The organism is Micromonospora sp. NPDC005194 (assembly GCF_040608335.1).
Lineage (GTDB): Bacteria > Actinomycetota > Actinomycetes > Mycobacteriales > Micromonosporaceae > Micromonospora.
In genome coordinates, this window is record NZ_JBEXIA010000028.1 from 1 (window position 1) to 90905 (window position 90905).

Below are 90905 nucleotides of genomic sequence, written 5' to 3' on the forward strand. Positions count from 1 at the left end.
ACGTCGTGGCCGGCGGCGGCGAGGGCGACGGAGAGGGCGTGCACGTGTCGGCCGAGGCCGCCGACGAGCACCGGCGGGTACTCCCACGACAGCATGAGGATGCGACGGGTCTGCGGCGGCACCCCGGGACCGGCATGCGCGGGCACGATCGCGCCGGGCTGCGCGGACGGGCCGGGCTGCGCGGGAAGCTGCGGCCGAAAGGTCAGGGTGGGCCGGTGGGCCCGGTCCTTGGTGGCAGCGAGCTGCTCATCGACCCGCAGGGTCGTCACATCAATCTCCGTCCATGCATGGTGGTGCGCGCCGGCGTCAGTGGCGGCGGAGTGAGAGGTGGAAAGGGTGGCCGAGGGCCGAGTGAGGTCGCGCGCGGACGCGTGCCCCCCGACAAGCAAAGGGCATCGGGCCCCGGAACGCACCTTGAAAGCGTCCATGGTGACGGAGGACACCTGAGGGTGTAGCGCGCATCAGACAGGTGGATTCCGGTCATCGCCTGAAAGGATGGATTGGCGCACCGGGGGGCAGGGCAATACCGGCGTGCGCGCGGGCGGGCTGTCGTCGGCGCGCTCGTGGCGCGGTGCGCACATGACCATGGTCTGAAGGAGCGACATGCAGGTCTGGCCGGGCGAGCGGTATCCCCTGGGCGCCACCTACGACGGGATGGGCACCAACTTCGCCATCTTCTCCGAGGTGGCCGAGCGGATCGAACTCTGCCTCTTCGACGAGTGGGACACCGGCGCCGAGCGCCGCGTCGAGCTGCGCGAGGTGGACGCCTACGTCTGGCACGCGTACCTGCCGGGCATCGAGCCGGGGCAGCGCTACGGCTACCGGGTGTACGGGCCGTACGACCCGGCGAACGGGCTGCGTTGCAACCCGCACAAGCTGCTGCTCGACCCGTACGCCAAGGCCATCGACGGTGACGTGACGTGGGACCCGGCGGTGTACGACTACGACATGGCCGACCCGGAGCGGATGAACGAGAGCGACTCGGCGCCGTTCATGCCGAAGTCGGTGGTGGTCAACCCGTACTTCGACTGGGGCAACGACAAGCCGCCGCGTACGCCGTACCACCACTCGGTGATCTACGAGGCGCACGTGCGCGGGCTGACCATGCGCCACCCGGACATCCCGGAGGAGCTGCGCGGCACGTACGCGGGCATCGCCTCCCCACCGATGATCGAGCACCTGACCCGGCTCGGGGTGACGGCGATCGAGCTGATGCCGGTGCACGAGTTCGTGCACGACCACCGCCTCGTCGACCTGGGCCTGCGCAACTACTGGGGTTACAACACGATCGGCTTCTTCGCCCCGCACCACGGCTACTCGGCGCTGGGCCACCTCGGGCAGCAGGTGCAGGAGTTCCGGGGCATGGTCAAGGCGCTGCACGCGGCGGGCATCGAGGTCATCCTCGACGTGGTCTACAACCACACCGCCGAGGGCAACCACCTCGGGCCGACGCTGAGCTTCAAGGGCGTGGACGCGCCCAGCTACTACCGGCTCAGCGAGGAGGACCGGCGCTACTTCGTCGACTACACGGGCACCGGCAACAGCCTCAACGTCCGCAGCCCGCACTCGCTGCAACTGATCATGGATTCGCTGCGGTACTGGGTGACCGAGATGCACGTCGACGGCTTCCGGTTCGACCTGGCGGCCACCCTGGCCCGCGAGTTCTACGAGGTGGACCGGCTCTCGACCTTCTTCGAGGTGGTCCAGCAGGACCCGGTGGTCAGCCAGGTCAAGCTGATCGCCGAGCCGTGGGACGTCGGCCCCGGCGGCTACCAGGTGGGCAACTTCCCGCCGCTGTGGACCGAGTGGAACGGCAAGTACCGCGACACGGTGCGGGACTTCTGGCGCGGCGAGCCGGCCACCCTCGCCGAGTTCGCGTCGCGGATCTCCGGCTCGGCCGACCTCTACCAGGACGACGGCCGCCGCCCGTTCCACAGCATCAACTTCGTCACCGTCCACGACGGGTTCACGCTCACCGACCTGGTGTCGTACAACGACAAGCACAACGAGGCCAACGGCGAGGAGAACCGGGACGGCGAGAGCCACAACCGGTCCTGGAACTGCGGCGTGGAGGGCGACACCGACGACGACGGGGTGCTCGCCCTGCGGGCCAAGCAGCGGCGCAACTTCCTGGCCACCCTGATGCTCTCGCAGGGCGTGCCGATGATCGGCCACGGCGACGAGCTGGGCCGCACCCAGCACGGCAACAACAACGCCTACTGCCAGGACAGCGAGCTGGCCTGGATCGACTGGGACAACGTCGACGAACAGCTGCTGGACTTCGTCCGTACGCTCACCGAGTTCCGCAAGCGGCACCAGGTGTTCCGCCGCCGCCGGTTCTTCACCGGTCTGCCGGTGGGTGGGCGCGGCACCGACGAGCCGCTGCCCGACCTGGCCTGGCACACCCCCGACGGGCGGGAGATGACCGGCGAGGACTGGGGCAACGACTTCGGCCGCTCGGTGGCGCTGTTCGTCAACGGTGAGGGCATCCGCGAGCGCGGCCAGTACGGCCAGAAACACCACGACGCCTCGTTCCTGCTCTGCTTCAACGCCCACGACGCGCCGCTGGACTTCACGATGCCCGGCAGTGAGTACGGCCAGAAGTGGGAACGGGTGATCAGCACTGCCGAACCCGAGCCCGACGACGCCACGGTGATCAGCGCGGGCGGCACCATCCGGGTGCCGGACCGCTCCCTGGTGGTGCTGGAAAGGACGATCTGACATGGCCGCCACCCCTCCGCAGGCCACCTACCGCGTCCAGGTCCGTCCCGGCTACGACTTGGACGCCACCGCCGGCATCCTCGACTACCTCGCCGACCTGGGCGTCAGCCACCTCTACAGCGCCCCCCTGCTGGCCGCGACGCCCGGTTCCGCACACGGCTACGACGTGGTCGACCACCGCACGGTCAACCCGGAGCTGGGCGGTGAGGCCGCCCGGCAGCGGCTGCTGCGGGCACTGCGCGAGAAGCGGCTCGGCCTGGTCGTCGACATCGTGCCCAATCACGCCGGGGTCGCCGTGCCGCCGGCCAACCCGGCCTGGTGGGACGTGCTGCGCCGGGGGCGCGACTCGTCGTACGCCGACTGGTTCGACATCGACTGGGACCGGGGCCGGCTGCTGCTGCCGGTGCTGGCCGACGACCCGGCCGCCCTGGACGACCTCAAGCTCGTCGACGGCGAGCTGCGCTACCACGAGCACCGCTTTCCGGTCGCCGACGGCACCGGCGACGGCAGCGCGACCGAGGTGCACGACCGGCAGCACTACGAGCTGATCTCCTGGCGACGCGGGGACGCCGAGCTGACGTACCGCCGGTTCTTCGCCATCGCGGGCCTGGCGGGCCTGCGCGTGGAGGACCCGGCGGTGTTCGCCGCCACCCACGAGCTGATCCTGCGCTGGGCCGCCGCGGGGGAGGTCGACGGCATCCGCGTCGACCACCCGGACGGCCTGCGCGACCCCGCCGGCTACCTCGCCCGGCTGCGCGAGGCCGCGCCGGCGGCCTGGCTCGTGGTGGAGAAGATCCTGGAGTACGGCGAGGAGCTGCCGGACTGGCCGGTGGACGGCACCACCGGCTACGACGCCCTTGCCGCGGTCAACGGCCTGTTCGTCGACCCCGACGCCGAGGGCGACTTCACGGCGCTGGACACCCGCCTCGCCGGGCACCACACCTCGTGGCAGGACCTGACCCACACCACGAAGCTGGCCGCCGCCACCACGCTGCTCGCCGCCGAGCTGACCCGGCTGGCCGCGCTCGCCCCCGAGGTGCCGACCGAGCAGGCCCGCGCCGCGCTCGCCGAGCTGGCCGCTGCCTTTCCGGTCTACCGCGGCTACCCACCACACGGCGCCCGCTACCTCGCCGCCGCCCGCTCCGAGGCCGGCCGCCGCCGCCCCGACCTGACCGGCGCCCTGGACGCGGTCACCCGCCGACTGCGCGACCCCGACGACGAGCTGGCGATGCGTTTCCCGCAGCTCACCGGCGCGGTGATGGCCAAGGGCGTGGAGGACACCGCGTTCTACCGCTGGACCCGGTTTCTGGCGCTCAACGAGGTCGGCGGCAGCCCCGCCCACTTCGGCGTGCCACCGGCGGAGTTCCACCGCTTCGCCGCCGCCCGGCAGGTCCGCTGGCCCGCGAGCATGACCACTCTCTCCACCCACGACACGAAGCGCGGCGAGGACGTCCGCGCCCGCCTCGCCGTGCTCAGCGAGCTGCCGGACCGCTGGGCCGAACAGGTCCAAACCTGGATGGAGTACGCGCCTCTGCCCGACCCGTCGTTCGCCCACCTGCTCTGGCAGACCGCCGTCGGCGCGTGGCCGATCGAGCGGGAGCGGCTGCACGCGTACGCCGAGAAGGCCGCCCGGGAGGCCGCGGCCTCGACCAGTTGGGCGGACCCGGACCCGGCCTTCGAGCAGGCCATGCACGCGGTCATCGACCGGATGTACGACGACCCGAGCCTGCACGACGAGCTGACCGAACTCGCCGCCGCCATCACCCCGGCCGGCTGGTGCAACTCGCTCGGGCAGAAGCTGATCCAGATCACCATGCCCGGTGTGCCGGACACCTACCAGGGCACCGAACTGTGGGACAACTCCCTCGTCGACCCGGACAATCGCCGGCCGGTCGACTTCGACGTACGCCGGGAGATGCTGGCGCGGCTCGACGGCGGCTGGCGTCCCCCGGTCGACACCGACGGCGCGGCGAAGCTGCTCGTGGTGTCGCGGACGCTGCGGTTGCGGCGGGCGCACCCGGAGCTGTTCACCGGCTACCGGCCGGTGCCGGCGCACGGGCCGGCCGGTCGGCACGTGGTGGCGTTCGACCGGGGCGGCGCGATCGCCGTGGCGACCCGCCTGCCGTTGGGTCTGGCGCGCGCCGGCGGCTGGCGCGACACAGCCCTGTCGCTTGGTGTTAACGAGGTGAAGGACCTGTTCACCGGCCGGGTCTACAGTGGCGGGGAGACGTCGCTGGACAATCTTCTGGCCGACTATCCCGTCGCTCTGCTGGCTCCTCTCCCCGCTGCCGAGGAGGCCGTTTGATGACCGAGTTTTCCGTCTGGGCGCCGGACGCCACGCGGGTGCGGCTGCGCCTGGCCGGCGACACCGACCACGAGATGCGCGCCGCCGCCGACGGCTGGTGGCAGGTCGAGGTGCCCGACGCCGGCCTCGACTACTCCTTTCTGCTGAACGACGACGAAACCCCACTGCCCGACCCCCGCTCGCCGTGGCAGCCTGCGGGGGTGCACGGGCCGAGCCGCCGCTACGACCACTCCGCCTTCGAGTGGTCCGACAGCGCGTGGACGGGCCGGCAACTGCCCGGCAGCATCCTCTACGAGCTGCACATCGGCACCTTCACCCCGGAAGGCACCTTCGACGCGGCCATCGACCGCCTCGACCACCTCGTGAACCTCGGTGTCGACCTGATCGAACTGCTCCCGGTCAACGCCTTCAACGGCGAATACAACTGGGGGTACGACGGCGTCTGCTGGTTCGCCCCGCACCAGCCCTACGGCGGCCCCGACGGCCTGAAACGGTTCGTCGACGCCGCCCACGCTCGCGGGTTGGGGGTGATCCTCGACGTCGTCTACAACCATTTCGGGCCCTCCGGGGCCTACGCGCCGCGGTTCGGGCCCTACCTCGCCGAGCAGAGCAACACGTGGGGCCGCTCGGTCAACCTGGACGGCCCGCACTCCGACGAGGTACGTCGCTACATCATCGACAGCGTCCTCATGTGGCTCCGCGACTACCACGTCGACGGCCTACGCCTGGACGCCGTGCACGCCCTGCCCGACACCCGCGCGATCCCGCTGCTCGAAGAGCTGGCCATCGAGGTCGAGTCGCTGTCGACGCACCTGGGCCGGCCGCTGTCGCTGATCGCCGAATCCGACCTCAACGATCCACGGCTCATCACCCCTCGGGAGGCTGGCGGGTTCGGGCTGCACGCCCAGTGGAACGACGACGCCCACCACGCGCTGCACACGTTGCTGACGGGGGAGCGGCAGGGGTACTACGGCGACTTCGGCTCCCTGGAGACGCTGTCGGACGTGCTGACCGGCGGGTTCTTCCACGCCGGGACCTGGTCCAGCTTCCGCAACCGTCACCACGGGCGGGCGCTCGACTCGCGCATCCCCGGTCATCGGCTGGTCGCCTACCTCCAGAACCACGACCAGATCGGGAACCGGGCCACCGGGGATCGGATCTCGGCTTCTCTCTCGCCCGCGCTGCTGCGGGTCGGCGCCACGTTGCTGCTGACCGCGCCGTTCACTCCGATGCTGTTCATGGGGGAGGAGTGGGCGGCCTCTACGCCGTGGCAGTTCTTCACCTCGCACCCCGAGCCGGAGCTGGCTACCGCCGTGGCTCTGGGGCGGCGGCGGGAGTTCGCCGCGCACGGGTGGGCCGAGGCGGAGGTGCCGGATCCGCAGGACCCGGAGACGTTCGTACGGTCGCGGTTGGACTGGGCCGAGCTGGACAAGCCTGAGCATCGGGAGATGTTGGCTTTTTACCAGCGGTTGATCGGGCTGCGGCGGTCGGTGGCTGACCTGTCGGATCCTCGGATGCACGAGGTGTCGGTGCAGCACGGGGACCAGTACCTGCTGATGCGGCGGGGGGAGACGTTGGTGGTCGCCAACTTCGCTGGGCGGGGGCAGGGGGTGTCGTTGCCGGGGGTGGCTCGCCGGGTCTTGTTGGCTACCGGCGAGGGGGTCACAGTGATGCGGGACCGGATCGAGCTCCCGGCGGAGACTGCGGCGATCGTAGCGCTCTAAGGTGTGGTCAGAACCTATGCCGTCGAGCTGGTGAGACACGTATGAACTCGTGACGTCTGGCCAGCGGCCTTGCCATCCCGAAACCTCGCTGAATCATGTCCACCTGGTGGATCTTCTATCGCATACCCGACAATCATTCGGGACAGCACGCCGAGTGCGCCGATCATCTGATGAGGGGTCTCCGTCGGGGTCACGACGAGAACGCGGGGCCATGCTGACTAACGGGAGACTGATCGGTGGATGATCCGCTTGCATTTCCGGTGTTGGCCGGTGCTGCCCTGACTCAGGGCTTCAATTTCCTTTACGATGAGCTTCAGGCGCTACTAGAGCGCCGGCGCGCCCAGCGCGAGGGCCGACCCCTGCCGGTAGCAGAGGCGCTTCGAACTCCACCCGTGTTGGCCGGCCGTATGGGTCCCTTGAATGTGGATGACAGCCTGCTAGCTGAGAAGGCGGAGGAGTTGAGTCTGCTGAATAGCCTTCTGGAGCAGTACACCGGCCTCTCTGAACTCGACGGCCAAGATCCACAGCTGCGCATTATATTAGGCCGGCTGCGCGCAACGCTAGAAACGATCTACGGCCAGCGCCTCACGTTCCACCTCGAAGACCGCCCGACCACGGGCGTTCGGATCAATCAATCAGTCGACGACGTATCAGGTGAATTGATCGGTCTTGACGCCGGGGCGCTGGGCGAGCGGGCTCGGGCCGAGGTCTCGCAGAACGTAGGAACAGTGCATTCGGATTCCACCGTGGTAGGCGCACGCTTCGACACCCTTGGCTAATTTCCGACTCCCCGTGCTTTCCCGCAGCGCGAACTACAAGGATCGACGGCGGGTCTGATGTAAGGCGACGAAGCTGGGAGTTTGCCATGAATCCGGACGAGGAATCGCAAGCGCAGCCCTCGGATCGAAGTAGGCCGTCCCCTTGGCGATCCATTTTCCCTGGCGTTCCGTTCCGACATGAATCAGCCAAGGACGAAGGGCTTCGCCTAGATGATGGGCGTGGGCCGGAGGTCGTCCAAGAGGCGCCGTTTGAAGACGGCGTCACCGAACCGATAGCAAGTCGAGAGGAGGACCTCTCCTACCTGTCGGACTCCCCCATGGTTGTGGCTCAATCGACGCCTGTCCTCGGAACCGATGTTCCTGCCGAGTCAAGGCGGGACAGCGTTAACGATCGTGATTCAACTGCCGGCACTGATGGCGCGACTACTTCGGCCTCATGGTGGGGTGGGGAGCCCACCCCCGTCGCCGACTCCGTGCCCGTCACGAGGCCGTCGCTACCGCCTCCGATGGACCACTCGCGAGACACGCACACAAATAAGCCGGAGGCCGTTAAGGAGTCTCGTTACGGCGATGCGGGTCTCGCCAATGAGATGAGCCAGGAGAGCGAGACGAATCCGGATGAGCCGAATGGCGCATCGAGCATTGGAGGCGGACGGCGTCGCGAGAATTCAGCGGAGATTGAGGGCGCCGAAATCCCACCCGTCGACTGGCCGGAACGGCCGGACATCGAGCGGTTAAGGCGGCTGGTACAAGGCCTCGACGTTGCGGTCGATGTCGAACACAACGCTGGGACAGTAATTGGACTGCAGATTACAGCCAAGTTCGAGCGGATGCTCGAGCAGCAGCCGCTGCACGATGACCTATTAAAGACGATCCGTTCGGTGTTCCAGCCACCAAAGGTCCGCGTGGGTTCTGATTCCAAGGAGTACGAGGATCTTTTGGGTACCCTTATCGATCCGGGCTCCGTGGTTGTCCTGACTGGCCGGCCCGGCAGTGGCCGGACGATTACCGGGCTTGCGCTACTGGCACATCTGAAAGCGGTGGCCGGTGTCACCGTCAGCACATTGAGTTACGGCGGTGCTAGAAAGTTCTCTTTGCGACGTGTTCCTCATAATCAGCGGTGCGGTTACCTGCTGGAGTTGCCCGCGGACGACGCAGAATTCGCGGTATCTTCGGATTTCGGTTTGACGCTCCACGGAGTGCGTGGCCTTCTTCGGCAGACGGCCTCTCACCTGGTCGTGATAACGACCGAGGAGCAGTGGGATCAGGTGGGACATGGAGCGCCGGTACGCCCGGTCGAAGTAAGTCCGGCGGCGGCCCGGGACATTGCCGCAGCTTGGCTGCGTATCTCAACTCCCGATCTATCTGTCGACCGCTGGGTCGGGCACCAGGACATTGCCGACCTCCTTGAGCGCGAAACACCTCGGGGTGCCATGGAAATCGTCGGGCTCATTGCCAAGGCGGCGCACGCGGCCAAGGCGAAGTTGCCGGCGCTTGAGCCGGCGGTCGATGGAAACAGTCCCTCGATTGCACTAGCAGACGAGGAAGAGGAGTTCTATCGGCGGGTATCGAGCGTCGTAGCCGCCCGGAAAAGTTGGCGCAGGCAGTTACTGGAATGGCATCGAAAGCCAGGTAGGACAAGTTTCGAGCGAAATTTCTTACTGGCTGCGGCTACGCTGCGGGAGGCCCCAGTGGGCGAGGTTTATGCCGCGACTGCTACTCTCGCACGGCAGCTCGGCGACGAAGTGCCGCCAAAGGGTCAGCAGGGGCCAGGTATTATCCAGCTTGCTGATGCGATCGAGGCTGACCTCTCAGGTAACGATGACAGCCTCGAATTTGCCCGGCCGGGGTGGGACGATGCAGTTTTGCACTACTTCTGGATCGACCGGCCTTTGAGCCGCCAAGCGTTCCTGTCGTGGATCGCACAGGCACCGCTGACGGCCACCAGAGAGATTCAAAAACTCTCCCCTGGTTCGTCGACCACCGACCGCACTTCTCGAGCGGTGCGGATGGCTTCATTCGCACTTCGCTGGGCCACTCGCCAGAGACGTCCGGACTACTTGGAGGAGATTGTTGTTTCGTGGCACGGACAGACGGATCTCTGGCCTGCTGCTGTCGACGGACTTACCCGCGCCTGCTTCGACCCGCTGATCGGTCGTGAAACACATAACCTTCTGCTCAACTGGGCCAAACGTCCGGATCTAGCTCTACTGGAGGCGGTCAGTGCCGTTTGCGCCGGGGACTTCGGGCGGGCATATCCGGGCAAGGCATTGGTTCGTCTTGGCCACGTTGCTGGGTCCCGCGATCCTCGGGTGGCTGAGATTGTCCGCAAGGCGGTGCAAACGCTTTGGCTTGAGCAATCACTGAATAGCGCACTGATGAACGAAATCCTGAAATGGTGCACCGCCAACGACGAGGCCCGGCGGGCGGCGGGCCGGCGAGCGTTCGGCGCATTGGCTGAGCTTCCGAGCGAGGACGATAAGGCGTTGCCTGCGCTAATATCTCCTGGCGCTGGTATCGAAACACCACTAGCGGACTGGCCTGACGTCGACTCCGGTCTATGGCTCGCGGACTTGGCCTGCGGATGGCGCTCAATCCTCCAGTCTCCGGCAGCTCGGACGGAGGCCGCTGCTGCTGGCCGGCTCTGGTTCGACGCCTGCTTGGTTCATCCAGAAGTAAAAAGCACCATCTTCTACGTCTTCAGGCGGGCAGTTTCGGAGCCGGGCGACGACGGTTCCGGCCTTCAACACCAGATCCTCGACCTGCTTTATGACTGGCAGCCGGCTGATGACCAAGCTGCCGACCGAGTTGGACTTAGGCACGCCCTTACTGACCTACTGCTTCACGATGGGTCCCGTGCGCTGCTGCCGTACGGTCCGCATCCCGCTGACGAGAGACGAGCATGAACCGGCTCCTGCGGAGGCAAGCTGGTGCGCAGTCTGAGCCTGCAGCCGTGTGGACCTATCGGTTTCATGATCGCCTTCCCAGCGCCGATGATCATCTAGCGTTCACCGCAGAGATACGCCTGGACTGGTCGGTCGAGGACGCTTCCCGGGCGGCCGGTGTGTCTAACCTATTGGCAGCCCGGCATGTAGGTCGCATTGTCCAAGAGGCTGCGGCTCACGTGAGTGTGCTCCGGGTGGCGGTGGCCGAGCACGAAATCAACCTTGCCTTGGTAACCAGGTTGCCGTGCTCTACTGATGGAGTTCGGGTGCACCGTGCTCAGACCAGGTTGCTAGTGGACGAGGAGACGCTAGAGGCCGCGCGTCGACTTGAACGGGCGCGGCAGGATCAAGGCATCGATGCGCTGCACCAAGAGCGATTGCGAGCCCGGATGCGATTCATGCGTGAAGAGGCGCTTCGCGATCCCGCCGCAGCCCGCCTCTACTGGCTTCTCGAGCATCCAGACCAGGCAAATCCCCAGGCGCAAGCGGCGGTGCTTGAAGAGATCGTGCAGCAGGTGAACCTGTGGAGCAATGGGGATCGTTGGATTACTATTGCTCAGCTACTCCACCGATTTATCGAGAGGCTGCCCGATAGTCGACGCGATCGACTAGTCGATCAGCTGGGCAAGGTGTTTGTCGAGTATGGGCAGGGTGACCTCGCGGAAGAAATGCCCGGACCTCTTGCCGTGCCGTCCTCGGATCGAATCCCTGCTGGCGAGCAGCCGCATCTGTAATTTGGAAGTCGAGCGGAGGTGAAGCGGCTGAGGTCCGGCGCGAAACACCCAGGGACCCGACGACAGATCGTCATCACAGGCTCACGCACTTGGCTGCTCAGACGTCTCCGACATCCGGGTGCGCCAGATTCTCGGCCAGCTTCACCTCATGGCTGCGCTGGGCCTCGACCGTGGACGGACGTCCCAACGTGGCCCGCGATCACCTCGCGGAGGCCACGCGCGAGGCCGAGAGCCTGGGAGATCCCGCCGACGGTGGTGGCTTCAACGAGTGCTGCTTCGGGCCAACCAACGTCGGGCTCTGGAAGATGTCCATCGCAGTGGAACAGGGCGAGTCCGGCAAGGTGATCGAGCTGTCCAAGACGATCCGGCCGCAGGTGCTCATGGCGTCGAATCGCCAATTGTCTTACTGGCCCGATATCGGACGCGCACTCGCCGAGGGTGGTCGGCGGGATGCCAAAGTGCTCGCCGCATTCGTGCAGGCCGAGCGGGCCGCGCCGATCCCGTTCGCCATCAACCCGCTCGCCCGCCATGCCGTGGTGACCCTGGCCAGCGCGCCCAGCGTCGCGCCCTCCCCGACGACCTGCGCCTGCTCGCCGGTAGCATCGGCGTCGATCTCGCCCCATAACTGCCGGTAATCGCGACACCATCCATCCGTCCTACCGTCCCTTGCGGGACGTGAGCGCGTCCTGCCAGTCTCGGACAGGCGGGGAGTACGGTCGATGACGGAGGACTGCCCGTAATCATCGCCGCCGCCGCAAGGTAGGAGTGAAGCGGTGCCCCCACGTGCAACCACAATCGTTGACCCTCGTTTCGCCAGTGAGCTGCGGCGACTTCGCGATGCGCGGAGCCTGTCCCTCCGGCAGCTCGCCACCGCCGTCAACTACGGCAAGAGCCTGATTCACCAGTTGGAGGCCGGACAGACGAAGCCGACTGTCGACGTGGCGGCTCGGCTCGACGAGGCGCTGACGGCGCGCGGTGCCCTGGCGGGACTCGTCATCGACGCACCCGAGGGCGACGGCCGCTTGGCGTACGCGACGGCACACCCGCAGCGGGTCGACCGGGCCACCACAGTGGCGTTCGCAGGGCTTCTCGCTGGCTACCGTCGGTTGGAGGATGCCATCGGTTCCGGGCCGATCATGGGGTCGGTCCGCGCTCATCTCGAAACCGTGACAAGCCTGTTGAGACACGCGCCCTCCGGTGTACGGCCGTGTCTTGTCGACGTCGCGGCACAGTGGGCGCAGTTCGCGGGCTGGCTGTGCACTGCCCGTGGTGAGGAGCGGGCGGCCACGATTTGGAACGCGAGGGCCCTGCACTGGGCCACCGAGGCCGGTAACACGGATCTGATCGCGACAGTCCTGTCCTTCCAGGGACACCAGGCGGAGTTGCGGCACGACCTCCCGGCCATGATCGAGCTGTCCCGGGAGGCACGCCGGGACCAGACGGTGAACGCGGCCCTTCGCGCCTACTGCGCAGGCCAGGAGGCCAGAGGGCTGGCCATGGCCGGAGCGGCCAGCGCCGACGTACTCACCCGCCTGTCGGAGGCGTCGGACCTCCAGGCTCAGGCGGCCGAGGAACCGCTGTCGCCGTGGGGCTACTGGTACACACCATCGTTCTTCGCCGTGCAACAGGGGAGCGTTCTGCGGTATCTCGGTGTTACCGACAATCGCGCCAACGACCGCGCGTTGGAGCTGCTGACGGCCGGCGTCGCAGGTGTGAGCGAGGAAGCCAGCGGCGCGGAGTGGCACGGCCGCAACCTGGTGCACCTCGCCGTCGCGCAGGCGCAGGCAGGGGACGCGGCGGCGGCTCGCGAAACCCTCGCGGCAGCGGACGCCATCGCCCTTGCCGCAGCCTCCCGGGAACTCGCCCGTGAAGTGGCCGAGACGGTCCACCACCTTCGTCTGTCCGCTACGCCGTAACGGACGCGTTTCGCCTGGTACAGCACCGATTGCCGCATCGACGATGACGGTGGGTGACGGCGTTGGGTGACTGTCCCGGGACCGACGCCGCGCCGACTATGTCGCGGAGGTGGGCGTGCACGGCGACGAGCAATCGAGCAAGGGTGAACAGGCTGAGGCTGCCGAACGGGAGGCTGCCAAGCAGCGCCTCCTGGCGCAGGCCGAGGCGGAGCGCGTACCCGTGGAGGACACGACCCGCGCGGTCCCGGACCGACGGTGGCGGCGTGACCAGCGATGACATCCCGATCGGCCGACGGGTGGCGAGCTGGCGGGTGCGGCGGCAGATGACCCAGCAGATGCTCGCCGACCGGCTGCGCAGGTCGAAGAGCTGGGTCGACAAGATCGAGCGGGGCGTCCGCCCCCTGGACCGGTACTCGGTGATCCAGGAACTGGCCCACGTCCTGCGCGTCGAGCCGGAGGCGCTGCTCGGCCAGCCGCGGAGCACCCCCGCCGGCACGCCGGACGGGGTGGACGACATCCGGGCCGCCCTCGCCCGCTATGACATCCCGCAGGCTCCACCGCAGACGGACGAGCTGCGACGGCAGGTCGGGCACGCCTGGTTGACCTACCAGCACGCCCACTACGGGCAGTTGGTGCGCCTGTTGCCGGGCCTGCTCGACGCCGCCCAGGGCGCGCGGTCGGCGGAGCTGCTGGTGCAGGCGTACCGGATCACCGCGTCTCTGCTGGTGAAGCTCGGCGAGGCCGACCTCGCCTGGTTGGCAGCCGATCGGGCGATGGCCGCCGCCGGCGACGACCCCACCCTCGCGGCGACGGCGGCCATCGCGGTAGGGCAGGCGCTGCGCGCGTCGGGCCGCGACCGCCTCGCCCTGGCCGCGACGTTCGCCGCCGCGAACCGCGTCCGGCCGCAGCGGTCGGCGGGGGAGTGGGCCGTGGGTGGGACGCTGCTGCTCCAAGCCGCCCTCGCCGCCGCCGGCTGCGGCGAGCACCGCCGCGCCGACGAGCTGACCGACCGGGCCGCGGGGGTCGCCGCCAACCTTCGGGGGTACGACGATCAGCACCGCACCAGCTTCGGGCCGATCGTCGTCGAGGTGGCGCGGGTGGTGGTGGCGGCCTCGCGGGGTGACGCCGCCGAGGCGATGCGGCGGCATCCGGCGATCGTGCGGCGGGAGGCGTGGCGGCGGTTGCCGGCCGAGTATCGGGGCGCGTACCTGGTTGATGTCGCGCGGGCGTACCTCCAGGTTGGCGACCTGCGCGGCGCCGCACGCGCCCTGGTGGACGCGGACAGCGTCGCACCGGCCGAGGTCCGGTGCCGGCCTCTGGCGCGTACCGTGATCGCCGATGTTGCCCGTGCGCAGCCGGCGCCGGCCGGCGTGGCGCGACTGGCGACGCTGGTCGGCCTGACCCGTTGACGGCCGGCGCTCGGCCACCACCTTGCCCGCGCCGGCCTCGCCGGCGGTGCGTGAAGGCGGCCACGCCGATCGCCGGAGCCTGACGGCAGTCGCCAGCAGCACGCAGAGACATCCGGCCCCGCCCGGGGCTTGATCAACCAGATCAGACCCACGGCGGGGCCGGATGGCTACACACCGGGGAGCACTTCGGGAGCGTCCGGCTCAAGCCGGGACGGGTCACGCGGGTCCGCTGGCCCTGGCATCACATCATCCAGCTGCGGACGACTTCGCCGGGATTTCGGTGACGGAGTGTAGTCGTTCATGCGCTTTCGGTGGTTCCACCCATTGCGCGCCGCGCTCTGTCTCGTTTCGCCTTTGAGTGGCGTGGATCCAGGTTCCGCGCACCGGCACCTGCTTGAGCTGAACGGGGAAAGCGATGGAATCTGTCCGGCGACGACTGTCGGTGGTATCGGTGGGGTTACTGGTGGCTGGCGCGGCCGGTCTGGGGCTGGCGCCGCCGGCGCTCGCGGCCCCGGGCGACGCCGCTGCGCGGGGCGCGGTGCTCGACCTGGTCGGAGACCCCGGCGACGAGTCGGTCCAGGCCCAGGGCACCTTCGGAAGCGTGACCGCCCCACCCGGCGGCGGTACGGACGAGGAGACGTCGGTGGACATCACCCTCTCCGATCCGGAGAACGTGGTCGCCACCGGCACGGTCGCGGAGGTCACCGCCACCCGCGGGCCGACCACGTCGTCCGCCTCGTCCCAGCTCGCCAACTTCACGCTGAGCGTCCTCGGCGTCGAGGTGCTGGACGTCTCCCAGTTGGGGGTGACCGTCCAGTGCAGCGCCGGCAACACCAGCGCCGGAGCCACCGGCGAGGATATCGCGGTCTTCGGTCAGCCGATCAGCGTCCGTGACACGGCCCAGGAGTTCACCGCGAACGTCACCGTCACCGGTCTGACCAACGCCACCTTGCGCGCCGTCGTCGACCGTCAGCTCACCGGCACGCCGAACAACTCGGTCGCGATCAACGTGCGCGCGCTGCTCTCCGTCTCCGGGCTCAATGGCGCTGAACCGGTGCAGTTCTCGCTCGGGCAGGTGATCCTCGCGGAGGCCTCCTGTCAGAGCCCGCCGGCGGTGCCGCCGACGGCGTCGGCGATCTCGCCGAATTCCGGCCCACAAGCGGGTGGTCAACCGGTGACGATCACCGGCACCGGCTTCGTGCCGAATGCCACGGCGGTGACGTTCGACGGAGTGGCGGCCACCAACGTGGTCGTGACCGCCGACGGTACGTCGTTGACGGCCGTGACACCGCCGGGAACGGTGGGCCCGGCGGCGGTGGTGGTCACCACGGCCGGTGGCTCGACGCCCGCGTTGCCGTACACCTATCTGGCCGACGGCACCGGCGCCGAGGTAACCGGTCTGACGCCGGGCGAGGGGCCGCCCGCCGGCGGTACGACGGTGACAATCACGGGTTCCGGGTTCACCGGGGCGACCGGGGTGACCTTCGCCGGGGTGGCCGGCACCGGCTTCACCGTCAACCCGGCCGGCACCACGATCACGGTGGTGACCCCGCCGAACCCGGCGGGTCCAGCGACCGTCGAGTTGGTCTTCCCGGGCGGTACCGCGAACGCCGGCACGTTCACCTACCGCGCGGTCGCGGTCGCACCGAGGATCGATTCGCTCTCCCCGGACAATGGCAGCACCGCGGGCGGCACCGTCGTGACCGTCCGGGGCAGCGGGTTCGTCCCGGGCCAGACCACGCTCGGTATCTGCGGACGGACGATCGCCGCGAGTGAGGTCACCGTCGCAGCGAACGGCCGCTCGTTGACGTTCCGCACGCCGCCGTGCGCGGCGGGCCAGGCCGAGATCCGGGTGACCACGCCGGGTGGTACGTCGAAAGAGGTCGCGTTCCACTACGAGGCAATCCTGCCGGTCACCGGCGCCTCACTCGGCATGCCCGTAGCGGCCGGCCTCACCATGCTGCTCACCGGTGCAGTGCTGCTCCTGATGACCCGCCACCGCAGGCAGAACGTCTGACCCGGCCGTGCCCCGGCGCAGATGCCGGGGCACGATCAGCACCGCACCACCTTCGGTCCGATCGTCGTCGACCTGGCGCGGGTGCTGCTGGCGGCGGAGCGGGGTGACGCCGACGAGGCGGTACGACGGCACTCGACTGTGGTGCGGCGGGAGGCGTGGCGGCGGCTGCCGGCCGAGTACCGGGGCGCGTACCTGGTGGATGCCGCGCGGGTGTACCTGGAGATGGGTGACCTGCGGGGGGCGGCACGCGCGCTGGTCGACGCGGACAGTGTCGCGCCGGCTGAGGTTCGGTGCCGGCCGTTGGCGCGTACTCTCATCGCCGATGTTGCCCGCGCGCAGCCGGCGCCGGCCGGCGTGGCGCGACTGGCGACGCTGGTCGGCCTCACCCGCTGATCAGCCTGAGCGCACCGCCCCGACCGGTTCCCCTGGCCGGCCGCAGCAGCCGAGCGACCAGGGGGTAGCTGGCGGAACCAGTCTCAGCGGTTGCCAGGTCGGGTCGATCCGGCCCCCATTGCCCGTAGGTGTGCCAGCCCTTGTGCCCAGGACTGAATGAGGGTGGTTTCGTGGTAGGCGATCTCGTGTTCCGCGCAGAACTGACGGATCAGCGGCTGGGCGTGGCGGAGGTTGGGTCGGGGCATGCTGGGGAAGAGGTGATGTTCGATCTGGTAGTTGAGCCCACCGAGTAGTGCGTCCAGGAACGGGCCGCCGCGCACGTTGCGGGAGGTGAGGACCTGTCGGCGTAGGTAGTCGAGGTTGTCGGCCTCGGTCAGGATGGGCATGCCCTTGTGGTTCGGGGCGAAGGAACTGCCCAGGTAGAGCCCGAAGAGGGCCTGGTTGATCAGGATGAACACGATCGCCTGCGGAACGCTCAGGACCAGGAACACGGCCCCGAGGTAACCGGCGAAATGCAGGACGAGCAGGCCGGCCTCCGTGCGCCGGCGCCTGAGCCCGCCGCCGCGGACGAGCGCCCGGACGCTGGCGGCGTGCAAATGCAGACCCTCCACCAGCAGCAGAGGAAAGAACAGCACCGCCTGGTGTCGGACGAACAGCGCCCGCAGGCCCCGCTGCGCCGCAGCCTGAACCGGGGTGAAGGACAGCGGAGTCACCACGAGGTCGGGGTCGCGGCCCTCGGTGTTCGGATGCGCATGGTGGCGGTTGTGCTTGTCAACCCACCACCCGTAACTGATCCCGGTCACCACGTTGGCGCACACCAGGCCGACCACGTCGTTCGCCCGGCGGGAGCGGAAGATCTGCCGATGCCCGGCGTCGTGACCGAGAAACGCCAGCTGCGCGAGGAGCACCGCGACACCGGCCGCGGTAGCCGTCTGCCACCACGACGACCCGAGCCGCACGAACAGCACGCCCAGCACTACGAGACAACCCAGCATCACCGTCACCCGCGCCGCGTAGCGGCGGGCTCGTCGGTCGAGGAGACCCGCGTTTCGGACCACGCGGGAAAGGTCGGCGTACTCACTGCCCCGGTCGCTGCGGGCGCCAAGATCCGTATCACTCAACGTCGCCGCTCCTTGTCAGCCACGCCGATCAGCTCGCCGGCTTCGCTGTCAGCCATGACCAGGCGTTCGCGCAACTTCATCGGTGGTCCGACGGGATCGAACAAGCAAACCGCCGCTGACGGCCCCAGTCTTCCTCACAGCCGCGCCTTCGCACGAGTAAATCGGCAGCTCACGATGACTGATACGCGAGCAATACCCGCCCTCGTGTAAGTCTGCCGATTGGCTGGGGGCTTCGTCCGTCGAGTCCGACAATCAGCACCGCACCAGCTTCGGTGACGTGCGTGGGGCGGCTCGGGCCCTCGTCGAGGCGGACAGTTGTCGCGCCGGCCGAGGTTCGGTGCCGGCCTCTGGCGCGTACCGTGATCGCCGTTGTCCCCCGCGCGCAGCCGGCGCCGGCCGGCGTGGCGCGACTGGCGACGCTCGTCCGCCACACCCGCTGATCGCACCGCCCTCACCCGGACCTCAGATCCACCGGGTACGCCTCGTCGCGGACTGAGCGACGAAGTCGCGATCGGGGACGGAAGTCCGACGTTGTGTGTTCGTCCGCTCACGGAGGGTCCAATCTGGAACCCGGCTCGCCGTGGGGGCGGTCGTAGACAGCGGACAGTGGAGGTTCGGATGCTGATCATCGCGGAGGAGCGGGACACCTACCCACCGAACGGTCAAATTCCCAACCTGGAGACCGACGAGAAGGCGTGCCACGACATCCTGACCCGGATCAAACCGCTGCTGCCCAGGGACCTCACGGGCGAGGTGGTCGGGGCGTTGGTGAACTGGTCGGCGAGCAAGCTGCTGCCGCACCGAAGCTTCGGGACCTGGGCCGAAGCCATCACCGCCGCGACCAGCAACGCGCGGAACGACATGGCCCTTGCCACCGACGACAGCCAACGGCAGCGTGACGAGGCTGTCGGCGGCGACGACCTGGCGAAGCTCAACGCGGCGGTGGTGAGCACGGGGCGGACCGACGACCGGCAGATCACGTTGCGCGACGAGAGCCGCAGGTGGGCGAACTGTGGAATGGCCGCGTTTCAGATTCGCGAGCAGTTGCGCGACAAGGGCGGCGAGCCCGTCCGCCTGTCCGGCCAAACCTACGGGAAGGGGAAGGGCGACGCGCTCAAGCAGGCGCTGCTCGTCCAGCCCGCCAACGCCCAGACCGTCCTGCTGCTCGACTGCCAGTTCCCGCAGGTGCACAACTTCATCATCGAGGTGCACCACGACGGGTCGCGCTACCTGGCCCAGGGTTACCAGGGCACGTACTTCGCCCACTGGTGGCTCGGAATCAACAACAGCTACTCCGGAGAGGCTCCGCCCAAGATTCTGGCCCTGCGCGAGCGGTACGGGCTGGGTCGCGCGATCAGCCGGGAGAACTACGAGAGCCTGCTCGACGGCCTGGCCGCGGCCATCTCGTCCGGCTGGCAGGAGACCGCGAATCAGTGGCAGACGTTGCCGTTCAACCCTGACCGGCAGGAGATCGACGGGATCCGCCGCCGGTCCGAGGCGCCGACGATCCTCGTCGAGGTGTTCGAGCTGCGCAAACCGGCGGTGGCTCGGGCGGCGCTCGGCGGTAACGGCGACGCGTCGCTCAGCGAGCTGGCGACCCGAGGACTGACAACCGCCTGACGCGGTGTTCCCGGTCGGCACCCAACCGGCCGGGAGCACGGAACCGCGGCGGGACCCGGAGAGAGTCCCGCCGCGCGCGCCTATGCGCCCGAGATGGCCTTGAGTGCCGTGTCGAGTGCCTGGTCGGCCGGGACGGGTACGTCGGGGACCACTCCGACGCCTTCCCAGTTGGTGCCGGTGACGCTGTTGATGGTCCGGGCGGTCGGCACGGTCACCAGGATGTGTTCGGTGACCGGGTGGCGGGCCGTCGGATGCGCGCCGCCGCGGGTCGTCTCACCGACGACGACGGCCCGACCGTGCGCCTGGAGGGTGTACGCCACGTCCTCGCCCCCGGAGAACGTCATCGCGCTGGTGAGCACAGAGACCGGGCGGTCCGCGTAGCGCGGCGCGGGAAGGTGCGCGGCAGTCCAGAACTGGCGAGTGGCGCCGGTGGACCGCTCGTAGAAGTCGTTGAGGTGCACCTGATCGTCGCGGAAGAAGTAGCTGCACCACATCGCGGCTCCCTCCGGTGCTCCGCCGGAGCACGCGCGCAGGTCCAGGATGAGCGCGGAGCTGAGGGCGACCAGTTGCATGGCCGCGCCGATCGCAGCGGCACCTTCGTCGGCGTACGCGATGCGCCGCACGTCGATCAGCCCGACGTTACCGTCCACCTGCTCGACCCGGCGGATCCCCTGGTTCTCCGCCCTGAGCAGCGCGAGGAACGCGGCCCGGCCCCCGTCCTCGTCCGCCGGATCGAGCGACTGCGGCTGGTCGGCCCAGAGCAGCCGCAGATGCTTGTCCGGGCACACCTGCTGAAGGTGAGCGGTCACCGTCTCGCAGAGCGCCGGCCCGTCCAGGTCGTCGTACTCGCCGGCCTTGAGGCGGCGCCGGATCGCGGCGTCGATGTCCGCGACCTTCGCAGGAAAGACGTACCCTGCCTCGATCCGATCCAGGGCCTGTTCGATTATCTGTTCGTTTGTGAGCACGGCGGGCCACGGTAGACCGTGAGCAGCCTCGTGACCATCGAATTCCGCGCAGCCCCGGGTGCCGAGCTTCCGAGCCGCGTCGGACTAGGAGCGCGGCAGCATGCCCACGAGCGACGTGATGATGGCGAGCCGCAGGGCTGTCCGCAGGTCGATGTGGTGGACCGCGAGCGCCGGCTCGGACTCGTACACGGCGAGCAGGCTCGGCGGCGGCGAGGTGTAGGCGGACAGCGCGCCAGCCATCAGCAAGGCGTTCAGGCAGAACAGCTCGGCCCGGTCGCCGACCTCGGGCAGGTGCCGCCGGATGAGGTCGGCCATCACCGCGAGGTTGGCCAGTGAGGCGCGCTTGTGCCGGCGGACCGCCTCGACCGAGACGTTGTGTTCGAGCACCCCGCCCTGCGCACCGAAGAGATCACAGAGCACCGTCTGGGCGGCGAGCGACCGGCTGAGCACGTCCGCCGCCTGCTCGGCCCGTTCCAGCGCGGACCCGCTCGGGTCGACGCCCTGGCCCAGCTCCTGCTCCAGCTCGGCCAGCCAGGTCGTCGTCCGGTCATCCAGCAGGTCGAGCAGCACCGCTTCGCGGGACTCGAAATAGCGCAGCACGGCCGTCTTGGCCAGGCCCACCCGCCGGCTCAGCTCGTTCAGGGTCACCTCGGCCACCGGCATCTCGTCGAGCATCGCCGAGGTCGTTTCCAGGATCGCCTGGCGCCGGACCGCGCGCTGCTCCTCGCTGCGCGCCCGCTGGAACGTCATGTCGCCAACCCTAACTTAGGTACCGCCGGTCTCTTGACAGTGTACCGGCGGTACTTTACCGTTCAGGCATAACTTACCGGCGGTACATTGGGAGCCTGAGATGAACTGGACCGAGCAGCAGATTCCGCGCCAGGACGGCCGGGTGGCCGTGGTCACCGGGGCCAACACCGGGCTGGGCTTCGAGACCGCCCGGCTGCTCGCCGAGCGCGGGGCGTCGGTCGTGCTGGCCGTACGCGACACCGAGAAGGGCAAGCGGGCCGCCGCCCGGATGAACGGCGACGTCTCCGTACAGGAACTGGATCTGACCTCGCTGGACTCCGTGCGCGCGGCCGCGGCCGACCTGCGCGCCGCCCACCCGCGGATCGACCTCCTGATCAACAACGCAGGCGTGATGTACACCCCGAAGCAGACCACCCGCGACGGCTTCGAGATGCAGTTCGGCACCAACCACCTGGGCCACTTCGCGCTCACCGGGCTGCTGCTCGACCTGCTGCTGCCCGTGCCCGGCTCCCGGGTGGTCACGGTCAGCAGCGTCGGCCACCGCATCCGCGCCGCCATCCACTTCGACGACCTGCAGTGGGAGCGCTCGTACGGCCGGGTCGCCGCCTACGGCCAGTCCAAGCTCGCCAACCTGATGTTCACCTACGAGTTGCAGCGCCGGCTCGCCCCGCACGGCACCACGGTCGCGGTGGCCGCACACCCCGGCGTCTCCAACACCGAACTGGTCCGCAACTCCCCGGCGGTCGTCCGCGCACCGATCACCTGGCTCGCCCCGGTGATCACCCAGCCCGCGACGGCCGGCGCGTTGCCCACCCTGCGGGCCGCCACCGACCCGTCCGTCCTCGGCGGGCAGTACTACGGCCCCGACGGCCTGGGCGAGGTGCGCGGCCACCCGGAGCTGGTCACCTCCAGCCCCGAGTCCTACGACCTGACCGTGCAACAACGCCTCTGGGCCGTCTCGGAAGACCTCACCGGCGTGCGGTTCCCGGTCGGCCAGGCGGCCTTCGCGGCGTGACCGTGCCACGAGGCAGGTGACCGGTCGCGGCGAGGCCCGGACGGGTCCCGCCGCGACCGTAAGCGTGAGGTCTGGCGACGTCAGCGGGGCGCGACGCTCATCCCTCGGCCGACCTGCCAGGAGGCGGCGGGCCAGGCCGTGATGAAGCCAGCGATCAGCCCGATCTGGCCGGCGAACCAGAATGTCGGGCTGTCGGGTCGCAGGGGTGGCTCCGGAAAGACCATGTGATGCGCCAGCGTCAGCCACGCGAACAGCGCCACCTCGAACGCGGTGATGGTCAGCAGTTCGAGCTTCACGACTGTGGTCAGCGCGCGCCAGATCCGTCCGACGCTGCGAGGAGGCCCCTCGAAGAGCCGAAAGAGAACGGCGATCGTCACCGCCGCCAGATAGTCGCCGGCGTAAGCGATCCACAGCCCGTTCTGGGCCGGGTCGAATCTGACGGCGTACAGGGCGACCTCGGCGACGATGAAGCCGAGAGCGCAGTGCGCGCCACAACGGGACACCTGGGTCAGGATGATGCCCCGGTGGGGCCGTCGAGGTTGATCGTCCCGCCGTCGTGGCGAGAGCGCCTCGGGCCTGCCCCATTTCCAGTAGAGGCAAACGGCTGCCGGACCGACGTAGAGGACGGTTACCAGCCAGACGATCTCCATGACCTTGACCGGCTGACGGTGCCCGTAGAGATAGGTGTCGGCGAGGACGATCGCGAAGCTGACGACGCCGACCGCGAGCGAGGCCCAGGAGAGCGCCAGGAGCCAGGTCGGCTGCATCCTCGCCCCTTCCACGCGCCGGGCGCCGGTGCCTGCCGCGGCCGATGGGGGAGGGGGCTCGCTGACTGGTGTCGACGGCCGAGGACGCCCCACAGTCTTTCACGGCGTACTCGTCCGTACCGGCCGATCGGCCGTTCGTCGTGCTGGCCGCTAGCTGGCGAAGTCGACGCTGGCGAGCGACACGTCGCGGTGCGCGGCGAGGTGTTCGGCCTGTGTGGTGATGGCGTCGCGCGTGCCGGCCGACAGTCTCTGCCAGGGTTGGACCGCGATCGTGAGCGTCCTGCCGGACTTACGGGGTCGCCAGGTGCCCACCAGGTCGCCGTCGACCAGGACGGCGCCGGGCCGACCCAGCACCGGCCACAACTCCTTGGCGTAAGCGGGGTCGGGCACCAGCGTCGCCCGGTCCCTGGCCTGGAGGAACAGGTCGAACGGGCCGAGGAGGCGGGTTGTGGTGGCGTCGGCCGACTCCAGCGCCTCCTCGTCGGCGGCCAGCAGCCACCGCGCCTCGCCGTCGACCGTCACCTCGACCACGTCGTCGGGCCAGCGCGCCTTCACGTCCTTCACGGGGGCGTCGAGATAGCCGGCCACCTGTTTCGGGGTGGCCGGGCCGAGCAGGCGAAGGTATGCGCGGACCAGGTCGAACCGGTCGACCGGGGCGGCGGCCCTCGTGAACCCGGTGATGCGGCGCAGGATCGGAGGCGAGGTGTCGAGTTGCAGCTCCAGGCCGGCACGCGCGGCGGCGAGCCGGAACGGCATCTCGTAGAGGTGTGTGGCGTCGCAGACCCGGCAGAACCGCAGGTACGGCTCGGGTAGCACCGTGGCCAGGCGGCCGGAGACGTCTCCCTTGACCGTCGGCGTGGTGACGATGGTCCGCATGCGCGCGGCCACCTCGTCGAGGGCGGCGAGGTTGTCGATGCCGGCGGCCTTCAACGGCTTGGCGGCGTCGTAGATGCGCTTGCCCGCGTCGGCATCGGAGAACGGTTCGACAGCGGCCACCACGTGGCCCACGTCGGCTCGGCGGTAGAGGTGCGGGGCGCCTCGCACCGTCCACAGCAGGACCACGTCCGCGTCGGACATCGCGGTCACGTCGACCCCACGGACAGCGAGGGCCCACCGGGCCCCGTCCGGACCGGTGTTCTGCACCCCGACGTCGAGGACGGCGGTGTCGGCGAGCGTGCCCTCGTCCCGGTCGAGCTGCTGAGCCCGGACGCGGAAGTTCATCACCTGGCGCCGATCAACCATGTCTGCACCCTAGCCACGGCGGCTCGTGCGGTGGGCCCAGGCGTGCAGCGCCCGTGCCGGAACCGCCGCGGCTCACTCCACCTGGGCGTGTCGTGATCCGGACACGTCGGCCGCGCTCGCCCTGCACGCCGACCTCACCTGCGTGGACGGTCGCCGTCGCTTCCGCCGGTCCCGACGGGGAGCCCACGCGGGTGTCCGCACGCGGCGCCCGGATGGTGCAATAGGGGAACGCTGATGGCAGCAATGACGGAGGTACCCGTGGACGGTGTGGAACTGCTTCTCGCCGCCCTGGCGCTCGGCGCGTCGACAGGCGTGGCCGACGCGACAAGCGCCGCGGTCCGCGATGCCGCCGAGAGCTTCCGGGGCCTGGTGCGTCGCCGGCTGACCGGCGAGGGCCAGGAGGCGCTGCGAGCGTTCGAGGCCGGGGGCACCGACTCGGGCGTCTGGCAGGTACACCTCGCCGACGATCTCACCCGCGCGGGCGTCGACCGCGACGAGCAGATCCTCAGCCTCGCGCGGGAGCTACTGGCGAGGGCCGAGGCGACCGGGGTGCGCACCGAGATCGGGCAGGTCGACCTGCGCGGGGCGAAGGGCGTCCAACTCGGCAGCTACAGCACCCAGCACATCACCTTCAACTGAGGCAACCGGGCAGATGGGCGGCAGCGGGCAGTCGGAGGACGACCGGTCGCGCGGCATCGACGCCCGCCACGCCCAGGGCGTCCAGTTCGGCCCCCACAGTCGCCAGTACAACACCTTCGGCCCGGTCGTACGGTCGGCGTACCTGGCGGAGGTGCACCGGATCGCCCCGGCCGACCTGCTCGACCGCGATGCCGAGCTGGCGCGGCTCGCGGCCTTCTGCACGGGTGACGGGTCGGGCGCGTACCTGCGGTGGGAGGCTGCCCCGGGCACCGGGATGACCGCGCTGCTGTCCTGGTTCGTGCTCCACCCGCCCCCGGGAGTACGGGTCGTGTCGTACTTCGTCGTCGCCGGCCGCACCGAGCGGGAGACCCGCGAGGCGTTCGTCGACGTCGTGCTGGAGCAGTTGGTCGAGCTGACCGACCGGTCCATGCCGGGCCATTTCACCTGGTCCACCCGGGAGGCGCACCTGCTGGGCCGGTACATCGACGCGGCCCAGGCGTGCGAGCGGCGGGGCGAGCGGCTGGTGCTCATCGTCGACGGCCTCGACGCCCGACGCGACGCCTCCGCTGTCGCGACGCTCCTGCCCGACCGGCTGGTCGGTGGCATGCGGGTGGTGCTCGGCACCGACCTCGGGTGGCGCGTCCCCGCCGACCTGCCACCGCGGCATCCGCTGCGGGAGCCGAACCGGCCCCACCTGCTGGCGCCGTTCGTCGGCCCCGACGAGCGCGCCCGGCGGGAGGCGGAGGACGCCCGGCGTGCCGACGAGCGGGCCCGGCGGGAGGCGCAGCGACACCAGGCCGCCGAGGAGCGCCGCACCGCGCAGCGGCAGATCGACCAGTGGCAGGCCGCCGAGGCGGAACGGGCCAGGCCGGCGGCGCGGGCGGCAGCCGTGCGGCGGGCGCTGACGTTCGTCGCCGGGTGGACGGGCCTCCTCGTCCTCGTCACCTGGTTGGCCCGGGGTTGGCCCGATCCGCGGGTCGCGGGCATCCTGAGCGCCCAGCTCGTGGCGGGTGGGCTGGCCGCCGCGATCGTGCTCGTACCGTCGGCGTTCCGGCTCGGTGCGGCGTACGCGTCGAGGCCGGCCTCGCCGGCCGCCTGGATCGATCGATCCCGGTACGGCCTGCTGATGCAGGTGATTGCCTTCCTGGTGTTCGTCGTCCTGGGCGGAGCTGGCGCGGGCGACTACCTCGACGCCCTCGACGACCGGCAACTGGAGCGGTCCGTCGGCCGGGCCGGGGCTCTGCCCTCCTTCGACGAGGTGGTGGCGTTCCTGTTCCTGCTGCTCATCGCGGTCGGCTGCGTCGCGGCCGGCCTGTACCTCGCCGCGAGAGCCGTCCGACGCTGGTCCGAACGGCACCGGGAGCGGGAACGAGCGTTTCGGGCACTCGTCGACGCGGCGGCCGCCGCTGCCGCGCGCGAAGCGTCCGCGGGAATGAGCGCCGACGTGCTGTCCCCGCGAGCGGCCGACCGGACCAAGGCGTACCAGAACATGCTGGCCCGGCTGGGGCAGCGCCGGCGTCACCCGCCCCGCTAGGTGCCGTCGTCGGCGAAGGCGCGGGGTGTGAACGGAGTCAGGAGGAGATCGGTGAGGCGCTGCGTGGCGTCCTTGTCACCGGTCAGGTCAAGCACGCCCGCGTCCACTGCCGCCGCCACGGTGATCTGGTGCCCGCAGACGGCTCGGAGGGTGTCGATGTCGGTGGTGAGTGTCGCGTCGGGTTCGGGGGTCGTGCCGCGGCGCAGCTGCACCGAGTCGTCGGCGACCTCGGCGAGGTAGGTGTCGGCGTCGATGTGGAACGCGTAGACGCCGCGGAGATCGGCCGCTCGCGCCGGATCGAACCCCGCCTTGAGGGTGAGCAGCAGGGAGTCGATGCCGAGAGCGCCCTCGGGTAGCTGCGGGGACTGGCTGCCCCAGCGGCCGAACTGCAGCAGGATGGGCTCCAGTGCGCGACCCCATTCGGTCAGCTCGTAGAGGTGGACACGCGTCGGCGGCCCCAGGTCCCGCCGTCGCACCACGCCGTGCTCGGTCAGCTCGCGCAGCCGCTGGCTCAGCACGTTCGGGCTGACCCCGGGGAGCCCGCCGAGCAGGTCGTTGAAACGCCGGGGGCCGAGCAGCTGCTCGACACCCCCGTGGCGCGGCGCCTGCTCGTGGCGCGACTGGCCCGGTTCGCCTACACCAGCAGGGACGGGTCGCCACGGCTGATCCCGGTGAACTTCCTGTGGACCGGCGACGAGCTGGTCGTCGGCGCGTTCGCCGGCACGTACAAGATCCGCGACCTGCGTGCCCGGCCGGACGTGGCGATCTGCATCGACACCGCCGACGGGCTACCCGAGGTGCTCATGCTGCGCGGGAAGGTCACCCTGACGGAGGTCGAGGGCGTCCTGCCGGAGTACGCCGTCATCCAGCGCGCGGGGATGGGCGACGAGGTGGGCGACGCCTACCTGACGGCGATCGACAAGCCGGGCCTCCGGATGGTCCGGATCGGCCTGCGCCCGACGTGGGTCGGAGTCGTCGACTTCCAGGAGCGCTTTCCCGACCGGACACCGGAACCCGTCCGAGCCGCGCTCGGCGGCGGTCGCTGACCAGCATCAACGCACCATGATGGAGGACTGGGATGCCGAAGATCGTCGTGTCGATGTGGATCACCCTGGACGGATTCGTCGCCGGCCCGGACGACGAGATGGACTGGCTGCTGGCCGACGACCAGCTGCAGAGGTACGAGCGGGATCTGGTGGAGAGCGCCGGCAGCCTGATGCTGGGCCGGGTCACCCACGCCGACTTCGCCGGCTACTGGCCGGTGGCCGCCCGCAACCCCGACGAACCGGCGGCCGTCCGCGGATATGCCCAGCGGCTCGACGCCCTGGAAAAGATCGTCGTCTCCGCCTCGGGCAACATCGCAGACTGGAAGGGCACCCGGAGGATCGCGCGCATCGACCCCGACGAGATCGCCGAGATCAAGCGTGAATCCGGCGGGGACATCGTGGTCTACGGCAGTCTGACGGTGATCCGCTCCCTTGCCGATCTCCGACTCATCGACGAGATCCACCTCCTGGTGCACCCCCTGTTCCTGCGCCAGGGCAAGGCGCTGTTCGACGGCGGGCGACCGCCCGCACGACTGGACCTGGTGTCCGCCGAACCCTTCGAGTCCGGCGTCATCCTCATGACGTACCGCCCGCGGGGTGCTGCAACCGGGCGGTCGGCGCCGAGAAACTAGAGTCGGTGGCGTGCGGATCCGGATCGAGGGCAGTGACCTCCCAGGCCGTCGGGCCGGCGCGGACGCCGACGCGCTGCGGCTCGGCAACGTGCACGTCGGAATCCAGCGCAAGACCGAGGTGATCGATCGCGTACGGGCCGACGCGGGCACGGCGAGCTGGTACGTCGAGGTGTCCAGCCGGGAGGTCGACGGGGTGCTGGACGTCGGCGGACCGTACGTGCACGGGCGCCCCGGAGCGCGGTTTCTCTACCTGAGCTGGGGCGCGCTGTCCGATGACGGGTTCGCGATGTTCCGGCGAGCAAAGCTGATGTTCACCGACATTCCGACCGAGCTGCTGCGCGCCGCGCACGAGGGCAACGGGCTGCTGGTGGGCAGTCTGGGGCTGACGGACGCGACCGGCGGGCCGGTGTGCGCCCGGGTCCACCCACCCGCCATCACCTGGACGGTGCGACAGCCGCCGGTCGCGACGTCCACCCGGCCGCCCGTCCCAGACGGACGGCCGGGGGAGGGGACGTCGTCAGGCCACCAGTGAGACCTGCCCGTTGTCCAGGTCGTAGCGGGCGCCCACGACCCGCAGGGTCGCCCACCGGGCGACCCCGGCCGCGCGAGGCGACCGGGGGACCCGGCGGGCGGAGTGGGTCAGCGGACCTCGCGGTCGAGGGCGGCGACCTCGCGTACGGCGGTGGCGACCGCCGCGAAGTCCTTCTTGAGGATCGCGCCGTGGTTGCTGGCGACCTTCGCGCCGACCCGGATGTTCGGGTTGCGGACGGTCACCGCGTCGAGGCTGGCACGGATGCGTTCCTGCTCGTCGCCCTTGCTGCCGAAGGACGTCCCCGACGCGACCACGTACCGCACCGGAACGGTGATGGCGTCGAGCACCGGGCCCAGCTCGCGCTCGGCGGAGAGCCGTCCCAGCTCGATGTTGCTCTCCGCCTGCTCGTCGGCGTTCATCCGCGGGACCAGGCCCGTCGGGCGCAGCAGCGGCATGAACCACCGCATCCGCCGGAACAGCTTCCGGATGCGCCGCTCCATGGCCTCGTCCAGCCAGTCGTGCGGGAACGCGCCGTCGACCAGCACCGCGCCGACGGTACGCTGCGGGTTCCGGTTGGCCCAGTGCGCGCCGACGACCGCGCCGTACGACCAGCCCACGAGCACTGCCCGGTCCACGCCCCGGGCGGCGAGAACGGCGTCGACGTCCCGGACGGCTGCCTCGAACGAATAGTCCGCCGAGCGCCCCGACTTTCTGCCGCGGGCTCGCTCGTCGTAGGTGATGTGCCGCCACCCGGTGCCCAGGTCGGTGATGACGCGTCGCCAGTACCCCTGGGTGGCGAACTGGCCGTTGAGGAAGACCACCGGGATGCCCGAACCGCCGGTGTCGGTGACGGCCAGGGCCGTGTCGTCGACCGGCACCATGCCGGTCCAGGTCGAGCTGGTCGAGGAGGAATTGTTTGTCGTCATGGTCGTACTCCTGAGGGGTTGGGGGTTCAGAGGCTGCGGGCGGTGATGTCGCCGTGCGAGGTGGTGGCGTGGATGTCGAGGTCGGCGATGCCGGTGTTGGTGAGGGCGTTGCTGACGCGGCCGTGGCCGGTGCCGGCGTCCAGGGCGGCCGAGACGCCGCTGGCGGCGGCGACCGAGATGTCGCCGGACTGGGTACGCAGCACGACCGCGCCGCGCCGGGCCTCGGCGACGAGGATGTCGCCCCGCGTCGTGCTGATCTCGGCCGGGCCGTTGAGCCGGCCGACCTCGACGTCGCCGTCGATCGCGGTGAGACGCACGCTCGCGGCTTCGTCGATCTTGATGTGGCGGTACGCGCCGTCGACGGTGACGTCACCGAGGCGTCCGACGCCGCGCAGCTCGGCGCTGGCGGCCCAAACCTCGACGCGGGAGTCGGCGGGCAGTTGGACGGTCACCTCCACCGAGCCGGAGGGGCCGAGGAGCTGGTTGGCGGGGGTCGCGGTCGTGACCCGCAGGACGCCGTCGGCGTACGCGATGGTGGTCCGCTCGGCGGCCCGGGTGTCGCGGCTCCGGCCGGCGTCGGTGGGCCGGACCTCGACTGTGGTGTCCGCGCGGTCGGCGGCGATGAACTGGACGCGCCCGGCGGGGATGTCCAGGACGGCGGAGATGGGCGCGGGGGTCGGGAAGCTCTGCATCACGTTCTCCTGGTGCTCGTTCCGGTGTTTCTGATGTGGGAAACGCTACGTTGCTTTCCAATAGCAAGCAACAAGTCTGTTGCGATAAATCAACATATCTGCAGGCCACCGGCTTGAAAGCGTTGCAATAGGTCGGAATATAATGCAACGCTACGGCGGCGAGCCATTGCAATCGGATGAGGGTGAACGCTATGGTGGGAGCGCGCCGAGGCGCTCCGAGAAACCACCACCGAGGAGATCGCGATGCCGGGAGGCAGACTCACCCAGCAGGAACGCCAGCAGATCGCGCTGGGGCTGGCCGAAAGCCTGCCGTACGCCGAGATCGCCCGGCGGCTCGACCGTCCGACCTCGACTGTCACCCGCGAGGTGTTGCGCAACGGCGGTCCGAACGCCTACCGCGCCGACCTGGCCCACCGCGCCACCGAACGCCGCGCCCGCCGACGCGCGCCCGCCTCCGCCCGCGCGGCCGAGTCGGTCCCGCAGCCGCACGGCCGTGACGCCGAGGCCGTCGCCGAGTACGAGGAGACGTTCACGACCGTCCTCATGGCCTCAGGCCTGAACAAGATGTCGGCCCGGGTGCTGACCTGCCTGTTCACCACCGACACGGGCAGCCTGACCGCGTCGGAGCTCGCCCAGCGCCTCCAGGTCAGCCCGGCGTCCATCTCCAAGGCGATCGCCTTCCTGGAGAGCCAGAGCCTCGTGCGCCGGGAGCGCGACGAGCGCCGCCGCGACCGCTACGTCGTCGACAACGAGCTCTTCTACCAGGCGACGATCGCCAGCGCCCGCGCCAACGACCAGCTCGTCGAGACGGCACGCCAGGGTGTCGCCGTCCTCGGTCCGCACACCCCCGCCGCCGCCCGCCTGGAGAACATCGCCCGCTTCCTGGACTTCATCAGCGAGAGCATCACCCGCGCCGCCGAACAGGCCCGTGACGTCCTGCACAGCAGACCCGAGTGACCGTCAGGCGGTTCCGCCCGTCGACGGCGGCCGGTCAGGCCGGTGGCGGGCGAACGCGTCGACCCGGCCCCACCGGCCGGGAATGTCCAGCAACGCGACCCGGGCGAAGGCGGCCGGCAACGCGGGATTCACGGCGAGATGGTCGTCGTGCGGGTCGATGCCGAGCAAGGTGCGCAGCAGCAGCATGGGCGCCCCGCTGGACCACGCCTGCGGGCTGCCGGCGGTCGGGTACCGAACCGGGTAGCGGGTGGTGCTGCGGTCGTACCCACCGAACGCCTCGGGCAGCCGGCCCTGAAAGAAGGTCGCGGCGGACAGGATGCCCTCGGCGATGCGGCCGGCCTCCGTGCCGAACCCGTACCGGCGCAGGCCCCAGGCGATGAAGGAGTTGTCGAACGGCCAGACGGTGCCGTTGTGGTATCCGAGCGGGTTGTAGCGGCCCTGCCCCTCCGCGAAGGTCCGCACCCCCCAGCCCGAGAAGAGCGCCGGACCCATCAGGTGCTCGACGACACGTGCGGCCCGCTCGGGTGGCACGATGCCGCTCCACAGCAGATGCCCGATGTTCGAGGAGAGGCTGTCGACCGGCGTCCCGTCGTGGTCGAGCGCGAGGGCGTAGTAGCCGTCGTCGTCGAGCCAGAAATCGCGGTTGAAGCGGTCGTACAACTCTGCCGCCTCGCTTTCCAGGCGGTCGGCGTAGTCGGGGTCGCCCCAGAAGGCGCGCGCCAACCGCGCCCCGCGCATCTTGGCGTCGTAGGCGTACCCCTGGGTCTCGCACGTGGCCCTCGGGAACCCGGGCAGCCGGCCGTCGACGTAGGAGATGCTGTCCCAGGAGTCCTTCCAGCACTGGTTGTCCAGGCCGGTGTCGCGGTTGCGTTTCTCGTACCAGACGTAGCCGGTCGACGTCAGATCGGCGTACGTGTCGATCCAGGTCAGGGCCGCGCGAGCCTCCTGCTCCAACTCCATCACCAGCGCGGTGTCGCCGCTCCACCGCTCGTACTCGTCGAGCAGCACCACGAACAGTGGCGACGCGTCGACGGTGCCGTAGTAGGGCGAGTGTGGCTGTTCCTCGAACGCGGCAGACTCCCCGTAGCGCAGCTCGTGCAGGATCCGGCCGGGGTCCTCCTCCAGGACGTCGTCGGACCGGGCGCCCTGCAACGACGCGAGGATCCGCAGCGTCGGCGGGGCCAACGACGGTGTGATGGGCAGGGTCTGCAGGCAGGTCAGCAGGCTGTCGCGGCCGAACAGGGTCATGAACCAGGGCAACCCGGCCGCGGGTACGGTCGCGCCGCCGAGCGAGAGCGGCGCGAAGCGCAGCGCTGCCAGGTCCACCAGGCTGCGGTGGTACACCTGCTGCAGCGCCGCGCTCTCGGTGTCCAGTGTCGGCGCCTGCGCGACCCACTCCCGCACGCTGTCCGGCAGAGTGGAGTCGTCCGGGCGCTGCGCCCGCAGGGCGTCACGCAGGTCGACGCCGTCCGGGCGCAGTGCCCGCATGGCGGCCTGCAACCGGGTGGTCCACTGCTGCCCGGGCTCCAGACGCACGGCGAACCGGAAGCCGCTCGGATCGATGGTGGCCGGCTCGCTCGCCGACACGACAACCTCGCGCCGATACGTGCCGCGCCGATAGCCCATCCGCAACTCGTTCGCGTCGATCTGGGTGTAGTAGCTGCCGACCTTGTCGTGGAGGTCGAACTTGATCTCGAAGATGTCGGCGAAGTCGGCCGCCACCTCCAGGCGGACGTCCAGGTCGACAATCGACTGACCGTAGTTGAAGATCGTCAGCGACTTGGTCAGGTCCGGGCCGAGTTGTCGTCGCCGGATGGCGGACACGTCCGCCTCGACGTAGTCGACCGCCCCACCCGGCACGACGAAGAACGTGACCTCGTAGTACTGGCTGTCGTCCACCGACAGGGCGGCCATGCGTTCACCGTTGACGGTGAGCACCCAGCGGGACAGGAAGCGGGTGTCGGCGGCGAACAGCCCGACCGGGGTGGCCGGTGAGGAATGCACGTCGCCACTGGCGTCCGACACGATGAACGTGTTCCCGTCGATGCACGACACGGTGCCGGGGATGTCCCTCATCGGCTACGTTCCGCTTGCCGGGCCGACTCGGTGGGGCGGCCGGCTGCTCGCGGAAACAGCCGTCCGATGCGCAACGCCAGGCCGAGATCACCGTCGACCAGGATCTCGCCGCGGGTGATCGCCGCCAGCCCGTTCACCTCACCGCGCGCCATCGCGTCCGCGACCTGCGCGGACACCGTGATGACGGTGGTGGCGGGGTCGCCGCTCCTGGACACCTGCATGTCGCCGTGGTCGATGACGAGGAACCACTGCTCCAGGTCGTCCCCGCTCCCGATGTCGAAGCGCACGCTTCCGCACACCTTCTGGAAACGCGGATCCCGGCAGGCAGCGGCCAGCCGCTCGAAGAAGGCACTGGTCGCCGACATCCCACCGCCCCGGGCGCGCGCTGGGTAGAAACGGATGGCAGCTACCCGCTGCGGGGCGCTGTTAACGCTCAGCGTGGGCGTCGTTCAGGGCGGGAGCGTGAAGCGGGTCCAGGTGGTCGGCAGCCGGACAGCGGCTGAACAGTGGCTCGGCGGAATTCGGGTGTCGGCGCGGCAGGCGTACCGCTCACAATGTCCGCCATGGCGAGAGAGCGCGTACTGGCGAAGGTCGAGGCCGACCTGCGGCGTGGGCACGTCCACCCCGCGATGCAGCGGCTGACGAGCCTGAACGCCGCGTACCCCGACGACCTGGAGCTGCGCTCCCGGCGTGCCGCGCTGTACCGGCAGGTGGGCAACGTGGCCGAGGCCGGGCGGTGGGGATTCCTCACCGAGGACGCCGGCGCGCAGGAGGTCGTCGCGTTCGAGAGGTCCTACCCGGGCGCCTGGCGACGTCTGCGCGCGTTGAGGGTGATCGCCGACCCCACCGACCGGCTCGGGCCGGTGGCGGGCGCGCGGCTCGCCCAGCTGGTCCGCCAGGCCGAGCGGGAGGGCCCCGCCCCGGTCACCTGGACCGAGTTCGGCCCCCGCTCGGCTGAGCCCGACTCGTGGCGGGACGCGCTGGGTTGCCTGGTGGCGACCGTGATCGGTCTGGTCCTGGTGGCGCTCACCGTCGTCGGCCTGATCACCGTGCTCCGCTGGGCGCTGTAGGAGGACCCGGGTACGCGTGGGATGAGCGGCCTTTGGGCGTTCTGTCCCGAATCGGTCTCCTGGGGTGGGCGTACCGCATAGCGTCACGGAGGCGGACCCACCGCGGTGCGCCGCGCGTCGGCGGGCACGGCCCCGCGGAAGGGACCGGACATGGATCGAGTCGAGACGGTGCTCCTGCCGGAGCTGGACGGGCCGGTCCCGACGACCCTGCCGAGGGCGCTGGGCCTGTTGAGCCTGGCCCTGGGCGTGGGCGCCCTGGCCGCACCCCGATCCCTCGCGCGACTGACCGGGGTGGACGACTCCCCGGCGGCGCAGGCGGTCGTCCCGGCCGTCGGCGCACGCGAGCTGGTGCACGCCGTCGGCCTGCTCACCGGCCGCCGCCCTGTCGGCTGGGCGTGGACGCGGGTGGCCGGTGACGCGCTCGACCTCACCCTGCTGTGCCGGGCGATGGCCGACCGTCGGGGTGACCGCCGACGGCGCCTGGCGCTGACGACCGCCGCGATCGCCGGCATCACCGCCCTGGACGCGGCCGTCGCCATCGGCGCCGGCCGCGCGCGACGGGCCCGCGCCCGGGTGATCCGGATGGAGATCGCGGTGACCGTGAACCGGTCGCCCGCGGAGGCGTACCGGTTCTGGCGCGACATGGAGAACCTGCCGACGTTCATGGCGCACCTGGAGTCGGTACGCGCCGACGACCTGCGCCGCTCCCACTGGGTCGCGCGCGGCCCGGCCGGTCGCCACGTCGAGTGGGACGCCGAGATCATCGACGACCAGCCGAACAGGGCCATCACCTGGCGCTCGCTGCCGGGCACCCGGGTGGCCAACGCCGGGCGGGTCCGGTTCGCGCCCGCCCCGGGCGACCGGGGCACCGAGGTGCGGGTGCAACTGCGCTACGCGCCCCCGGCCGGCGCGCTGGGCCGGTCGGTGGCCAAGCTCTTCGGTGCGGAGCCCGAGCAGCAGGTCCGCGACGACCTGCGCCGGTTCAAGCAGGTGCTGGAGGCCGGCGAGGTGGTCCGCTCCGAGGGCAGCCCGAACGGCATCTCCGTACGCCAGCAGGCCATGCAGCGGCCCGCGCAGCCGCTGCCGGCGTCCCGTCGCTGACCACCCACGCCGTCGAAAGGGACCGCGGAGATGAAGGCCACCGCCTGGATGGGCACCGACAGCGTCAAGGTGATCGACGTGCCCGACCCGACGATCATGAATGCCCGCGACGCGATCGTGAAGATCAGCACCACCGCGATCTGCGGCTCCGACCTGCACCTCTACCACGGCTACATCCCGGCCATGCGCAAGGGAGACATCCTCGGCCACGAGTTCATGGGCGAGGTGGTGGAGGTTGGCCCGCAGGTGCGCAACCTCAAGCCCGGCGACCGGGTGGTGGTGCCCTTCCCGATCGCCTGTGGGCACTGCTCGTCGTGCCAGCGGGGCCTGTACTCGGTGTGCGAGAACTCCAACCCCAACGCCGGGATCGCCGAGAAGGTCATGGGCCACTCGCCGGCCGGCATCTTCGGCTACTCCCACCTCCTCGGCGGGTACGCGGGCGGTCAGGCCGAGTACGCCCGGGTGCCGTTCGCCGACGTCGGCCCGCTCAAGGTGCCCGACTACATCCCCGACGACCAGGCGGTCATGCTCGCCGACGCCTTCCCGACCGGCTACATGGGCGCCGAGATGTGCGACATCAAACCGGGGCAGGTCATCGCGGTCTGGGGCGCGGGACCGGTCGGGCTGCTCGCCGCCGCCAGCGCCCGGCTGCTCGGCGCGGAGCGCGTGATCGTCATCGACCGGTTCCCGTACCGGCTGCGGCTCGCCGAGGAGCACGTCGGCGCCGAGACGATCAACTATGCCGAGGCCGACGTGCTGGACACCCTCGACGAGATGACCGCCGGCCGGGGGCCGGACGCGTGCATCGACGCGGTCGGCCTGGAGGGCCACCACGGCAACGCGGCCCTGTACGCGTACGACCGGGCCAAACAGGCCACGCGGACCGAGACGGAACGGCCCTTCGCGCTGCGCGAGGCGATCCTGGCCTGCCGCTCCGGCGGGGTGGTGTCGGTCATCGGCGCGTACGGGGGCTTCGTCGACAAGTTCCCGATGGGCGCGTTCATGAACCGGTCGCTGATCATGCGGACCGGCCAGTGTCACGTGCAGCGCTACACCCGGCCACTGCTGGAACGCATCCAGCTCGGCGAGATCGACCCGAGCTTCGTCGTCAGCCACCGGCTGCCGCTACGCGACGCCGCGAAGGGCTACAAGATCTTCCAGAAGAAGCAGGACGACTGTACGAAGGTGCTCCTCAAGGCCTGAGCGTCGACCGGCCGCCGCGCGCGGCCCTCCGGGCGGTATTCGGGGGCGGCGTCGTACTCGAAGATCGGGATCGTGCTGCTCCCCGAGTGGCGGGGGAGGGGCGTCGGATGGCGCGACGGACATCTTTACAGCCGGCTGCGCGACGATCCGCCGCCCGCAGCGCTCGCCGGGAGGTGATTCCGGGACGGGGGACCCGTGCCGGTCCACCGCTGCCCGAACACCGCACCACCGGACGCCGTGCCACCCCGTTTGTGCCCGGCGAGCCGGGGAAACCGCCCCGTTCGCCCGGCGGGCCGCACGGCCGGCCGAGCAGACGGAAGGAGCGGGTCATGGAGTACGACCAGATGATCGCCACGGTGCGCCAGCGTGCGGGCCTCGGGGAGAACGAGGCCGTGCGGTCCGTACAGGCCGTCCTGTCGGTGCTCGGCGAACGGCTCGCCGGCCAGGAGGCCGACCACCTGGCGGCACAGCTACCGGATCGGCTGGACGCGTCGGTCACCCGTAATCCGCAGGGCCGCCGGTGGGACATCGGTGAGTTCCTCAAGCACGTCGGCGACCGGGAGCAGGTCGCGAACGCGGACCAGGTGCGTCAACACGCCCAGGCGGTGCTGCGTACCGTCGCCGAGGCCCTCAACGACGACGAGCGACAGGACCTGCTCGCCCAACTGCCGGGCGGCATCATCGACCTGTTCGGCGTGCCGACACCGCGCGGTTGACCGCCGCCGCACATCAGGGGATCGGCCACTCGTGCACCGGCCGGTTGCTGTGCATCAGCGTCACGTAGTGCCGGACCACCTCGCGCAGCGCCTCCGGCCGGTCCAGGTGATCGGCGGACTCCAACCGGTGCAGCGTTTCCACCTGCCAGGTCGCGCCGTTGCGGCTGGTCAGGCAGCGCTGCTCGATGATGCCCAGCAGCCGGTCGCGCTCGGTCGGGTCGAGGCCCCACCGGTCCAGGCCGTGGTGCGCCATCGGCAGCAGCCGGCGCAGCACCAGCTCGGTGACCGGCAGGTAACCGAGGCCGGGCCAGAAGACCTGCGCGTCGATGCCGTGCCGTGCGCAACTGGTGAAGTTCTCCTCGGCGGCGCTGAACGACATCTGTGACCACAGTGGGCGATCCGACTCGGCCAGGGCGCGGACCAGTCCGAAGTAGAAGGCCCCGTTGGCGATGGTGTCCAGCACGGTCGGCCCGGCCGGCAGCACCCGGTTCTCGACGCGCAGGTGCGGCCGGCCGCGCGACACGTCGTACACCGGGCGGTTCCAGCGGTAGATCGTGCCGTTGTGCAGCCGCAGCTCGGCGAGGTTGGGCACCTCGCCGGCCGCGAGGGTCTGCGCCGGGTCCTGCGGGTCGCACACCGGCAGCAGCGCCGGGAAGTAACGGACGTTCTCCTCGAACAGGTCGAACACGCTGGTGATCCACCGCTCGCCGAACCAGACTCTGGGGCGTACCCCCTGGGCTTTGATCTCTTCCGGCCGGGTGTCGGTGGCCTGCTGGAACAGCGGGATGCGGGTCTCGCGCCACAGCTCCCGGCCGAAGAACAGCGGTGCGTTCGCGCCCAACGCCACCTGGATGCCGGCGACCACCTGGGCGGCGTTCCAGTAGTCGGCGAACTGCGCCGGGCTGACCTGGAGGTGGAACTGGGTGCTCGTGCAGGCCGCCTCCGGGGTGATCGTGTCGGCGGTGACCGCCAGGCGCTCCACCCCGCTGATGGCGATCGGCAGGTCCTCACCCCGGGCGGCGAAGATCTGCTCGTTGAGCAGCTTGTAGCGCGGGTTCGCCGAGAGCGTCTCGGCGGTCAGGTGCTCGGGGCGCAACGTCGGCAGGATGCCGATCATGACCATGTGCGCGCCGATCGCCCGCGCCTTCTCCTCGGCGGCGTTGAGGCTGGCCCGCACGTGCTCCTCGAAGTCGGCGGTGCCGGTGCCGGTCAGCCGCCGCGGCGGCACGTTGATCTCGATGTTGAACTGGCCCAGCTCCGTCTGGAAGCTCGGATCCTCGATGGCCGCCAACACGTCGGCGTTGCGCATCGCCGGGTTCGACGCCTCGTCGACGAGGTTCAGCTCGATCTCCAGCCCGGTCATCGGCCGGTCGATGTCGAACCGCGACTCGCGCAACATCTCGGCGAAGACGTCCAGGCAGTTGCGCACCTTCTCGCGGTACCGGGCCCGGTCCTCCCGACTGAAGGTCCGTACGCCGACATCCTCGCCCATGGTCACCACCCTGTCACCGCTGGTCCCCCCCAACCTCGCACGTGGCCGGCGGGCGGGGGAAGACCCGAGGGTTCTTTCCTACCCAGTCGCGGGCTCCGTGACCCCTGTCGCACGCTGCGTGGCCGACGAGGGCGCGAACGGCCGGCACCGTTAGCATTGCCGCCCGAGAGGTGGTGGCGTCCGGATGCGCGAGAAGGTGACCCGGCTGTTCGTCGCGGCGGCGATCGCCGAGGCGTGCTCCTGGCTGGCCCTGCTGGCCGGAATGGCCGTCAAGTACGGTCCGCCCGGCAACGAGCTGGGCGTCAAGATCTTCGGCCCGATCCACGGCGGCCTGTTCATCGCGTACGGGCTGCTGGTGCTCGCGGTGGCCCGACTGCGCCGGTGGAGCCTGCCGGTGACCGTGGTGGCGCTGGCCTGTGCAGTGCCGCCGTTCGCCACCCTGATCTTCGAGCGCTGGGCCCGTCGCAGGGGAATCCTCGGCGTCGACCGCCGCCCGACCCGCGAGCCCGCACCCGTCGGCTGACGCGCGGCCCGGCCGCTGCGCGGGCCGCCGCCGGGTCAGGTCAGGTCACTGCGGAGCAGGCCACCACGCCGGCGAGCAACAGCGCGCCCAGCGCCGCCTGCAACAGCAGTGGCGGGCCGAGATGCGACCAGAGCGTCGCGGTACGCGGGGTGAGCAGCTGCCCGGTGGTGAGGTTGACGATCCGCTCGATGCGCGGCGGCAACTCCGGGTCACGCTGCGGGCGCAGCGTGAGCTGCACCTGGTCGGCCGGGTGCAACGCGCTCTGCGGCAGGTGCCCGTGCAGCTCCACCTCGCAGAGCTGACCGGCGGTGTTGCGCAGGCGCACCGGGGTGACCAGGTACTCCGGGCCCTGCTTCAGCTCCTTCCAGCGCCGCCGGGTGCCGCCGCCGCCGAACGAGAAGAGCGCGCGCAGCAGCAGGGCCGGCAACCGGGCGAACGCCGCCGCGGCGAGCACCGCGACCAGCACCGGTTGGCCGACGCGTATCTCGCGGGTGTAGCCGTCGAGCAGGCGGACCAGCCGCCCGGTGACGATCCGCTCCGTCGGGTGCACGATCCGTCGGGTATCGAGTCCGCTGTCCATCCCCACCACCGAGAGTCCGCTTGTGTTCACTGATCGTATCGATGTCCCCGGTTGAACGCCGTGAATGAAACCTGGTCACGGGCTCACGGCCACGAGGTGACATCCCGGGCGAGCAGGGTAAGCGGGGGGCCGAGCTGGAAAGGGGTCGAGCATGCAGCTGTCCTTCCTGCGCCCGCTCTACGACCGACCCGGGCCGTGGTGCTCGGTGTACCTGGACGCCTCCGCCGACACGGAGGACGCCAAACCGGCGCTGGACCTGCGCTGGCGTGCCCTGGAACGCAGCCTGGCCGACCAGGGCGCGGACGAGGCGAGCATCGCCGCGCTGGACCGGGTGATCCGGGGTCACGACCCGATGGTCGGTGACTACGGCCTGGCCGTCTTCGCCAGCCACGGCCGGGTGGTGCTCTCCGAGTACCTGTCCGCGCCGCCGCTGCGCGACCTGGCCAGTTTCGGGCCACTGCCGCACGTGATGCCGCTGCTCGCCCAGCGCGGCGAACAGGTGGCCTGGGTCCGGGTGGTCGCCGACCGCACCGGCGGCGACGCGATGGCGGTCAGCGCGGGCGGGGTGCCCCGACGGGCGCACGTCGCCGGCCGGGACAGCTTCCCGCTGCGTCGCGTGCAGCCCGGCGGCTGGTCCCAGTCGCGCTATCAGCGCGCCGCCATGGAGGCGTGGCACCAGAACGCTGGCGACGTGACAGCCGCGACCGTGCAGCTGGCCGACAGGGTCGGCGCGGACGTGGTGGTGGTGGCCGGCGACGTCCGGGCCACCGGCATGATCGCCGCCCAGATGCCGGAGCGCTGGCAGGACCTGGTGGTCCGTACCGACGCCGGGTCCCGGGCCGGCGGCGCCGACCAGACCATGCTCGACGACCTCACCGTGCAGACCATCGCGGAGGTCGCCGACCAGCGGATCACCGCCGCGCTGGACCGTTTCGGCGTGCAGGAGGACGTGGGCGCCGGTCTCGACGCGGTCGTCTCGGCCCTGCAACGCAACCAGGTCGACACCATGCTGATCGTGGACGACCCGTCGGCCAACGGTGAGCTGTGGATCGGCCCGGAGCCGACCGAGATCGCCGTCGACCCCGGCCAGCTCAGCGCGATGTCGGTGGACGACCCCCAGCGGGTACGCGCCGACGCGGCGCTGGTCCGCGCGCTGGTCGGCACCGACGCGGCGTTGACCGTGCTCGGCGCGGACGAGGCGCCCGAGCTCACCGACGGCGTCGGCGCGGTGCTGCGCTACGTCGACGAAGGCACCCCGGGGCGCGGCAATGGCTGAGCGCCGTGTCGCGGACCTGGTGGTGGACCGGCTGCGGGCCTGGCGGGTCCCGCGCGCCTTCGGCTACCCCGGTGCGGCGATCGCCCCGCTGGTCGAGGCGCTGGACCGCTCCGGGGGTGATCCGGCGTTCGTCCCGGCCCGGCACGAGGAGACCGCCTCGTTCATGGCCACCGGGCACGCCAAGTTCACCGGCGGCATCGGGGTCTGCCTGGCCACCCAGGGGCCCAGCGCGGTGCAACTGCTCAACGGCCTCTACGACGCGAAGCTGGACAGCAAACCGGTCGTCGCGATCGTCGGCGAGGACGTCACCGGGCCCCTGGGCGGCGCGCACCAGCAGATCGGTTTGAGCCGGCTCTTCGGCGACGTGTGCAACCAGTTCGTCCAGTACGGCCGCAGCCCGGAGAGCGTACCGGCGCTGCTGGACCAGGCGTTCCGCACCGCGGCGGCGACCCGCAGCCCGACCTGTGTGGTGCTGCCTCGGCACCTGCAGGAGGCCGTGGTGCCCGACCTGGGCGCGCACGCGGTCGGCGTGATCACGGCGACTCCCGGTGAGCCGCTGGCCCGGGTGCTGCCGTACGAGGTGGACCTCGACGCCGCCGCGCAGATCCTCGGCAACGGCCAGCGCACCGCGATCCTGGTGGGCCAGGGGGGCCGGGGCGCCGCCGACGAGATCATCGAGCTGGCCGACCGGCTCGGCGCCGGGGTGGCCACCTCGCTGCTGGGCAAGCCGGTCCTCGACGAGCGGCTGCCCTTCCACGCCGGCGTGCTCGGCGAGGTCGGCACGCCGGCCGCCGCCGAGCTGATGGGCGGCTGCGACACGCTCCTGCTGGTCGGCACCAACGACCCGTGGACCGACTACTTCCCGATGCCCGACCAGGCCCGCACCGTGCAGATCGACATCGACGGCACCCGCATCGGCAGCCGGTACCCGGCCGACGTGCCCCTGGTCGGGGACGCGGCCGAGACGCTGCGCGCGCTGCTGGCGCGGGTGCCGTCGCGGCCGCACCAGCAGTGGCGTGCCACGGTGGAGAGCGCGGTCGACCGCTGGCGGGCGACCGCGGCCGACCGGGCCGCCGCGCCCGCCGAACCGATCAACCCGCAGCTCGTGCTCCAGGAACTCTCCACCCGGGCGCCGCGGACCGGCTCGGTCGCGGTCGACGTCGGCTCGGTCCTCTACTGGTACGCCCGGCACCTCGTCCTGCCGCCCGGGGTGAACGCGCAACTGTGCGGCACCCTCGGCTCGATGGGCTGCGCCCTGCCGTACGCGGTGGCCGCCAAACTCGCCGCGCCCGGCCAGCCGGTGATCGCCCTGCTCGGCGACGGCGCCATGCAGCTCAACGGGCTCGCCGAGCTGATCACGGTGTCGCACCACTGGCAGGGGTGGGCCGACCCACGGTTGGTGGTGCTCGTGCTCAACAACCGCGACCAGAACGGCATGGGCGGTGGCCGGGAGCCGTCGTCCGACCTCACCCACCGGCGCCCGGACGTGCCGTACGCCGGCTGGGCCCGCCTGCTCGGGCTGCACGGTGTCCGGGTGGACCGCCCGGAACTGGTCGGCGCCGCCTGGGACGAGGCGCTCGCCGCGGACCGCCCCTGCGTCCTGGAAGCGGTAGTCGACCCGGCGGTGTCGTTGGCGCCGCCGGAGCCGGCCTTCGCCGACCTGCGCGGACTGTATGCCGAGGGGGAGGGCGCCCGGCGGGTACGCGAGCAGGTCGAGCAGGCGGTGGCCGTCGACGATCTCGTTTAGGCGTACCTCTTCAGGGCATCAGTAGCGGCCCGACGACGCTGGAGGTCACATGCTGGAGCCCGCCGACCGCCGCTACGGTCCCGCGCCCCTGCCGCAGCCGCGCGGTCCGCTGTCCGCAGCGGTGACCGATGCGCTGCGGCGTCCGCCGCACGACCTGCCTCCCGGCCTGGGCGTCGACCTCGATCCGGTGGACGCGATCGGCGACGAGGACCTGCAACTGACCCTGTTCCTCTGCTACGAGCTGCACTACCGGGGCTGGAGCGGGGTGGATGAGGGCTGGGAGTGGCAGCCCGCGCTGCTGGCCCTGCGGGCCCGCGTCGAACGGCCCTTCGAGGCGGCGCTGCGCCGGCTGGCCGGAGCCCCGGCGGTACCGGCCGGTGGGGTCGCGGCCGGGTTGGGCGAGCTGGTCGCTGCCGACGACGGGCCGCCGCTGGCCGCCACGCTCCAGCGGCACGCCGACCTCACCCAGTTCCGCGAGTTCGTCGCCCACCGTTCTGTCTACCACCTGCGCGAGGCGGACCCGCACAGCTGGGCGCTGCCCCGCCTCGGCGGTCCCGCCAAGGCCGCCCTCGTCGAGATCCAGACCGACGAGTACGGCAACGGCCGGCTGGACCGGATGCACGCCGAGCTGTTCCGGCGCACCCTCGACCGGTTGGGTATGGACACCGGCTACGGCGCCCACCTGGACGCGGTGCCCGCGGTGACGCTGGCGACCAACAACCTGATGTCGCTGTTCGGGCTGCACCGACGGCTGCGCGGCGCGCTGCTCGGGCACCTGGCGGCCTTCGAGATGACCTCGTCCCTGCCGAACCGCCGCTACGGCAACGGCCTGCGCCGGCTCGGCCTCGACGAGGTGGCGACCCGCTTCTACGACGAGCACGTGGAGGCCGACGCGGTGCACGAGCAGATCGCCGCGCACGACCTGTGTGGCGGCCTGGTCCGTACCGAGCCGGCGCTCGCCTCCGACGTGCTCTTCGGCGCGGCGGCGGCGCTCGCGGTGGACCGGCTGTTCGCGGCGCACCTGCTGGACAGTTGGGCCGCCGGCCGCAGCTCACTGCGGTCGCCACTGCCGCTGTCGACCGCGCCGGCCGTGCCGCCGCTGGTGTCGCTCACCGCGACGCCGACCGTGGTGACGCCGGTCCAGCCCGCCGTCGCCTGACGGCTTCGCCTGGTCAGGTCCGCCCGGTCAGCCCTCGCGGGCGGTGCCGGCCCGGAAGTTGACCACCTTGTGGGTGCCGTCGCAGAACGGCTTGAGCGCCGACTTGCCACACCGGCACAGAGCGATCGTGCCCCGGCGTGCGTCGATCCGCTCGCCGTCCGGAGTGACCAGGGCGAAGTCGCCGCGGACCAGGAGCGGGCCGTCCTCGTACGGGGTGATCGTGGCGGCGGACTCGCCGGTGTCCTCGGTGCGCATGAGTCCGGAAGTGCCCGCCCCGGCCGCGACGAAACCCCGCGCGCACGCCGTGGGTCCCTCAGGTCCGATCGTCCCCGCCGGCCCGCTCCCGCCGCCCGGAGCCAATCGTCGCCGAACGCCGCTGACCTGTGGAATGTTGCCGCCGGGTGGGTGATGCCCCGTTTGAACCCCATCCGGACGGGAAGCCGGGCCGCGTGGTGAGCGAACGAGGCAAGGTGGGCCCGGTGCACAAGATGCACAAGGGGCTGTCGGCCGACGGCGCCGGTCTGGCCGGCGACCGGGTCGTGGCCCAGGGCAGCGCCGCCCGGGTGCTGGTCGCCGCCACCGCCCGGGCCCTGCGCGGCGCGGACTGCGCCGACCTCGGGCACACCGGGCCGACCTCGCGGTTTCCGGGCGCCCCCGAGCCGGTACGCCGTGCCGCGGTGAGCCGGGCCGCCGGGCGGGTCGCCCTCACCGTCGACCAGGTCGGTGAGGTGGACGCGGCCCGGGTCGCGCGCTGGTTCGTCGACCAGTACCCGCGTGGGAGCTACCCCGGTGTGCTCATCGGGTCGCCGCACGGTGCGGCGGCCCACCTCGCGGTGGCCCTCGGCGTGCCGTGGCTGCCCGCCGGCTTCGAGATGACCGCGCACTGGAGCGACGGCGCCGTGGACCGCCCGGGGGCGGCGCTGGAGCACGGCGGGGCGCTCGCCGAACGGCTGCTCGCCGGCAACCCCGACGTGCACCTGCGTCAGGTGCACTGCCCGGCCAGCCGGGGGTCGCTGACCGGGGTCACCGTGTCGCTGGCCGCCCGCTGGAGGGCGCTGCCGGCCGCGTACGCGCAGTTCCTGACCGACCGGCTGAACGCGGGCGCCCCGGTGCTGCTGGTGCGCGACGCGCGCACGTGGCCGGTGTCGGAGCGGGGGCCCGGGCACAGCTTCCAGGTCGGCTGCCCGGCCAGCGGGCTGGACCCGGTGGACTTCCACCCCGACAGCCATGCCCTGCGGCAGGTGCTGCGCGCCGTGGGCGGGGACGCCGCCCAGTGGGCGCCGCCGGAGGTGTCGGCGCCGTCGGGCGACGCCGAGCACGGCATGGACGCGGACTTCGAGCGGACCACGCGGGACTGGGCCGCCCGCCACCAGCATCCGCTGCACCGGGTGCTGGTGCCCCGGCCGGCGGCGCTGAGCGCGGGCGTGGCGGACCTGTACCGGCGGTGGCTGCGGGCCGCCGGCAAGACCGGTGACCGGTTGGTGGTGGAGTGCGGCCGGCTGCTCGATCCGTGGCAGGTGGTACGGGCGGGGCTGGTGCCGTACTGGTGTGAGAACGCCACCCGGCGCAGCGTCGACGAGGCCGAGTGGTGGCTGGCCGGCAGCGAGACGTTCAGCTCGGTGGACGTCCTGCCCGAGCCTCCCGGGATGCGCTCGCCCGCGCTGGCCGGGCTGCCGCAGTGGTTGGCCGTCGCGGGCTTCGGCCGGCGGCGGCGGGCGCTGGACCGGACCTCCGCCCGGGGCTATCCGGTGACGTCCGTGCCGACGCGCCGGGCCACCGAGGTCCTGCGCGCCCAGCCGTACGACCTGCCCGCTCCGCCCCCGCTGGGGGCCGCTGAGGCCCTGTCGGTGCTCCGCGACAGCGGCGGCCACCAGGGGTTGCTCGTCTCCTGAGGGGAGCACGCCGAAACTTCCTCGCGAACCCGGGGTCCCGTGATTGAGTACCTACGGAGCGGGAACATCGCTGGCTGCGACGGCCTGATTGCGCTGCGTAGAGGCGTTGTCGCCCGCTGGCATCCCAGTCACTGACCCACTTTCCGGCCCGGTGCGTGGCCCGACCACGCGCACGACCGGTTTCCCGATCCGGGCGGGGGACCTTCCTGAGGGAGGCGCGGATGTTCGGACAGACGAGCACGACCACGACCACACCACCACCCACCGAGCGTGGTCTGGAGGACCTGGACGCGGCGGCGCTGGCGTACGCGGCCCGGATCGAGGGGCTGCCGCCGGAGCGGCGGGGAGAGGCCCGCGACGACCTGGTGCGCTTCGCGCTGCCGTTCGCCGGGCGACTGGCCCGCCGGTACCGGGGCCGGGGTGAGCCGCTGGAGGACCTGGAGCAGGTGGCCCGCCTCGGGCTGGTCAACGCCGTCGACCGGTACGACCCGGAACGGGGCTCGTTCACCGCGTACGCGGCGATCACCATCGTCGGGGAGATCAAGCGGCACTTCCGGGACCGCACCTGGGGCGTGCACGTGCCCCGGCGGCTGCGCGACCTGATCCTCGAGGTGGGTCAGGCCACCGCCGCACTGACCAGTGAGCTGTCCCGGGCGCCGTCGGTGGCCGAGTTGTCGGCCCGCCTGGAGACGCCGCAGGAGGAGATCCTCGCGGCGCTGGAGTCGGCGGCCGGCTACAGTCCGGCGTCACTGAACGCGCCGGTCGGCGGGGAGAGTTCCGCGGAGTTCGGTGACCTGGTCGGCGAGTCGGACAACGCGCTGGAATCGGTCGACGACCGGGTGACGGTGAGCGGCCTGCTGCACCGGCTGCCCTGGCGCGAACGCCGCATTCTCGCCATGCGCTTCTACGGCAACCAGACCCAGGCGGAGATCGCCGCCCGGTTCGGCATCTCGCAGATGCACGTCTCCCGGCTGCTGTCGCGGGCGCTGACCTGGCTGCGGCAGGCCATGCTCGCCGACGCGCCGCCGCCGTGGCAGAACGGCGCCGCCGAACCGGACCCGGGCAAGACCCGCATCTCGGTGCGGCAGAACGGCGACGGGGTCGTCGTCGAGGTCGGCGGCGAGGTGGACCGGGACGGCGCGGACCAGCTGCGCCGCGCGATGCTGGAGGCCGTCAACGGCCAGCCGAGCGAGGTCGTCGTCGACCTGGTCGGCGCGGGTGGCTTCGACGCCGGCGGGATCGCCGCGCTGATGGCGGGCCGGGAGGCGGCGGAGCGCACCGGCGTGCCGCTGCGGCTGACCCGGGTGCAGCCGGCGGTGCGCCGCTCGCTCACCGCCGCCGGCCTGGCACCCGCCCGGGACTGACCGGCGCGTACGCACACGACGAGGGGCCCACACCGCGGTGGTGTGGGCCCCTCGCGGCGTACCGACTCTCAGCGGTCCTCGGTCTCGCCGTCGCTGTGCGGGTGCCGCCAGCGTTCGTGCGGCTTCGGCGCGTCCTCGGCGTCCTGCGGCGCGTCGCTCTGCTCGAAGCTCGGCCGGCGTACGCCCTCGGGCTCCGGCACGTCCACCGGACGGGCGCCGGACTCGGGCGCCGGCTGGTAGCTGGCCGCATCCCGGGCGCCGTGCGCGCCCTCGGGGGCGGGCGACTCCGGCGCGTGGTGCTCCAGGTGTATCTCGTCGCCGAAGTGCTGCGGCGGCTTCGTGGTGCGCTGCGGCAGGTCCCGGCCCAGGTCGGCGACGAGCGGACCGTACTTGAGGTCGAAGGCCGGCCGCTCGGAGCGGATCCGGGGCATCTTGTCGAAGTTGCGCAGTGGTGGCGGGCAGGTGGTCGCCCACTCCAGCGAGTTGCCGAAGCCCCACGGGTCGTCCACCGTGACCACCGCCCCGTACCGCCAGGACTTCCAGGCGTTGTAGATGAAGAAGAGGGTGGAGAGGCCGAGGATGAACGCGAAGGTGCTGGAGATCGTGTTCAGCGTGGTGAAGCCGTCGGTGGGCAGGTAGTCGGCGTACCGGCGGGGCATGCCCTCGGCGCCCAGCCAGTGGTGCACCAGGAAGGTGCCGTGGAAGCCGATGAACATCGTCCAGAAGTGCGCCTTGCCGAGCCGCTCGTCGAGCAGCCGCCCGGTCATCTTCGGCCACCAGAAGTAGTAACCGCCGAAGAGCGCGAAGACCACAGTGCCGAACACGACGTAGTGGAAGTGCGCCACCACGAAGTAGGTGTCGTGGGTGTGGAAGTCGGCCGGCGGGCTGGCCAGCAGCACCCCGGTGAGGCCACCGAGCAGGAAGGTGACCAGGAAGCCGATGGCGAACAGCATCGGCGTCTCGAAGGTGAGCTGCCCCTTCCACATGGTGCCGATCCAGTTGAAGAACTTCACGCCGGTGGGTACCGCGATCAGGTAGCTCAGGATGCTGAAGAACGGCAGCAGCACCTGGCCGGTGGCGAACATGTGGTGCGCCCAGACCGTCATGGACAGCACGGTGATGGCGATGGTGGCCAGCACGATTCCGGTGTAACCGAACAGCGGCTTGCGGGAGAACACCGGAATGATCTCGGTGATGATGCCGAAGAACGGCAGCGCGATGATGTACACCTCGGGATGACCGAAGAACCAGAACAGGTGCTGCCAGAGCATCGGTCCACCGGTGGCGGGGTCGTACACGTGCGCGTTGATCAGCCGGTCGGCCGCGAGCGCCAGCAGCGCGGCGGCCAGCAGCGGGAACACCAGGATCACCAGCACGCTGGTGAACAGCATGTTCCAGGTGAAGATCGGCATCCGGAACATGGTCATGCCGGGCGCGCGCAGGGTCAGGATCGTGGTGATCAGGTTGACCGCGCCGAGGATGGTGCCCAGGCCGGAGACGACCAGGCCGAGCACCCACATGTTCGCGCCCACCCCGGGGCTGTGGTCCACGTCGCTGAGCGGGCTGTACGCCGTCCAGCCGAAGTCCGCCGAGCCGCCCGGCGTGAGAAACCCGCCGATCACCATGAGCCCGCCGAACAGGTACAGCCAGTAGGCCAGCGCGTTGAGCCTGGGGAACGACACGTCCGGCGCGCCGATCTGGATCGGCACGATGAAGTTGCCGAACCCGAAGGCCGCGGGTGTGGCGAACAGCAGCAGCATCACCGCGCCGTGTGAGGTGAAGAGCTGGTTGTACTGCTCGGAGGAGAGGAACTGCAGACCCGGTCGGGCCAGCTCGGCGCGCATCAGCATCGCCTGCAGACCGGCCACCAGGAAGAACCCGAAGGAGGTCAGCAGATACAGCAGACCGATCTGCTTGTGATCCGTGGTGGCGAGGAACTTGATCAACGAGTTGCCGGGGACCGGCGCCCGCAGGGCTCCGGGGAAGCCCCCGAAGCGGGCCGGTGCCAGGATCGCCGGGCCCCGATCGCGACCGGGTTCCGTGGTTACCCGCTTGGGCATGGCTGCTCACCCCGTCGTGACGGCAGAAAGGACGGGCGTGCCTACCCGACCCTCCCACCATGTAACCAGGCTGAAGCGGTAATTTCGGTCAGATCGCCGGTACCGGTCGAAGCCGCCCGATGCGGTCAGGCCGCCGGCAGCATCGCCCAGACGGCCTTGCCCTGACCCGCCGGCACGCTGCCCCACCGCTGCGCCAGCTCGCGGACCAGCAGCAGCCCTCGGCCACCCTCGGCCCGCAGATCCGGATCGGCGGGCTGGGCGGCGGCCCGGCTGCCGTCCACCACGGCCAGGTGCAGGTACGGCCGGCGCAGTGTCACCGTCACCTGCATGGGGGTGCCCGCGTGCCGGACCACGTTGCCGACCAGTTCGCTGAGCACCAGCGCGGCCGGGCCCGCCGCGCCGGGCAGGTTCCACCGGGCGCACGCGTCGCCGACCAGCTCCCGGGCCCGCCGGCAGGCCCCGGCCACCGGCTCCAGCCGGGCCCGCATCCGCAGCGCGCCGGCCGCGCCGGCCACCCGGGTCGCCTCCGCGCAGTCCCGTGACACCGGCACCACCCGGCACGTCGTCGACTCGGCGAGCCAGCGGGCGGCGGCCGGAGGCGGCGCGCACAGCACCACCGGCACGGCCGGCCACTCCTCGGCCCGCCGGGCCGTCGCCGCGAACACCGACAGCGCCAGCCGGTCCCGCACGGTCACCCCCGCGAGGTCGACCACCAGCGCCTCCGGCTGGGCGGCCAGCGCCCCGTCCAGCGCCTGGTGCACCGCCCGCATCGTGCCCAGATCGAGGGCGCCGGTGAGCTGGACGACCGCCACCGGTGCGGTCTCGCGCACCTCGCAGGTGATCCGGCTGGGCATCGGCGGGCCCTCGATTCGCTGGTCGGGTCGGGATCTGCCCACTACCCGAGGCCCTGCGGCACCAAACCGGACCGGCCGCTCCCGGGACGCAGCTCACGCCCGGACCCGCAGGTCAGCGGCGTGCCCGTCCGGTCAGCAGACCCAGCGCGATCAGGCCCAGACCGAGGCCGAGGTGCAGCCAGCCGTCCGCGGCGTTGACCGGCAGGACGTTCGCGCCGGTGTCGTGATCCACCGCCAGGCCGTAGAGCCAGAGCACCAGGTAGACGGCGCCGCCGCCGATGAGGAACGTCCGGGCGCCGCTGACCGTCCGCGCCAGCGCCAGGCCGGCCACCCCGAACAGCAGGTGGACGAGGTTGTGCAGCACCGACACCTGGAAGGCGCCGAACAGGAACGCGCCCGAGCCGTGCCCGGCGAACCGCAGATTGTCCGTACCGCTGGTGATTCCCGGGACGAAGCCGAGCACGCCGACCAGCAGGAAGAGCACGGACGCGGCGCTCGCCGCCCGGCGTACCGGCGGCTTGCCGTCGGCCGGGTTGGCCCGGGCCCGGGAGTGCGCCATCGGTCCGACCATCACCGGCTCCTCGCTGCGCGACGGGCGTGAGCGGTGCGACTACCCGTTGCCGCCGACGGCTAACGCGCCGGCGGCGACGGGTGCGCGCTCAGGCCGGTTGCAGGCGGGGCGCGGTCGCCAGCTCGCGGACCCGCTGGTACAGCTCGACGTAGCGCTGGGCCATCACCGCGGGCGTGAACCGCTGCGCGGCCACCCGCCGGCACTCGTCCGGGTCGAGCAGGTCGGCGGCCAGCACGAGGTCGTCCAGCTCGTCCTCGTCGGCGGTGAGCAGGCCGGTGCGGCCGTGCTCGATCAACTCTGGCAGGCAGCCCCGGGCGGTGGCCACCACCGGCGTGCCCAGGGCCAGCGACTCGACCACAGCCGTGCCGCCCGGCTCCTCCCACCGCAGCGGGAACAGCGACGCGCGGGCGCTGGCCAGCAGGTCGTCACGCTCCTGGCCGGCCACGGTGCCGACCCAGCGCACCAGGTCACCGTCGACGTGCGGCGCCACCTCGTCGAGGAAGAACCGCACGTCCGGGTTCTGCCGGGCGTCGTCGCCGGCCGAGGCCAGCTCCGCCGGGCGATGGTACGGGCCGACGGGGCCGGCAAGCACCAGCGGGACACCGATCCGCTGCGCGAGCCGCGCGCCCACGTCCTGCCCCTTGCCCGGGTTGATCCGACCGAGGATGAGCAGGTGCTCGCCCTTCTCCGGGCGGGGCCGGCGGTCGGCGTCCACGGCGAGCGGCGTGGACAGGTGCACGTGACCCACCGAGTGCTCGCGCAGCGCCAGCGGCGCCCGGGCCAGCTGCGACGCCGAGACGCCGTTGACACGGACCCGGTCGCCGCCGTCCAGGCTGCCGTACAGCGCGGGGTGCTTGGCCAGGTCCCAGTGCAGGGTGTGCAGGGTCGGCGGCCCGGCCGGCCCCATCGCCGCGAGGGTGGCCAGCCCGACCGCCTCCACGTGGTCGTGCACCAGGTCGATGTCGTCGCGGGAGTGCAGCTCGCGGACCACCCCGGCCAGGTGTGCCTGGGCGATCCCGCAGACCTGGTTGTACGGCCGTTGCAGCGCCGCGAACTGCCCGTCGGGAAAGACCGACACCTTCTCGTCCACCGGCAGGCTGCTGCTGTCCACCGAGGCGAGCACCACCCGCACGCCGAGTCGCCGCAGCTCCGGCACCAGGGTGGCGATCACGTTCTCGATGCCGCCGTAGCCGGGCGGGGGCACCGACAGCCACGGGCCGGCGTTCATCAGCACGGTGAGGCTCATCGGCCACCCTCCCGCACCGCGGCCGTGTGCGGCCGTGCCTCGGCGCTCACGCCGCGGCCACCCGTCGGCGGGGAACCCGATGGCGCAGCTCGGCCAGCGGTGGCCGCTCCTCGATCGACACGTCGCTGACCACGATCTCCCGGTCGAGGTTCGGCAGCGTGTCCGACCCGCCCCGGCGGAACTGCGTGAGCAGCGACTCCGGCATCATGCCGGGGATGGCCCAGCCGCGTCGTTGCAGCCGGGACCAGGCGGTCAGCATGATCTGCGCGGACATCCGGCCGAGCGCCGCCGTGTCCTGGTGGCGGTGCTTGCGCTCGCCCAGGTCGACCTGCGCCAACGCGTCCAGGCCGACCAGGTCCAGCAGGTCGATCATCATCGCCGTCTCCACGCCGTACCCGGAGACGAACGGCACCTGGGCCAGCACCTCGCGGCGACCGGCGTACTCGCCTGCGAGCGGCTGCACGAAACCGGCCAGTTCGGGCCAGAAGAGGTTGAGCAGCGGTCGGGCCATCAGCTCGGTCACCCGGCCGCCGCCGTCCTGCTCCACGCTGGCGGCGCCCACCAGGGGCCGGTGATAGAAGCCCTTCACGAAGTCCACCGACGGGTCGGTCAGCAGCGGCCCCAGCAGACCGCTGACGAAGTGCGGGCGGAACTCCCGCAGGTCGGCGTCGATGAACGCCACCACGTCGCCCTCGGCGGCGGCCAGCCCGGCCCAGAGCGCGTCGCCCTTGCCGGTGAGCCGGGGCAGGCCCCGGGTCATCGCGTCCTGGCTGACGACCTCCGCGCCAGCGGCGCGGGCCACCTGCGCGGTGCGGTCGGTCGACCGTGAATCCACCACGATCAGTTCATCGACGAGAGCGACCCGATCCATCAGGTGTTCCCGGATGGTCGACACGATCGCGCCGACCGTCGCCTCCTCGTTACGTGCCGGCAGCACCACGCTGACCCGGCTCTCTCCCTTGGCGCGCAGCAGCCGGCGTGCCGGCCAGTCCGCCGCCGAGGTGGTCCGGTACGTGGCCCACGCCTCCACCACCGGTGACACGGTCGTATCCCGCACGGGCACCCCTCCGTTCGTGCGTGGAACAAGCGGAGTCTGTAGTTCCCACTCGCCGCCACGTGCTAACCGTTCCCAGGGCAACAGCTTGATCACAACGGTTACATCCGCGCGTTCCCGGGGGATGAACGTTTGATTGCGCACATCCCAGGGGACTGCTCCCATCGAAGTCGAAACGTTCTCGAAAGAGGTTGTCGAATGGGTGGATGCCGGGTGGGTCTCGTGGGGGCCGGCGGGGTGGCACAACGCCATGCGCGGGTGCTGTCCGGGTTCGACGACGTCGAACTGATCGGGGTGACCGACGTGGTGCCCGAGGCGGCGTCCGAGCTGGCCGCGCGGCACGGCGGGCAGACCTTCCGCGACGTCGCCGAGCTGCTGGCCGCCGGCCCGGACGCGGTGTACGTCTGCGTGCCGCCCTTCGCGCACGGCCCGGCCGAGGAGGCGGCGATCGACGCCGGGGTGCCGATGTTCGTGGAGAAGCCCGTCGCCGTCGACCTGGTCACCGCCGAGCGCGTCGCCGACCTCGTCGCCCGGCGTGGGCTGCGCACCGCCGTCGGGCACCACTGGCGCTACCTGAGCGTGCTCGACCAGGCCCGCGAGCTGCTCGCCGACCGCCCGGTGCGGATGGTCAGCGGCGCCTGGCTGGACAAGGTGCCGCCGGTCGCCTGGTGGGCGCGCCGGGACCGCTCCGGGGGCCCGGTGGTCGAGCAGGCCGCCCACGTGCTGGACCTGATCCGGGTGCTGGCCGGCGAGGTCACCGAGGTCACCGCGTACGGCAACGGCACGCCACCGCCGGTCGACGGCGCCGACATCGACTCGGTGACCACCGCCACGCTGCGCTTCGCCAACGGCGCCGTCGGCACGCTCAGCGCGGCCTGCGTGCTGGGCTGGAAGCACCGGGCGGGGCTGGAGATCCTCGCCGACGGGCTGGCCCTGGCGCTGACCGAGGACGGTCTGCTGATCCGCGACGCCGACGGCGAGCGACACGTTCCCGCCGATCCGGAGGCCGCCCGGGTGGCGGTGGACCGCGCCTTCGTCGACGCGGTACGCGGCGTCGGCGACGACGTCCGCGTCCCGTACGCCGAAGCGCTGAAGACCCAGCGACTGGCCCTCGCGGTGGCCGAATCGGCCCGTACCGGTCAGACGGTGCGGCTCGTCACGCCCGCCGCGCCGGTCGCGCTGTCCAGCGGGGTGACCGTCGATGCGTGATCGGGTGGTCACGGTCACCGCCCCCGGTCGGGTGGAGCTCGTCGAGCAGGAGGCCGCGGCGCTGCGCCCCGGCACCTTCCGCGTCGACACGCTGTTCAGCGGCGTCTCCGCCGGCACCGAGCTGAGCTACGTCAAGGGCACGAACCCCTATGTGAACGTCACCTGGAACGCCGACCTGGGGCTCTTCCAGCCCGGCGAGGCCAGCACCCCGTACCCGGTCACCCGACTGGGGTACATGCAGGTCGGCCGGGTGGTGGAGAGCGCCACGCCGGCCGTGGCGGTGGGCACGGTCGGCGCGATGACCTACGGGCACCGCACCGGCTGGCTGGCCGACCCGGTCGCCGAGCGGTTCGTCGGCCTGCCCGAGGACCTGGACCCGCTGCTCGGCGTCTACGTCGCGCACATGGGCCCGATCTGCGCGAACGGTCTGCTGCACGCCGCCGCCGACCTGCACGGGGCGGACGTCCGCTCGCTCGGCGACGGCGTACGCGGCCGGCGGGTCGCCGTGGTCGGCGCCGGCGTGGTGGGTCTGCTGACCGCCCTGCTGGCCCGGCGACACGGCGCCGCCTCGGTGGTGGTGCTCGACCCCACCCCGCGCCGCCGCGAGGTCGCCGAGGCGCTCGGCCTGGAGACCCTCGACCCGGACGCGGACGACCCGGCGGTGGTGCTCAAGACCCGGTGGGCCCACGCCGCCGGCGACCGGGGCGCCGACGTCGTGTTCCAGTGCCGGGGGCAGGGGTGGGCGTTGCAGCTCGCGCTGCGGTCCCTGCGCCCGCAGGGCACGGTGATCGACCTGGCCTTCTACCAGGGCGGCGCGGACGCGGTCCGCCTCGGTGAGGAGTTCCACCACAACGGGCTGGCGCTGCGCTGCGCCCAGATCGGGCGGGTGCCGCGCGGGCTTGCGCCCACCTGGGACCGGGAACGGCTCTCCGCCGAGACCATCGACCTGCTGCGGGCCTACGGGGACGTGATCCGCAAGCACCTCGTCTCGGCGGTGGTGCCGTTCGACGAGGCGCCCACCCTGCTCACCGAGCTGGCCGAGCGCCGCCGCCAGGAGTTGCAGGTGGTCCTGGCCGCGTGACCCGCCGGAGCGCGTCCGCGGGGTGACACCGCGGGTTACCGTTCCCGCCATGAGCACCCTGAAGGACCGGCCGGTCGGCGACGCTCCCGCGAGCCGACCGGTCGGCCTGTCCGCGCTGCTGCCGTACCTGCGGGAGCACCGCGGCACCCTCGTCGCGGTGGGAGCGCTGTCGCTGCTCGGCTCGGCGGCGTCGCTGGCCCAGCCGCTGCTCACCCGGTCGGTGCTCGACCGGATCGGCGCCGAGCACCCGGTGTCCGCCCTGGTGGCGGTGCTGGTGGCGCTCGTGGTGCTCGGCGCGGCGATCGGCGGGCTGCGCGACTACCTGTTGCAACGCACCGCCGAGGGGCTGGTGCTGAGCACCCGGCGACGGCTCGCCGGTCACCTGCTGCGGCTGCCCATCGCCGAGTACGACCAGCGGCGCACCGGCGACCTGCTCTCCCGGGTTGGCTCGGACACCACCCTGCTGCGGGCGGTCGTCACCTCCGGGCTGTTCGAGACGGTCACCGGGGCGGTGATGGTGCTCGGCGCCGGCACCGCGATGGTGCTGCTCGACCCGCTGCTGTTCGGCGTCACCCTGCTCGGGGTGGCGCTGGGGCTCGGCTTCGCCGCCACCTTCGCCCGCCGGGTCCGGGCGCTGGCCCGCCTCGCCCAGGAGCGCATCGGCGAGATGACCTCGGCGGTGGAGCGGGCCATCTCGGCGGCCCGGACCATCCGGGCCAGCCGCGCCGAGCGCCGGGAGGCGGAGACCGTCACCGGCAGCGCCCACCAGGCGTACGCGGCGGGGCTGCGGGTGGCCCGGGTGCAGGCGCTGATCGGCCCGATCGGCTCGGTCACCGTGCAGGGAGCGTTCCTGCTGGTGCTGGGGATCGGCGGGGCGCGGGTCGCCGCCGGGGCGATCTCCGTCGGCGACCTGGTCGCCTTCGTCATGTACCTGTTCCTCCTGGCGCTGCCGCTGGGCCAGGTGCTGCGCGCGTACACCCAGTTGCAGTCCGGTCTGGGCGCGTTGCAGCGGATCGAGGAGATCCTGGCCGTGCCGGCGGAGGGCGCGGCGGACCGGCCGACGGCCGGGACCGCCACGACGACCCCCCGCCGGCCCGCCCCGATGATCGAGTTCGACCGGGTCGGGTTCGGCTACCCGGGCGGCACGCCGGTGCTGCACGACGTCAGCTTCGCGGTGCCGACCGGCACCCGTACCGCCCTGGTCGGCCCCTCGGGCGCCGGCAAGTCGACGCTGCTGGCCCTGGTCGAGCGCTTCTACGAGGTGAGCGCCGGCGCCGTCCGCGTCGACGGGGTCGATGTGCGGGAGCTGCCCCGCGACGCGCTGCGCGCCCGACTCGGGTACGTGGAGCAGGAGGCCCCCGTGCTCGCCGGCACGCTGCGCGAGAACCTGCTGATCACCGCGCCCGACGCCACGGACGACCGGCTGCGCGAGGTCCTCGACGAGGTCAACCTGAGCCACCTCGTCCAGCGGACCCCGCAGGGCCTGGACGTGCAGGTGGGGGAGGGCGGGGTGCTGCTCTCCGGGGGTGAGCGGCAGCGGCTGGCCATCGGCCGGGCGCTGCTGGCCGGCCCTCCGGTGCTGCTGCTCGACGAGCCGACCAGCAACCTCGACGCGCGCAACGAGGCGGCGCTGCGCCGGGCCATCGACGCGGTGGCCGCCCGCCGGACACTGCTGATCGTGGCGCATCGACTCGCCACCGTGGTGGACGCCGACCAGATCGTCGTGCTCGACGGCGGCCGGGTGGTGGCGGTGGGCACCCACGCCGAGCTGACCGCCACCGACCCGCTCTACCGGGAGCTGGCCACCCACCAACTGCTGGTCGCCTGATCCGGCGGCGACGCGGAATCGACATGCCGGCGGATACCCGACCGGCCGGGCCGCGCAAGGCGGCTGGAATCGCGTACCGTTGCCGCTCATGGGTGTGTCGCAACGGTTCAAGAGCAAGTTCCGGCGGTTCCTCCAGCGCCCGGGATCAACCGTGGATCTTGCTCCGCTGGAGAAGCTGCTGCCGGCGATCGAGGCGCGCGAGGATGACCTCGCCGCGCTGGACGACGCCGAGCTGACCGAGGCCGCCGGCGTCGCCGCCGGCTACGAGGAGATCTGCGCCGTCGGCCGCGAGGCCGCCCGCCGGGGCCTCGACCAGCGACCGTACGACGTACAGCTGCTCGGCGCGATGGCGCTGCTCTCCGGCAAGGTCGCCGAGATGGCCACCGGTGAGGGCAAGACGCTGACCGCCGCCATCGCCGCGTACGGGCACGTCCGGCTCGGCAACGGGCCGGTGCACGTGCTCACCGTCAACGACTACCTGGCCCGCCGCGACGCCCAGTGGATGGAACCCATCTACACGCTGCTCGGCCTGACCGTCGGTTGGGTCAACGAGGCGTCCACGCCGCAGGAGCGGCGCGACGCCTACAGCTGCGACGTCACCTATGTCTCGGTCAGCGAGGCGGGCTTCGACTACCTGCGCGACCAGTTGGTCACCGACGTGGCCGACCGGGTGCAGCCCGCGCTGGCCACCGCGATCATCGACGAGGCCGACTCGATCATGATCGACGAGGCCCGGGTGCCGATGGTCCTGGCCGGCGCGGTGCCGGGCGAGCAGGACCCGGTGCACGCCGCCGCCGCGCTGGTGCGCGGCCTGCGCAAGGGCCGGCACTACACGGTCGCCGAGGACGGGCGCAGCGTCGCCTTCACCTCCGCCGGCCTGGCCGCCGTCGAGGCCAAGCTCGGCATCGACCTGTACGACGAGGAGCACGTCGAGCAGCTCTCCGCGGTCCACGTGGCGCTGCACGCCCAGGCCCTGCTGCACCGTGACGTGGACTACATCGTCCGGGACGGCTCGGTCGAGCTGATCGACGAGATGCGCGGCCGGGTGGCCCAGCGCCGCCGCTGGCCCGACGGGCTCCAGGCGGCGGTCGAGGCCAAGGAGGGCCTGGACGCCACCGCCGAGGGCGAGGTGCTGGGCACCATCGCCGTGCAGGCGTTCATCGCGCTCTACCCGAAGGTGTGCGGCATGACCGCCACCGCGGTGCTGGTCGGCGACCAGTTGCGGGAGTTCTTCGGCCTGGAGGTCGCGGTTATCCCGCCGAACACCCCGTGTGTCCGCGAGGACGAGCCCGACCGGATCTACGCGACCCGCGCCGAGAAGGACGAGGCGCTGATCGACGAGATCCAGCGCTGGCACGCCAAGGGGCGTCCGGTGCTGGTCGGCACCCTCGACGTCAAGGAGTCCGAGGGGCTCGCCGCCGGGCTCAACGCGGCCGGCGTGTCCTGCGTGGTGCTGAACGCCAAGAACGACGACGAGGAAGCGGCGATCATCGCCGAGGCCGGCGCGTACGGCGCGGTGACCGTCTCCACCCAGATGGCCGGCCGGGGCGTCGACATCCGGCTCGGCGGCAGCGACCAGGCCGACCAGGAGCGGGTGGCCGAGCTGGGTGGCCTCTACGTGATCGGCAGCGGCCGGCACGACAGCCGTCGCGTCGACGACCAGCTGCGGGGCCGTGCCGGCCGGCAGGGCGACCCGGGTGGCTCGGTCTTCTTCGTCAGCCTGGAGGACGACCTGGTCGTCCGGCACGCCGCCGACGCGGTGCCGCCGTCGCCGCGGATGAACGCCGACGGCCTGGTCACCGACGAGCAGGTCGACTACGCGGTCGAGCACGCCCAGCGGGTCGCCGAGGGCGTCAACCACGAGATCCACCGCAACACCTGGCGCTACAGCGTGGTGATCGAGCAGCAGCGCATTGCCCTCGCCGCCCGCCGGGAGCGGCTGCTGACCAGCGACGTGGCCGCGCTGATGCTGCTGGACAAGGTGCCCGAGAAGGCCGGCGAGATGGACGAGGACCTGCTCGCCCGGGTGGCCCGTTCGATCGCGCTCTTCCACCTGGACCGGCTCTGGGCCGAGCACCTGGCCGAGCTGTCGGAGGTCCGCGAGGGCGTGCACCTGCGCGCGCTGGGCCGGCTCGACCCGCTGGACGAGTTCCACCGCGCGGCGGTGCCGGCGTTCAACAACCTCGTCCCGGAGATCGAGGCCCGCACCATCGCCACGTTCACCGAGACCGAATTCGATGAGGATTGGGAGCCCGAGGACGGCACCCTGATCCGGCCGACCGCCACCTGGACGTACCTGGTGCACGACAACCCGTTCGGCTCTGAGCTCGACCGGCTGATCGCCTCGATCGGCCGGCGGCTCAGCGGCGCGTCGCGCTGACCTGACCTCCGGGGCCTCTGCCACACCTCCGGGTGGGCAGAGGCCCCTCCTTACGCCGTTTCGATCCCGGTTTGCGAGGGTAGTAGGGCGGGTCGGTCAACTCGGAAGAGAGCAGACGATGGCACCTGTGACGACGTTGGCGGGATGCACGCGAGGGCGTACGAGGGCAGTGGAACGGTGAACCTGGACACGCGGGAACCGGTGGTCGAGCGACTCGGTGTGCTGGAGACCGCCGCGCTGTTGCGGGAGCTGACCGCCGGCCTGATCGGGTTGACCGATTTCGACGAGGCGCTGCTGGCACTGGTCCGGGTCACCCGCGACGCGGTGGCCGGGGTGCGCTGGTGCGGTTTCACCGCGCTGCGGGCCGGCGAGCCGGCCGGCGTGGCCGCCTCCGACGAGCGGCTGGCCGGCCTCGACGACCTGCGCCACGGGCCCGACTCGCCGGCGATGAGCGCGATCCGGCGTCGCGAGATGATCCTCGCGGTGGACCTGGCCGGCGAGTCACGCTGGCCGGCCTGGACGCCCCGCGCCCGCGACCTCGGCGTCCGTGGGGTCATCTCCGCCCCGCTGGACATCGACGACCAGGTCATCGGGGCGATCAACCTGTACGCTGCCGCGCCCGACGTCCTCACCCCGCAGCACCAGTTGACCGCGATGCTGCTCGCCGAACATGCCGGCCTGCTGCTGGCCGCCGTCCGGGACCGGAGCCGCCAGCAGGCGCTCGTCGGTGAGCGGGACGCCTCGCTCCTGCACGACGGTGTCATCGGGCAGGCCATCGGTGTGATCATGACGCAGCGCGGCTGCCCGGCGGCCGAGGCCCTCGACGTGCTGCGCACCGCCGCCTCGTCCCTGGACATCCCGCTGCGCGAGGTGGCCGAACGCCTCATCCGGACGGTGTCCCGCCCCCGCGAGACCTGACCTGACCTGCCCGCCGCGCGCCGCCGTGGCGGTGTGGCCGGCTCGGTCGCCGGGAGGTCGGGGCGTCCGAGCCGTGGTGACGGCGCGGTTTCCCGCGAGGATCAGGCCGGGCGTGCCCGTTCTCCCGGTCGGCGGCGAGTCGGGCGGCGTCGTTTCGCGCGACGAGGGGTCGGGTAGCACTCTGGTACTGGTGAGCTGCGCCGACCCTGGGGAGGAACGATGCAGAGCCGGCTGCGGGTGCAGGGGCATCCCATCCAACCGATGCTTGTGACGTTCCCGCTGGGGCTCTTCGTCAGCGCCGCCGTCTTCGACCTCACCGACGTCCTCGGCGGGCCGGCCTTCCTCGGTGAGGTCGGCTACTGGACCGGTGTCGCAGCCCTGTTCGCCGCCGCGATGACGGCGGTCGCGGGCATGGTCGACCTGTGGGACGTGCCGGTCGACGGCACCCGCCGCACCGCCATCGCCTTCAACCTGGTGAACGCGGCCATGGCGGGCCTGTTCCTGGTCACCTGCCTGGTGCGCGCCCACTCGCCGGACCGGGGCGCGACGGTCGCGATCCTGGCCACCGAGCTGGTCGCGCTGACCGCCGGTGGGATGGGTGTGCACCTGGGCGCGCGGCTCATGCGCCAGTTCGACGCGGGCCGGGCCGAGACCGGCGGCCTGGACACCCTCGCCGGTGGCACCGTCGAGGTCGCCCGCCCCCGCCCGTGACCGACCCGGCGCACGCGCCGGCAGAATCGGCGGCCCGGCGCACGCGCCGGCAGAATCGGCGGCCCGGTGCTTGCGCCGGCAAATCGGTTGCCCGCCGTCCGGCCGGACGGCGAGGCTGACCGCCATGAGCGCCGAACGTGATGCCGAGGAGTTGATCGCGGAGGCGGCCGCCGCGCCGGTCGACGGCTGGGGCTTCGACTGGCTGTCCGGTCGGGCCACCGAGGAACGTCCACCCTGGGGGTACGCCGGATTGGTCGCCGAACGGATGGCGCGCGCCGACGCCGCGCTGGACGTGGACACCGGTGGCGGCGAGGTGCTGGCCGAGATTCCGTACCCGCCGAAGGTGTTGGTGGCGACCGAGGCGTGGCCGCCGAACGTCGAGGTCGCCCGGCGGACCCTGCGCCCGCTCGGAGCGACGGTGGTGACGGTCGCCCCCGACTCGGCGCTGCCGTTCCGGGACGGGTCCTTCGACCTGGTGGTCAGCCGACATCCGGTGCGCACCGACTGGGCCCAGACGGCCCGGGTGCTGCGCCCCGGCGGCACGTTCCTGTCCCAGCAGATCGGTCCGGGCACCATGCGTGAGCTGAGCGAGGCGATCCTCGGCCCGCTGCCTCCGCCGGACGGGCGGCACCCCGCCGCCGCGGTCGCCGCGGCCGAGGCCGCCGGGCTGCGGGTGGTCGACCTGCGCCGGGCCACGCTGCGCGCGACCTTCCACGACATCGGCGCGGTCGTCTGGTTCCTGCGCAAGGTGGTCTGGACGGTGCCGGGCTTCACGGTGGACCGCTACCGCCCCGAACTGCTCGCCCTGCACCGCCGCATCACGGCCGAGGGCGCCTTCGTCGCCCACGCCCGACGTTTCCTCATCGAGGCCACCCGCCCCACCTCGACGCGCTGATCATGACGCTGCCCGGGGCGTCGCGCCCCGGGGTACGGGTCAGTGGGGGTGGGTCTGGTGGTGGGTTGCCAGGATGTCGGCGCCGAAGTCGCTGGCGGGGCGGCGGAGCACGGTGTGCGCGTGGTTGCCGTCGTCGCTTGTGTTGTCGTACTCGATCAGCAGGTCGTCGCCCTGCACCCGGTAGTAGTGCCGCTGGCCGGGCCTCGTCGGGCCGGCCCAGGCGAAGTGCAGCTGGCCGCCCTCGACGCGGGCCGCCTCCTGCACGGCCAGTTCGGGAGGCAGCCGGTCCAGGTAGAGCGCGACGACCTGGTCGAGCAGCGCGCGGCCGGTCGGGCCGAGCCGGTCGGCCGGCACGCCGAGCGGTTCGAGGGGCCCGTCGACCCGCCCGCGGGTGGCGCTGATGATGTCCGTCGGCGCCTCGTCGGCGATGATCGCGGCGGCCCGCCCGGCCGGCCCGAGCGCGTCGAGCAGGGCGCGGGCCAGGTCCTCCTCGGCAGCGAGCGGTCGGGAGATGGTGTGCCCGGCGTAGCGCACCGCCGCCGGGTTGGCGCCGAAGAAGATCGGCGCGGGGGAGACCTGGTCGTCGACCACGGTCATGGTCACCGACAGGTGGTGCCCTTCGAGCCGCCACGCCCAGCGGTCGTCGCGGGCCGGGTCACCGAACACCGCGATCCAGTAGTCGCCGCTGTGCCGCCCGCGGTGCCAGCCCTCGGCGCGGTCGAGGACTTCCTCCAGCGCGATGATCGCCATGGCCTGCGCGTACGCCGACGGGCTGAGCGCGGTGGCCAGCAGCCGGTGCGCGGCCTTGCGCCCGGCGACGTCCAGCTCGGCCAGGCAGACGCCGGGGCGGGGGCGGGGCCGGTACTCCAGCCAGCGCCGGGCCGACTCGTCGTCGAACGGGTACACGGCGCCGATGCGGGTCGCGGGGTCGAGCGCGGCCAGCAGCGCGGTGCCGGCGGCACGCATCTGTTCGGGCAGGGGATCTTCCACCGACCCTGTATACCGGCCCGTCGGGTGCCGCGTCAGCCGGCCCGCAGCAGCGCGGCCATCTCCGGCAGGTCGAAGAACTGCGCGGTCTCGGCCGCCGACGGGTTGCCGTGCGCCGGATCGGCCCCGGCGGCGAGCAGCGCGCGGACGGCGTCGGCGCTGCTGCGGAAGACCGCGGCGGCGAGTGCGGTCTGACCTCGGTCGTTGGTACGGGTGTGGTCCGCGCCGCGGGCCAGCAGAGCGGCCACCGTGTCCGGGTGGGCGTGGTAGGCGGCCAGGATCAGCAGCGTGTCGCCCTTGTCGTTGGTCAGGTTGACCGGCAGACCGGCGTCGACCTGGGCGGCCAGCTCCTCGGTGGAGCCCGCGCGGGCCAGGTCGAACATCCGGTGCGCGAACGCCAGGGTCTCGGCGTCAAGGTCATCGGTCACCGGTCCAGGGTAGTCGCCGAGGTCCTGATAGGTTGCTCGGCCGGCGCGGTGGGGGAGGGGTCCGATGGGTGAGACGGTCTACGTGGGCAACGCGGGCGTCGACGGCGTCGGCAACGGTGGCTGGCTGCTCGGGCACTTCGCGCCGCCGGACGAGATCCGGCACAGCACCGACGTCGAGGTGAAGTGGGGCGTGCACCCGCCCGGGGAGGCCCGCGCGCGGTGGGCGACCGGCGAGCGTCGGACCACCCTGCTGGTGCTGGTCGACGGGTGCTTCCGGGTGGAGCTGCCGGACCGGACGGTCCGGTTGGCCGCACCCGGCGACTACGTGGTGTGGGCGCGGGGCGTGGATCATTCCTGGTACTCGGAGCGCGCCTCGGTGGTGCTGACCGTGCGCTGGCCGTCGCTGCCCGGCTACCGGGTGGGCCCCCCGGTTCTGCGCTGAGCCCGAGCGGTCGCCTGCTCGCCTCCCGGCATGTGGAATTACCTACTAAACCTATAGGCTTTGCCGGCTAGAGTACGGAGGCACCCCGCCGAACGACCCGCTGAGGAACCACCGATGACCCACGATCGCCCGGCACCCGACCTGCTCGCCGTCGCCGCCCGGTGGGCCGACCCGGCCGGCTGGCCGGTCGCACTGCGCTTCGACCCCACCGAGCGCTGGTACGCCCGGCTCGCCACCGCCGACGACCACGAGGTGTGGGCCCTGAGCTGGCTGCCCGGCCAGGGCACCGACCTGCACGACCATGGCGGCTCCGCCGGCGCGTTCCGGGTGGTCGCCGGCGCCCTCACCGAGGAGACGGTCAGCCGTGCGGCGCTGCGCCCCCGTCTGCTGCCCGCCGGCGCCGCCCGCCGCTTCGGCCCCCGCCACGTCCACCAGGTCACCAACCGTGGCCCGGTGCCGGCGGTCAGCGTGCACGTCTACCGGCCGGCGCTGCGCCGGATGACCCGCTACGACCTCCTCGACGGGCGCCTGCGGGTCGCCGAGGTCGCCGAGGCTGGCCGGTCCTGGTGAGCCTCTCGTTCGCACCGCCCTCTCGTCACCGGAAGGAATCGATAATGCAGGTCACCGCCGAGCACTGTCCGGCACCCGTGCCACCGCCGGGCTCCCGGGGCATCGACGAGATCCTGGCCGCCGCGCGAGCCCGCCTCGACCGACTGGACCCGGAGCGGGCGCACCTGGCGTGCCGGGCCGGCGCGTTGCTTGTCGACATCCGGCCGGCCGCCCAGCGCGCCGCGCACGGCGTCGTGCCCGGCTCGCTCACGATCGAGCGCAACGTGCTGGAGTGGCGCTTCGACCCGCGGTGCCCGGCCCGGCTGCCCGAGGCGGTCGACTACGACGTGCCGGTGGTCGTCATCTGCCAGGAGGGCTACACCTCGTCGCTGGCCGCCGCCGCGTTGCAGGACATCGGCCTGCACCGGGCCACCGACGTCGACGGCGGTTTCGCCGCCTGGCGCATCGCCGGCCTGCCGGCGCTCGGCCCCACCCCGCTGCACCGCGCATCCCCCCTCGCGCCCCCGGTCACCGCCGGCTGGGCGCGCAGCTGACCCCCACGCCGCACCGGGCGTGGCAGGCGTACCGCCATCTCAGGAGGCACGATGTCCGTCGTCGCGATCCCCACCCGTCCCTACTCGCCGGGTCACCCGGGCCGGGCCGCCGTCCGCCCGCGTACCGGCCCGACCCTGACCATCACCCTCGACCTGGCCCCCGGGCCGATGAGCCCTCGGTTGGCCCAGCTGGTGCAGCTGCTCGGCGAGCTGGCCGAGGCCGGGGAGGGTCGGCTGCGCCCCGCTGACGACGTGCCGTCGACGCCGCGACCGCTGCCGCGCCCCGCCTCCGCCGAGGTGCCCGCCGCCGACACCGACGGGGCCGACGTGCGCATCCTGGCCGGCTCGCGGGTGGTCCGCCTGGGCGACCGGGTGGTCGCGCTGACCCGCATCGAGTACGACCTGCTGCTCTTCCTCGCCGAGCGTCCGCGCCGGGTCTTCACCCGCCTCCAGCTGCTGTCGAACGTCTGGGGCTACGAACACGCCGTGGCCCGCACCGTGGACGTGCACGTCCGGCGGCTGCGCGCCAAGCTGGCCGGGGCAGAGGTGGTCACGACCGTCTACGGGGTGGGTTACCGGCTGGGCGACGAGGCGCGGATCAGCGTCGACCACACCCGCTGAGCAGCGCTCGTGCGGCGGTCCGCAGGCGACGGCGGTGGCATGGTGAACAGGACGGGGACCCCCGTATCGGGGCATCCTGGCGGCTCTGCTGTAATCATCAGGCTTCGTACGCAGAGCGAGCATCCGGCTCCGATGTGTTCGTCAATTGTCACATTCATGCAACGCAGCCGCCTCTTGACCCTCGCCCGGGCGCCCGGAAGCATCGATGAAGCGGCGTCCCGGGCCGTGGGGAGATACCCGGACCAGCCCAAGGAGGACCATGTCGGTCAGCCCCGCCTCGTCGCGCGCCGGATGGCATACGTCCCAACCCGCGGTGCCCGGTCGACCTCCCGGCGGTCAACGCCGCCCGGCGAACACCGCCGCGCCCATGCTCACCGTGACGCTGTCCATCCCGCTGGCCTGTGAGGAGTCGCTGACCCCGCCGGCCCGGCGGCTGCTCGAAGCCGCGCGCGAGATGCTGGAGCGGGGCGAGGGCGTGATCACCTCCGTTCCGGCCGAGCGTCGCGCCGACGGGGTGCCGGCGAACCGGGCGCCCGCCCGAGCCCTCACCCCGACGATCCCCGCCCTGCACATCCTCGCGGCGTCCCGGTCGGTGCTGCGCGACGACGAGCCGCTGCCGCTGACCCGGCTGGAGTTCGACCTCCTGCTGCATCTGGTCGCCCACCCCCGCCGGGTGTTCACCCGGCTGCAACTGCTCAACGCCGTCTGGGGCTATGAGCACGCCGGCGTCCGCACCGTTGACGTGCACGTGCGCCGGCTGCGCGGCAAGGTCGGCGTGGACGTTCCCCTGGTCACCACCGTCTACGGCGTCGGCTACCGGCTGGCCGACGACGCCCGCGTCACCGTCGACCGCACCGGCTGACCGTCCGACGACCGCCCGTTCGGCACGCGGGGCAGGATGGTTCGGTGCGCATCCGTCCCATCTCGCCCGACCTGCTCGTCGCCGAACTGACCGGCCGGCTCGACGACGCCTCCCGCACCGTCGAGCCCGCCCGGCTGCGCGTGGCGATCGACGGCGCCCCCGCCGCCGGCCCGGACGAGCTGGCCGCCGCGCTGGTCGACCCGCTGCGCGCCCGGGGCCGCCCGGTCCTGCACGTCCGCGCCGCCGACTTTCTCCGACCCGCCTCGCTGCGCTTCGAACTCGGCCGCACCAACCCGGACGCCTACTACGAGGGCTGGAACGACGAGGCCGGCCTGCGCCGCGAGGTGCTCGACCCGGCCGGCCCCGGCGGCGACGGGCGGGTGCTGCCGTCGCTGTGGGACGCCGTCGCCGACCGGGCCAGCCGCGCCCGGTACGTCGACCTGCCACCCGGCGGCGTGGTCCTGGTCAGCGGCGCGCTCCTGCTCGGTGGGGCGCTGCCCTTCGACGTGACCGTCCACCTTCAGCTGTCCCCGGCGGCGCTGCGCCGCCGCACCGGTCCGGCCGACGAGTGGACCCTGCCGGCCTTCGACCGCTACGCCGAGGAGGTGGTCCCCGCCAGCTTCGCCGACGTGGTGGTACGCGCCGACGACCCCCGTCACCCCGCGCTCGTGCAGGCCGGCGGCAGCTGAGAAATCGTCGGTTTGCGTGTCACGTCCGCCGGGTACTCGCCCGGCTCACAGAGCGTGGGTGACCGCCCGCGTACCGGATGCGACCGTTGACCGGGGCCCACGCCGCCGGCACCCGGTTCACCTTGAGCCACCCGGCCCAGGAAAGGCAGGCAGCGATGCTCGTCCACGACACGGTCGGTACGGGCCGATCCCAGACGGAGATCGACCAGATCCGGCACTCCCTGCAGGCGCGTTACGACGAGCTGACCGCCGAGTACGAGCAGGCCGTGCTGCAGAGTCAGGTGCTGCGTCTGGTGGAGGTCGGTGACACCGCCGGCGACGACCAGGCCGACAGCGGCACCAAGACGGCCGAGCGCGACACCGCGCAGTCCCTGCTGCGGACCATCCTCGACCGGCGCACCCAGTACGAGCACGCCCTGGGCCGCCTCGCCGAGGGCACGTACGGCTGGTGCGAGGGCTGCTCGGCGGCGATCCCGGTGGAGCGCCTGGAGATCTTCCCGGCCGCGACCACCTGCGTGACCTGCAAGCAGACCCGCGAGCGGCGGGCGGCCTGAGCGACGGCAGCGGTTGCCGGTCGGTCCACGACACGATGGACTTCCCCCATGGGTGACATCCTGGTGGGCACCGCGTCCTGGACCGACCGCACACTGCTCGACTCGGGCTGGTATCCCCAGACCGCGGACACGCCGGAGAAGCGCCTGGCGTACTACGCCCGGCAGTTTCCGCTGGTCGAGGTGGACGCGACCTATTACTCACCGCCCGCCGAGGCGACCGCACGGCTGTGGGCCGAGCGCACCCCGGCGGGCTTCACGTTCAACATCAAGGCCTTCAGCCTGCTCACCGGGCATCCCACCCGGGTCGGCGCGCTCTACAAGGACCTGCGGCCGGAGACGGACAAGAAGAACGTCTACCCCGACGACCTGCCCGCGCAGGCGTACGAGGAGGTGTGGACGCGTTTTCTGTCCGCGCTGGACCCGCTGGTCGAGGCGGGCAAGCTCGGGGCGCTGCTGTTCCAGTTCCCGCCCTGGTTCACGATCAAGCGGGCCAACAAGCAGTACCTGCTGGAGGTGGCGAAGCGCTGTGCGCCGCTGCGACCGGCCTACGAGTTCCGCCACGCGTCCTGGTTCGACGGCGACAACGCCGACGAGACCCTCGCCTTCCTCAGCGAGCACCGGCTGCCGTACGTCTGTGTGGACATGCCGCAGGGCCACCGCTCGTCGGTGCCCCCGGTGCTGGCCGCCACCGGCGACCTCGCGGTGATGCGCTTTCACGGCCACAGTGACAAGTGGACCAGCAAGGACATCCACGAGAAGTTCGGCTACCACTACTCCAAGCGGGAGCTGGCCGACTGGGCGCCGAAGCTGCGCGAGCTGGCCGACTCCGCCGGGCAGACCCACGTCCTCATGAACAATTGTTACCGGGACTTCGCCCAGACCAACGCGAAAACCCTCGCGAATCTCCTCGACGTCGGCTGACCTCACCCGATCCGGGTGGGGCCGGCTCACCCGCCCGACCGGCACGGTGGACACGGTGGGTACGGCCGCACGGAGGTGGCCGACGCCGGAGAGGACACGGAGGTGACGGGGGATGACGGTTCGAGTGGTGACGGATCGACGGCGGGGCGCCGTCCTGCACGTGGTCGGCACTGCCGACAACACCCGGCGCGCGCCACAGGGCACCCCGGTACGGGCCCGCCGCGGCCCGGTGGGGCCGCCGCGACGCGCTGACGACCGACGGTGGGACACGACGGAACGGGGGTCGACCGATGGCTGAAGCGATGATCTCCGCTTTCGAGAGTTCGCTGGACAAGACGAACCTGATCCTCAAGGACATCGAGAACGCCTACGGGTGGCCGAAGGAGCAGCGCAACCAGTCGTACGCGGCGCTGCGTACCGTGCTGCACCTGCTGCGCGACCGGTTGCCGGTCAACGAAAGCGTCGAGTTCGCCCAGCAGTTGCCGGTGCTGGTCCGGGGGATCTACTTCGACGGCTGGAACCCGTCGGACGTGCCGATCAAGCTCAACCGCGACGACTTCCTCTACGAGGTCCGGCAGGGCTTCCCGTACGACGTCGAGGGCGGCGCGGAGCGGGTGACGCAGGTGGTGCTGGACACCCTGCGTCGGCACGTCACCCAGGGCGAGTGGCAGGACGTGAAGGACACCATGCCGAAGAATCTCGCCACGTTCATGCCGTGACGCCGTGACGCGTGAGCCCGCCCGACGACGCCGTCGGGCGGGCTCAGCGCTCGGCCGCGTCGGCCTCGGCAGCGGAGGGCACCCGCGACACCGGATGACCGGCCGCGCGGGCCAGCGCCGCGAAGGCGACGGCGTCGGTGACGGCCGCGCCGCCGGGGTCGTTGTTGAAATAGACGTACGCCGGCTCGTCCGCGCCGAACGCGTCGGTGAGCCGGCGAACCCACGAGCCGAGCGCGGTACGACCGTAGTGCGGCCACGGTCGGGCCCGCCCCTCGTGCAGCCGCAGGTAGCCAAAGTCGGTGGTACGCCAGCGGGGCGCCACCGGACGACCGAGGCGATCCGCCCAGACCAGCGCGGCCCGCCGCCGTTCCAGGACGGCACGGGTGGCGTCGGTCCACCATGACGGGTGCCGCGGCTCGACCGCCACCCGCACCTGCGCCGGGAACAGCCGCAGCGTCGCGTCGAGCGCCTCGACGTCCGCCCGCAGGTTCGGTGGCAGTTGCAGCAGCACCGGCCCGAGCCGGTCACCGAGAGCCGTGGCCCGGCCGAGGAACCGGGCCACCGGCTCGGCCGGGTCCCGCAGACGTCTGATGTGGGTGAGGTAGCGGCTCATCTTCACCGCCACGCAGAAGTCCGCCGGTGTCCGCGCCCGCCACGCCGCGAACGTCTCCCGCTCCGGCAGCCGGTAGAAGGCGTTGTTGACCTCGACGGTGGCGAAGCCCGCGGCGAAGTGCTCCAACCAGAGTCGCTGCGGCAGCCGCTGCGGGTAGAAGCGGCCCCGCCAGTCCCGGTACTGCCAACCGGAGGTGCCGACCAGGATCACCTCCCCATCCTGACACCGACCGCCACCGCCCGCGAACCGCCCGTGTCGCCCCGGTTCGGCGTCTACGGTGTGGGTTAGAGAAGATCGCGCGTGGGGTACCACCCGCAGCACGACGGACCCCGGCGTACGGCGGGGCGGCACACCCGAGGGAGTACCGATGGCACTCAACGACGATGACATGCAGACCACGGGCGGCGGAGGCATGGAAGGCCCGGCCGACGGTGGAGCGACCCCGGGTCACCAGGACGGCGGCGCCGATGGTGGCGCGGAGGGTCCGGCCGATGGCGGTGCGACCCCGGGTCACCAGGACGGCGGCGCCGATGGTGGCGCGGAGGGTCCGGCCGATGGCGGTGCGACCCCGGGTCACCAGGACGGCGGCGCTGACGGTGGCGCGGAGGGTCCGGCCGATGGCGGTGCGACCCCGGGTCACCAGGACGGCGGCGCTGACGGCAGCGCCCGGTAACGGACCGTCATGACGCACCTCGACCCGCCGGGCGGCCACGGCCGCCCGGCGGTTCCGTCCTCGGGCGCCGCCGCCGCGCTGGCCCGCTGTGTCTCGGTCGAGCCGGCCAAGTTCGCCGCCGCGCACTGGGGGCACACCCCGCTGCTGTCCCGCGCCGCCGAGCTGCCCGACCCGGCCGGCTTCACCGACCTGTTCAGCCCCGCCGACGCCGACGAGCTGCTCAGCCGGCGCGGTCTGCGTACCCCGTTCCTGCGGGTCGCCAAGGACGGCCAGCTCGTGCCGGCGGCGCGGTGGACCGGCGGCGGCGGCGCCGGCGCGGAGATCGGCGACCAGGTCCTCGACGAGCGGGTCCTGGAGCAGTACGCCGCCGGCGCCACCCTGGTCCTGCAGGGCCTGCACCGGATCTGGCCGCCCCTGGTCGACTTCGCCCGCGACCTGGGCCTCGCGCTGAACCAGCCGCTGCAGATCAACGCCTACCTCACCCCCGCGGGCAGCCAGGGCTTCGCCACCCACTACGACACCCACGACGTCTTCGTGCTCCAGGTCGACGGCCGCAAGCACTGGCGGATCCACCCGCCGGTGCTGCCCGACCCGCTGGAGAAGCAGCCGTGGGGCGGCCGCGCCGACGAGGTTTCCGCCACCGCGCAGGGCCCCGCCGCGCTGGACGTGGTGCTCGCCCCCGGCGACGCCCTCTACCTGCCCCGCGGCTGGCTGCACAGCGCGCAGGCCCAGGACGCCAGCTCCCTGCACCTGACCGTGGGCATCCGCGCGCTGACGCGCTATGCCCTGGTCGAAGAGTTGCTCGCGCTGGCCGCCGAGGACCAGCGGCTGCGTGCCAGCCTGCCGTTCGGCACCGACGTGGCCGACCCCGACGCCATCGAGCCGGAGCTGACCGAGACGGTGGAGGCGCTGCGGGACTGGCTGCTGCGCGCCGACCCGGCCGCCGTCGCGGCGCGACTGCGCCACCGCGCCTGGCCGGCCGCCCGACCGGCGCCGATCCGGCCGCTCGCCCAGGCCGGCGCCGTGGCCACGCTGGATGCCGACTCCCGGCTCACCCTGCGTCCGGGCCTGCGCTGGCAGCTCGTGCCGCACGGGTCGGACCAGGTGGCGCTGCGCCTGTTCGACCGCACCATCACCCTGCCGGCGGACTGCGAGCCGGCGGCCCGCGCCCTGCTGGGCGGGACGGTCACCCGCGTCGGTGACCTGCCCGGTCTGCCCGACGACGCGGACCGGGTCACCCTGGCCCGCCGCCTACTGCGCGAGGCCGTCCTGATCCCGGCCTGACTGAGTCCCACCCCCGGCCTGCCGGGCCGATGTGGCTGACGAGCGGTATACCTCAGAGGCATAAATATGACTCTGAGGTATACCGCTCACCACCGCATTCGCCTCGACGGACGTGACCGACAGTGACCGCCGCCAGCGGGCCCCAGTCGTCGGCTCCGCTCAGCGGCCGAGCACCAGCAGCAGCGCGGTGGCCACCAAGCCGGCGCCGAGCACCACGGTGATCGGGCGCGGGCCGAGCAGCGCGTGCCGGCGGTCGGCCAGCACCCGCGCCGGCACGAGACCGATCAACGGCCCGAGCAGGGTCACCACCAGCGCCAGCACCGGCATCCCGACCGCCAGGTCCCCGCCGTACCCGACGCCGAGGGCCCGCGCGCCGGAGCCCAGCGCGTACGCCACGACCGCGCCGGCCACCCCGCAGAGCGCCAGCAGCGGGTTGACCGAGCTCGGCAGCTCACCGGGCTGCCCGGCCCGGTCGAGCAGGTCCCGGGCCCGGCCGAGCAGCAGCACCGGCTCGCCGGCCGCACTGCCGTTGGTTGGCGCGGGCGGCGCACCGAGACGGCGGGCGCCGAGGCGGGCCCGCACCTGCTGCCACAGGTGCGCCACCTCGGCGTCGACGCGTTCCTGCTCCTCGCGGGCCGCCACCAACTCCTCCTCGGCGCGGCGCACCTGGTCGGCGGCGTCGGCGACGGCCCGCTCGGCCGCCGCGCACTGCCGCTCGTACCACGTGTGCGCCTCGGCGCGCTGCTCGCGTACCCGGGCGCTCAGCTCGGCCAGTCGCCGCAGCTGCGCCGTGTAGGTGTCACTGGTCACCGGTTGGTTCATCGCGACGGTCCATAGGGGATGAGCACCTGGCCGGTGCGGTGCACCGCCCGGTCGAAGAAGAGCCCGCGCCACGGCCGGGGATACCAGTCCGGGCCGCCGGTGCCCGGATAGAGCGAGGCGCCCAACTCGCCGCCGTGCGCGTCAAGCGCCACCCAGGCGCCGATCTGGTCGGTGCGGGCGGCCGGGCCGCCCAGGTCCGCGCGCATCCGCGCCACGCCCCGCCACCAGGCCAGCACGTGGGTGCGCCGCTCCGGTCCGTCGTGCAGGATGCGGCGCAGCTGCTCCAGGCCGGTGCGCCGACCCGTGCGCGCGGCGAGGGCGCCGGCGGCCGCGTCGACCGCGAACAGCAGCAGGTAGTGCGGGCTGCCGGGGCCGGACAGCCCGTCGGCCGTCTCGGTCATCAACTCGCCGACGGTCTCCTCGTCGTACCAGGAGGCGTCGTCGGCGAGGTCGTCGTAGAGCGCGCGGGCGATCGGATCGGCGTCCGGGTCGAGGCAGGCGATGGAGAACCGGGCGGTGCCCGGCGGGTGTTGGCGGGCCAGCGACCGGGCCGCCGAGTCGAGCACCGCGCACGCCTCGTCCACCCGTGTGCCCAGCACCGCCAGGTTGCGCCCGGGTGCGCGCGGCAGCCGTAGCGCCGCCGAGCGGGACTGCACGTCGATGATCTCGCCGAGCAGGGCCACCGGGTTGCGCGGCGCGCGGCCGTCCGGCGGCGCGGCGAGCGCCCGGAAGTCCGGGGCCTCGTCCAGCCGGGGGATCGCGTCACCGTCGAAGAGTCGGGCCGGCGCGGCGTCCGGCGGGCGCATCCGCCACAGCCGGTGTTGCAGGCCGCTCCACGTCTCCCAGTCGCTTGCCGACGGGATCCGCGCGACCTCGTTGCCCTCCACCATGCCGGACTCGGCGTTGACCACCGCGTGCCAGCGGGGCAGCGACTGTGCCGCGTCGTTGCGCTCGGCCAGGATCCGCAACGCCTTCGGCAGCGCGATCCGCAACGTGAACTGGGCGACCAGCGCCGGACGGCCCCACAGCGCCTCGATGCCCCGCACGTCCTGCGAGGCGAGCACCAGGTGGATGCCCTGCGACCGGCCGCGGCGGGCCAGGTCCTCCAGCAGGTCGGCGGCCTCCCGCGCGACCACGTCCCGGCCGGCCAGCAGCATCTGGAACTCGTCGACCACGGCGACGATCCGGGGCCAGTGCCCGGTCGGGTCGACCGCGCGCAGCTCGGCCAGCTTGGTCACCTCGTGCTTCTTGGCGGCGTCGGCGCGGCGACGCAGCTCCTCGGTGAGGAACCGCAGCAGCGCCAACCCGAACTCCCGGTCGGTGTTGACGTTGATGCCGACCAGGCGCATGTGCGGCAGCCAGCTCGGGTCACGCCGGCCCTGCGCGAACCGGGCGAAGGACACCCCCTCCTTGAAGTCCAGCAGATAGAACTCCAGCTCGGCGGGGGAGTAGCGGGCGGCGAGGGCGCCGATCCACGCGAAGATCAGGTTGGTCTTGCCGGTGCCGGACGGTCCGCCGATCAGCGCGTGCGGTGGATAGTCGCCCAGGGTCAGGCGCACCGGTCGGCCCTGCGGCCCCTCACCGATCGGGGCGGTCAGCCCGCTGGCCGAGTCCTCCCGCCACATCTGCTCCGGTGGGGGCAGCAGGTCGGCGAAGGGGGTCGGCGGCGGGCCGGCGTTGACCTGGGCCGCGATCTCCCGGCAGGTCTCGGTGACCAGCGTCGCCGGTGGCGGCGGGTCCAGCCGGACCGACAGGCCGGACGGGCCGCCGATCCGCGCGCCGGACGCCTCGGTCACCACCCGGGTCACCGTCGGGTCGTCCGGCAGGGGGACGCCCCGGACCACCAGGTGCACCCCGCAGGCGGCGCCGGCGCGGACCACTCGTTCGAGCTGGCCGCGTTCGTGCCGGCTCAGCTCGTCGCCGCCGAGCAGCACCGCCACCCGCCAGGGCTCGGGGCGGCGGCCGGTCGCCGCGGCCAGCTCCCGCAGTGAGCCGTGTTCGCCGGCCAGCACCGTCTCGTTGATGCGGCGGATCTGCTCGACCAGGTCGTCCAGCAGCGGGCCCAACCCGCCCGGGCCGACGAAGGTGAGCAGCCCCGCGGTGCCCAGGGGCGCGAACCCGGCCAGGCCGCCGCCGAGGTGCTCCGGGTCGTACCCGACCAGTCGTACCCCGCCCGGGTCGGCGCGGCCGACGGCCCGCAACAGCAGCGCGGACACGACCGCGTCGCAGCCGGCGCGGTCGTCCCCGGACAGGTGCACGTGCCCGGCGTCGAGGAGCGGCACCAGCGCGGGCACCGGGTCGACGTCGTCGATCCGGACCGTGCCGACCCGCACCGCACCGGGCGGCTCGGCCCGGCGGGTGGGCGTGGGCGTCCAGCCCGGCCAGTCGGCGCCGGCGCAGCCGGGCGCCTCCCGGCGGGCGGCATCGGCGGCGTGGCGGGCCAGCTCGGCGATCCCGGTGGCGTGCCGGGCGTCGATCTCGGCGAGGCGACGGTCCCGTTGGGCGCCCACCCGCTGCGGTACGGCGGCGGCCGCCCGCCGGACCCGGGTCAGCCGTTCGCGGCCCGCCGTCAGCTCGGCCTGGGCGGCCGACAACCGGGTACGCGTGGCACCCAGCGCCTCGGAGAGGGTGTCCCGGATGCGGGTGGCGAGCTGGCCACGCCGGTCAGCCATCGGAACCCCGGCGGGCCGGCGCGTCCCGCCACGGACTGCCGGTCCGCGGCGGCAGCCCGGCGCCCCGCTGCGGCACGACGCCGCCGGACGCCTGCCTACCGCTAACCGCGCCAGGACGTGGAACGACGCCGCCGGAGGGTGGCTCGGGGGACCGTGGATTCGCCTTCGCGGAGCGTTGCTCAGCGGGGCGCGGACCCGCGTCGCCGGGGCGCTGGTCACCGGTGGCCTGCGGCGTGCCGGTGCCGACGGGCAGGTCCCGGCCGAGGCGAGCGAGCAGCAGCGCGGTTGCCACGCCGGCGGTGACCGCGGAGTCGGCGGCGTGGGGCGGCTCTCCCGACGCGCGGGGTGGCGGCATCCGGCACACCCGGGTCAGCAGCGTCTCCAGCACCGGCGGCGGCAACCCGGGCAGCAGGTCCCGGACCCGCCCGTCCAGCTCGCCGCGCAGCCGGCCGAGGTCGGCGGCGCGGGGCGGATGCCCCAGCAGCTCACCGGCCAGCTCCCGCAGCAGCGGTGGCGCGAGCGCGGCCATGCCGAGCCCCACGTCGGCGGGCGCCCGCCGCAGCTCGGTGCGCAGCCGGTCCCGGTCACCGGCGCGCACCCCGCCGACGACCCGGCGCAGCAGCTCCTGCGAGTCGCGCAGCCGCTCGTCGGGCTCGTCCGCGCCGCCGTCGCGCCCGCCGGTCAACTCGGCCACCCGCACCGACCACCAGCGACGCATCCGAACCTGCTCGGCCTGCTCGGGCACCACGGTGGTCGGCCCGTGCGGCGGGGCCGCGTCGTGGCGCGGGTCGCGCTGCTGCGGGCGGGGCGGCGGGGCGCCGTCGGCGGCCAGCCCGATCGCGGCCAGATACGCCGACAGCTGCTCCTGCGCCACCCGCAGCGCGTAGTTGGCGCTCTCGGCGTGCTCGGTCGCGGCGGACAGCTCGGGCACCCCCATCGGGTTGGCCGACTCCTGTCGTACCCAGCGCAGCCGTTCCGCGGCCAGGCCGAACTTCTCCAGGGCCTGCCCGAGCAGGCCGACCGGGAACTCCTCGCTGGCCGCGCGGACCTGGCCGCCGATGTCCTCGATGATGGACACGGTGGCCTACAGGGTGGAGACGTAGAGCTGCGCCTGCTCGACCGCGACCAGTGTCGCGGCGAGACACTCCTCCAGCTCCTGGCTGGCCTGGGTCAGCGACGCCTGGGCCGCCTCGACCGTCTCGTGCCCGCTGCCCTCCAGCGCGCCGGCCAGGGTCTGCTGCGCCTCGGCGAGCTTCTCACCGGCCGCCTGGACGGCTGTCTGCCCGTCGCCGATCTGTTGGAGAGCGACATCGATGGCAGCCTTCAGCTCGGCGACGCTCGCCACGGCGGAACCTCCTGGGGGCGGGGAGATCTCCATTAGAGCTTACTGGCGTCCATGGGAGAACATCCGCCCTGGCGGTGTTCCTGCCCGACTGACCGTTAACCCACCTGAAGTGCCGGGAGTCCGTTCTGTGGGAGTCCCAGTATGAGAACTTCTCAATTATCGCGGAGCCAGCGCGGGCCGTACACCTCGGCGCCGAGGGCGGTGACCCGCTCGCGCAACTCCCGGTCGGCGGTGACGACCAGCCGACGGCGCTGCGGCGCCGCCTGCACCAGCTCGACCACCGTGTCGTCGCCGGAGCCGGGGGCGGAGACCACGCGGACGTCGTCGGTGCCGGGCACGTCCCGGGCAGCGCCCTCGACCACGAGGACCACCTCGACCGGGGCGGTCAGACGGGCGGGCAGGCCCGTGGCGGCCACCGGGGCCAGGGAGTCCCGCAGCCGGGCGGCGGCCCCGGCCCGGTCCCGCCACCATCCGTTCGGGCGCGAGCCCACCACGTTGGCGCCGTCCACTATCAGCAGCGGGTTCTCAGTCATGGCGTCAGCCTGCCACCTGCGGCCGGCGCCGGCCCGGTGCCACTCCACATCGCGGTGGGCGCCGCCGCCTGCGGCGTTTGTCGGGCCGAGCGCCGGGTAGCCCCTGGCGACCGTGCCGCGCCCGACTGCGGAGGACAGACATGATGGGACCCGGTGACCCTGGCTCCGACCCGTGGGACGAATTCCTGGCCCGGTACTTCGGCCGGGGTGAGGGAGGACGCCGACCGCCGCACCGGGTCGACATCACCCGACTGATGACGGCCGACGCCCGGGAGATGCTGGCCGACGCGGCCCGCCGCGCCGCGCAGCGGCAGAGCAACGACCTGGACACCGACCACCTGCTCTGGGCTGCGCTGCAACGCGAACCCCTGCGCGACCTGGTACGCCGGGCCGGCGCCGACCCGGACACCCTGCTCAACGCGCTGGGCGGCAAGGGCGACGGCGCGCCGCGCGGGGAGGTGCCGCCCAACCTGTCGCTGACCCCGGCGGCCAAGCGGGCGCTGCTCGACGCCCACCAACTGTCCCGGGCGATGGGGGCCAACTACATCGGCCCCGAGCACATCCTGATGGCCCTGCCGCTCAACCCCGAGTCGCCGGCCGGGCGGATGCTGGCCGCCGGTCGGATCCAGCCCGAGTCGTTGCAGGCCGCCAACGCCGAACGCGGCCCGATGACCGGGCCGAAGCCGGACCGCGGCACACCCACCCTGGACCAGTACGGGCAGGACCTCACCGACCTGGCCCGCGCCGACCAGATCGACCCGGTGATCGGGCGGGCGGACGAGATCGAGCAGGCGGTGGAGATCCTGTCCCGGCGGACCAAGAACAACCCGGTGCTGATCGGCGAGGCCGGTGTCGGCAAGACCGCGATCGTCGAGGGTCTGGCCGAGCGGATCTGCGACGGCGACGTGCCGCAGACCCTGCTCGGCAAGCGGGTGGTGCAGCTCGACCTCGCCGGCCTGGTCGCCGGCACCCGCTACCGGGGTGACTTCGAGGAGCGCCTCAAGAAGGTGATCGACGAGATCCGGGCGCACCGGGACGAGCTGATCATTTTCCTCGACGAGATCCACACCCTGGTCGGCGCCGGTGGGGCCGGCAGCGAGGGCGGAATGGACGCGTCCAACATGCTCAAGCCCGCCCTCGCGCGGGGCGAACTGCGGGTGATCGGCGCGACCACGCTCGACGAGTACCGCAAGAGCATCGAGAAGGACGCCGCGCTGGCCCGGCGGTTCCAGCCGGTGCTGGTGCCCGAGCCCAGCGTCGACGACACCATCGCCATCCTGCGTGGCCTGCGCGACCGGTACGAGGCCCACCACCAGGTGCGCTTCACCGACGAGGCGCTGGTCGCCGCCGCCGAGCTGTCCGACCGGTACGTCACCGACCGGTTCCTGCCGGACAAGGCCATCGACCTGATCGACCAGGCCGGCGCCCGGGTCCGGCTGCGCACCCGCACCCCGGCGTCCGACGTGCGGGAGCTGGAACAGCAGCTCGACGACGTACGCCGGGACAAGGAGCAGGCCGTCACCGACGAGCAGTACGAACGGGCCTCGGCGCTGCGGGACCGGATCTCCGAGCTGGAGGAGGAGATGCGCCGCGCGAGGGGCGCTGACGGCTCGACCTCGCAGGTGCCCGAGGTGGGCCCGCAGGAGATCGCCGAGGTGGTCTCCCGGGCCACCGGCATCCCGGTCAGCCAGCTCACCGAGGAGGAACGCGACCGGCTGCTGCGCCTGGAGGGCCACCTGCACGAGAGGGTGGTCGGCCAGGACGCCGCGGTCACCGCTGTGGCCGAGGCGGTGCGTCGCTCCCGGGCCGGGCTGGCCGACCCGGAACGCCCGATGGGCAGCTTCCTGTTCCTGGGCCCCACCGGCGTCGGCAAGACCGAGCTGGCCCGCGCCCTGGCCGAGGCGTTGTTCGGCGAGGCGGACCGGATGGTCCGGGTGGACATGAGCGAGTTCCAGGAGCGGCACACGGTCAGCCGGCTGGTCGGCGCCCCACCCGGGTACGTCGGCTACGAGGAGGCCGGTCAGCTCACCGAGGCGGTGCGCCGCCGCCCGTACGCGGTGGTGCTGCTCGACGAGATCGAGAAGGCCCACCCCGACGTGTTCAACATCCTGCTCCAGGTGCTCGACGACGGGCGGCTCACCGACAGCCAGGGCCGCACGGTGAACTTCAAGAACACCGTCCTGATCATGACGAGCAACCTCGGCTCCGAGTTGATCACCGGAACCCAGCGGGCCGTCGGGTTCGGCACCGGCGCGCCCGGCAGCGAGCAGGAGAACGACGAGCTGCGCGAACGGCTGATGCGCCGCCTGCAGGAGAACTTCCGGCCGGAGTTCCTCAACCGCATCGACGAGGTCATCATCTTCCGCCGGCTGGAGGCCGAGCAGTTGCGCGACATCACCGCGCTGCTGCTGGAGGAGACCCGCCGCCGGTTGCACGCCCAGGACATCCAGGTGGAGTTCACCACCGCCGGCATCGACTGGCTGGCCGAGCACGGCTACCAGCCGGAGTTCGGGGCCCGTCCGCTGCGCCGGGTCATCCAGCGGGAGGTGGACAACCACCTGTCGCGGATGCTGCTGGAGTCGGCGATCTCGCCCGGGCAGAAGGTCATCGTGGACGCCCGCGACGGGCAGCTCACCTTCGACGTGACCGCAGGTGAGCGGGGGTACACCGCCGCCACGACAACACACCCGCGATGACCGGGCCGGCGCGACGAGACGACCACGAGGACCCGCGTGAGCACGCGGAGTCCGCCAAGCCCCGGGACGAGGACGACGACGAGGACCATCCCGACCCGATCCTGGCGCCCCCGACCGCGAACCCGCGCCGCACGCGGGTGCCCGCCGAGGGCCTGCATCCGAAGACCGACCAGGACGACCCGGAGACGTCGGGTCACCATCGTCGAGAGGAGACCTGATGGTACGCGACACGCGGATCGACCCCGAGGTGGAAGTGCTCTGGGAGGACTTCCACGCCGAGGTCAACGTCCCGTCGGAGCAGCTGCGCACCTGGCTGCTGACCCGGGGCTCCGGCGAGGAGTCGTTCAGCCCGAACCCGGACCTCGACCTGCCCCAGCCGGGACGGGAGATCCTCAAGGTGCTCAACAAGCGCAAGGTCGACCTGACCCCGGAGGACATCGAGGTGATGCGGGAGGCGGTCGAGCGGATCCGCGAGCTGATGGACGCCAAGCCCCAGCGCGGCAACGCCGACGACAAGTGGCGGCACTCGCTGCTCGACCTCGGCCACGACCCTCTCGTCGAACGCTGAGCGATGCCGTACGCGACGGTGCCGTCCCGGGTGCGGGGCGGCACCGTCGCATGCCGCTACTGGCCCTGGTCAGACTCCAGGCTGCCGATGGTCAGCCCCGCCGCGTCGGCGGCGGCGTCGCGCTCGCCCCGGGTCTGGTCCTCCCGGGTGAGCAGGTTGGCGTACTCGGTGACGTCGGCCGGGTCGGGCACCTCCGGCAGCCGGCGCAGGAACGCCTCCACCTGGCGGGTGGCGGCGGTGTGCGCGGCGGCGGCCTGGCGGAGCAGTTCCCGGTCGTCGGCGGGCGGGTAGAGATCGGTCATGTCCGCCAGATACCCCGACAGCGGCCGTTCGCACCGCCACCGACCAGGCAGTAGCCGACGTCCCGGTCGCGTGGCCGGGACTACTGGCCCGGGTGGGGGTGGCCGGTGATGCCGTCCAGGATGGTGGTCAGGTTGTGGTCGAAGGTCTCCTCGGCGCTGAGGTGGGCGCCCTCGATGACGAGCCGGGCGACGGTGGGGTAGCGACCGGTGTCGAGCATGCGGGTCAGGTACGGGCCGAGGCTGGCCTGCCAGGCGCCGACATCGGTGCCGGTGAAGCGGGCGGTGCGCCGCTCGGTGACCTCTCGGCGCAGGGCGCCGACGACGAAGGCGTTGAGGGCGCCCAGGGCCCGCTGGAGGTCGTCGATGTCGCGTATGCCGGGGGCCTGGCTGAGGGCCGCCGCGCTCATCTCGCCCACGGCAAGCGCGTGCGGGCCCAGGTGTGGCCGCCCGCCGAGCAGGTCGGAGAACCACTCGTGGTCGAGGGCGGCGGCGCGGGTCCGCCGAAAGACGGCCAGCACCGTGGCCCGCCACCCGGAGTGCTGGCCGGTCTCGGCGATCTGGGCATAGACGGCGTCGACCATCAGGTCGAGCAGTTCCGATTTGTTGGCCACGTAGTCGTAGAGCCGCATCGGACCGACGCCGAGCTCTTTGGCGATCTTGCGAACCGACAGTCCGTCGAGGCCGTGCGCGTCGGCGAGCCGGATCGCCGTGGCGGCGATCTTCGCGCGGCTCAACGGCACCGGCGTCGCCCGGGGCTGGGGCTCGGGGCGTTCCCAGATGGGCACGACCTCGCTACCGTACGATGTATCCACGCGATACAGTGTACGGTAAGGGCATGAGGATGCGACTGGCGATCGCCGGTGGTGGCCTGGGCGGCCTGACGCTGGCACGGATCCTGCACCGGCACGGCATCGACGCGGTGGTCTACGAACGCGAGGCGAGTCGATCCGCACGCTCCCAGGGCGGAATGCTCGACCTGCACCCGGAGTCCGGGCAACTGGCCCTCGCCGAGGCGGGTCTCGACGACCGGTTCCGCTCCGAGGCGCGGCCCGAGGGCGAGGAACATCGCATCCTCGACCCGGCCGGGCGCACCCTCGTGCACCACACGCCCCGCCCCGGCTCGTTCGCCGGCCGCCCCGAGATCGACCGCACCGTCCTGCGTGATCTCCTGCTCGACTCGCTGCCGCCCGACGCGGTGGCGTGGCGGCACCGCCTCGTCGCGGCGACGCCACGACCGGGCGGGGGCTTCGGGTTGACCTTCGACGGCGGCCACCGCGCCGACTGCGACATCCTGGTCGGCGCGGACGGCGCGCGCTCGGTCGTCCGAGCGCTGCTGACCGACGCGGGACTGTCCCACGTGTCCAGCCACGTGGAGCTGACCATCGACGACGCCGACCGACGCCACCCGGATCTCGCCGAGCTGGTCGGCCCGGGAAACCTGTGGTGCGTCGGCGTGAACCAGATCCTCGCGGCGCAACGCCTCGGCGACGGCAGCATCCGGGTCGGGATCTCCCTGCCCGCCGACGACCGCGACCTCGACGCCTACCGTGACACGCGTGCCCTGCTGGACCTGTTCGACGGCTGGGACGCCCGTCTCACCGCCCTCATCGACGCGGCCGACAGCCCGCCGACGCCGCGCCGGGTCGAGGCGATGCCGGTCGGCGCGCGCTGGGCCCACCGGCCGGGAACCACGCTTCTCGGCGACGCCGCGCACCTCATGCCGCCGGTCGGCGAGGGCGCCAACCAGGCCATGCTGGACGCCGCCGAACTCGCACGCGAACTCGCCGCCAACCCCGCCGACCCGGACGCGGCGATCCGGGCGTACGAGGAGGCGATGTTCGCGAGGATCGAGCCGATCGCCGAGATGTGCGCACGAGTTCAGGCGATGATGCTGTCCCCGACGGCGGCCGACGACCTCGTCCGCTTCTTCACGCCACGGTCCGCCACGCCCTCTTCCGGCGACGAGGAACCCGTCGCCGCGCCCCGCTAGACCTCCCGTGGGCCCTCACACCCCGCTGGGCTGCCGGACGCCGAAACCCGGATTGCGCACCAGCCAGTCCAGGTAGGTGGGGTGCGGGGCCAGCGAGTCGGTGTACGCCGCCTTCGCCGTCGCCAGCACCAGCTCCGCGTCCCCGGCGGCGGGCGAGTCCGGATGCCACCCCAGCAGCAGCCGCCAGCGCAGCGGGACACCGGCCAGCCGCCGGGTGACCAGGCCGGCGACCGGGCGGAACGTCGCCTGGCAAAGGGCCACCGCCACGCCCGCCTCCACCAGGTCGACACAGCCGCGGATGTCGGTCTCGTACACCTTGCGGGGGGTGAAGCCGGCGCGGGCGCACGCGGCGGCGAAACAGTCGCCGAAGCAGCCGTCGCCCGGCGCGGCCACCCACTGCTCGTGACCCAGGTCCGCCAGGCGCACCTCGGCCCGCTCCGCGAGCGGGTGGGTCTCCGGCAGCAGCACCAGCACCGGGTCGATGGCCACCTCCCGCCAGCGCAACCCGAACGCGGCCGACGGGGTGGCGTCGCCGCACACGCCGGTGAGGGCGAAGTCCAACCGCCCGCCGGCCACCAACTGCGCCAGCTCGTCGACCGACCACGAGGCGTACGTGGTGATCTGGGCCGGTGGCTGCTCGGCGGCCAGCCGGTGCACCAACCGGCCCAGGATCGGGCTGTTCACCCCGCCGAGGCGGTAGCAGCGAGGCGCCGCGCCCGCCCCGGCGAGCCGTGCCGCCTCGTCCTGCAGGCCCTTCATCGCCGGCAGCAGCACCCGGGCCCGGGCGAGCACCAGCTCACCGAGCGCGGTGGGCCGGGCGCCGCGCCGATCCCGGTCGAACAGCGGCCCGCCCAGCGTCCGCTCGATCCGCTGGAGCTGAGCGGTGAGCGCCGGCTGGGCGAGCCCGAGCGCCGACGCCGCCTTGGTCACACTCCCTGTCTCCGCGATCGCGCAGACCACCCGCAGGTGTCGCAGCTCCAGGTTCATACGGTGACGGTAGGACCACGTCGCAGCCTGCGGAAGAGGCCAAGCGAATCGGTGACGTTGAATGCATTTCGTGGCGCGGCCCGCGCTTCAGTCGCGCGGCGGCTCCGGCAGGTCGGCCAGGTACGTCGGCCGCCGCGTCACCGCGTCGCGGACCTTGTCCACCACACCCACCGCCGGCTCGACGATCCGGTTCCACGGCGGGGTGGCCGGGGTGCCCGGGTGCGGCCGGGTCGGCGCGGCCTCCTCGGCGATCTCCAACCGGTTGCCCAGCCGGATCAGCTCCTCCCCGGTGGCCACCGCGCGCAACTCGGCCACCAGCGCGCCCACCCCGTCGACGTGGCGGCGGACCCGCTCGGCGACCTCGGTCAGGGTCTCGTCGGACAGCCCCTTCAGGGCCGCCAGCAGCGCGGCGTCAGCGTCGATCTCCGCGTCCACCCGGTCGGCCTGGGCCGGCAGCGCCGCCCGCACCGCCGGCAGCAGGTACTGCTCCTCGGCGGAGACGTGCCGCGACAGCGCGGCGGTGAGCACCGCCAGCCCCTCCTGCGGGGTGGCGTCCGGGCCGGTCAGCTGGTCCACGAGAGCCAGCAGTTGCCGGTGTTTGCGGTCCACGATGTCGGCGATGCTGCGGCCACCGGGCCGGTAACCCTCCTCGGATGCGGGCGCGGGCGGCAACGGGGGCAGGGGGACGGCGGACATGGTGCCCTCCTCGACTGGCGGGCGGAAGCTCCGGCAGGGGATGTGCGGTCGTGGGCGGCGGTACCCGAACGCGGACGCCGCGAAACCGGCACGCGGATCCGCCGAGGTGAATGCCCGGCCCCGGCACGCCGGTGCGCCGGCCCGCCGGTCACCCCGGGCTGGTATGAAGGGGCGATGACGAGCGACGCCGCCTCCGCCCGACCGGACCCCAGCGCGGAGGTCGTGGACCTCTGCCGCGACCTGCTGCGCATCGACACCACCAACACGGGGGACAACGACACCAGCGTCGGCGAGCGCCGCGCCGCCGAGTACGTGGCGGAGAAACTCGCCGAGGTGGGCGTCGAATCGGTCCTGCACGAGTCCGCCCCCGGCCGGGCCAACGTGGTGGCCCGCATCCCCGGCGCCGAATCGAGCCGGGGCGCGCTGCTGGTGCACGGCCACCTGGACGTGGTGCCCGCCGACGCCGACGAGTGGTCCGTGCACCCGTTCTCCGGCGAAGAGCGCGACGGCTACCTGTGGGGCCGTGGCGCCATCGACATGAAGGACTTCGACGCGATGGTGCTCGCCGTGGTGCGGCACTGGCAGCGCACCGGCGTACGGCCCCCGCGCGACATCGTGCTCGCGTACACCGCCGACGAGGAGGCGGGCAGCGACTACGGCGCGCGCTTCCTGGTGGAGAACCACCGCGGCCTGTTCGACGGCTGCACCGAGGCCATCGGCGAGGTCGGCGGCTTCTCCTACTCGGTCAACGACAGCCAGCGGCTCTACCTCATTGAGACCGCCGAGAAGGGCATCGACTGGCTGCGGCTGCACGCCAAGGGCCGCCCCGGGCACGGATCGATGGTGCACGACGACAACGCGGTGACTGCCCTCGCCGAGGCCGTGGCCCGCATCGGCCGGCACCGCTTCCCGGTGGTGGTCACCGACACCGTGCGGGCGTTCCTGACCGAGGTCTCCGACCTGCTCGGCATCGAGCTGGACCCGAACGACCCGGAGACGGCCATCGCCAAGCTCGGCCCGATCGCCAACATCATCGGGGCGACCATCCGCAACACGGCCAACCCCACCCGGCTCAGCGCCGGCTACAAGGACAACGTCATCCCCGGCCGCGCCACCGCCACCATCGACTGCCGCAGCCTGCCCGGCCAGTCCGAGCTGCTGGAGCGGCAGCTGCGCGAGCTGGTCGGCCCGGACATCGCCATCGAGTACGTCCAGCGACAGCCGGCGCTGGAGACCACCTTCGACGGCGACCTGGTCGAGGCCATGTCGGCGGCGCTGCGCGCCGAGGACCCGGGTGCCCGGCCGGTGCCGTACATGCTCTCCGGCGGCACCGACGCGAAGGCGTTCTCGCAGCTCGGCATCCGCTGCTTCGGGTTCGCGCCGCTGCGGCTGCCCGCCGACCTGAACTTCTCGGCGTTGTTCCACGGCATCGACGAGCGCGTTCCGGTCGACGGACTACAGTTCGGCGTGCGGGTTCTCGACCGGTTCCTCCGCACCTGCTAACCGTGTCCGGTAGCTGCACCCGGCGCGTTACCTCCCCATCGTGAAGGGACTGCCCCACATGACCGACCAGCACGGTGAGCTGGACGCCGCTCTCGAGCGGGTGATCGAAGCGGCCCGCCACCACCTGGCCGCCGTACGCGCCGCGCAGGGCCGCGTCGACGACGACGACGTCTGGCAGGCGTACGTGGCGTTGAACAACGCGTCCTTCGCCTACGACGAGCAACTGCTCGACGCCTTCGGCGAGGTGACCCCGTGGGACGTCGACTCGATCGACCCGGACGAGGCCGACGAGCGCTTCGGCGGCGAGGGCGCCGAGGCCAGCGACCCCCACCCGCGGGTGATCTCGGTACGTCAACGCCGCGACTACCGGGTGCCGAGCATCTCCGCGCTGCTGCGGGCGGCCGAGGCGGCCCGGCGCGAGGGCACCCCGGAGGACGACGAGCCGGCGCCGGTGGAGGGCGTCGGCGAGGCGGTGCTGGAGCTGCTGCAGAGCGGCGACGGCTCGCTCGGCGCGCTGGACGTCCCCGAGCTGGAGCCCCTCGACGGGGTGGTCATGGTCAGCGAGGTGGGCACACCCGTGGACCTGGAGTCGTTCGACGATGACGACGCCGCCGGCCCGTTCCAGCCGGCGAGCGACGACCGGCTCGTCGGTCGACTCGACGAGCACCCGTTCCTGGAGCTCGACGACGACCACGACCACGCCGGGCACCAGCACTAGGGCCGGCGTCGGCCGGGGCTCCTCCGCCGCGGACCGACCGAGGGCCAGGCACGAGGCCAGGTGACGCCCGGGGTCCGAACCGTTCGCGGTTCGGGCCCCGGGCGTGTCACCGCCCGTCCCGGCCCGGTGTCAGTACGACAGGCCCGGCTGCGGCTGGTTGACCCGCCGACGGCGCAGCATGACCTGCCGCGTGCCGTCACGGAACAGCCGCACCCGGGCCAACTCCCATCCGGAGAACTCCGCCTGGATCGCCAACTGCGCCGCGGCGGTCAACCGGTCGACGTTCGGCGGCAGCCGCAGCGGCGCGTACTCGTAGTCCATGCCGTCCATGCTGCCCAGCCCAGCGGCCGTCCGCCACCCCCTGCGGGGTGACCAACGCCGCTGCCCTGCGTGGTTCGTGCCGCCCCGGGCGCCCGCGCGTGGCCTTCGCCGCGCGGGAGCCGCCCGCGGTCCGCAGGCGCCCCGGTCAGCGCCGGTTCGGTGAGCGCCCGCGTCTCACCCGTCGCGCTCGGGGTAGCCGATGGGCACCGACGAGACGTCGTCCAGCGCGGTGGTGATCTCCTCGGGCAGCGTGATCCGCTCGACCTGCAACGCGCCGAGCAGCTGCCCGACCGTCCGGGCGCCGAGGATCGGCGCGGTCACCCCCGGTCGGTCCCGGATCCACGCCAGCGCCACCTCCAGCGGCGACACCCCCAGGCCGCCGGCCGCGGTCGCCACCGCCTCCACGATGCTCGAGCAGCGCGGCTCCAGGTACGTGGAGACGAACCGCTCGAAGTGCGGCGAGGCGGCCCGCGAGTCCGCCGGCCGGCCGTGCCGGTACTTGCCGGTGAGCACACCCCGACCCAGCGGCGACCAGGGCAGCACGCCGAGGCCCAACGCGTCGCACGCCGGCAGCACCTCCCGCTCCACGCCCCGCTCCAGCAGCGAGTACTCCACCTGGGCGGCGACCACCGGCGCCCGGCCCGGCCAGGCCGTCTGCCAGGCGGCGGCCCGCGCGGTCTGCCAGCCGGAGAAGTTCGACACACCCACGTAGCGGACCTTTCCGCTGGCCACCGAGTGGTCCAGCGCCGCGAGGGTCTCTTCGAGGGGGGTGTCCGGGTCGTACCCGTGCACCTGGAACAGGTCGACGTGGTCCGTGCCGAGCCGGCGCAGCGACGCCTCGATGGTGCGCAGCAGGTGGCCTCGGGAGCCGTCGCGACGCCGACCGCTGCCCGGCCGCAACCCCGCCTTGGTGGCGATCAACAGCTCGTCGCGCGGTACGAGGCTGCCCAGCAGCGACCCGATCACCGACTCGGCGTCGCCGTCGCCGTACACGTCGGCGGTGTCGATCAGGTTGCCGCCCGCGTCCAGGTAACTCTTCAGCTGGGCGGCCGCATCGTCGGCGTCGGTGTCCCGGCCCCAGGTCATGGTGCCGAGCGCGAGCCGCGAAACCGCCAGCCCGCTTCGGCCGAGCGGTCGCTGTTGCATGGGTGAACCTTATTTCGAACCCGCCGCCACGGATATCCTCGCTCCCGTCATCTCTGCCGGTTCTGCCGGTTCCGCCTCCGGCGGGCACCGCGACGGACGGGGAATCATTGGCGGTGAGCCGGTGATCGGGTCCGTTTTCGGCATTGCGTAACCTGGTGCGACCTGTGCCACGGATGGGGGAGGACCAGTGCGACTCGGGCTCAGCCTTGGATACCAGACGGCGTGGAGCACGCCGGCCGACCACCTGGCGTTGGCCCAGGAGGCGGATCGCCTCGGCTACTCGGTGGTGTGGGCGGCGGAAGCCTACGGCTCCGACTCGCCCAGCATGCTCGCCTGGATGGCCGGCCAGACGCAACGGATCGACGTGGGCTCGGCGGTGATGCAGATTCCCGCCCGTACGCCGGCCGCCACCGCGATGACCGCCGCCACCATCGACGCGCTCTCCGGCGGCCGGTTCCGGCTGGGCCTCGGCGTCTCCGGCCCGCAGGTCTCCGAGGGCTGGCACGGTGTGCGGTTCGCCAAGCCGCTGGGCCGGACCCGCGAGTTCGTCGACATCGTCAAGCTGGCCGTCGCCCGCAAGGAGGTGGCGTACGACGGCGAGCACTACACGCTGCCGCTGCCCGACGGCCCCGGCAAGGCGCTGCGGCTGAGCTTCCACCCACCCCGCGAACACATCCCGATCTACCTGGCCGCGGTCGGGCCGAAGAACCTGGAGTTGGCCGGCGAGATCGCCGATGGCTGGCTCGCCGTGTTCTACGCCCCGGAGTTCGCCGACGAGCACCTCGCCGCCGTGGCCGCCGGGCGGGCCAAGGCCGGCAAGGAACTGGCCGGCTTCGACGTGGTGCCCTCCGTGCCGGTCGTCATCGGCGACGACGTGGCCTCCTGTGCCGAGCTGGTGCGCTGGTACGCCGCGCTCTACGTCGGCGGGATGGGCAGCCGAAAGCAGAACTTCTACAACCAGCTCGCCACCCGGATGGGTTACGGCGACGCCGCCCGCGAGGTGCAGGACCTGTACCTGGCCAAGCGGCAGCGCGACGCGGCCGCCGCGGTGCCGATGGAGTTCATCGACCGCACCTCGCTGCTCGGCCCGAAGGAGCGCATCGCCGAACGGTTGCGGGAGTACGCCGCCTCCGGCGTCACCACGCTGTCGGTGACCCTGTTCGTGGCCGACCGGGACAGCGGCGTGCAGACCCTGCGTACCGTCGCCGAGGCGCTCGACCTCTCCGGAGTCGGCGAGTGACCTGGATCGAGGCCATCGTCCTGGGCGTCGTCCAGGGGCTGACCGAGTTCCTGCCGGTCAGCTCGTCGGGGCATCTGCGGATCACCTCGGCGATCTTCTTCGACCGCGACGCCGGCGCGTCGTTCACCGCCGTCACCCAGCTCGGCACCGAGGCAGCCGTGCTGATCTACTTCGCGAAGGACATCTGGCGGATCACCCGTACCTGGCTGGTGGGGCTGCGCGACACGTCGGTGCGCTCCAGCCTCGACTACCGGATGGGCTGGTACGTGATCGTCGGCTCGATCCCGATCGGGCTGTTCGGGTTCCTCTTCAAGGACCAGATCAAGACCGCCGGGCGCAACCTGTGGGTGGTGGCGACCACCCTGATCGTGTTCGCGTTCGTGCTGGCGTTCGCCGAGTACTGGGGCCGGCAGACGCGCACGCTGGAGAACTTCCGGATGAAAGACGGCGTGGTCATGGGCTTCGCCCAGGCCATGGCCCTGGTCCCCGGGGTGTCCCGCTCCGGCGGCACGCTCACCGCCGGCCTGCTGCTCAACCTGACCCGGGAGGCGGCGGCGCGCTACTCGTTCCTGCTGGCCATCCCGGCGGTGGTGATGTCCGGGGTGTTCAGCCTCGGCGACGTCTTCGAACCGTCCGCCCCGGGCACGTCCGTGCCCACCGTGGCCCAGACGATCGTGGCCACCGCCATCGCCTTCGGCATCGGCTACGCGGCCATCGCCTGGCTGCTGCGCTACGTCGCCCACCACACCCTGTACGTCTTCGTGCTGTACCGGGTCGCGCTGGGCACCCTGGTCCTGGCTCTCCTGCTGACCGGCACGATCAGCGCCACCTGATCAGCGGCGTCGTTCCGTTGAGATCTTGGACAGTTTCCGTCAGCTGCTGACGGAAACTGTCCAAGATCTCGCGGGCATGACAATGGCCGGCACCCGTTCTCGGGTGCCGGCCATCGGTTGGGTCGTGCGGTGGGTCAGCTGTTCCAGTGCTGGGCGACCAGGTCGGTGGCCTGCTGCTCCCACTGGGCGTAGGCGTCCGGGTAGGCGGAGACCTGTACGGTCTGCGCGGCCTGGGTCAGGGGCATGTCCT

Annotated in this window: 88 protein-coding genes; 55 read left to right on the forward strand and 33 right to left on the reverse strand. The window is 72.2% G+C overall.

What is annotated here, in order from left to right; translation table 11 throughout:
- Positions 1-269: glycogen/starch synthase (locus ABZU53_RS22250; RefSeq protein ID WP_354860718.1), on the reverse strand; the 269-nt coding region annotated here is incomplete at its 3' end.
- Positions 270-603: 334 nt separating this feature from the next.
- Here ABZU53_RS22250 and glgX point away from each other — a divergent pair.
- From glgX to ABZU53_RS22305, 11 genes are all read left to right on the forward strand, one after another.
- Complete coding sequence (gene glgX, locus ABZU53_RS22255) at positions 604-2721, forward strand: glycogen debranching protein GlgX (protein WP_355067231.1); 2118 nt, start codon at positions 604-606, stop codon at positions 2719-2721.
- Position 2722: 1 nt separating this feature from the next.
- Entirely contained in the window at positions 2723-5026 is a 2304-nt protein-coding gene (treY, locus tag ABZU53_RS22260; RefSeq protein WP_355067232.1) for a malto-oligosyltrehalose synthase, read from the forward strand.
- Positions 5026-6750 carry a malto-oligosyltrehalose trehalohydrolase gene (gene treZ / locus ABZU53_RS22265; protein ID WP_355067233.1) on the forward strand — a complete coding sequence of 575 codons (1725 nt, stop codon included), beginning with the start codon at positions 5026-5028 and terminating at the stop codon, positions 6748-6750. The genes treY and treZ overlap by 1 nt, the downstream gene beginning before the upstream one ends.
- A gap of 236 nt (positions 6751-6986) precedes the next feature.
- Positions 6987-7529: a hypothetical protein gene (locus ABZU53_RS22270; RefSeq protein WP_355067234.1), complete on the forward strand. Its 543-nt coding sequence runs from the start codon at positions 6987-6989 to the stop codon at positions 7527-7529.
- A 590-nt stretch (positions 7530-8119) separates the two neighbouring features.
- On the forward strand, positions 8120-10435 hold the full coding sequence (locus tag ABZU53_RS22275) for a hypothetical protein (protein WP_355067235.1): 2316 nt from the start codon (positions 8120-8122) through the stop codon (positions 10433-10435).
- A 332-nt stretch (positions 10436-10767) separates the two neighbouring features.
- Positions 10768-11208, forward strand: coding sequence for a hypothetical protein (locus ABZU53_RS22280; protein ID WP_355067236.1), 441 nt, complete (start codon positions 10768-10770; stop codon positions 11206-11208).
- Positions 11209-11396: 188 nt separating this feature from the next.
- A complete protein-coding gene (locus ABZU53_RS22285) occupies positions 11397-11843 on the forward strand; it encodes a hypothetical protein (RefSeq protein ID WP_355067237.1) in 447 nt (148 codons plus the stop codon).
- Between the two features lie 138 nt (positions 11844-11981).
- The gene (locus tag ABZU53_RS22290) at positions 11982-13124 is read left to right on the forward strand and encodes a helix-turn-helix transcriptional regulator (RefSeq protein ID WP_355067238.1); all 1143 of its coding nucleotides are present in this window, start codon (positions 11982-11984) and stop codon (positions 13122-13124) included.
- Positions 13125-13387: 263 nt separating this feature from the next.
- Positions 13388-14533, forward strand: a complete 1146-nt coding sequence (locus ABZU53_RS22295; protein ID WP_355067239.1) for a helix-turn-helix domain-containing protein — start codon at positions 13388-13390, stop codon at positions 14531-14533.
- Positions 14534-14984: 451 nt separating this feature from the next.
- Positions 14985-16550 (forward strand): IPT/TIG domain-containing protein, encoded by a 1566-nt coding sequence (locus tag ABZU53_RS22300; protein WP_355067240.1) that lies wholly within the window; start codon positions 14985-14987, stop codon positions 16548-16550.
- 21 nt (positions 16551-16571) lie between these two features.
- A complete protein-coding gene (locus ABZU53_RS22305; protein ID WP_354860735.1) occupies positions 16572-16943 on the forward strand; it encodes a hypothetical protein in 372 nt (123 codons plus the stop codon).
- 83 nt (positions 16944-17026) lie between these two features.
- Here the strand turns inward: ABZU53_RS22305 and ABZU53_RS22310 are convergent, their stop codons facing one another.
- Entirely contained in the window at positions 17027-18064 is a 1038-nt protein-coding gene (locus tag ABZU53_RS22310) for an acyl-CoA desaturase (protein WP_355067241.1), read from the reverse strand.
- 618 nt (positions 18065-18682) lie between these two features.
- Here ABZU53_RS22310 and ABZU53_RS22315 point away from each other — a divergent pair.
- Positions 18683-19684 (forward strand): hypothetical protein, encoded by a 1002-nt coding sequence (locus ABZU53_RS22315; RefSeq protein ID WP_355067242.1) that lies wholly within the window; start codon positions 18683-18685, stop codon positions 19682-19684.
- 80 nt (positions 19685-19764) lie between these two features.
- Here ABZU53_RS22315 and ABZU53_RS22320 read toward each other — a convergent pair whose 3' ends face one another.
- Both ABZU53_RS22320 and ABZU53_RS22325 read right to left on the reverse strand, forming a co-directional pair.
- Positions 19765-20649: a S41 family peptidase gene (locus tag ABZU53_RS22320; protein ID WP_355067243.1), complete on the reverse strand. Its 885-nt coding sequence runs from the start codon at positions 20647-20649 to the stop codon at positions 19765-19767.
- Between the two features lie 84 nt (positions 20650-20733).
- Positions 20734-21399, reverse strand: a complete 666-nt coding sequence (locus ABZU53_RS22325; protein ID WP_355067244.1) for a TetR family transcriptional regulator — start codon at positions 21397-21399, stop codon at positions 20734-20736.
- A gap of 100 nt (positions 21400-21499) precedes the next feature.
- Between ABZU53_RS22325 and ABZU53_RS22330 the strand changes: the two genes are divergently transcribed.
- A complete protein-coding gene (locus tag ABZU53_RS22330; RefSeq protein WP_355067245.1) occupies positions 21500-22414 on the forward strand; it encodes an SDR family NAD(P)-dependent oxidoreductase in 915 nt (304 codons plus the stop codon).
- A gap of 80 nt (positions 22415-22494) precedes the next feature.
- On the opposite strand, the gene ABZU53_RS22335 is transcribed toward ABZU53_RS22330, so the two are convergent.
- Together ABZU53_RS22335 and ABZU53_RS22340 are read right to left on the reverse strand one after the other, a co-directional pair.
- Positions 22495-23181 (reverse strand): DUF4396 domain-containing protein, encoded by a 687-nt coding sequence (locus tag ABZU53_RS22335; RefSeq protein ID WP_355067246.1) that lies wholly within the window; start codon positions 23179-23181, stop codon positions 22495-22497.
- A 150-nt stretch (positions 23182-23331) separates the two neighbouring features.
- A complete protein-coding gene (locus tag ABZU53_RS22340; protein WP_355067247.1) occupies positions 23332-24423 on the reverse strand; it encodes a winged helix DNA-binding domain-containing protein in 1092 nt (363 codons plus the stop codon).
- Positions 24424-24666: 243 nt separating this feature from the next.
- Here ABZU53_RS22340 and ABZU53_RS22345 point away from each other — a divergent pair, with 243 nt between their 5' ends.
- Positions 24667-25062: a hypothetical protein gene (locus ABZU53_RS22345; protein ID WP_355067248.1), complete on the forward strand. Its 396-nt coding sequence runs from the start codon at positions 24667-24669 to the stop codon at positions 25060-25062.
- A gap of 13 nt (positions 25063-25075) precedes the next feature.
- The gene (locus tag ABZU53_RS22350; RefSeq protein ID WP_355067249.1) at positions 25076-26596 is read left to right on the forward strand and encodes a hypothetical protein; all 1521 of its coding nucleotides are present in this window, start codon (positions 25076-25078) and stop codon (positions 26594-26596) included.
- On the opposite strand, the gene ABZU53_RS22355 is transcribed toward ABZU53_RS22350, so the two are convergent.
- Complete coding sequence (locus tag ABZU53_RS22355) at positions 26593-27174, reverse strand: winged helix-turn-helix transcriptional regulator (protein WP_355067278.1); 582 nt, start codon at positions 27172-27174, stop codon at positions 26593-26595. The two genes, ABZU53_RS22350 and ABZU53_RS22355, sit on opposite strands and share 4 nt — an antisense overlap.
- Before the next feature lie 15 nt (positions 27175-27189).
- On the opposite strand from ABZU53_RS22355, the gene ABZU53_RS22360 reads away from it, so the two are divergent.
- The 3 genes from ABZU53_RS22360 to ABZU53_RS22370 are packed head-to-tail and all read left to right on the forward strand — an operon-like array spanning position 27190 to position 28806.
- Positions 27190-27642, forward strand: coding sequence for a pyridoxamine 5'-phosphate oxidase family protein (locus ABZU53_RS22360; protein WP_355067250.1), 453 nt, complete (start codon positions 27190-27192; stop codon positions 27640-27642).
- A 32-nt stretch (positions 27643-27674) separates the two neighbouring features.
- Positions 27675-28274 carry a dihydrofolate reductase family protein gene (locus ABZU53_RS22365; protein ID WP_355067251.1) on the forward strand — a complete coding sequence of 200 codons (600 nt, stop codon included), beginning with the start codon at positions 27675-27677 and terminating at the stop codon, positions 28272-28274.
- Positions 28275-28284: 10 nt separating this feature from the next.
- Complete coding sequence (locus tag ABZU53_RS22370) at positions 28285-28806, forward strand: DUF5990 family protein (protein ID WP_355067252.1); 522 nt, start codon at positions 28285-28287, stop codon at positions 28804-28806.
- A 107-nt stretch (positions 28807-28913) separates the two neighbouring features.
- On the opposite strand, the gene ABZU53_RS22375 is transcribed toward ABZU53_RS22370, so the two are convergent.
- Entirely contained in the window at positions 28914-29732 is an 819-nt protein-coding gene (locus ABZU53_RS22375; RefSeq protein ID WP_354862273.1) for an alpha/beta fold hydrolase, read from the reverse strand.
- Positions 29733-29758: 26 nt separating this feature from the next.
- Positions 29759-30424: a DUF4097 family beta strand repeat-containing protein gene (locus ABZU53_RS22380; protein WP_355067253.1), complete on the reverse strand. Its 666-nt coding sequence runs from the start codon at positions 30422-30424 to the stop codon at positions 29759-29761.
- A 243-nt stretch (positions 30425-30667) separates the two neighbouring features.
- Between ABZU53_RS22380 and ABZU53_RS22385 the strand changes: the two genes are divergently transcribed.
- Positions 30668-31381: a helix-turn-helix domain-containing protein gene (locus tag ABZU53_RS22385; RefSeq protein WP_354862276.1), complete on the forward strand. Its 714-nt coding sequence runs from the start codon at positions 30668-30670 to the stop codon at positions 31379-31381.
- A 3-nt stretch (positions 31382-31384) separates the two neighbouring features.
- On the opposite strand, the gene ABZU53_RS22390 is transcribed toward ABZU53_RS22385, so the two are convergent.
- Together ABZU53_RS22390 and ABZU53_RS22395 are read right to left on the reverse strand one after the other, a co-directional pair.
- On the reverse strand, positions 31385-33448 hold the full coding sequence (locus ABZU53_RS22390) for a glycogen debranching N-terminal domain-containing protein (protein WP_355067280.1): 2064 nt from the start codon (positions 33446-33448) through the stop codon (positions 31385-31387).
- Between the two features lie 5 nt (positions 33449-33453).
- On the reverse strand, positions 33454-33822 hold the full coding sequence (locus tag ABZU53_RS22395) for an SCP2 sterol-binding domain-containing protein (protein ID WP_355067254.1): 369 nt from the start codon (positions 33820-33822) through the stop codon (positions 33454-33456).
- 198 nt (positions 33823-34020) lie between these two features.
- Between ABZU53_RS22395 and ABZU53_RS22400 the strand changes: the two genes are divergently transcribed.
- The 4 genes from ABZU53_RS22400 (at position 34021) to ABZU53_RS22415 (ending at position 37547) form a co-directional block, all read left to right on the forward strand.
- The gene (locus tag ABZU53_RS22400; RefSeq protein WP_354862279.1) at positions 34021-34527 is read left to right on the forward strand and encodes a DUF6584 family protein; all 507 of its coding nucleotides are present in this window, start codon (positions 34021-34023) and stop codon (positions 34525-34527) included.
- A gap of 150 nt (positions 34528-34677) precedes the next feature.
- Complete coding sequence (locus ABZU53_RS22405; RefSeq protein WP_355067255.1) at positions 34678-35628, forward strand: SRPBCC family protein; 951 nt, start codon at positions 34678-34680, stop codon at positions 35626-35628.
- A 30-nt stretch (positions 35629-35658) separates the two neighbouring features.
- Positions 35659-36831, forward strand: coding sequence for a zinc-dependent alcohol dehydrogenase (locus ABZU53_RS22410; RefSeq protein ID WP_355067256.1), 1173 nt, complete (start codon positions 35659-35661; stop codon positions 36829-36831).
- Positions 36832-37160: 329 nt separating this feature from the next.
- Positions 37161-37547 (forward strand): DUF2267 domain-containing protein, encoded by a 387-nt coding sequence (locus tag ABZU53_RS22415; protein ID WP_354863076.1) that lies wholly within the window; start codon positions 37161-37163, stop codon positions 37545-37547.
- A gap of 13 nt (positions 37548-37560) precedes the next feature.
- Here the strand turns inward: ABZU53_RS22415 and ABZU53_RS22420 are convergent, their stop codons facing one another.
- Entirely contained in the window at positions 37561-39039 is a 1479-nt protein-coding gene (locus ABZU53_RS22420; RefSeq protein WP_354863078.1) for a glutamate--cysteine ligase, read from the reverse strand.
- Between the two features lie 184 nt (positions 39040-39223).
- Between ABZU53_RS22420 and ABZU53_RS22425 the strand changes: the two genes are divergently transcribed.
- Entirely contained in the window at positions 39224-39562 is a 339-nt protein-coding gene (locus ABZU53_RS22425; RefSeq protein ID WP_354863080.1) for a DUF3817 domain-containing protein, read from the forward strand.
- Positions 39563-39602: 40 nt separating this feature from the next.
- Here the strand turns inward: ABZU53_RS22425 and ABZU53_RS22430 are convergent, their stop codons facing one another.
- Complete coding sequence (locus tag ABZU53_RS22430; protein WP_354863085.1) at positions 39603-40151, reverse strand: hypothetical protein; 549 nt, start codon at positions 40149-40151, stop codon at positions 39603-39605.
- Between the two features lie 142 nt (positions 40152-40293).
- Between ABZU53_RS22430 and ABZU53_RS22435 the strand changes: the two genes are divergently transcribed.
- The 3 genes from ABZU53_RS22435 to ABZU53_RS22445 are packed head-to-tail and all read left to right on the forward strand — an operon-like array spanning position 40294 to position 44324.
- Entirely contained in the window at positions 40294-41418 is a 1125-nt protein-coding gene (locus ABZU53_RS22435; protein ID WP_354863081.1) for a Vms1/Ankzf1 family peptidyl-tRNA hydrolase, read from the forward strand.
- Positions 41411-43165, forward strand: a complete 1755-nt coding sequence (locus tag ABZU53_RS22440; protein WP_355067257.1) for a thiamine pyrophosphate-binding protein — start codon at positions 41411-41413, stop codon at positions 43163-43165. The genes ABZU53_RS22435 and ABZU53_RS22440 overlap by 8 nt, the downstream gene beginning before the upstream one ends.
- Before the next feature lie 49 nt (positions 43166-43214).
- A complete protein-coding gene (locus ABZU53_RS22445; RefSeq protein WP_355067258.1) occupies positions 43215-44324 on the forward strand; it encodes an iron-containing redox enzyme family protein in 1110 nt (369 codons plus the stop codon).
- Between the two features lie 27 nt (positions 44325-44351).
- On the opposite strand, the gene ABZU53_RS22450 is transcribed toward ABZU53_RS22445, so the two are convergent.
- Complete coding sequence (locus ABZU53_RS22450) at positions 44352-44579, reverse strand: CDGSH iron-sulfur domain-containing protein (RefSeq protein WP_354863236.1); 228 nt, start codon at positions 44577-44579, stop codon at positions 44352-44354.
- Between the two features lie 233 nt (positions 44580-44812).
- Between ABZU53_RS22450 and ABZU53_RS22455 the strand changes: the two genes are divergently transcribed.
- Both ABZU53_RS22455 and ABZU53_RS22460 read left to right on the forward strand, forming a co-directional pair.
- Positions 44813-46216: a hypothetical protein gene (locus ABZU53_RS22455; protein ID WP_355067282.1), complete on the forward strand. Its 1404-nt coding sequence runs from the start codon at positions 44813-44815 to the stop codon at positions 46214-46216.
- Positions 46217-46437: 221 nt separating this feature from the next.
- A complete protein-coding gene (locus ABZU53_RS22460; RefSeq protein WP_355067259.1) occupies positions 46438-47580 on the forward strand; it encodes a SigB/SigF/SigG family RNA polymerase sigma factor in 1143 nt (380 codons plus the stop codon).
- 68 nt (positions 47581-47648) lie between these two features.
- On the opposite strand, the gene ctaD is transcribed toward ABZU53_RS22460, so the two are convergent.
- The 5 genes from ctaD to ABZU53_RS22485 form a co-directional block, all read right to left on the reverse strand.
- Positions 47649-49640 carry a cytochrome c oxidase subunit I gene (gene ctaD / locus ABZU53_RS22465; RefSeq protein ID WP_355067260.1) on the reverse strand — a complete coding sequence of 664 codons (1992 nt, stop codon included), beginning with the start codon at positions 49638-49640 and terminating at the stop codon, positions 47649-47651.
- Between the two features lie 125 nt (positions 49641-49765).
- On the reverse strand, positions 49766-50494 hold the full coding sequence (locus ABZU53_RS22470; protein ID WP_354862108.1) for an STAS domain-containing protein: 729 nt from the start codon (positions 50492-50494) through the stop codon (positions 49766-49768).
- A 112-nt stretch (positions 50495-50606) separates the two neighbouring features.
- Positions 50607-51053: a DUF4383 domain-containing protein gene (locus ABZU53_RS22475; protein WP_354862119.1), complete on the reverse strand. Its 447-nt coding sequence runs from the start codon at positions 51051-51053 to the stop codon at positions 50607-50609.
- Between the two features lie 100 nt (positions 51054-51153).
- Positions 51154-52311 (reverse strand): glycosyltransferase, encoded by a 1158-nt coding sequence (locus ABZU53_RS22480; protein WP_354862110.1) that lies wholly within the window; start codon positions 52309-52311, stop codon positions 51154-51156.
- Between the two features lie 46 nt (positions 52312-52357).
- A complete protein-coding gene (locus ABZU53_RS22485; RefSeq protein ID WP_354862121.1) occupies positions 52358-53341 on the reverse strand; it encodes a glucosyl-3-phosphoglycerate synthase in 984 nt (327 codons plus the stop codon).
- Between the two features lie 222 nt (positions 53342-53563).
- On the opposite strand from ABZU53_RS22485, the gene ABZU53_RS22490 reads away from it, so the two are divergent.
- The 7 genes from ABZU53_RS22490 to ABZU53_RS22520 all read left to right on the forward strand — a co-directional run bounded on the left by ABZU53_RS22490 (position 53564) and on the right by ABZU53_RS22520 (position 62387).
- A complete protein-coding gene (locus tag ABZU53_RS22490; RefSeq protein WP_354862111.1) occupies positions 53564-54574 on the forward strand; it encodes a Gfo/Idh/MocA family oxidoreductase in 1011 nt (336 codons plus the stop codon).
- On the forward strand, positions 54567-55655 hold the full coding sequence (locus tag ABZU53_RS22495; RefSeq protein ID WP_355067261.1) for a zinc-binding alcohol dehydrogenase: 1089 nt from the start codon (positions 54567-54569) through the stop codon (positions 55653-55655). Before ABZU53_RS22490 ends, ABZU53_RS22495 begins: the two co-directional genes overlap by 8 nt.
- A gap of 49 nt (positions 55656-55704) precedes the next feature.
- Entirely contained in the window at positions 55705-57483 is a 1779-nt protein-coding gene (locus ABZU53_RS22500; RefSeq protein ID WP_355067262.1) for an ABC transporter ATP-binding protein, read from the forward strand.
- A gap of 88 nt (positions 57484-57571) precedes the next feature.
- The gene (gene secA2, locus ABZU53_RS22505) at positions 57572-59863 is read left to right on the forward strand and encodes an accessory Sec system translocase SecA2 (protein ID WP_354862116.1); all 2292 of its coding nucleotides are present in this window, start codon (positions 57572-57574) and stop codon (positions 59861-59863) included.
- A gap of 177 nt (positions 59864-60040) precedes the next feature.
- Positions 60041-60781 (forward strand): GAF and ANTAR domain-containing protein, encoded by a 741-nt coding sequence (locus tag ABZU53_RS22510; protein WP_354862123.1) that lies wholly within the window; start codon positions 60041-60043, stop codon positions 60779-60781.
- A gap of 219 nt (positions 60782-61000) precedes the next feature.
- The gene (locus ABZU53_RS22515) at positions 61001-61492 is read left to right on the forward strand and encodes a DUF2231 domain-containing protein (RefSeq protein ID WP_354862118.1); all 492 of its coding nucleotides are present in this window, start codon (positions 61001-61003) and stop codon (positions 61490-61492) included.
- 124 nt (positions 61493-61616) lie between these two features.
- Complete coding sequence (locus tag ABZU53_RS22520; protein ID WP_355067263.1) at positions 61617-62387, forward strand: class I SAM-dependent methyltransferase; 771 nt, start codon at positions 61617-61619, stop codon at positions 62385-62387.
- Between the two features lie 39 nt (positions 62388-62426).
- Here ABZU53_RS22520 and ABZU53_RS22525 read toward each other — a convergent pair whose 3' ends face one another.
- Complete coding sequence (locus tag ABZU53_RS22525) at positions 62427-63377, reverse strand: DUF3500 domain-containing protein (protein WP_355067264.1); 951 nt, start codon at positions 63375-63377, stop codon at positions 62427-62429.
- A 32-nt stretch (positions 63378-63409) separates the two neighbouring features.
- Positions 63410-63802, reverse strand: a complete 393-nt coding sequence (locus ABZU53_RS22530) for an ankyrin repeat domain-containing protein (protein ID WP_354860322.1) — start codon at positions 63800-63802, stop codon at positions 63410-63412.
- Between the two features lie 64 nt (positions 63803-63866).
- Here ABZU53_RS22530 and ABZU53_RS22535 point away from each other — a divergent pair, with 64 nt between their 5' ends.
- From ABZU53_RS22535 to ABZU53_RS22575, 9 genes are all read left to right on the forward strand, one after another.
- Positions 63867-64244: a signal peptidase I gene (locus ABZU53_RS22535; RefSeq protein ID WP_355067265.1), complete on the forward strand. Its 378-nt coding sequence runs from the start codon at positions 63867-63869 to the stop codon at positions 64242-64244.
- 114 nt (positions 64245-64358) lie between these two features.
- Positions 64359-64814 carry a cysteine dioxygenase family protein gene (locus ABZU53_RS22540; RefSeq protein WP_355067266.1) on the forward strand — a complete coding sequence of 152 codons (456 nt, stop codon included), beginning with the start codon at positions 64359-64361 and terminating at the stop codon, positions 64812-64814.
- Positions 64815-64858: 44 nt separating this feature from the next.
- Positions 64859-65347, forward strand: a complete 489-nt coding sequence (locus ABZU53_RS22545) for a rhodanese-like domain-containing protein (protein WP_355067267.1) — start codon at positions 64859-64861, stop codon at positions 65345-65347.
- 51 nt (positions 65348-65398) lie between these two features.
- Positions 65399-65968 carry a winged helix-turn-helix domain-containing protein gene (locus ABZU53_RS22550; protein ID WP_355067268.1) on the forward strand — a complete coding sequence of 190 codons (570 nt, stop codon included), beginning with the start codon at positions 65399-65401 and terminating at the stop codon, positions 65966-65968.
- 259 nt (positions 65969-66227) lie between these two features.
- A complete protein-coding gene (locus ABZU53_RS22555) occupies positions 66228-66830 on the forward strand; it encodes a winged helix-turn-helix domain-containing protein (protein ID WP_354860331.1) in 603 nt (200 codons plus the stop codon).
- Positions 66831-66874: 44 nt separating this feature from the next.
- Positions 66875-67519, forward strand: a complete 645-nt coding sequence (locus ABZU53_RS22560; RefSeq protein WP_354860332.1) for a uridine kinase — start codon at positions 66875-66877, stop codon at positions 67517-67519.
- 155 nt (positions 67520-67674) lie between these two features.
- Positions 67675-68073, forward strand: a complete 399-nt coding sequence (locus tag ABZU53_RS22565; RefSeq protein ID WP_007459738.1) for a TraR/DksA C4-type zinc finger protein — start codon at positions 67675-67677, stop codon at positions 68071-68073.
- 48 nt (positions 68074-68121) lie between these two features.
- A complete protein-coding gene (locus ABZU53_RS22570) occupies positions 68122-68994 on the forward strand; it encodes a DUF72 domain-containing protein (protein WP_354860334.1) in 873 nt (290 codons plus the stop codon).
- A 290-nt stretch (positions 68995-69284) separates the two neighbouring features.
- On the forward strand, positions 69285-69713 hold the full coding sequence (locus ABZU53_RS22575) for a DUF2267 domain-containing protein (RefSeq protein WP_354860335.1): 429 nt from the start codon (positions 69285-69287) through the stop codon (positions 69711-69713).
- A 43-nt stretch (positions 69714-69756) separates the two neighbouring features.
- On the opposite strand, the gene ABZU53_RS22580 is transcribed toward ABZU53_RS22575, so the two are convergent.
- Positions 69757-70536 carry a DUF72 domain-containing protein gene (locus ABZU53_RS22580; RefSeq protein ID WP_354860337.1) on the reverse strand — a complete coding sequence of 260 codons (780 nt, stop codon included), beginning with the start codon at positions 70534-70536 and terminating at the stop codon, positions 69757-69759.
- 157 nt (positions 70537-70693) lie between these two features.
- Here ABZU53_RS22580 and ABZU53_RS22585 point away from each other — a divergent pair, with 157 nt between their 5' ends.
- Positions 70694-70999 carry a hypothetical protein gene (locus tag ABZU53_RS22585; protein ID WP_355067269.1) on the forward strand — a complete coding sequence of 102 codons (306 nt, stop codon included), beginning with the start codon at positions 70694-70696 and terminating at the stop codon, positions 70997-70999.
- A 9-nt stretch (positions 71000-71008) separates the two neighbouring features.
- Positions 71009-72283, forward strand: a complete 1275-nt coding sequence (locus ABZU53_RS22590; protein ID WP_355067270.1) for a cupin domain-containing protein — start codon at positions 71009-71011, stop codon at positions 72281-72283.
- Between the two features lie 159 nt (positions 72284-72442).
- Here the strand turns inward: ABZU53_RS22590 and ABZU53_RS22595 are convergent, their stop codons facing one another.
- The 5 genes from ABZU53_RS22595 to ABZU53_RS22615 all read right to left on the reverse strand — a co-directional run bounded on the left by ABZU53_RS22595 (position 72443) and on the right by ABZU53_RS22615 (position 77655).
- Complete coding sequence (locus ABZU53_RS22595; RefSeq protein WP_354860340.1) at positions 72443-73105, reverse strand: hypothetical protein; 663 nt, start codon at positions 73103-73105, stop codon at positions 72443-72445.
- Positions 73102-75777, reverse strand: coding sequence for an FtsK/SpoIIIE domain-containing protein (locus ABZU53_RS22600; protein ID WP_355067271.1), 2676 nt, complete (start codon positions 75775-75777; stop codon positions 73102-73104). Before ABZU53_RS22600 ends, ABZU53_RS22595 begins: the two co-directional genes overlap by 4 nt.
- Positions 75770-76855, reverse strand: a complete 1086-nt coding sequence (locus ABZU53_RS22605; protein ID WP_355067272.1) for a hypothetical protein — start codon at positions 76853-76855, stop codon at positions 75770-75772. The genes ABZU53_RS22600 and ABZU53_RS22605 overlap by 8 nt, the downstream gene beginning before the upstream one ends.
- Before the next feature lie 6 nt (positions 76856-76861).
- Positions 76862-77122, reverse strand: coding sequence for a hypothetical protein (locus ABZU53_RS22610; protein WP_007076395.1), 261 nt, complete (start codon positions 77120-77122; stop codon positions 76862-76864).
- Positions 77123-77274: 152 nt separating this feature from the next.
- Positions 77275-77655, reverse strand: coding sequence for a hypothetical protein (locus tag ABZU53_RS22615; protein ID WP_234582026.1), 381 nt, complete (start codon positions 77653-77655; stop codon positions 77275-77277).
- Positions 77656-77795: 140 nt separating this feature from the next.
- Between ABZU53_RS22615 and ABZU53_RS22620 the strand changes: the two genes are divergently transcribed.
- From ABZU53_RS22620 to ABZU53_RS22630, 3 genes are read left to right on the forward strand one after another with little or no spacing between them, the layout of a single operon-like run.
- Entirely contained in the window at positions 77796-80351 is a 2556-nt protein-coding gene (locus tag ABZU53_RS22620) for an ATP-dependent Clp protease ATP-binding subunit (RefSeq protein WP_354860346.1), read from the forward strand.
- Complete coding sequence (locus tag ABZU53_RS22625) at positions 80348-80569, forward strand: hypothetical protein (protein ID WP_354860347.1); 222 nt, start codon at positions 80348-80350, stop codon at positions 80567-80569. Before ABZU53_RS22620 ends, ABZU53_RS22625 begins: the two co-directional genes overlap by 4 nt.
- A complete protein-coding gene (locus ABZU53_RS22630) occupies positions 80569-80919 on the forward strand; it encodes a DUF3140 domain-containing protein (RefSeq protein ID WP_354860348.1) in 351 nt (116 codons plus the stop codon). Before ABZU53_RS22625 ends, ABZU53_RS22630 begins: the two co-directional genes overlap by 1 nt.
- A 56-nt stretch (positions 80920-80975) precedes the next feature.
- Here ABZU53_RS22630 and ABZU53_RS22635 read toward each other — a convergent pair whose 3' ends face one another.
- Together ABZU53_RS22635 and ABZU53_RS22640 are read right to left on the reverse strand one after the other, a co-directional pair.
- Positions 80976-81221 carry a hypothetical protein gene (locus ABZU53_RS22635; RefSeq protein ID WP_234582022.1) on the reverse strand — a complete coding sequence of 82 codons (246 nt, stop codon included), beginning with the start codon at positions 81219-81221 and terminating at the stop codon, positions 80976-80978.
- Positions 81222-81301: 80 nt separating this feature from the next.
- Positions 81302-82033, reverse strand: coding sequence for a TetR/AcrR family transcriptional regulator (locus tag ABZU53_RS22640; protein ID WP_355067273.1), 732 nt, complete (start codon positions 82031-82033; stop codon positions 81302-81304).
- Positions 82034-82056: 23 nt separating this feature from the next.
- On the opposite strand from ABZU53_RS22640, the gene ABZU53_RS22645 reads away from it, so the two are divergent.
- Positions 82057-83211, forward strand: coding sequence for an FAD-dependent monooxygenase (locus ABZU53_RS22645; protein ID WP_355067274.1), 1155 nt, complete (start codon positions 82057-82059; stop codon positions 83209-83211).
- A 15-nt stretch (positions 83212-83226) separates the two neighbouring features.
- Here the strand turns inward: ABZU53_RS22645 and ABZU53_RS22650 are convergent, their stop codons facing one another.
- Both ABZU53_RS22650 and ABZU53_RS22655 read right to left on the reverse strand, forming a co-directional pair.
- On the reverse strand, positions 83227-84198 hold the full coding sequence (locus tag ABZU53_RS22650; RefSeq protein WP_354860352.1) for a LysR family transcriptional regulator: 972 nt from the start codon (positions 84196-84198) through the stop codon (positions 83227-83229).
- 87 nt (positions 84199-84285) lie between these two features.
- Positions 84286-84894, reverse strand: a complete 609-nt coding sequence (locus ABZU53_RS22655) for a hemerythrin domain-containing protein (protein WP_355067275.1) — start codon at positions 84892-84894, stop codon at positions 84286-84288.
- Between the two features lie 174 nt (positions 84895-85068).
- On the opposite strand from ABZU53_RS22655, the gene ABZU53_RS22660 reads away from it, so the two are divergent.
- Both ABZU53_RS22660 and ABZU53_RS22665 read left to right on the forward strand, forming a co-directional pair.
- Positions 85069-86397, forward strand: a complete 1329-nt coding sequence (locus tag ABZU53_RS22660) for a M20/M25/M40 family metallo-hydrolase (RefSeq protein WP_355067276.1) — start codon at positions 85069-85071, stop codon at positions 86395-86397.
- Between the two features lie 58 nt (positions 86398-86455).
- A complete protein-coding gene (locus ABZU53_RS22665) occupies positions 86456-87115 on the forward strand; it encodes a hypothetical protein (RefSeq protein WP_354860356.1) in 660 nt (219 codons plus the stop codon).
- A 129-nt stretch (positions 87116-87244) separates the two neighbouring features.
- Here the strand turns inward: ABZU53_RS22665 and ABZU53_RS22670 are convergent, their stop codons facing one another.
- Positions 87245-87436 (reverse strand): DUF5703 family protein, encoded by a 192-nt coding sequence (locus tag ABZU53_RS22670; RefSeq protein WP_039906151.1) that lies wholly within the window; start codon positions 87434-87436, stop codon positions 87245-87247.
- 174 nt (positions 87437-87610) lie between these two features.
- Complete coding sequence (locus ABZU53_RS22675) at positions 87611-88582, reverse strand: aldo/keto reductase (RefSeq protein ID WP_354860357.1); 972 nt, start codon at positions 88580-88582, stop codon at positions 87611-87613.
- A gap of 187 nt (positions 88583-88769) precedes the next feature.
- Here ABZU53_RS22675 and ABZU53_RS22680 point away from each other — a divergent pair, with 187 nt between their 5' ends.
- Both ABZU53_RS22680 and ABZU53_RS22685 read left to right on the forward strand, forming a co-directional pair.
- Complete coding sequence (locus ABZU53_RS22680; RefSeq protein ID WP_354860358.1) at positions 88770-89822, forward strand: LLM class F420-dependent oxidoreductase; 1053 nt, start codon at positions 88770-88772, stop codon at positions 89820-89822.
- Positions 89819-90655 carry an undecaprenyl-diphosphate phosphatase gene (locus ABZU53_RS22685; protein ID WP_354860360.1) on the forward strand — a complete coding sequence of 279 codons (837 nt, stop codon included), beginning with the start codon at positions 89819-89821 and terminating at the stop codon, positions 90653-90655. The genes ABZU53_RS22680 and ABZU53_RS22685 overlap by 4 nt, the downstream gene beginning before the upstream one ends.
- Positions 90656-90905: the final 250 nt, after the last annotated feature.

Bases quoted from the DNA above. Each gene is read 5' to 3' on its own strand.
- glgX (WP_355067231.1), top strand. From the start codon at position 604: ATGCAGGTCTGGCCGGGCGAGCGGTATCCCCTGGGCGCCACCTACGAC.
- treY (WP_355067232.1), top strand. From the start codon at position 2,723: ATGGCCGCCACCCCTCCGCAGGCCACCTACCGCGTCCAGGTCCGTCCC.
- treZ (WP_355067233.1), top strand. From the start codon at position 5,026: ATGACCGAGTTTTCCGTCTGGGCGCCGGACGCCACGCGGGTGCGGCTG.
- ABZU53_RS22275 (WP_355067235.1), top strand. From the start codon at position 8,120: ATGAGCCAGGAGAGCGAGACGAATCCGGATGAGCCGAATGGCGCATCG.
- ABZU53_RS22305 (WP_354860735.1), top strand. From the start codon at position 16,572: ATGCCGGGGCACGATCAGCACCGCACCACCTTCGGTCCGATCGTCGTC.
- ABZU53_RS22315 (WP_355067242.1), top strand. From the start codon at position 18,683: ATGCTGATCATCGCGGAGGAGCGGGACACCTACCCACCGAACGGTCAA.
- ABZU53_RS22325 (WP_355067244.1), bottom strand. From the start codon at position 21,399: ATGACGTTCCAGCGGGCGCGCAGCGAGGAGCAGCGCGCGGTCCGGCGC.
- ABZU53_RS22330 (WP_355067245.1), top strand. From the start codon at position 21,500: ATGAACTGGACCGAGCAGCAGATTCCGCGCCAGGACGGCCGGGTGGCC.
- ABZU53_RS22335 (WP_355067246.1), bottom strand. From the start codon at position 23,181: ATGCAGCCGACCTGGCTCCTGGCGCTCTCCTGGGCCTCGCTCGCGGTC.
- ABZU53_RS22340 (WP_355067247.1), bottom strand. From the start codon at position 24,423: ATGGTTGATCGGCGCCAGGTGATGAACTTCCGCGTCCGGGCTCAGCAG.
- ABZU53_RS22345 (WP_355067248.1), top strand. From the start codon at position 24,667: ATGACGGAGGTACCCGTGGACGGTGTGGAACTGCTTCTCGCCGCCCTG.
- ABZU53_RS22350 (WP_355067249.1), top strand. From the start codon at position 25,076: ATGGGCGGCAGCGGGCAGTCGGAGGACGACCGGTCGCGCGGCATCGAC.
- ABZU53_RS22365 (WP_355067251.1), top strand. From the start codon at position 27,675: ATGCCGAAGATCGTCGTGTCGATGTGGATCACCCTGGACGGATTCGTC.
- ABZU53_RS22375 (WP_354862273.1), bottom strand. From the start codon at position 29,732: ATGACGACAAACAATTCCTCCTCGACCAGCTCGACCTGGACCGGCATG.
- ABZU53_RS22380 (WP_355067253.1), bottom strand. From the start codon at position 30,424: ATGCAGAGCTTCCCGACCCCCGCGCCCATCTCCGCCGTCCTGGACATC.
- ABZU53_RS22385 (WP_354862276.1), top strand. From the start codon at position 30,668: ATGCCGGGAGGCAGACTCACCCAGCAGGAACGCCAGCAGATCGCGCTG.
- ABZU53_RS22395 (WP_355067254.1), bottom strand. From the start codon at position 33,822: ATGTCGGCGACCAGTGCCTTCTTCGAGCGGCTGGCCGCTGCCTGCCGG.
- ABZU53_RS22400 (WP_354862279.1), top strand. From the start codon at position 34,021: ATGGCGAGAGAGCGCGTACTGGCGAAGGTCGAGGCCGACCTGCGGCGT.
- ABZU53_RS22405 (WP_355067255.1), top strand. From the start codon at position 34,678: ATGGATCGAGTCGAGACGGTGCTCCTGCCGGAGCTGGACGGGCCGGTC.
- ABZU53_RS22410 (WP_355067256.1), top strand. From the start codon at position 35,659: ATGAAGGCCACCGCCTGGATGGGCACCGACAGCGTCAAGGTGATCGAC.
- ABZU53_RS22415 (WP_354863076.1), top strand. From the start codon at position 37,161: ATGGAGTACGACCAGATGATCGCCACGGTGCGCCAGCGTGCGGGCCTC.
- ABZU53_RS22420 (WP_354863078.1), bottom strand. From the start codon at position 39,039: ATGGGCGAGGATGTCGGCGTACGGACCTTCAGTCGGGAGGACCGGGCC.
- ABZU53_RS22425 (WP_354863080.1), top strand. From the start codon at position 39,224: ATGCGCGAGAAGGTGACCCGGCTGTTCGTCGCGGCGGCGATCGCCGAG.
- ABZU53_RS22435 (WP_354863081.1), top strand. From the start codon at position 40,294: ATGCAGCTGTCCTTCCTGCGCCCGCTCTACGACCGACCCGGGCCGTGG.
- ABZU53_RS22440 (WP_355067257.1), top strand. From the start codon at position 41,411: ATGGCTGAGCGCCGTGTCGCGGACCTGGTGGTGGACCGGCTGCGGGCC.
- ABZU53_RS22445 (WP_355067258.1), top strand. From the start codon at position 43,215: ATGCTGGAGCCCGCCGACCGCCGCTACGGTCCCGCGCCCCTGCCGCAG.
- ABZU53_RS22450 (WP_354863236.1), bottom strand. From the start codon at position 44,579: ATGCGCACCGAGGACACCGGCGAGTCCGCCGCCACGATCACCCCGTAC.
- ABZU53_RS22455 (WP_355067282.1), top strand. From the start codon at position 44,813: ATGCACAAGGGGCTGTCGGCCGACGGCGCCGGTCTGGCCGGCGACCGG.
- ABZU53_RS22460 (WP_355067259.1), top strand. From the start codon at position 46,438: ATGTTCGGACAGACGAGCACGACCACGACCACACCACCACCCACCGAG.
- ctaD (WP_355067260.1), bottom strand. From the start codon at position 49,640: ATGCCCAAGCGGGTAACCACGGAACCCGGTCGCGATCGGGGCCCGGCG.
- ABZU53_RS22470 (WP_354862108.1), bottom strand. From the start codon at position 50,494: ATGCCCAGCCGGATCACCTGCGAGGTGCGCGAGACCGCACCGGTGGCG.
- ABZU53_RS22475 (WP_354862119.1), bottom strand. From the start codon at position 51,053: ATGGCGCACTCCCGGGCCCGGGCCAACCCGGCCGACGGCAAGCCGCCG.
- ABZU53_RS22480 (WP_354862110.1), bottom strand. From the start codon at position 52,311: ATGAGCCTCACCGTGCTGATGAACGCCGGCCCGTGGCTGTCGGTGCCC.
- ABZU53_RS22490 (WP_354862111.1), top strand. From the start codon at position 53,564: ATGGGTGGATGCCGGGTGGGTCTCGTGGGGGCCGGCGGGGTGGCACAA.
- ABZU53_RS22495 (WP_355067261.1), top strand. From the start codon at position 54,567: ATGCGTGATCGGGTGGTCACGGTCACCGCCCCCGGTCGGGTGGAGCTC.
- ABZU53_RS22500 (WP_355067262.1), top strand. From the start codon at position 55,705: ATGAGCACCCTGAAGGACCGGCCGGTCGGCGACGCTCCCGCGAGCCGA.
- secA2 (WP_354862116.1), top strand. From the start codon at position 57,572: ATGGGTGTGTCGCAACGGTTCAAGAGCAAGTTCCGGCGGTTCCTCCAG.
- ABZU53_RS22515 (WP_354862118.1), top strand. From the start codon at position 61,001: ATGCAGAGCCGGCTGCGGGTGCAGGGGCATCCCATCCAACCGATGCTT.
- ABZU53_RS22520 (WP_355067263.1), top strand. From the start codon at position 61,617: ATGAGCGCCGAACGTGATGCCGAGGAGTTGATCGCGGAGGCGGCCGCC.
- ABZU53_RS22535 (WP_355067265.1), top strand. From the start codon at position 63,867: ATGGGTGAGACGGTCTACGTGGGCAACGCGGGCGTCGACGGCGTCGGC.
- ABZU53_RS22540 (WP_355067266.1), top strand. From the start codon at position 64,359: ATGACCCACGATCGCCCGGCACCCGACCTGCTCGCCGTCGCCGCCCGG.
- ABZU53_RS22545 (WP_355067267.1), top strand. From the start codon at position 64,859: ATGCAGGTCACCGCCGAGCACTGTCCGGCACCCGTGCCACCGCCGGGC.
- ABZU53_RS22550 (WP_355067268.1), top strand. From the start codon at position 65,399: ATGTCCGTCGTCGCGATCCCCACCCGTCCCTACTCGCCGGGTCACCCG.
- ABZU53_RS22555 (WP_354860331.1), top strand. From the start codon at position 66,228: ATGTCGGTCAGCCCCGCCTCGTCGCGCGCCGGATGGCATACGTCCCAA.
- ABZU53_RS22565 (WP_007459738.1), top strand. From the start codon at position 67,675: ATGCTCGTCCACGACACGGTCGGTACGGGCCGATCCCAGACGGAGATC.
- ABZU53_RS22570 (WP_354860334.1), top strand. From the start codon at position 68,122: ATGGGTGACATCCTGGTGGGCACCGCGTCCTGGACCGACCGCACACTG.
- ABZU53_RS22575 (WP_354860335.1), top strand. From the start codon at position 69,285: ATGGCTGAAGCGATGATCTCCGCTTTCGAGAGTTCGCTGGACAAGACG.
- ABZU53_RS22585 (WP_355067269.1), top strand. From the start codon at position 70,694: ATGGCACTCAACGACGATGACATGCAGACCACGGGCGGCGGAGGCATG.
- ABZU53_RS22590 (WP_355067270.1), top strand. From the start codon at position 71,009: ATGACGCACCTCGACCCGCCGGGCGGCCACGGCCGCCCGGCGGTTCCG.
- ABZU53_RS22595 (WP_354860340.1), bottom strand. From the start codon at position 73,105: ATGAACCAACCGGTGACCAGTGACACCTACACGGCGCAGCTGCGGCGA.
- ABZU53_RS22600 (WP_355067271.1), bottom strand. From the start codon at position 75,777: ATGGCTGACCGGCGTGGCCAGCTCGCCACCCGCATCCGGGACACCCTC.
- ABZU53_RS22615 (WP_234582026.1), bottom strand. From the start codon at position 77,655: ATGACTGAGAACCCGCTGCTGATAGTGGACGGCGCCAACGTGGTGGGC.
- ABZU53_RS22620 (WP_354860346.1), top strand. From the start codon at position 77,796: ATGATGGGACCCGGTGACCCTGGCTCCGACCCGTGGGACGAATTCCTG.
- ABZU53_RS22625 (WP_354860347.1), top strand. From the start codon at position 80,348: ATGACCGGGCCGGCGCGACGAGACGACCACGAGGACCCGCGTGAGCAC.
- ABZU53_RS22630 (WP_354860348.1), top strand. From the start codon at position 80,569: ATGGTACGCGACACGCGGATCGACCCCGAGGTGGAAGTGCTCTGGGAG.
- ABZU53_RS22635 (WP_234582022.1), bottom strand. From the start codon at position 81,221: ATGACCGATCTCTACCCGCCCGCCGACGACCGGGAACTGCTCCGCCAG.
- ABZU53_RS22645 (WP_355067274.1), top strand. From the start codon at position 82,057: ATGAGGATGCGACTGGCGATCGCCGGTGGTGGCCTGGGCGGCCTGACG.
- ABZU53_RS22650 (WP_354860352.1), bottom strand. From the start codon at position 84,198: ATGAACCTGGAGCTGCGACACCTGCGGGTGGTCTGCGCGATCGCGGAG.
- ABZU53_RS22655 (WP_355067275.1), bottom strand. From the start codon at position 84,894: ATGTCCGCCGTCCCCCTGCCCCCGTTGCCGCCCGCGCCCGCATCCGAG.
- ABZU53_RS22660 (WP_355067276.1), top strand. From the start codon at position 85,069: ATGACGAGCGACGCCGCCTCCGCCCGACCGGACCCCAGCGCGGAGGTC.
- ABZU53_RS22665 (WP_354860356.1), top strand. From the start codon at position 86,456: ATGACCGACCAGCACGGTGAGCTGGACGCCGCTCTCGAGCGGGTGATC.
- ABZU53_RS22670 (WP_039906151.1), bottom strand. From the start codon at position 87,436: ATGGACTACGAGTACGCGCCGCTGCGGCTGCCGCCGAACGTCGACCGG.
- ABZU53_RS22675 (WP_354860357.1), bottom strand. From the start codon at position 88,582: ATGCAACAGCGACCGCTCGGCCGAAGCGGGCTGGCGGTTTCGCGGCTC.